General features: G+C 63.8%; 111 protein-coding genes, 1 tRNA gene and 1 pseudogene (2 of these 113 only partly in view). 40 read left to right on the top strand and 73 right to left on the bottom strand.

Going from position 1 to position 110,397, the window contains the following annotated elements; all coding sequences use genetic code 11:
- From ABWW33_RS11340 to ABWW33_RS11350, 3 genes are all read left to right on the top strand, one after another.
- Positions 1-387, top strand: the end of a protein-coding gene (locus ABWW33_RS11340; RefSeq protein WP_353401610.1) for an SNF2-related protein. The gene continues 3,777 nt to the left of window position 1, outside the view; 387 of the gene's 4,164 nt are visible here — the last part of the coding sequence; the start codon falls outside the window, past its left edge; it ends in the stop codon at positions 385-387.
- A gap of 103 nt (positions 388-490) precedes the next feature.
- Entirely contained in the window at positions 491-2,443 is a 1,953-nt protein-coding gene (locus tag ABWW33_RS11345; protein ID WP_353401612.1) for a DUF885 domain-containing protein, read from the top strand.
- Positions 2,444-2,551: 108 nt separating this feature from the next.
- Entirely contained in the window at positions 2,552-2,959 is a 408-nt protein-coding gene (locus ABWW33_RS11350) for a CCDC90 family protein (RefSeq protein WP_353401614.1), read from the top strand.
- Between the two features lie 8 nt (positions 2,960-2,967).
- Here the strand turns inward: ABWW33_RS11350 and tatC are convergent, their stop codons facing one another.
- From tatC to ABWW33_RS11500, 30 genes are all read right to left on the bottom strand, one after another.
- Positions 2,968-3,723 carry a twin-arginine translocase subunit TatC gene (gene tatC / locus ABWW33_RS11355; protein ID WP_176653378.1) on the bottom strand — a complete coding sequence of 252 codons (756 nt, stop codon included), beginning with the start codon at positions 3,721-3,723 and terminating at the stop codon, positions 2,968-2,970.
- Positions 3,724-4,212, bottom strand: a complete 489-nt coding sequence (gene tatB / locus ABWW33_RS11360; protein ID WP_176653377.1) for a Sec-independent protein translocase protein TatB — start codon at positions 4,210-4,212, stop codon at positions 3,724-3,726.
- Positions 4,213-4,252: 40 nt separating this feature from the next.
- Entirely contained in the window at positions 4,253-4,456 is a 204-nt protein-coding gene (gene tatA / locus ABWW33_RS11365) for a Sec-independent protein translocase subunit TatA (RefSeq protein ID WP_176653498.1), read from the bottom strand.
- Between the two features lie 157 nt (positions 4,457-4,613).
- On the bottom strand, positions 4,614-4,985 hold the full coding sequence (locus ABWW33_RS11370; protein ID WP_176653376.1) for a histidine triad nucleotide-binding protein: 372 nt from the start codon (positions 4,983-4,985) through the stop codon (positions 4,614-4,616).
- 20 nt (positions 4,986-5,005) lie between these two features.
- The gene (locus ABWW33_RS11375; RefSeq protein WP_176653375.1) at positions 5,006-5,344 is read right to left on the bottom strand and encodes a phosphoribosyl-ATP diphosphatase; all 339 of its coding nucleotides are present in this window, start codon (positions 5,342-5,344) and stop codon (positions 5,006-5,008) included.
- A complete protein-coding gene (gene hisI, locus ABWW33_RS11380) occupies positions 5,341-5,802 on the bottom strand; it encodes a phosphoribosyl-AMP cyclohydrolase (protein ID WP_176653374.1) in 462 nt (153 codons plus the stop codon). The genes ABWW33_RS11375 and hisI overlap by 4 nt, the downstream gene beginning before the upstream one ends.
- 9 nt (positions 5,803-5,811) lie before the next feature.
- Complete coding sequence (gene hisF, locus ABWW33_RS11385; protein WP_176653373.1) at positions 5,812-6,573, bottom strand: imidazole glycerol phosphate synthase subunit HisF; 762 nt, start codon at positions 6,571-6,573, stop codon at positions 5,812-5,814.
- Between the two features lie 11 nt (positions 6,574-6,584).
- Complete coding sequence (gene hisA, locus ABWW33_RS11390; protein ID WP_176653372.1) at positions 6,585-7,376, bottom strand: 1-(5-phosphoribosyl)-5-[(5-phosphoribosylamino)methylideneamino]imidazole-4-carboxamide isomerase; 792 nt, start codon at positions 7,374-7,376, stop codon at positions 6,585-6,587.
- Between the two features lie 32 nt (positions 7,377-7,408).
- On the bottom strand, positions 7,409-8,047 hold the full coding sequence (gene hisH / locus ABWW33_RS11395) for an imidazole glycerol phosphate synthase subunit HisH (protein WP_353401618.1): 639 nt from the start codon (positions 8,045-8,047) through the stop codon (positions 7,409-7,411).
- Positions 8,048-8,059: 12 nt separating this feature from the next.
- Positions 8,060-8,650, bottom strand: a complete 591-nt coding sequence (gene hisB, locus ABWW33_RS11400) for an imidazoleglycerol-phosphate dehydratase HisB (RefSeq protein WP_090324507.1) — start codon at positions 8,648-8,650, stop codon at positions 8,060-8,062.
- 30 nt (positions 8,651-8,680) lie between these two features.
- Positions 8,681-9,781, bottom strand: a complete 1,101-nt coding sequence (gene hisC, locus ABWW33_RS11405; protein ID WP_353401620.1) for a histidinol-phosphate transaminase — start codon at positions 9,779-9,781, stop codon at positions 8,681-8,683.
- Positions 9,782-9,794: 13 nt separating this feature from the next.
- Positions 9,795-10,613: a DNA-methyltransferase gene (locus tag ABWW33_RS11410; RefSeq protein WP_176653369.1), complete on the bottom strand. Its 819-nt coding sequence runs from the start codon at positions 10,611-10,613 to the stop codon at positions 9,795-9,797.
- Positions 10,610-11,926 carry a histidinol dehydrogenase gene (gene hisD / locus ABWW33_RS11415; protein WP_353401622.1) on the bottom strand — a complete coding sequence of 439 codons (1,317 nt, stop codon included), beginning with the start codon at positions 11,924-11,926 and terminating at the stop codon, positions 10,610-10,612. Before hisD ends, ABWW33_RS11410 begins: the two co-directional genes overlap by 4 nt.
- A gap of 6 nt (positions 11,927-11,932) precedes the next feature.
- The gene (gene hisG / locus ABWW33_RS11420; protein WP_176653367.1) at positions 11,933-12,595 is read right to left on the bottom strand and encodes an ATP phosphoribosyltransferase; all 663 of its coding nucleotides are present in this window, start codon (positions 12,593-12,595) and stop codon (positions 11,933-11,935) included.
- A 3-nt stretch (positions 12,596-12,598) separates the two neighbouring features.
- The gene (gene murA / locus ABWW33_RS11425) at positions 12,599-13,849 is read right to left on the bottom strand and encodes a UDP-N-acetylglucosamine 1-carboxyvinyltransferase (protein WP_176653366.1); all 1,251 of its coding nucleotides are present in this window, start codon (positions 13,847-13,849) and stop codon (positions 12,599-12,601) included.
- Between the two features lie 6 nt (positions 13,850-13,855).
- Positions 13,856-14,092: a BolA family protein gene (locus tag ABWW33_RS11430; RefSeq protein WP_176653365.1), complete on the bottom strand. Its 237-nt coding sequence runs from the start codon at positions 14,090-14,092 to the stop codon at positions 13,856-13,858.
- Positions 14,093-14,110: 18 nt separating this feature from the next.
- Positions 14,111-14,878, bottom strand: a complete 768-nt coding sequence (locus ABWW33_RS11435; protein WP_176653364.1) for an ABC transporter permease — start codon at positions 14,876-14,878, stop codon at positions 14,111-14,113.
- The gene (locus ABWW33_RS11440; RefSeq protein WP_176653363.1) at positions 14,875-15,789 is read right to left on the bottom strand and encodes an ABC transporter ATP-binding protein; all 915 of its coding nucleotides are present in this window, start codon (positions 15,787-15,789) and stop codon (positions 14,875-14,877) included. The genes ABWW33_RS11435 and ABWW33_RS11440 overlap by 4 nt, the downstream gene beginning before the upstream one ends.
- 205 nt (positions 15,790-15,994) lie before the next feature.
- A complete protein-coding gene (locus ABWW33_RS11445) occupies positions 15,995-16,408 on the bottom strand; it encodes an STAS domain-containing protein (protein WP_353401625.1) in 414 nt (137 codons plus the stop codon).
- A 25-nt stretch (positions 16,409-16,433) separates the two neighbouring features.
- Positions 16,434-17,075, bottom strand: coding sequence for an MlaC/ttg2D family ABC transporter substrate-binding protein (locus ABWW33_RS11450; RefSeq protein ID WP_353401627.1), 642 nt, complete (start codon positions 17,073-17,075; stop codon positions 16,434-16,436).
- 32 nt (positions 17,076-17,107) lie between these two features.
- Positions 17,108-17,959: an MlaA family lipoprotein gene (locus ABWW33_RS11455; RefSeq protein WP_176653361.1), complete on the bottom strand. Its 852-nt coding sequence runs from the start codon at positions 17,957-17,959 to the stop codon at positions 17,108-17,110.
- Positions 17,956-18,426 carry an outer membrane lipid asymmetry maintenance protein MlaD gene (gene mlaD, locus ABWW33_RS11460; protein WP_353401628.1) on the bottom strand — a complete coding sequence of 157 codons (471 nt, stop codon included), beginning with the start codon at positions 18,424-18,426 and terminating at the stop codon, positions 17,956-17,958. Before mlaD ends, ABWW33_RS11455 begins: the two co-directional genes overlap by 4 nt.
- Before the next feature lie 25 nt (positions 18,427-18,451).
- A complete protein-coding gene (gene mlaE, locus ABWW33_RS11465; protein WP_176653359.1) occupies positions 18,452-19,237 on the bottom strand; it encodes a lipid asymmetry maintenance ABC transporter permease subunit MlaE in 786 nt (261 codons plus the stop codon).
- Positions 19,234-20,037: an ABC transporter ATP-binding protein gene (locus ABWW33_RS11470; protein WP_353401631.1), complete on the bottom strand. Its 804-nt coding sequence runs from the start codon at positions 20,035-20,037 to the stop codon at positions 19,234-19,236. The genes mlaE and ABWW33_RS11470 overlap by 4 nt, the downstream gene beginning before the upstream one ends.
- Before the next feature lie 278 nt (positions 20,038-20,315).
- A complete protein-coding gene (locus ABWW33_RS11475) occupies positions 20,316-21,779 on the bottom strand; it encodes a glutamate synthase subunit beta (protein WP_353401633.1) in 1,464 nt (487 codons plus the stop codon).
- Between the two features lie 105 nt (positions 21,780-21,884).
- Positions 21,885-26,612, bottom strand: a complete 4,728-nt coding sequence (locus tag ABWW33_RS11480) for a glutamate synthase-related protein (RefSeq protein ID WP_176653353.1) — start codon at positions 26,610-26,612, stop codon at positions 21,885-21,887.
- A 138-nt stretch (positions 26,613-26,750) separates the two neighbouring features.
- The gene (locus ABWW33_RS11485) at positions 26,751-27,452 is read right to left on the bottom strand and encodes an REP-associated tyrosine transposase (RefSeq protein ID WP_353401636.1); all 702 of its coding nucleotides are present in this window, start codon (positions 27,450-27,452) and stop codon (positions 26,751-26,753) included.
- Positions 27,453-27,556: 104 nt separating this feature from the next.
- Positions 27,557-28,237: a response regulator transcription factor gene (locus ABWW33_RS11490; RefSeq protein ID WP_176653351.1), complete on the bottom strand. Its 681-nt coding sequence runs from the start codon at positions 28,235-28,237 to the stop codon at positions 27,557-27,559.
- A 55-nt stretch (positions 28,238-28,292) separates the two neighbouring features.
- Entirely contained in the window at positions 28,293-29,129 is an 837-nt protein-coding gene (locus tag ABWW33_RS11495; RefSeq protein ID WP_353401638.1) for a sensor histidine kinase, read from the bottom strand.
- Positions 29,129-32,275 carry a DEAD/DEAH box helicase gene (locus ABWW33_RS11500; RefSeq protein ID WP_176653350.1) on the bottom strand — a complete coding sequence of 1,049 codons (3,147 nt, stop codon included), beginning with the start codon at positions 32,273-32,275 and terminating at the stop codon, positions 29,129-29,131. The genes ABWW33_RS11495 and ABWW33_RS11500 overlap by 1 nt, the downstream gene beginning before the upstream one ends.
- Before the next feature lie 216 nt (positions 32,276-32,491).
- Between ABWW33_RS11500 and ABWW33_RS11505 the strand changes: the two genes are divergently transcribed.
- From ABWW33_RS11505 to ABWW33_RS11515, 3 genes are all read left to right on the top strand, one after another.
- Positions 32,492-34,840, top strand: coding sequence for a Tex family protein (locus ABWW33_RS11505; protein ID WP_353401640.1), 2,349 nt, complete (start codon positions 32,492-32,494; stop codon positions 34,838-34,840).
- Positions 34,841-34,917: 77 nt separating this feature from the next.
- Positions 34,918-35,229 (top strand): Grx4 family monothiol glutaredoxin, encoded by a 312-nt coding sequence (gene grxD / locus ABWW33_RS11510; protein ID WP_008443113.1) that lies wholly within the window; start codon positions 34,918-34,920, stop codon positions 35,227-35,229.
- Positions 35,222-35,830 (top strand): UbiX family flavin prenyltransferase, encoded by a 609-nt coding sequence (locus ABWW33_RS11515; RefSeq protein ID WP_353401642.1) that lies wholly within the window; start codon positions 35,222-35,224, stop codon positions 35,828-35,830. Before grxD ends, ABWW33_RS11515 begins: the two co-directional genes overlap by 8 nt.
- Before the next feature lie 14 nt (positions 35,831-35,844).
- On the opposite strand, the gene ABWW33_RS11520 is transcribed toward ABWW33_RS11515, so the two are convergent.
- The 3 genes from ABWW33_RS11520 to ABWW33_RS11530 form a co-directional block, all read right to left on the bottom strand.
- Positions 35,845-36,015 carry a hypothetical protein gene (locus ABWW33_RS11520; protein WP_020703835.1) on the bottom strand — a complete coding sequence of 57 codons (171 nt, stop codon included), beginning with the start codon at positions 36,013-36,015 and terminating at the stop codon, positions 35,845-35,847.
- Positions 36,016-36,262: 247 nt separating this feature from the next.
- The gene (locus ABWW33_RS11525) at positions 36,263-36,670 is read right to left on the bottom strand and encodes a hypothetical protein (protein WP_176653347.1); all 408 of its coding nucleotides are present in this window, start codon (positions 36,668-36,670) and stop codon (positions 36,263-36,265) included.
- A gap of 243 nt (positions 36,671-36,913) precedes the next feature.
- On the bottom strand, positions 36,914-37,966 hold the full coding sequence (locus tag ABWW33_RS11530; protein ID WP_353401645.1) for an MBL fold metallo-hydrolase: 1,053 nt from the start codon (positions 37,964-37,966) through the stop codon (positions 36,914-36,916).
- 87 nt (positions 37,967-38,053) lie between these two features.
- Between ABWW33_RS11530 and ABWW33_RS11535 the strand changes: the two genes are divergently transcribed.
- From ABWW33_RS11535 to ABWW33_RS11560, 6 genes are all read left to right on the top strand, one after another.
- Positions 38,054-38,446, top strand: coding sequence for a MerR family transcriptional regulator (locus ABWW33_RS11535; RefSeq protein WP_176653345.1), 393 nt, complete (start codon positions 38,054-38,056; stop codon positions 38,444-38,446).
- Between the two features lie 75 nt (positions 38,447-38,521).
- Positions 38,522-39,706, top strand: a complete 1,185-nt coding sequence (locus tag ABWW33_RS11540) for an isovaleryl-CoA dehydrogenase (protein ID WP_353401647.1) — start codon at positions 38,522-38,524, stop codon at positions 39,704-39,706.
- Positions 39,707-39,846: 140 nt separating this feature from the next.
- Complete coding sequence (gene aceK, locus ABWW33_RS11545) at positions 39,847-41,670, top strand: bifunctional isocitrate dehydrogenase kinase/phosphatase (protein WP_353401649.1); 1,824 nt, start codon at positions 39,847-39,849, stop codon at positions 41,668-41,670.
- Positions 41,663-42,862: an acetyl-CoA C-acyltransferase gene (locus tag ABWW33_RS11550; RefSeq protein ID WP_353401651.1), complete on the top strand. Its 1,200-nt coding sequence runs from the start codon at positions 41,663-41,665 to the stop codon at positions 42,860-42,862. The genes aceK and ABWW33_RS11550 overlap by 8 nt, the downstream gene beginning before the upstream one ends.
- Positions 42,863-42,866: 4 nt before the next feature.
- The gene (locus tag ABWW33_RS11555; protein ID WP_353401653.1) at positions 42,867-43,535 is read left to right on the top strand and encodes an SDR family oxidoreductase; all 669 of its coding nucleotides are present in this window, start codon (positions 42,867-42,869) and stop codon (positions 43,533-43,535) included.
- Between the two features lie 22 nt (positions 43,536-43,557).
- Entirely contained in the window at positions 43,558-44,685 is a 1,128-nt protein-coding gene (locus tag ABWW33_RS11560) for an acyl-CoA dehydrogenase family protein (RefSeq protein WP_353401655.1), read from the top strand.
- Between the two features lie 52 nt (positions 44,686-44,737).
- On the opposite strand, the gene ABWW33_RS11565 is transcribed toward ABWW33_RS11560, so the two are convergent.
- From ABWW33_RS11565 to ABWW33_RS11595, 7 genes are all read right to left on the bottom strand, one after another.
- Positions 44,738-45,313, bottom strand: a complete 576-nt coding sequence (locus tag ABWW33_RS11565; RefSeq protein WP_353401657.1) for a flavin reductase family protein — start codon at positions 45,311-45,313, stop codon at positions 44,738-44,740.
- Complete coding sequence (arsH, locus tag ABWW33_RS11570) at positions 45,313-46,017, bottom strand: arsenical resistance protein ArsH (RefSeq protein ID WP_176653338.1); 705 nt, start codon at positions 46,015-46,017, stop codon at positions 45,313-45,315. Before arsH ends, ABWW33_RS11565 begins: the two co-directional genes overlap by 1 nt.
- A 9-nt stretch (positions 46,018-46,026) precedes the next feature.
- Positions 46,027-47,307: an arsenic transporter gene (locus ABWW33_RS11575; RefSeq protein ID WP_353401660.1), complete on the bottom strand. Its 1,281-nt coding sequence runs from the start codon at positions 47,305-47,307 to the stop codon at positions 46,027-46,029.
- Between the two features lie 14 nt (positions 47,308-47,321).
- On the bottom strand, positions 47,322-47,810 hold the full coding sequence (locus ABWW33_RS11580) for an arsenate reductase ArsC (protein WP_353401662.1): 489 nt from the start codon (positions 47,808-47,810) through the stop codon (positions 47,322-47,324).
- Positions 47,807-48,124 (bottom strand): ArsR/SmtB family transcription factor, encoded by a 318-nt coding sequence (locus ABWW33_RS11585; RefSeq protein ID WP_353401664.1) that lies wholly within the window; start codon positions 48,122-48,124, stop codon positions 47,807-47,809. The genes ABWW33_RS11580 and ABWW33_RS11585 overlap by 4 nt, the downstream gene beginning before the upstream one ends.
- A gap of 372 nt (positions 48,125-48,496) precedes the next feature.
- The gene (locus ABWW33_RS11590; RefSeq protein WP_176653332.1) at positions 48,497-49,414 is read right to left on the bottom strand and encodes a YihY/virulence factor BrkB family protein; all 918 of its coding nucleotides are present in this window, start codon (positions 49,412-49,414) and stop codon (positions 48,497-48,499) included.
- A 20-nt stretch (positions 49,415-49,434) separates the two neighbouring features.
- Positions 49,435-51,189 carry an ABC transporter substrate-binding protein gene (locus tag ABWW33_RS11595; protein WP_353401666.1) on the bottom strand — a complete coding sequence of 585 codons (1,755 nt, stop codon included), beginning with the start codon at positions 51,187-51,189 and terminating at the stop codon, positions 49,435-49,437.
- A 109-nt stretch (positions 51,190-51,298) separates the two neighbouring features.
- On the opposite strand from ABWW33_RS11595, the gene ABWW33_RS11600 reads away from it, so the two are divergent.
- Positions 51,299-52,537: a spore maturation protein gene (locus tag ABWW33_RS11600; protein ID WP_353401668.1), complete on the top strand. Its 1,239-nt coding sequence runs from the start codon at positions 51,299-51,301 to the stop codon at positions 52,535-52,537.
- 11 nt (positions 52,538-52,548) lie between these two features.
- Complete coding sequence (dacB, locus tag ABWW33_RS11605) at positions 52,549-54,066, top strand: D-alanyl-D-alanine carboxypeptidase/D-alanyl-D-alanine endopeptidase (RefSeq protein ID WP_353401670.1); 1,518 nt, start codon at positions 52,549-52,551, stop codon at positions 54,064-54,066.
- Here dacB and ABWW33_RS11610 read toward each other — a convergent pair.
- The gene (locus ABWW33_RS11610) at positions 54,033-54,932 is read right to left on the bottom strand and encodes a LysR family transcriptional regulator (RefSeq protein ID WP_353401672.1); all 900 of its coding nucleotides are present in this window, start codon (positions 54,930-54,932) and stop codon (positions 54,033-54,035) included. The genes dacB and ABWW33_RS11610 overlap by 34 nt on opposite strands.
- 110 nt (positions 54,933-55,042) lie before the next feature.
- On the opposite strand from ABWW33_RS11610, the gene ABWW33_RS11615 reads away from it, so the two are divergent.
- Complete coding sequence (locus tag ABWW33_RS11615; protein ID WP_353401674.1) at positions 55,043-56,020, top strand: aldo/keto reductase; 978 nt, start codon at positions 55,043-55,045, stop codon at positions 56,018-56,020.
- 232 nt (positions 56,021-56,252) lie between these two features.
- The gene (locus ABWW33_RS11620; protein ID WP_353401676.1) at positions 56,253-57,848 is read left to right on the top strand and encodes an anti-phage dCTP deaminase; all 1,596 of its coding nucleotides are present in this window, start codon (positions 56,253-56,255) and stop codon (positions 57,846-57,848) included.
- Positions 57,849-58,120: 272 nt separating this feature from the next.
- Here ABWW33_RS11620 and ABWW33_RS11625 read toward each other — a convergent pair whose 3' ends face one another.
- From ABWW33_RS11625 to ABWW33_RS11650, 6 genes are read right to left on the bottom strand one after another with little or no spacing between them, the layout of a single operon-like run.
- Positions 58,121-58,732 (bottom strand): M15 family metallopeptidase, encoded by a 612-nt coding sequence (locus ABWW33_RS11625; protein ID WP_176653327.1) that lies wholly within the window; start codon positions 58,730-58,732, stop codon positions 58,121-58,123.
- A 16-nt stretch (positions 58,733-58,748) separates the two neighbouring features.
- Positions 58,749-59,606: an N-acetylmuramoyl-L-alanine amidase gene (locus ABWW33_RS11630; protein WP_353402011.1), complete on the bottom strand. Its 858-nt coding sequence runs from the start codon at positions 59,604-59,606 to the stop codon at positions 58,749-58,751.
- Between the two features lie 28 nt (positions 59,607-59,634).
- Positions 59,635-60,528 carry an N-acetylglucosamine kinase gene (locus tag ABWW33_RS11635; protein ID WP_353401678.1) on the bottom strand — a complete coding sequence of 298 codons (894 nt, stop codon included), beginning with the start codon at positions 60,526-60,528 and terminating at the stop codon, positions 59,635-59,637.
- A gap of 14 nt (positions 60,529-60,542) precedes the next feature.
- Positions 60,543-62,201 (bottom strand): glycoside hydrolase family 10-like protein, encoded by a 1,659-nt coding sequence (locus ABWW33_RS11640; protein ID WP_353401680.1) that lies wholly within the window; start codon positions 62,199-62,201, stop codon positions 60,543-60,545.
- A gap of 42 nt (positions 62,202-62,243) precedes the next feature.
- Positions 62,244-63,506 carry an MFS transporter gene (locus ABWW33_RS11645; protein WP_353401682.1) on the bottom strand — a complete coding sequence of 421 codons (1,263 nt, stop codon included), beginning with the start codon at positions 63,504-63,506 and terminating at the stop codon, positions 62,244-62,246.
- Between the two features lie 14 nt (positions 63,507-63,520).
- Entirely contained in the window at positions 63,521-64,885 is a 1,365-nt protein-coding gene (locus tag ABWW33_RS11650; RefSeq protein WP_353401684.1) for an aminotransferase-like domain-containing protein, read from the bottom strand.
- 108 nt (positions 64,886-64,993) lie between these two features.
- On the opposite strand from ABWW33_RS11650, the gene ABWW33_RS11655 reads away from it, so the two are divergent.
- Complete coding sequence (locus ABWW33_RS11655) at positions 64,994-65,491, top strand: globin domain-containing protein (RefSeq protein WP_176653322.1); 498 nt, start codon at positions 64,994-64,996, stop codon at positions 65,489-65,491.
- 3 nt (positions 65,492-65,494) lie between these two features.
- On the opposite strand, the gene ABWW33_RS11660 is transcribed toward ABWW33_RS11655, so the two are convergent.
- From ABWW33_RS11660 to ABWW33_RS11680, 5 genes are all read right to left on the bottom strand, one after another.
- Positions 65,495-66,256: a hypothetical protein gene (locus ABWW33_RS11660; RefSeq protein WP_353401686.1), complete on the bottom strand. Its 762-nt coding sequence runs from the start codon at positions 66,254-66,256 to the stop codon at positions 65,495-65,497.
- 10 nt (positions 66,257-66,266) lie between these two features.
- The gene (locus ABWW33_RS11665; protein ID WP_176653320.1) at positions 66,267-66,464 is read right to left on the bottom strand and encodes a hypothetical protein; all 198 of its coding nucleotides are present in this window, start codon (positions 66,462-66,464) and stop codon (positions 66,267-66,269) included.
- A gap of 105 nt (positions 66,465-66,569) precedes the next feature.
- Positions 66,570-67,421, bottom strand: a complete 852-nt coding sequence (locus tag ABWW33_RS11670) for a sugar phosphate isomerase/epimerase family protein (RefSeq protein WP_353401687.1) — start codon at positions 67,419-67,421, stop codon at positions 66,570-66,572.
- Positions 67,422-67,424: 3 nt separating this feature from the next.
- The gene (locus tag ABWW33_RS11675; RefSeq protein WP_353401689.1) at positions 67,425-68,303 is read right to left on the bottom strand and encodes an N-acetylmuramic acid 6-phosphate etherase; all 879 of its coding nucleotides are present in this window, start codon (positions 68,301-68,303) and stop codon (positions 67,425-67,427) included.
- Between the two features lie 7 nt (positions 68,304-68,310).
- Entirely contained in the window at positions 68,311-69,051 is a 741-nt protein-coding gene (locus ABWW33_RS11680; protein WP_176653317.1) for a GntR family transcriptional regulator, read from the bottom strand.
- A 166-nt stretch (positions 69,052-69,217) separates the two neighbouring features.
- On the opposite strand from ABWW33_RS11680, the gene ABWW33_RS11685 reads away from it, so the two are divergent.
- The 11 genes from ABWW33_RS11685 to ABWW33_RS11735 all read left to right on the top strand — a co-directional run bounded on the left by ABWW33_RS11685 (position 69,218) and on the right by ABWW33_RS11735 (position 81,338).
- The gene (locus ABWW33_RS11685) at positions 69,218-69,652 is read left to right on the top strand and encodes a YchJ family protein (protein ID WP_176653316.1); all 435 of its coding nucleotides are present in this window, start codon (positions 69,218-69,220) and stop codon (positions 69,650-69,652) included.
- Positions 69,653-69,696: 44 nt separating this feature from the next.
- Complete coding sequence (locus tag ABWW33_RS11690; RefSeq protein ID WP_353401692.1) at positions 69,697-71,319, top strand: carboxyl transferase domain-containing protein; 1,623 nt, start codon at positions 69,697-69,699, stop codon at positions 71,317-71,319.
- A gap of 9 nt (positions 71,320-71,328) precedes the next feature.
- The gene (locus ABWW33_RS11695) at positions 71,329-72,198 is read left to right on the top strand and encodes a dienelactone hydrolase family protein (RefSeq protein WP_353401694.1); all 870 of its coding nucleotides are present in this window, start codon (positions 71,329-71,331) and stop codon (positions 72,196-72,198) included.
- Positions 72,199-72,200: 2 nt separating this feature from the next.
- Positions 72,201-72,986, top strand: a complete 786-nt coding sequence (locus tag ABWW33_RS11700) for an enoyl-CoA hydratase/isomerase family protein (RefSeq protein ID WP_353401696.1) — start codon at positions 72,201-72,203, stop codon at positions 72,984-72,986.
- Between the two features lie 17 nt (positions 72,987-73,003).
- On the top strand, positions 73,004-74,338 hold the full coding sequence (gene bioA, locus ABWW33_RS11705) for an adenosylmethionine--8-amino-7-oxononanoate transaminase (RefSeq protein ID WP_353401698.1): 1,335 nt from the start codon (positions 73,004-73,006) through the stop codon (positions 74,336-74,338).
- 2 nt (positions 74,339-74,340) lie between these two features.
- Positions 74,341-75,525, top strand: coding sequence for an 8-amino-7-oxononanoate synthase (bioF, locus tag ABWW33_RS11710; RefSeq protein WP_353401700.1), 1,185 nt, complete (start codon positions 74,341-74,343; stop codon positions 75,523-75,525).
- Position 75,526: 1 nt separating this feature from the next.
- Positions 75,527-76,309: a dethiobiotin synthase gene (bioD, locus tag ABWW33_RS11715; RefSeq protein WP_353401701.1), complete on the top strand. Its 783-nt coding sequence runs from the start codon at positions 75,527-75,529 to the stop codon at positions 76,307-76,309.
- Between the two features lie 17 nt (positions 76,310-76,326).
- Positions 76,327-77,376 (top strand): biotin synthase BioB, encoded by a 1,050-nt coding sequence (bioB, locus tag ABWW33_RS11720; protein ID WP_176653309.1) that lies wholly within the window; start codon positions 76,327-76,329, stop codon positions 77,374-77,376.
- A gap of 65 nt (positions 77,377-77,441) precedes the next feature.
- Entirely contained in the window at positions 77,442-79,481 is a 2,040-nt protein-coding gene (locus ABWW33_RS11725) for an acetyl/propionyl/methylcrotonyl-CoA carboxylase subunit alpha (RefSeq protein WP_353401702.1), read from the top strand.
- 11 nt (positions 79,482-79,492) lie between these two features.
- Positions 79,493-80,425, top strand: coding sequence for a 2-hydroxyacid dehydrogenase (locus tag ABWW33_RS11730; protein ID WP_353401704.1), 933 nt, complete (start codon positions 79,493-79,495; stop codon positions 80,423-80,425).
- Position 80,426: 1 nt separating this feature from the next.
- Positions 80,427-81,338, top strand: coding sequence for a hydroxymethylglutaryl-CoA lyase (locus tag ABWW33_RS11735; protein WP_353401705.1), 912 nt, complete (start codon positions 80,427-80,429; stop codon positions 81,336-81,338).
- A gap of 12 nt (positions 81,339-81,350) precedes the next feature.
- On the opposite strand, the gene ABWW33_RS11740 is transcribed toward ABWW33_RS11735, so the two are convergent.
- The 3 genes from ABWW33_RS11740 to ABWW33_RS11750 all read right to left on the bottom strand — a co-directional run bounded on the left by ABWW33_RS11740 (position 81,351) and on the right by ABWW33_RS11750 (position 86,968).
- Positions 81,351-83,705: a beta-galactosidase gene (locus tag ABWW33_RS11740; protein ID WP_353401707.1), complete on the bottom strand. Its 2,355-nt coding sequence runs from the start codon at positions 83,703-83,705 to the stop codon at positions 81,351-81,353.
- Positions 83,706-86,480 carry a TonB-dependent receptor gene (locus ABWW33_RS11745; protein WP_353401709.1) on the bottom strand — a complete coding sequence of 925 codons (2,775 nt, stop codon included), beginning with the start codon at positions 86,478-86,480 and terminating at the stop codon, positions 83,706-83,708. It abuts the gene before it with no gap.
- A gap of 411 nt (positions 86,481-86,891) precedes the next feature.
- Positions 86,892-86,968: transfer RNA gene (locus ABWW33_RS11750), tRNA-Pro, on the bottom strand.
- Positions 86,969-87,090: 122 nt separating this feature from the next.
- On the opposite strand from ABWW33_RS11750, the gene ABWW33_RS11755 reads away from it, so the two are divergent.
- A complete protein-coding gene (locus ABWW33_RS11755) occupies positions 87,091-87,723 on the top strand; it encodes a hypothetical protein (protein WP_176653301.1) in 633 nt (210 codons plus the stop codon).
- On the opposite strand, the gene rsmI is transcribed toward ABWW33_RS11755, so the two are convergent.
- Positions 87,724-88,632, bottom strand: coding sequence for a 16S rRNA (cytidine(1402)-2'-O)-methyltransferase (gene rsmI / locus ABWW33_RS11760; RefSeq protein ID WP_176653300.1), 909 nt, complete (start codon positions 88,630-88,632; stop codon positions 87,724-87,726).
- A gap of 10 nt (positions 88,633-88,642) precedes the next feature.
- Here rsmI and ABWW33_RS11765 point away from each other — a divergent pair, with 10 nt between their 5' ends.
- Genes ABWW33_RS11765 through ABWW33_RS11785 form a run of 5 tightly spaced genes read left to right on the top strand, consistent with a single transcriptional unit; the run spans position 88,643 to position 92,260 of the window.
- A complete protein-coding gene (locus ABWW33_RS11765) occupies positions 88,643-90,037 on the top strand; it encodes a penicillin-binding protein activator (protein WP_353401712.1) in 1,395 nt (464 codons plus the stop codon).
- Positions 90,038-90,044: 7 nt separating this feature from the next.
- On the top strand, positions 90,045-90,395 hold the full coding sequence (locus ABWW33_RS11770; RefSeq protein WP_176653298.1) for a YraN family protein: 351 nt from the start codon (positions 90,045-90,047) through the stop codon (positions 90,393-90,395).
- A gap of 57 nt (positions 90,396-90,452) precedes the next feature.
- Positions 90,453-91,049 (top strand): phosphoheptose isomerase, encoded by a 597-nt coding sequence (locus tag ABWW33_RS11775; RefSeq protein WP_176653297.1) that lies wholly within the window; start codon positions 90,453-90,455, stop codon positions 91,047-91,049.
- The gene (locus ABWW33_RS11780) at positions 91,042-91,689 is read left to right on the top strand and encodes a BON domain-containing protein (RefSeq protein ID WP_176653296.1); all 648 of its coding nucleotides are present in this window, start codon (positions 91,042-91,044) and stop codon (positions 91,687-91,689) included. Before ABWW33_RS11775 ends, ABWW33_RS11780 begins: the two co-directional genes overlap by 8 nt.
- 52 nt (positions 91,690-91,741) lie before the next feature.
- The gene (locus tag ABWW33_RS11785; RefSeq protein WP_176653295.1) at positions 91,742-92,260 is read left to right on the top strand and encodes a peroxiredoxin family protein; all 519 of its coding nucleotides are present in this window, start codon (positions 91,742-91,744) and stop codon (positions 92,258-92,260) included.
- Between the two features lie 99 nt (positions 92,261-92,359).
- Here the strand turns inward: ABWW33_RS11785 and ABWW33_RS11790 are convergent, their stop codons facing one another.
- The 5 genes and pseudogenes from ABWW33_RS11790 to ABWW33_RS11810 form a co-directional block, all read right to left on the bottom strand.
- The gene (locus ABWW33_RS11790; protein WP_353402013.1) at positions 92,360-93,217 is read right to left on the bottom strand and encodes a DUF3034 family protein; all 858 of its coding nucleotides are present in this window, start codon (positions 93,215-93,217) and stop codon (positions 92,360-92,362) included.
- 45 nt (positions 93,218-93,262) lie between these two features.
- Positions 93,263-93,664 (bottom strand): annotated as a pseudogene (locus ABWW33_RS11795) (group I truncated hemoglobin); the annotation flags it as partial.
- 17 nt (positions 93,665-93,681) lie between these two features.
- Complete coding sequence (locus tag ABWW33_RS11800; protein WP_353401714.1) at positions 93,682-94,104, bottom strand: PaaI family thioesterase; 423 nt, start codon at positions 94,102-94,104, stop codon at positions 93,682-93,684.
- 58 nt (positions 94,105-94,162) lie between these two features.
- Positions 94,163-94,867 carry an anti-sigma factor gene (locus ABWW33_RS11805; protein WP_353401715.1) on the bottom strand — a complete coding sequence of 235 codons (705 nt, stop codon included), beginning with the start codon at positions 94,865-94,867 and terminating at the stop codon, positions 94,163-94,165.
- Positions 94,864-95,451, bottom strand: coding sequence for a sigma-70 family RNA polymerase sigma factor (locus ABWW33_RS11810; RefSeq protein ID WP_353401717.1), 588 nt, complete (start codon positions 95,449-95,451; stop codon positions 94,864-94,866). The genes ABWW33_RS11805 and ABWW33_RS11810 overlap by 4 nt, the downstream gene beginning before the upstream one ends.
- Before the next feature lie 156 nt (positions 95,452-95,607).
- Here ABWW33_RS11810 and ABWW33_RS11815 point away from each other — a divergent pair, with 156 nt between their 5' ends.
- The 4 genes from ABWW33_RS11815 to ABWW33_RS11830 are packed head-to-tail and all read left to right on the top strand — an operon-like array spanning position 95,608 to position 99,714.
- Complete coding sequence (locus ABWW33_RS11815) at positions 95,608-97,137, top strand: DUF4331 domain-containing protein (RefSeq protein WP_353401719.1); 1,530 nt, start codon at positions 95,608-95,610, stop codon at positions 97,135-97,137.
- Positions 97,134-97,370 (top strand): hypothetical protein, encoded by a 237-nt coding sequence (locus tag ABWW33_RS11820; RefSeq protein ID WP_353401721.1) that lies wholly within the window; start codon positions 97,134-97,136, stop codon positions 97,368-97,370. Before ABWW33_RS11815 ends, ABWW33_RS11820 begins: the two co-directional genes overlap by 4 nt.
- A gap of 59 nt (positions 97,371-97,429) precedes the next feature.
- Positions 97,430-98,596 carry a tetratricopeptide repeat protein gene (locus ABWW33_RS11825; RefSeq protein ID WP_353401723.1) on the top strand — a complete coding sequence of 389 codons (1,167 nt, stop codon included), beginning with the start codon at positions 97,430-97,432 and terminating at the stop codon, positions 98,594-98,596.
- Positions 98,593-99,714, top strand: a complete 1,122-nt coding sequence (locus tag ABWW33_RS11830; RefSeq protein ID WP_353401725.1) for a HupE/UreJ family protein — start codon at positions 98,593-98,595, stop codon at positions 99,712-99,714. The genes ABWW33_RS11825 and ABWW33_RS11830 overlap by 4 nt, the downstream gene beginning before the upstream one ends.
- Here the strand turns inward: ABWW33_RS11830 and ABWW33_RS11835 are convergent, their stop codons facing one another.
- The 6 genes from ABWW33_RS11835 to yfcF form a co-directional block, all read right to left on the bottom strand.
- Positions 99,715-100,377 carry a uracil-DNA glycosylase gene (locus ABWW33_RS11835; protein WP_353401727.1) on the bottom strand — a complete coding sequence of 221 codons (663 nt, stop codon included), beginning with the start codon at positions 100,375-100,377 and terminating at the stop codon, positions 99,715-99,717.
- Positions 100,378-100,389: 12 nt separating this feature from the next.
- Positions 100,390-100,767 (bottom strand): type II toxin-antitoxin system VapC family toxin, encoded by a 378-nt coding sequence (locus ABWW33_RS11840; RefSeq protein ID WP_353401729.1) that lies wholly within the window; start codon positions 100,765-100,767, stop codon positions 100,390-100,392.
- The gene (locus ABWW33_RS11845; protein WP_176653285.1) at positions 100,767-101,003 is read right to left on the bottom strand and encodes a type II toxin-antitoxin system Phd/YefM family antitoxin; all 237 of its coding nucleotides are present in this window, start codon (positions 101,001-101,003) and stop codon (positions 100,767-100,769) included. Before ABWW33_RS11845 ends, ABWW33_RS11840 begins: the two co-directional genes overlap by 1 nt.
- 172 nt (positions 101,004-101,175) lie before the next feature.
- Entirely contained in the window at positions 101,176-102,165 is a 990-nt protein-coding gene (gene lipA / locus ABWW33_RS11850; RefSeq protein ID WP_176653284.1) for a lipoyl synthase, read from the bottom strand.
- 31 nt (positions 102,166-102,196) lie between these two features.
- Positions 102,197-102,907, bottom strand: coding sequence for a lipoyl(octanoyl) transferase LipB (gene lipB, locus ABWW33_RS11855; RefSeq protein WP_353401731.1), 711 nt, complete (start codon positions 102,905-102,907; stop codon positions 102,197-102,199).
- Between the two features lie 14 nt (positions 102,908-102,921).
- Entirely contained in the window at positions 102,922-103,551 is a 630-nt protein-coding gene (gene yfcF, locus ABWW33_RS11860; protein WP_353401732.1) for a glutathione transferase, read from the bottom strand.
- A gap of 122 nt (positions 103,552-103,673) precedes the next feature.
- Here yfcF and gcvA point away from each other — a divergent pair, with 122 nt between their 5' ends.
- Complete coding sequence (gene gcvA, locus ABWW33_RS11865) at positions 103,674-104,573, top strand: transcriptional regulator GcvA (protein WP_353401734.1); 900 nt, start codon at positions 103,674-103,676, stop codon at positions 104,571-104,573.
- A 1-nt stretch (position 104,574) separates the two neighbouring features.
- On the opposite strand, the gene ABWW33_RS11870 is transcribed toward gcvA, so the two are convergent.
- The 4 genes from ABWW33_RS11870 to ABWW33_RS11885 form a co-directional block, all read right to left on the bottom strand.
- Positions 104,575-104,850: a DUF493 family protein gene (locus ABWW33_RS11870; RefSeq protein WP_176653280.1), complete on the bottom strand. Its 276-nt coding sequence runs from the start codon at positions 104,848-104,850 to the stop codon at positions 104,575-104,577.
- A gap of 79 nt (positions 104,851-104,929) precedes the next feature.
- Positions 104,930-105,742, bottom strand: coding sequence for a hypothetical protein (locus tag ABWW33_RS11875; protein WP_353401735.1), 813 nt, complete (start codon positions 105,740-105,742; stop codon positions 104,930-104,932).
- Positions 105,743-105,773: 31 nt separating this feature from the next.
- Positions 105,774-106,559, bottom strand: a complete 786-nt coding sequence (locus ABWW33_RS11880; RefSeq protein WP_353401737.1) for a DUF2491 family protein — start codon at positions 106,557-106,559, stop codon at positions 105,774-105,776.
- Position 106,560: 1 nt separating this feature from the next.
- Complete coding sequence (locus tag ABWW33_RS11885; protein WP_353401739.1) at positions 106,561-107,340, bottom strand: hypothetical protein; 780 nt, start codon at positions 107,338-107,340, stop codon at positions 106,561-106,563.
- An 86-nt stretch (positions 107,341-107,426) separates the two neighbouring features.
- Between ABWW33_RS11885 and ABWW33_RS11890 the strand changes: the two genes are divergently transcribed.
- On the top strand, positions 107,427-107,912 hold the full coding sequence (locus ABWW33_RS11890) for a phage regulatory CII family protein (protein ID WP_176653276.1): 486 nt from the start codon (positions 107,427-107,429) through the stop codon (positions 107,910-107,912).
- Positions 107,913-108,170: 258 nt separating this feature from the next.
- Here the strand turns inward: ABWW33_RS11890 and ABWW33_RS11895 are convergent, their stop codons facing one another.
- Both ABWW33_RS11895 and ABWW33_RS11900 read right to left on the bottom strand, forming a co-directional pair.
- Positions 108,171-110,135: a DUF6600 domain-containing protein gene (locus tag ABWW33_RS11895; RefSeq protein WP_353401741.1), complete on the bottom strand. Its 1,965-nt coding sequence runs from the start codon at positions 110,133-110,135 to the stop codon at positions 108,171-108,173.
- A gap of 93 nt (positions 110,136-110,228) precedes the next feature.
- Positions 110,229-110,397 carry the end of a LysE family transporter gene (locus tag ABWW33_RS11900; RefSeq protein WP_176653274.1) on the bottom strand. It continues 473 nt past the right edge of the window, so the window shows 169 of its 642 coding nt (coding positions 474-642); the start codon falls outside the window, past its right edge — the gene reads right to left on this strand; it ends in the stop codon at positions 110,229-110,231.

A 110,397-nucleotide genomic window follows, 5' to 3' on the forward strand; every position in this document is an offset into this window, starting at 1 on the left:
CAGTACCTCGACGGCTCGACGCCGATGGCGGACCGCAAGAAACGCGTCGACCTGTTCCAGGCCGGCGAGGGCGACGTGTTCCTCATCAGCCTGAAGGCGGGCGGCGTCGGCATCAATCTGACCGCGGCCGACTACGTGATCCACATGGACCCATGGTGGAATCCGGCGGTGGAAGATCAGGCCTCGGACCGCGCACACCGCATGGGCCAGCTGCGGCCGGTGACCATCTACCGTCTGGTGGCGCGCCATACCATCGAGGAAGGCATCGTCGACCTGCACCAGCACAAGCGCGACCTGGCCGACAGCCTGCTCGAAGGCAGCGACGTCAGCGGCCGCATGTCGGCCGGCGAGATGTTAAATATGCTGCAAGAAGGCATGCGGAAGTAAAGGCCGAGTTACAAACCGAACGCGCTCAAGCGAGCCGATTAGTGATAATCTCCTTCGCTTCGGTCCGGCGCGCCCGGCCACCATATTCACAAGGTAGTTGAAGATGATTAAGACAAAAATTGCACTGGCTGTATTGATGACGACGCTCGCCGTCGCACCGGCCGGCGCCACGACGCACAAGAAAGAACACAAGGCCTCCACCAGCCACACCTCGGCCAAGAGCAAGTCCGGCGGCAAGGCCAATGCCCACACCTCCCACGCCTCCCACGGCAAGGCCGCCAAGAGCAGCAAAGGCTCGGGCAAACATGGCAAGGCCAAGGCCGGCGCCGGCGCCGCCGTGGTCGCAGCGGCGGCCAGGCCGGCACTGAAGCCGGTGACGCCGGAACGCCGCCAGGACCGCTCGTTCGACTCCCTCAGCAACCAGTTCCTGAACGCGCTGTGGCGCATCGATTCGGAAAGCGCGATCTACGCCGGCAAGTACGACACCGCCGCCATGCTGACGGTGCCCGACCGCGCCGAGCAAGCGAAGGAACTGGCCTTCATCGACGAGTGGAAGCAGAAATTCGGCGGCATCAACGCCAGCCAGCTGTCGGCGCGCCAGCGCACCGACCTGGCGCTGCTGATCAATAAGCTCGACAGCGACCGCTTCCGCCTGACCACGCTCAAGGAGTTCGAATGGAATCCGGCCAGCTACAACGTGGCCGGCCCGATCGACCTGATCCTCAACACCGAATACGCGGCGCAACCGCAGCGCCTGCGCACGCTGCTCAAGCGCATCGCCAGCATTCCGGCCTACTACGATGCGGCGCGCGCCAACATCGTCAATCCGACGCGCGAGCACACGCGCCTGGCGATCTCGCAGGCGCCCGGCGTGCAGACGCTGCTGACCGAAGCCGACAAGGCCGCCCAGGCATCGATCCTGACGCCGGTGGAAAAGCAGCTGTTCACGCAGCGCGTCAATGCGGCGCTGACGGCGGTCGACAGCTACGTCGCCTTCCTGACCGAGATGGACCGGCAGATGGACAGCAAGGGCCGTCGCACTTTCCGTTTGGGTAAAGAGTTGTACGAGCAGAAGTTTGCCTACGATATCCAGTCGGGCAGCACGGCCGAGCAGACCTATCAAAAGGCACTGGCGACGCGCGAGGAACTGCTGACCAATATGGCGCGCATCTCGGACGAGCTGTGGGACAAGACCATGGGCGGTGCGGCCAAGCCGGCCGACCGCTTTGCCAAGATCGGCATGGTGATCGACAAGCTGTCGTCGCGTCACGTGGCGCGCGAGGATTTCTTCAAGGAGATCCGCCGCCAGGTGCCGGTGCTGCAGGACTGGGTGATCAGCCACGACCTGCTGACGCTGGATCCGAAGAAGCAGCTGGAAGTGCGCGCGACGCCGGCATACCAGGCCGGCGTGGCCGGCGCCAGCATCGATGCGCCGGGGCCGTATCGCCCGCAGGACCGCACCTACTACAACGTGACGCCGCTCGATGGCGCAACGGCGGAGGCGGCCGAGAGCAGCCTGCGCGAGTACAACTACTGGATACTGCAGATCCTGAATATCCACGAGGCGATTCCCGGCCACTATGCGCAGCTGGTGTATGCGAACCGCTCGCCCTCGATCGTCAAATCCATCTTCGGCAACGGCGCGATGGTGGAGGGTTGGGCGGTGTACGGCGAGCGCATGATGCTGGAATCCGGCTATGGCAACAACGAGCCGGAAATGTGGCTGATGTATTCGAAGTGGAACCTGCGCAGCGTGACCAACACCATCCTCGATTACAGCGTGCACGTGCTGGGCATGACGGAGGAGCAGGCCATGGATCTGTTGACGCGCCAGGCCTTCCAGACGCGCAGCGAGGCGGTGGAGAAATGGCATCGGGTGCAGGTGTCGTCGGTGCAGCTGACCAGCTATTTCAGCGGCTACAGCGAGATCATGGAATTGCGCGAGCAGCGCAAGCAGCAGTTGGGCGCCAAGTTCAACCTGAAGGAATTCCACGAGCAATTCCTCAGCTACGGCAGCGCGCCGGTGCGGGTGATCAAGGGCTTGATGACGCAGTAGAGTGTGTCCGTTTGAGTGGGCGCAAACAGCTCATCCGTTGATTCGCTATGGTAGTACGCCGACTCGCATTCAGGCCGGTTTCTGCTACCATTTAATCAGGGAGTGACCATGAATATGCCCATCAAATTCAACACGCTTGAGTACGCAAGAAAGTTGGCGGAGGCCGGTATCCCGCCGGATCAGGCGGAGGCGCAAGCAAACGCCTTGAGCGACGCACTGGCTGAGGCCACAGTCGGGCCAAGCGAGCTGGTCCTTCTCCGGACCGACATGATCGCCCGGATCGAAATGTTGCGGACAGATATATACGCGAAGCTCGAAGCGCTGGAGCAGCGTTTCAATACCAAGCTCGAAGCGCTGGAGGAACATTTTAATGCCAAGCTTGAAGCGCTGGAACAACGCTTGATTGCGCGCTTCAACGCGAAATTCGTTACGCTCTACTGGATGGTAGGAATTTCGCTAGCGCTGCATGCCGTGACGCTTGGCGTGCTTCTTAAAATATCCAGCCGCTTGCCGTAGCGCCGTGTTCAGGCCTTCTCTTCCGGCGCCGTCGACATGCGCACGAACAGCGGCGCCACCAGCAGGCCCAGCTCGAACAGCAGGCACATCGGAATCGCCAGCGAGAACATGCTGACCGCATCGGGCGGCGTGACGATGGCGGCAATCACGAAGGCGCCCACAATCGCGTAGGGACGCACTTCCTTCAGCTTGGCCACGCTCACCAGGCCCATGCGCACCAAAATCACCACCACCACCGGCACCTCGAACGTCGCGCCAAAGGCCAGGCACATCGACATGACGAAATCCAGGTAGTTCTCGATATCCGGCGTCACCGCGATCGACTGCGGCGAAAACTCGGCGATGAACTGGAACACGCGGCCGAACACCAGGAAGTAGCAGAACGCCACGCCGCTCATGAACAGCACCGACGACGAAATCACCAGCGGCGCGATCAGGCGCTTCTCGTGCGCATACAGGCCCGGCGCCACGAAGGCCCACAGCTGGTACAGCACCCACGGCAGGGACAGGATGATGGAAATGACCAGGGTCACCTTCATCGGCACCAGGAACGGCGAGATCACGCCGGTGGCGATCATCTTCGAGCCGACCGGCAGCGAGGCGATCATCGGCCGCGCGATGAAATCGTAGATTTGCGACGGCCCTGGCCAGATCATCAGCGCGATGCAGACGATGGCGATGCCGATGGACGCCTTGACCAAACGGTCGCGCAGTTCGATCAGGTGAGAGATAAAGGTCTCTTCGCCCTGTGCAGGTTTAGTCATTTAGTAGAACGAAGAGTTGGAGTTGCTGCCGGGGCGGAAGCGGGCCACGCGCGCCGCACCGGACGTCACGTGCATCTTGCCGCCGTGGCGCTGCTTGTACCAGCCGGGAACGGCCGAGTTGCGCACCAGCTTCTTGCGGCGGAACTCGCGCGCCTTGCGCGACAGATCGTCGGTGGTGGCGCTGCTGAACGAGGGCGTGGTGGGCGTATCGTGCCACGCGTTTTCCACTTCGGAAACGTGCTGGGAGATGGAATTCTCCACGTCCGACTTGACGCTCTCGGCCGCGGCCTGCACTTCTTTCTGGAGGTTTTTCAACTCTTCCAGCTCGATTTCGCGCGAGACTTCGGATTTGACTTCGTTCAGGTAGCGCTGGGCGCGGCCGTACAGCGTCCCGGCCATGCGCGCCACCTTGGGCAGCTTTTCAGGACCGATGACGACCAGCGCAACCACGCCGATCACAGCAAGTTTGGTAAGACCGAGATCGATCATAAGGTAGTTTCAGCCACAAGGGAGCCGCGCTCCCCGGGGCTTATTTCTTCTCTTTAGCGTCGACGTCGATGGTGCCCGGTGCGGCCGGGGCGGCTGGCTTGTCTTCCTCGCCCTTGACGCCATCCTTGAAGCCTTTGACGGCCTTGCCGATGTCCGAACCCATATTGCCCAGTTTCTTGGTGCCGAACACCAGCATCACGATCACCAGGACGATCAACCAATGCCAAATACTGAATGAACCCATCATATTCCCCTTGCAAGGCGCAAGCGCCCAAATTATCTATTGATACGAGAACTGCCTGCGACAGTATAAGCGAACCGCAGCCCGTCATGTGGATGTCATGCGGCTATCGATATAACGCTGGCAACTTAAGGCAACTTAGAGCAACTTAGAGAGCAACTTAACGTTGTCCGCGCCAGGGGTGAGGGCCGCCGATCACATGTAGATGTAGATGGTACACCTCTTGTCCGCCGTTGGGCCCACTGTTAATCAGCGTCTTGTAGCCGCCGGTCGGCGTGCCGTCGGCGTCGTAGCCGACGGCGCAACCGGATTCCTCCGCCAGCCGGGGCGCCAGCGCCAGCATTTTGCCCAGCAACGGGGCTTCGTTGGCGCTGCAGTCCGACAAGGACGAGAAATGTTTCTTCGGGATCACCAGCAAATGCACCGGCGCGGCAGGGTTGATGTCCTTGAACGCCAGCAAGTCCTCGTCTTCGTAGACGATGGACGAGGGGATTTTCTTTTCAGCTATCTTGCAAAACAGGCAGTTATCCACAACGGCTCCGTGAGTGGGGGTTATTCCTTGCGGGCAGCTTTTTCTTCGAGTCCGGAGACGCCTTCGCGGCGCGCCAGCTCGTCGAGCACCTGCTGCGGCTTGAGGTCGAACTGGGCCAGCAGCACCAGCGTATGGAACCACAAGTCGGCCACTTCGTACAAGACCTTGCCGCTGTCGCCGCCGGCGCGCGCATCCTTGGCGGCCATCACGGTTTCGGTGGCTTCCTCGCCGATTTTCTTCAGGATGGCGTCGTCGCCCTTGGCGAACAGCTTGGAGGTGTAGGACTTGTCGGGATCGCCGCCGTTGACCAGTTTGCGCGACTCGATCAGATCGGCCAGGCGGTCGAGAATAGTGCTCATGTCGATTTCTTTGTCTTGGTTTTCGCCACCGTGGCTGGGGTGTAGATGTCGGCCGGATCCTTCAGCACCGGCTCGGCGGCCTGCCAGTCACCCTCGAGCGCGTCGCCCTCGAACTTCTGGAAGAAGCAGGAATGGCGGCCGGTATGGCAGGCGATGCCGCCGGCCTGCTCGATTTTCAGCAGCACCACGTCCTCGTCGCAATCGAGGCGGATTTCCAGCACCTTCTGCACATGGCCGGATTCCTCGCCCTTGTGCCACAGCTTCTTGCGCGAACGGCTCCAGTACACGGCTTCGCCCAGCTCGACCGTCTTGGCCAGCGCCTCGCGGTTCATCCAGGCGAACATCAGCACGTCGTTGCTGCCGGCTTCCTGGGCGATCACCGGCACCAGGCCGTGCTCGTCCCATTGGATTTTCTTCAGCCATTTAGCCTTGGCCAGGGCGCTTGCGGTAGTCGACATAGAATTCTCTTAAACCAGGCGCATCGGAATGCCCTGCTGCGCCATGAAGCGCTTGGCTTCCTGCACCGTGTGCTGGCCGTAGTGGAAGATGCTGGCGGCAAGCACCGCGTCGGCCTTGCCCAGCTTGATGCCGTCGGCCAGGTCCTGCAGGCCGCCGACGCCGCCGGAGGCGATCACCGGGATGCCGACCGCGTCGGACACGCCGCGCGTCAGGCCCAGGTCGAAGCCGGACTTGGTGCCGTCGCGGTCCATGCTGGTCAGCAGGATTTCGCCGGCGCCCAGCTGTTCCATCTTCTTCGCCCATTCGATGGCGTCGATGCCGGTGGCCTTGCGGCCGCCGTGCGTAAACACTTCCCACTTGCCGGGCGAGGTCTGCTTGGCGTCGATCGCCACCACGATGCATTGCGAGCCGTGCTTTTGCGAGGCGTCGTACACCAGCTGCGGGTTGGCTACGGCCGACGAGTTCATGCTGACCTTGTCGGCGCCGGCGTTGAGCAGCCGGCGCACGTCGGCCACTTCGCGCACGCCGCCGCCCACCGTCAGCGGGATGAACACCTGCGAAGCGACGGCTTCGATGATGTCCAGGATCAGGCCGCGGTTGTCGCTGGTGGCGGTGATGTCGAGGAAGGTCAGTTCATCGGCGCCCTGTTCGTCGTAGCGGCGGGCGATTTCCACCGGGTCGCCGGCATCGCGCAGCTCGGTGAAATTGACGCCTTTGACGACGCGGCCATCGGTCACGTCCAGGCAGGGGATGATGCGTTTAGCGAGCATGGTATTTGACTTTATTCTTCCGTATCTTCTTCGAGCAGATCTCCACTGAGCTCGTCGGCGCGCAGCTGGGCCGAGGCGAGGTCGATGGTGCCCTCGTAAATCGAACGGCCGCAGATCACGCCTTCGATGCCTTCTTCCTGTACCGCGCACAGCGCTTCGACGTCGCCCAGGTTGTGCAGGCCGCCCGAGGCGATGACCGGGATCTTGACCGCTTGCGCCAGCTTGACGGTGGCCTCGATATTGACGCCGCCCATCATGCCGTCGCGGCCGATGTCGGTGTAGATGATCGATTCGACGCCGTAGGCTTCGAATTTCTTGGCCAGGTCGATGACCTCGTGGCCGGACATCTTGCTCCAGCCGTCGGTGGCGACCTTGCCGTCCTTGGCGTCCAGGCCGACGATGATGTGGCCGGGGAAGGCGCCGCAGGCGTCATGCAGGAAGCCGGGCTCCTTAACGGCGGCGGTGCCGATGATGACGTAGCTGATGCCGGCGTCCAGGTAGCGCTCGATGGTGTCGAGGTCGCGGATGCCGCCGCCCAGCTGCACCGGAATCTCGTCCAGGCCATTTTCTTCAGCGTACTCCTGCACCACCTTGAGGATGGCCTTGACCGCGCCTTCGTTCTTCGGCTTGCCGGCGAAGGCGCCGTTCAGGTCGACCAGGTGCAGGCGGCGCGCGCCCTGCTTCAGCCAATGCAGGGCCATGTCGGCCGGATCTTCGGAGAATACGGTGGCGAGTTCCATATCGCCTTGTTTCAAGCGAACGCAGTGACCGTCTTTGAGGTCGATGGCAGGAATGAGCAGCATGATGGTTTAAGTAAATTTAGGGGTAAATGAAATCAAGGGTTCCAGTGAACGAAATTCTTGTACAACTGCAGTCCGGTGGCGGCGCTTTTCTCCGGGTGGAACTGTGTCGCAAAAATATTATCACGTGCGACGGCACAGCTGAACGCCGCACCGTAGACGGTCTGTCCCACGGTGTGCTCGGCCAGTCCGGGCTGGGCGAAATAGCTGTGCACGAAATAGAAATAGCTGTCGTCGGGAATATCCTGCCACATCGGGTGAGACGCCGTTTGGCGCACTTGGTTCCAGCCCATTTGCGGAACCTTGAAACGCGAGCCGTCTTCCTGCACCTGGCCGTCGAGCTGGAAGCGCACGACCCTGCCCGGCAACAGGCCGAGGCCGGCGGCGTTGCCTTCCTCGCTGCCGTCGAACAGCATCTGCTCGCCGATGCACACGCCCATCAGCGGCTTGGTCCGCGCCGCCACCAGCAGCGCGTCCTGCACGCCGGATTCGCGCAGGCTGCGCATGCAGTCCGGCATGGCGCCCTGGCCGGGCAAGACGATGCGGTCGGCGGTTTCGATATCGGCGACTTCGCCGGAGATCAGCACATTGGCATCGGGCGCGACGGCGCGCAGGGCCTGCGCGACCGAGCGCAGATTACCCATGCCGTAATCAACTACTACGATTTTTTTCATGATGATGTGATGTTACAGGCTGCCCTTGGTCGATGGGATCGTGCCGGCGGCGCGCGGATCCAGCTCCGACGCCATGCGCAGCGCGCGGCCAAATGCTTTGAACACCGTCTCGCATTGATGGTGCGCGTTGGTGCCGCGCAGGTTATCGATGTGCAGCGTGACCAGCGCGTGGTTGACGAAGCCGCGGAAGAACTCCAGCGTCAGGTCGACGTCGAAGGTGCCGATCATCGCGCGCGTGAATGGAATGTGGTATTCGATGCCCGGCCGGCCGGAGAAATCCAGCACCACGCGCGACAGCGCCTCGTCCAGCGGCACATACGAATGGCCGTAGCGGACGATGCCCTTGCGGTCGCCGATGGCCTTGGCCACGGCCATGCCGAGGGTGATGCCGACGTCTTCCACCGTGTGGTGGTTGTCGATATGGATGTCGCCGGTGGCTTCCACATCCAGGTCGAACAGGCCGTGACGGGCGATCTGGTCCAGCATGTGGTCCAGGAAGGGCACGCCGGTGTTCAGCTTTTGCTTGCCGGTGCCGTCAAGGTTGATGGAAACGCGGACTTGCGTCTCGTTGGTGTTGCGGATAATTTCTGCGGTGCGGTTCATGAAAGGCTCGCGGTGGCGATGGCGATAACGTTAGGCTGCCAGCGATGCGGCGAAGGCATCGAGGAAGGCGGAATTCTCTTCCGGGGTGCTGACCGTGATACGCAAACAATTGGCCAGCACATCGTGCATTTTACCTACATTTTTGATTAATACCTTGCGGGACAGCAGTTTCGCGTAGGCATCATCGGAATTCGGCACCCGAATCAAGATAAAATTCGCCTCCGACGGGAACACCCCCACCCCGGGCAGAGCGGCCAGCGCAGCCATCAGATCGGCGCGTGCGGCGCGCAAAGCCGTGGCTTGCTGGTTCAGCACCTCCACGTGGTCGAGCGCGAATTCGGCCGCTGCCTGCGTCAACACGTTGATGTTGTAAGGAGGCCGCACTTTGTCGAACTCGGCCAGCAATTGCGGCGCCGCCGACATGTAGCCGAGGCGGATGCCGGCCAGTCCCAGCTTCGACACCGTGCGCATGACGACGAGATTGTTAAATTCCGGCAGCCGGTGCATAAAGGTTTGCTGGGCGAACGGCTCGTAGGCTTCGTCGACCACGGCCAGCCCCGAGCCGTTCTCGTCCAATGCCTTGATGATGGCGACGATGTCGTCCGCGGCGAACAGGTTGCCGGTCGGGTTGTTCGGGTAGGACAGGAACACCAGCGAAGGCTTGTGCCGCGCGATCGCGGCCAGCATGGCCGGCAGGTCCAGCGTCAGGTCGGCCTTCAACGGCACGCCGACGTAGTCCATGCCCGCGAACTGCGCCGAGCGCTGGTACATGACGAATGACGGCGTCGGCGCCAGCACCACGGCGCGGCGGTCCTGCAGCGCGCAGCCCATGCACAGGATGGAGATCAGTTCATCGGAGCCGTTGCCCAGCATGACGTCGTAGCCGGCCGGGATGCCCAGCGTGTCGCGCACGCGCTGCTTGATGGTGGCGTAGGAGGCCACCGGGTAGCGGTTCAGCGTGACGTCGGTCAGGCGTTGGGCCAGTTCCTCGCGCAGGTGATGCGGCAGGTGGTAAGGGTTCTCCATCGCATCCAGTTTGATATAACCACTCGCGTCGGCGACGTGGTAGCCAGCGATGGCGCGCACGTCGGAGCGGATGGTGGTGTTGACCAGGGTGTCGATGGAAGACATCTTACTAAGGCTCCTATGAGGTGACTGAACTTCGTTTAACGGGGGACTTCTTCTTTTTTTCCGGCGGTGCCGGCACTTCCGGCATGGCCAGGCGTTCGGAGATGATGGCGCAGTAGTCGGGATTCAGTTCGAAGCCGACGAAATTGCGGCCGCAGCGCTTGGCCGCGATGGCCGTCGTGCCGCTGCCCATGAACAGGTCCAGCACCACGCCGTCCGGCGGGCACGAGGCCTTGACCATGCGTTCGATGATCTCCAGCGGCTTCTGCGTCGGATGGTCGGCGCGCTCCGGATGCTCGCGGTGCAGGCGCGACACGCTCCACAAATCCTTCGGGTTGTAGCCCACTTCCAGCCACTTGGCGCCGATGAAGATCGAGCGCGAACGGGCCTTCTTGGTTTCGGCGTCGTAGGGAATGCGCACTGCGTCCAGGTCGAAGTAGTAATCCTTGCGGCGCACGAAGAAGCCGATGGTGTCGTGCACCGACGAGTAGCTGCGCACGCTGCCGCCCATCGACGGCACGCGGCGGTCCCAGATAATCTCGTTCATCATCGTCATGCGCTTTTTCAGCAGCACGAAAATCTCCGGCGAAAAGCGCCAGGTCAGGAAGATGTACAGGCTGCCGTTGGGTTTCAGCTTGGGTAACGCGGCGTCTATCCACTGCTCGGTCCAGCGCAGGTATTCTTCCACCGTCTGCGAGTCGGAGTCGTTGCCGTAGTCCTTGCCCAGGTTGTACGGCGGATCGGTCAGGATCAAGTCGACGGAACCGTCCGGGATGCGCGCCAGGCCGGCCAGCGCATCCTCGCAAAAGACCTGATTGATCCAGGCGTCCGTCATTTGAGGCGCAGCTCCGCGCTGCGGGCGTGCGCCTGCAGGCCTTCGCCGTAGGCCAGTTCGGCCGCGACCTTGCCCAGCGTTTGCGCGCCGGCTTCGCTGACATGAATGATCGACGAGCGTTTCTGGAAATCGTACACGCCCAGCGGCGACGAGAAGCGCGCCGTGCGCGAGGTCGGCAGCACGTGGTTCGGGCCGCAGCAATAGTCGCCCAGCGATTCGGACGAGAAGCGGCCGAGGAACATGGCGCCGGCGTGGCGGATCTGGTCGGCCCACTGCTGCGGGTTCTCGGCCGAGATTTCCAGGTGCTCGGCGGCGATGCTGTTGGCGATGGCGCAGGCTTCGGCCATGTCGCGCACTTTCACCAATGCGCCGCGGTCGGTCAGCGACGTGCGGATCACTTCCGCGCGCGGCATCGTCGGCAGCAGCTTGTTGATGCTCGCTTCGACCCTGGCGATGTAGTCCGCGTCCGGGCACAGCAGGATCGCCTGCGCCAGCTCGTCGTGCTCGGCCTGCGAGAACAGGTCCATCGCAACCCAGTCGGGATCGGTGGTGCCGTCGCAGATGATCAGGATTTCCGACGGGCCGGCGATCATGTCGATGCCGACGATGCCGAACACGCTGCGCTTGGCGGCTGCCACGTAGGCATTGCCGGGGCCGACGATCTTGTCGACCGGCTGTATGGACGCGGTGCCGTGCGCCAGCGCGGCGACGGCTTGCGCGCCGCCGATGGTGATGACGCGGGTGACGCCGGCAATCGCGGCGGCGGCCAGCACCATCTGGTTCTTCACGCCGTCCGGCGTCGGCACCACCATGATGATCTCTTCGACGCCGGCGACGTGCGCGGGTATCGCGTTCATCAGCACCGACGAGGGATAGGCCGCCTTGCCGCCCGGGACGTAGATGCCCACCCGGTCCAGCGGCGTGACTTTCTGGCCCAGCACCGTGCCGTCAGGCTCGGTGTAGGTGAAGCCGTTCAGCTCCCGCTTCTGGCGCTCGTGGAACACGCGGATGCGCTGGGCGGCGGTGTGCAGCGCGTTGCGCTGCGCTTCGGGAATGCTGGCCAGCGCGGCCTGCAGTTCCGCTTCCGGAATGTCGAAGGCGGCCATGCTGGCGGCGCCGCCGTTGGGAATGCGGTCGAAGCGGTTGGTGTATTCCAGCACGGCGGCGTCGCCGCGCGCCTTCACATCGGCCAGGATGCCGGCGACTGCACGCTCGATGGCTTCATCGGTACTCGCTTCAAATGCCAGCAGGGCATCCAGGGACTTTTTGAAATCGGCTTGGGTGGAATCGAGCTTGGTGATTTGAATCGACATGATGGTTTACTTTTTGGAGGCGCGTTCGAATGCTTCAATGATGGGCTGCAGGCGTTCGCGCTTAAGCTTGAGCGCGGCCTGGTTGACGATCAGGCGCGACGAGATGTCCATGATCGCTTCCACTTCCTTCAGGTCGTTGGCGCGCAGCGTGTTGCCGGTGCTGACCACGTCGACGATGGCGTCCGACAGGCCGACCAGCGGCGCCAGCTCCATCGAGCCGTACAGCTTGATCAGGTCGACGTGCACGCCTTTCTTGGCGAAGTGCTCGCGCGCGGTCTGCACGAACTTGGTGGCCACGCGCAGGCGCGCGCCCTGGCGCACGGCGGTCTCGTAGTCGAAGCCGTTGCGCACCGCGACCGACATGCGGCAGGCCGCGATGTTCAAGTCGATGGGCTGGTACAGGCCCTCGCCGCCATGCTCCAGCAGCACGTCCTTGCCGGCCACGCCGAAGTCCGCCGCGCCGTGCTGCACATAGGTCGGCACGTCGGTGGCGCGGACGATGATGACGCGCACGTCGGGATCGTTGGTCGACAGGATCAGCTTGCGCGACGTCTCCGGGTTCTCGGTGACGGTGATGCCGGCCGCTTCCAGCAGCGGCAGCGTGTCCTCGAAAATGCGGCCCTTCGACAGCGCGAGGATCAGCTGCGAGTTGGCTTGGAATGCGCTCATGATTTATTTGATCCGTTTGATATTGGCGCCGACTGCGGACAGCTTCACTTCCATCTGGTCGTAGCCGCGATCGAGGTGGTAGATGCGGTCGATCAGCGTTTCGCCGCGCGCGGCCAGCGCCGCGATCACCAGCGAAGCGGAAGCGCGCAGGTCGGTCGCCATCACCGGCGCGCCGACCAATTGCTCGACGCCCTTGATGAAGGCGGTGTTGCCGTCGGTTTCAATCGCCGCGCCCAGGCGGTTCATCTCCTGCACGTGCATGAAGCGGTTTTCGAATATCGTTTCGGTCACGCGGCTGGCGCCGTCGGCGATGGTGTTCACCGCCATGAACTGCGCCTGCATGTCGGTCGGGAAGCCCGGGTATTCGGTGGTGCGGAAGGTGACCGGCGTCGGGCGCTTGTCCATCTGCGCGCGGATCCAGTTGTCGCCGATGGTCATCTGCAGGCCGATCTCGCGCAGCTTGTCCAGCGCGGCGTCCATGATGTCGACGCGGGTGTTGCGGATCGTGATGTCGCCGCCGGCGGCAGCCACGGCGCACAGGAAGGTCGCCGCTTCGATGCGGTCGGAGATGACGGCGTGTTTTGCGCCGTGCAGCTCGGCCACACCCTGGATCACCAGGCGGTTGGTGCCGATGCCTTCGATCTTGGCGCCCATGCCGACCAGCAGGTTGGCCAGGTCGGTCACTTCCGGTTCGCAGGCGGCGTTTTCCAGCACGGTCTCGCCTTCGGCCAGGGTGGCGGCCATCAACAGGTTCTCGGTGCCGGTCACGGTGATCATGTCGGTGACGATGCGCGCGCCCTTGAGCTTCTTGCACTTGGCGTAGATGTAGCCGCCTTCGACGGTGATGTCGGCGCCCAGCGCCTGCAGGCCCTTGATGTGCTGGTCCACCGGACGCGAGCCGATGGCGCAGCCGCCCGGCAGCGAGACCTTGGCTTCGCCGAAGCGCGCCAGCAAGGGGCCCAATACCAGGATCGAGGCGCGCATGGTTTTCACCAGCTCATACGGGGCTTCCAGCTTGTCGATGGCGCTGCCGTTCAAGGTGACCTTGTCGCCGTCCTGCGTCACTTTCAGGCCGGTCTGGCCCAGCAGCTTGAGGATGGTCGCCACGTCGTGCAGGTGCGGCACGTTCGACAGCTCGACGTCGCCCGAGGTCAGCAGGCCGGCGCACAGGATGGGCAGCGCCGCGTTCTTCGCGCCGGAGATGTTGATATCGCCGTTCAGGCGGTTGCCGCCTTGTATGAGGAGCTTGTCCATGCTTGCTTATCCTTGGTATTCGTCAGGGGTGAGGGTTTTCATCGACAGCGCGTGGATCTCTTCGCGCATGCGGTCGCCCAGCGCGGCGTACACGATCTGGTGGCGCTGGATCGGACGCTTGCCGACGAAGGCTGGCGAGACGATGACGGCCTGGAAGTGCTGGCCGTCGCCCTCCACTTCGAGGTGGGTGCATTCGAGGCCGGCCGAGATGTAGCCGTGGATCAGTTCTGGAGTGGTAGCCATGATGAGATGTCCTTGGAATTAATGACGCAAACGATAACCGCTGCGCAGCAAACGAATCGCCAGCAGTGCCAACGCGACGAGGAAGGCGGAGACGATGCTCACGCTGACCAGCGGGTTGACGTCCGACTGGCCGAAGAAACCGTAGCGGAAGCCGTCGATCATGTAGAAGAACGGGTTCAGGTGCGAGACCGTCAGCCAGAACGGCGGCAGCGAGTGGATCGAGTAGAACACGCCGGACAGGAAGGTCAGCGGCATGATCAGGAAGTTCTGGAACGCGGCCAGCTGGTCGAATTTTTCGGCCCAGATGCCGGCGATCAGGCCCATGGTGCCGAGGATGGCCGCGCCCAGCAGCGCGAAGACGACGATCCACAGCGGCGCCGTGAACGACAGGTGGGCGAACCACGCCGTCACCACGAACACGCCGAAGCCGACCACGATGCCGCGCACCATGGCGGCGATCACGTAGGCCGAGAAAATTTCCCAGTGCGACAGGGGCGTCAGCAGCACGAACACCAGGTTGCCGGTGATCTTGGACTGGATCAGCGACGACGACGAGTTGGCGAAGGCGTTCTGCAACACGCTCATCATCACCAGGCCGGGGATCAGGAAGGCGGTGTAGCTGACGTCCGTGTAGACGGTGACGCGGCCTTCGAGCACGTGGCCGAAGATCAGCAGGTACAGCATGGCGGTCAGGATGGGCGCGGCGACGGTTTGCGTGGCCACTTTCCAGAAGCGCAGCGTCTCCTTGTAGACCAGGGTGCGGAAGCCGGTGGAGATGAAGTTCATACGGTGCCTTTGTCCATGATCTGCAAGAAGATGTCTTCCAGATCCGCTTGTTGCAGTTGCATTTCGTCGATCACGGCGCCGGACTCGCGCAGGCGCGCCAGCAGGGTTTCGACTTCGGCGTATTCGTTGATGCGCAGGCTGTACTTCTTGCCATGCTCGGACGCTTCCGGGTGCGTGACCAGGTGGCGCAGGTCTTGCGGCAGATCGCCGCTGGTCAGGTTGACCGTCAGTTGCGAGCCGGAGATGCGGCGGATCAGCGACGCCATCGTGTCGAGCGCGACCACCTTGCCGCTCTTGAGCATGGCCACGCGCTTGCACATGGCTTGCGCTTCTTCCAGGTAGTGGGTGGTCAGCACGACGGTGTGGCCTTCGCGGTTCAGGCGCGAGATGAACTTCCACAGCGTCTGGCGCAGCTCGACGTCGACGCCGGCGGTCGGCTCGTCGAGCACGATGACGGGCGGCTTGTGCACCAGCGCCTGCGCCACCAGCACCCGGCGCTTCATGCCGCCGGACAGCGCGCGCATGTTGACGTCGGCCTTGTTGGTCAGGTCGAGGTTGTGCATCACTTCATCGATCCAGGCGTCGTTGTTGGCCAAGCCGAAATAGCCGGACTGCAGGCGCAGCGTCTCGCGCACGGTGAAGAACGGGTCGAACACCAGCTCCTGCGGCACCACGCCCAGCTTCTTGCGGGCGGCGCGGAAATCGCCGGTGACGTCGTGGCCGTGGATGCTGACCTTGCCCGCATCGGGCCGGATCAGGCCGGCGATGATGGAAATCAGCGTGGTCTTGCCGGCGCCGTTGGGGCCCAGCAGGCCGAAAAACTCGCCCTCTTCGATTGAAAGGGACACGCCGCCCAGTGCCTGGAGCGACTTGTAGCGCTTCTCGACATTACTTATTTGGATCGCTGTCATTCTTGACTTATCAGTTGGTGCGGCGGCACGGGCCGGCGCGTGGGTGCTCGTAGATGCCCAAAGGCGGAAGGTGGTGCAAGCGCCGCGGCTCTCAGGCAGCGGCAACGTTCAATTATATTGGAAATTCGGATCGGCAGAGCCAGACTGGCCATTTACCGGGGGTAACAGGTAACGAGTAAGACAGGGGACGGGGGCAGGGCGGGGGTCAATGATGGTGGTGCGAGGCCGTATCGTCGGCCAGACCGGTCTTGGGGGTGAAGACCGAGGTTGGTGCGTTAACCGGGGCGAATTCTTCGTGCAGGGGATTGGGCGGCACGGGCTCGCCCCCTTCCAGCTTGACCGACGGCGGGAACAGCAGCGAGCACACGCCGTACAGCTTGGTCAGGCTTTGCAGCGCTGGCGGCAGGTTTTTCAGTTCCAGCTTGACGCCGGCGTCCTGGGCAGCGCGCTGCCATGCCAGCATCACCGATACCGCCGCCGAATCGACCGTCAACACATGGCGCAGGTCGAACACGGTCTGGCCGGCCTTGAGGGCCGCCAGGCCGCGCTCCAGCGCCGCGGAGGCGTTGAGCACGGTCAGGGACGTGAGGGACTGCAGGTTGTCGATAGCTTCGGACATGGCGGCAAGGATTTAAGGTAAGGATTTACTTCGTGGCGGTTTTCAGCGGTCGGTTGGCCAAGGTCTTGTTCTTTTCAGTCAAGGTCTTGATCAGGCCGTCGATGCCGCCCTTGCTGATTTCCGAAGCAAACGTGCCCTTGTAGGTCTCGACCAGCCATGCGCCCAGCACGTTGATGTCGTAGATCTTCCAGCCGGCCGGGGTCTTGGCGACGCGGTAGTTCAGCGGAATCGGCTCGCCGCGGGTCATGTTGACCTGCGAACGCACTTCCACGTCGGTATCGTCCGCCGCGGCGCGCATCGGCTTGAATTCCACCGTTTCATTCTTGATTTGCGACAGCGCGCCCGAATAGGTGTAGATCAGCAGGGTGCGGAATTGTTCCGACAATGCCTTCTGCTGCTCCGGGGTGGCCTCGCGCCAGAAGCGGCCGGCCGCCAGCGATGTCATGCGCTGCGAATCGACGTAGGGCAGGATCTTGGTCTCGACCAGGTCCATCACCTTCTTCGTGTCGCCGGCCTGGATTGCCTTGTCGGTCTTGGCCGTGTCGATCACGTCCTGGCTGATGCGCTTGACCAGCACGTCCGGCGCTTCGTTGGCGGGGGCTGCGGCATGGGCGTTGAACGCCAGTGCCAAAGTTGCTAAAGCGATAATTTGTTTAATCAATTTCATGTTTTTGCCTTACCTTTATAAGTTCTTCGGGATCACAGGCTGGCGTTGTTCGCAGCCGGTGTGCCGGAGTTTAACTCTTTTGGCGCCGATTCGGATGACACGGGTGCCGAAGTTTCCGTCGCGGCAGTCGGCGCGGCGGCAGGTTTCGTGTCGATTTCAGCCGAATCGTCTTTTTTAGCTTTCCTGACAGGGCCGCCGTCGTCCGGGTGGATCTGGCTCTCGCGGCGCTGCAGGTAGCCGTCGCGGATGAACTCATAGCGGTCCAGCGCAGCGTCCTCCAGCAGGCTCGATGCGTCCAGCAGGTTAGCACGCTGATCGACAACGCGTAGCGCGGTACCGGTATTGCGGATATAAACAGGTTCCTTGTAGGCCCAGATGTCGCCCTTGATGTCCAGCGGCAACGCCGCGGTGTCGCGCACGGTCGAAGGCCCCAGCAGCGGCAGCATCAGGTACGGACCGGACGGCACGCCCCACACGCCCAGGGTCTGGCCGAAGTCTTCCTTGTGCTTTTGCAGGCCGGCTTCGGAGGCGATGTCGAACAGGCCGACGATACCCACGGTGGAGTTCAGCGCGAAGCGCGACACGTCGGACATGCCGGCCTGGCCATTGCCTTGCAGCAGGTTGTTGACGGCGCTCCAGGCGTCGGCCAGGTTGCCGAAGAAGTTGTTCACGCCGGTCTGCACGAACGATGGCAGCACGTTCTTGTAGGCGGTGGCGGCAGGCTTCAGCGCGTAGGTGTCGACCGTGTCGTTAAAGCTGAACATGGCGCGGTTGAAGCCCTCGTAAGGGTCGCGCGGGTTCGGCCCGGCACAGCCGGCCAGCAGCACGGTGACGCCCAGCGCCAGCGCGGCGCCGCGGAGAGATTTCGGAGTACGGTGCATCATTTACTGTCCTTTCCCTCTGCAGCTTTGCTGTAGATGAATTGATTGATCAGGTCTTCCAGTACGGCGGCGGACTGGGTGCGGGCGATCTTGTCGCCGGCACCAAGGTTGTTGGTGTCGCCGCCGGCCTCGATGCCGACATATTGCTCGCCCAGCAAGCCAGCCGTCAGGATCTTGGCGGAACTGTCTTTAGGGAATTTGTAGCCTTCTTCCATGTTCAAGGTTACCAGCGCCTGATAACTCTTGTCATCAAACTTGATCTCTCCCACACGGCCTACCACCACGCCGGCCGCCTTGACCGCCGCCTGCGGACGCAGGCTGCCGATGTTGTCGAACTTGGCGGTGATCGGGTACGACTTGCCGAAGGACATGGAACCCATGTTGCCGGCTTTCAGCGCCAGGAACATCAGCGCGGCGACGCCGACGACGATGAACAGACCGACCCAGACATCCAGAGATTTACGTTGCATAGCTATTCCTCACACTTTCTTAATCTTATTTGCTGAACATCAGCGCCGTCATCATGAAGTCCAGCCACCAGATCATCAGCGATGAAATTACGACCGTGCGGGTGGTGGCGCGCGCCACATCTTCCGGCGTCGGCTGTGCCTCATAGCCCTGGTACAAGGCGATGAAGGTGATCGCGATGCCGAACACGACGCTCTTGGCGAAGCCGTTGAAAATATCCTTGTACAGGTCGACGCCGCCCTGCATCTGCGACCAGAACGCGCCGTCGTCGACGCCGATCAGCTGCACGCCGACCAGCCAGCCGCCCAGCACGCCGACCGCGCTGAACACCGACGCCAGCAGCGGCACCGAGATCACGCCGGCCCAGAAACGGGGCGCCAGCACGCGCTGGATCGGGTTGACGGCCATCATTTCCATCGCCGACAGCTGTTCGCCCGCTTTCATCAGGCCGATTTCGGCCGTCAGCGAGGTGCCGGCGCGGCCGGCAAACAGCAGCGCGGTGATGACCGGGCCCAGTTCGCGGGTCAGGCCCAGCGCCACCAGCAGGCCCAGCGACTGCTCGGCGCCGTATTTATTGAGCGTGTAGTAACCCTGCAGGCCCAGCACCATGCCGACGAACAGGCCGGACAGCGTGATGATCAGCATCGAATAGTTGCCGATGAAGTGCAGCTGCTCGATCACCAGGCCCGGACGGCGCAACAGGCCGGGCGACACGCCCAGCACATTGCCGAAGGTGCGGGCGCCGTAGCCTATGCTTTCCACATAGTCGCGCAGCGGCGCGCCCAGCTTGGACAACCAGTTCTTTAAACTCATGCTTGCGCTCCCAGGCCCAGGTCATCGGCCAGGGACTTGCCTGGATAGTGGAACGGCACCGGACCGTCGGCTTCCGCATTGACGAATTGGTGCACGTAAGGGTCGGTGGAGACCATCATGTCGGCCGGCGTGCCGTGCGCGACGATCTTGCCTTGCGACAGGAAGTACACGTAGTCGGCGATGGCGAAGCATTCCTTGACGTCGTGCGACACCAGGATCGTGGTCGAGCCCAGCGCGGTGTTCAGGTTGCGGATCAGGTTGGCGGTGACGCCCATCGAGATCGGGTCGAGGCCGGCGAACGGCTCGTCGTACATGATCAGTTCCGGATCGAGCGCGATCGAGCGCGCCAGCGCCACGCGGCGCGCCATGCCGCCGGAGATTTCGCCCGGCTTCAGCTTGGCGGCGTTGCGCAGGCCCACGGCGTGCAGTTTCATCAGCACCAGGTTGCGGATCAGCTCTTCCGACAAATCGGTGTGCTCGCGCAGCGGGAAGGCGACGTTCTCAAACACGGTGAGGTCGGTGAACAGCGCGCCATGCTGAAACAGCATGCCCATTTTGCGCCGCAGCAGATACAAGCCAGCGGTATTAAGTTTGTGCACCACCTGGCCCTGTACCTTGACGTGGCCGCGTTTCGGGCGGATCTGGCCGCCGATCAGGCGCAATACCGTGGTCTTGCCGCTCCCCGACCCCCCCATGACAGCGATCACTTTTCCACGTGGGAAATCCATCTGGAGACCCGACAGTATCGAGCGCTTTCCATAGGAAAAGTGTAGATCACGGATTTCGACAAGATTAGACACGACTGAACTCATTATTTTTAATGCCGTATTGTAGTGCAGAAAGGTCAATCTCTGCAGGCGCCCCCCTCATTTGTGACAGGGAGACGGACGGTAAGTGGCAGATAATACAACACTACTGAACCTAAAGTCAGCAATTTACACCCGGCACTAAATGTTACATATCAGGGTTTATTGCTGCATCGCACAAGCGCCGATGCGAAAAAAAACCGGGTAGCGAACGGGGATCACCCGCTCGCTCCCGGCAGGGAGTCAGGCTGAAGCTGTGCCGCTAGTGGGAATCAGCGCGGCAGATCGGAACAGCCCATCAGGAACTCGTCGACCGCGCGCGCGCACTGGCGCCCTTCGCGGATCGCCCACACCACCAGCGACTGGCCGCGGCGGACGTCGCCGGCGGCAAATACGTTGGGGGCGGATGTCTTGTAGCAGCCGGCGCCGTCGGTCGTGGCCTTGGCGTTGCCGCGGGCATCTTTTTCGACGCCGAACGCGTCCAGCACGTTGGCCACCGGCGACACGAAGCCCATGGCCAGCAGCACCAGGTCGGCCTTCATCTCGAATTCCGAACCTTCCACCTCGGCCATCTTGCCGTCTTTCCATTCGACGCGGCAGGCGATCAGCTTCTCGACCTTGCCGCCCTTGCCTTCGAGGCGCTTGGTGGCCACCGCCCAGTCGCGCTCGCAGCCTTCCTCGTGCGACGAGGAGGTGCGCAGCTTGGTCGGCCAGTACGGCCACACCAGCGGCTTGTTCTCTTGCTCAGGCGGCATGGGCATCAGTTCGAACTGGGTCACCGAGGCGGCGCCGTGGCGGTTCGAGGTGCCGACGCAGTCGGAACCGGTATCGCCGCCGCCGATGACGACCACGTGCTTGCCGGTGGCTTTCAACTGGTCCTTGACCTTGTCGCCGGCGTTGACCTTGTTTTGCTGCGGCAGGAAGTCCATGGCGAAGTGCACGCCCTTGAGCTCGCGGCCCGGCACCGGCAGGTCGCGCGGCTGCTCGGCGCCGCCGGCCAGCACCACGGCGTCGAAGTCCTTGGCCAGGTCTTCAGGGAAGATGGTTTCCTTGGCCCAGTTGTTGACGTTGGCAGGGAAGTCCTTGCCGACCAGCACGCTGGTGCGGAACACCACGCCTTCGGCTTCCATCTGCTTGATGCGGCGGTCGATGTGCGACTTTTCCATCTTGAAGTCTGGAATGCCGTAGCGCAGCAGGCCGCCGACGCGGTCGCTCTTTTCAAACACGGTCACGGCGTGGCCGGCGCGCGCCAGCTGCTGCGCCGCCGCCAGGCCGGCGGGGCCGGAACCGACCACGGCCACTTTCTTGCCGGTCTGCTTGTCCGCGGGCTGCGGCACGACCCAGCCGTGTTCCCAGCCTTCGTCGATGATCTTGTGCTCGATCGACTTGATGCCGACCGGATCGTTGTTGATGCCCAGCGTGCAGGCGGACTCGCACGGCGCAGGGCAGATGCGGCCGGTGAATTCCGGGAAGTTGTTGGTCGAGTGCAGCGTGTCCAGCGCCTCGCGGTAGTTGCCGCGATACACCAGGTCATTCCAGTCCGGGATGATGTTGTTGACCGGGCAGCCGGTGTTGCAGAACGGGATGCCGCAATCCATGCAGCGCGCGCCCTGCACCTTGGCCTGCTCATTGGTCAGGGTGATGACGAATTCGGAATAGTTTTTCAGGCGCGTAGCCGGCGGCAGATAGCTCTCTTCCTGACGCTTGAATTCCATGAAACCGGTGATTTTACCCACGATAAATCCTTTAGTTATCTGTTGCTCCGTCGTCCCCGCGAAAGCGGGGATCCATGCTGAGCTGGCGTTCTATGGATTCCCGCTTTCGCGGGAATGACGTGGTTTTCAGGCTGCGATCGGCTGGGCGGAAGCGGCTTCGTTCGCCACGTCCTCGGCCATTTCGGCCAGGGCGCGCTTGTATTCGCTCGGGAACACCTTGACGAATTTGCCGCGGCTGTCGGCCCAGTTGTCCAGCAACAGGCGGGCACGGGTGCTGCCGGTGTGCTTGAAGTGACGCTCGATCAAACGCTTCAGGATCACTTCGTCCGCTTCGCGGCCCTGGTCCTTGTGCTGCACGTGGAAGGTCGCGCTGTGCGCTTCCTGTTCCTTGGCGGTCAGCACCTGCTCCAGCGACACCATCGCGGTGTTGCAGCGGGCTTCGAAATCGCCGTCCGGGTCGTACACGTAGGCGATGCCGCCCGACATGCCCGCCGCGAAGTTGCGGCCGGTCGCGCCCAGCACCACCACGGTGCCGCCGGTCATGTACTCGCAACCGTGGTCGCCGGTGCCTTCGACGATGGCGGTGGCGCCCGAGTTGCGCACGGCGAAACGCTCGCCGGCCACGCCGTTGAAGAAGGCTTCGCCGCTGATCGCGCCGTACAGCACGGTGTTGCCGATGATGATGTTGTTCACCGCCCAGCCGCGGAACTCGGTGTTCGGACGCACGATGATGCGGCCGCCCGACAAGCCCTTGCCGACGTAGTCGTTGCCTTCGCCGACCAGGTCGATGGTGATGCCGTGCGCCAGGAAGGCGCAGGCCGACTGGCCGGCCGTGCCCTGCAGCTGGATGTGGATGGTGTCGTCCGGCAGGCCGGCGTGGCCGTAGCGCTTGGCCACTTCGCCCGACAGCATGGTGCCGACGGTGCGGTTGACGTTGCGCACCGGCGAGATGAACGACACGCGCTCGCCTTTTTCCAGCGCGGCCTTGGCTTGCGCGATCAGCTTGTGATCGAGCGCCTTGTCCAGGCCGTGGTCCTGTTCCATCGTATGGTAGATGGAGTCGCCGTTCGGTACTTCCGGCGAGTAGAAGATGTTGCTGAAGTCCAGGCCCTTGGCTTTCCAGTGCGTGATCGCCTTGGATTTGTCCAGCAGGTCGACCCGGCCGATCAGCTCGTCATAGGTGCGGATGCCCAGCTGGGCCATCAGCTGGCGCGCCTCTTCGGCGACGAAGAAGAAGTAGTTGACGACGTACTCGGGCTTGCCGGAGAACTTGGCGCGCAGCACAGGATCTTGCGTGGCGACGCCGACCGGGCAAGTGTTCAGGTGGCATTTGCGCATCATGATGCAGCCCTCGACCACCAGCGGCGCGGTGGCGAAGCCGATTTCGTCGGCGCCCAGCATGGCGGCGATGACGACGTCGCGGCCGGTACGCATCTGGCCGTCGGCCTGGACGCGGATGCGGCTGCGCAGGCCGTTCAGCACCAGGGTCTGCTGGGTTTCAGCCAGGCCCAGTTCCCAAGGGGTGCCGGCGTGCTTGACCGACGACAGCGGCGACGCGCCGGTGCCGCCGTCATGGCCGGCCACCACGACGTGGTCGGCCTTGGCCTTGGTGACGCCGGCCGCCACGGTGCCGATGCCGACTTCCGACACCAGCTTGACCGAGATCGAAGCGCGCGGATTGGCGTTCTTCAGGTCGTGGATCAGCTGGGCCAGGTCTTCGATCGAGTAAATATCGTGGTGCGGCGGCGGCGAGATCAGACCCACGCCCGGCACCGAGAAGCGCAGGGTGGCGATGTATTCGGATACTTTATGGCCCGGCAGCTGGCCGCCTTCGCCGGGTTTTGCGCCCTGGGCCATCTTGATCTGGATCTGGTCGGCCGAGTTCAGGTAGGCGGCGGTCACGCCGAAACGGCCCGACGCCACCTGCTTGATGCGCGAGCGCAGCGAATCACCGGCCTGCAGCGGAATGTCGACCACCATCTGCTCTTTGCCCATGACCGAAGCCATGGTCTCGCCCTGCTTGATCTTGATGCCTTTCAGTTCCATCGTGTAGCGCGATGGATCTTCGCCGCCTTCGCCGGTGTTCGATTTGCCGCCGATGCGGTTCATCGCCACCGCCAGGGTGGCGTGCGCCTCGGTCGAGATCGAACCCATCGACATCGCGCCGGTGGCGAAGCGCTTGACGATTTCCTTGGCCGGCTCGACTTCGTCCAGCGGGATCGCCTTGGTCGGATCGAGCTTGAACTCGAACAGGCCGCGCAAGGTCAGGTGGCGCTTGCTCTGGTCGTTGATGATCTGGGCGTACTCTTTATAGCTGGAGAAGTTGTTGCTGCGGGTCGAATGCTGCAGTTTCGCGATCGCATCCGGGGTCCACAGGTGGTCTTCGCCACGCACGCGGTAGGCGTACTCGCCGCCGGCGTCCAGGTGGTTTTCCAGCACCGGATCGTTGCCGAAGGCCAGGTTGTGCAGGCGCAGCGCTTCTTCCGCCACTTCGAACACGCCGATGCCTTCGACGTTGGACGAGGTGCCCTTGAAGTATTTGTCGACCAGCGACTTGTTCAGGCCGACGGCTTCGAAGATCTGCGCGCCGCAGTAGGACATATAGGTCGAGATGCCCATCTTGGACATGACCTTCATCAGGCCCTTGCCGACCGCCTTGATGTAGTTGTACACGGCTTTTTCGCCGGACATGTCGCCCGGCATGCCGTGCGCCATCTCGACCAGGGTTTCCATCGCCAGGTAAGGGTGGATCGCTTCGGCGCCGTAGCCTGCCAGCAGCGCGAAGTGGTGGGTTTCGCGGGCCGAGCCGGTTTCCACCACCAGGCCGGTGGACGCGCGCAGGCCCTTGCTGACCAGGTGCTGATGCACGGTCGAGGTGGCCAGCAGCGCGGGTATCGCCACGCGGTCCGGGCCGACCGAGCGGTCCGACACGATCAGGATGTTGTGGCCGGACTTGACCGCGTCGACCGCTTCGGCGCACAGCGAGGCCAGGCAGGCTTCGACGCCGTCCTTGCCCCATGCCAGCGGATAGCAGATGTTAAGCTCATATGACTTGAACTTGCCGCCGGTATGCGCGCTGATGCCGCGCAGGCGGGCCATGTCGTCGAAGCCCAGGATAGGCTGCGACACTTCCAGGCGCATCGGCGGGTTGACGTTGTTGGTGTCGAGCAGGTTCGGTTTCGGGCCGATGAAGGACACCAGCGACATCACCATCGCTTCGCGGATCGGGTCGATCGGCGGGTTGGTCACTTGCGCGAACAGCTGCTTGAAGTAGTTGTACAGCGGCTTGAGCTTGTTGGACATGACGGCCAGCGGCGAGTCGTTGCCCATCGAGCCGGTCGCTTCCTCGCCGGCGGCGGCCATAGGCGCCATCAGGAATTTCAGGTCTTCCTGGGTGTAGCCGAAGGCTTGCTGGCGGTCCAGCAGCGACGGCACGGCTTTTTCGCCCTGGGCCGGCGCCGCGTCCTTGGCGCGGTTGTGCGCCAGCTGGCTTTCGCTCAGCTTGATTTCGTTGAGCTTGATGCGCACCGCGTTGATCCATGCCTTGTACGGCTTGGCGTTGGCGTAGGTGTCTTTCAGCTCTTTATCGTCGATGATGCGGCCCGCTTCCAGGTCGATCAGGAACATCTTGCCCGGCTGCAAACGCCATTTCTGGATGATTTTCGATTCGGGAATCGGCAATACGCCCGATTCCGACGCCATCACCACCAGGTCGTCGTCGGTGACGATGTAGCGGGCGGGACGCAAGCCGTTGCGGTCCAGCGTGCCGCCGATGTAGCGGCCGTCGGTGAAGGCCATGGCGGCCGGGCCGTCCCATGGTTCCATCATTGCAGCGTGATATTCGTAGAACGCGCGGCGATTGTCGTCCATCGTGCCGTGATTTTCCCAGGCTTCCGGAATCATCATCATCATCGCCTGGGCGATCGGATAGCCTGCCATCAGCAGCAGTTCCAGCGCGTTGTCGAAGCAGGCGGTGTCCGACTGGCCTTCGTAGATCAGCGGGAACAGTTTCTGCAGGTCGTCGCCCAGCACGGCCGATTTCATCACGCCTTCGCGCGCGCGCATCCAGTTGAAGTTGCCCTTGACGGTGTTGATCTCGCCGTTGTGGGCGATCAGGCGGTACGGGTGGGCCAGCGGCCACTCAGGGAAGGTGTTGGTCGAGAAACGCTGGTGCACCAGCGCCAGCGCGGAAACGCAGCGCGCATCCTGCAGGTCCTTGTAGTACACGCCGACCTGGTCCGCCAGCAGCAGGCCCTTGTAGACGATGGTGCGGGCCGACAGCGAGGCCACGAAGAATTCCTTGCCGTGGATCAGTTTCAGCGCCTGGATGGCGTGGCCCGACGATTTGCGGATCACGTACAGTTTGCGTTCCAGCGCGTCGGTCACCATGATGTCGGCGCCGCGGCCGATGAAGATCTGGCGGATCACCGGCTCCTTGGCGCGCACGGTAGGGGACATCGGCATGTCGCAGTCGACCGGCACGTTGCGCCAGCCCAGCACGACCTGGCCTTCGGCGCGCACGGCGCGCTCGATTTCCTGTTCGCAGGCGATGCGCGAAGCGTTTTCCTTCGGCAGGAACACCATGCCGACGCCGTATTCGCCTGGCGGCGGCAGTTCGATGCCTTGCTTGGCCATTTCGTCGCGGTAGTACTGGTCCGGGATCTGGATCAGGATACCGGCACCGTCGCCCATCAGCGCATCGGCGCCGACCGCGCCCCGGTGATCGAGGTTTTTCAGGATCAACAGGCCCTGTTCCACGATGGAGTGGCTCTTGTTGCCCTTGATGTGGGCGACGAAACCGACGCCGCAGGCATCGTGTTCATTGGACGGATCGTACAGACCTTGGGCTTTCATGGGCTCTCCACTGCAATTTGACTAACGAAAAGCTAGAGTAGTGCAATGCAGCAGAAAATTCAACAATAACAATTAGGGTCGGAGTCAGATTAATTTTCCACAAGTTGCTGAAAATTTTAATTAGGGACAGAGTGATGGCTAAGTGGCCGCCGGCTTGATTTTGAACGGCCGTCCCCGTTTGGCCGGCAATACCTGCCGTTTTACCCGGTTCTGCAGCGTGGTCTTGAATTGCTCGGAACCCAGCGGCCAACCCTTGAGCAGCGCCTTGCTGACGGTGGCGATGTCCTCCTCGCTGAGCGGCGCCTCGGCCAGCGCGATATAGGCCGCCTCGCGCTGGAACGGCGTATTGCCCAAGGCCCAGAACTGCGCGTGGTCGATCACCAGGCCGTCCGGACGTATGCCGGCGTGGTGGCAATAGCTGGACCATGGATAATCCTCGGCCTTGCCGACCATGCCGTTGCGTACCGGATTGAACTCGATATACCGGCTGCACAACATGAAGTATTGCTCGGCGTCGATCAGCGAGGTTTTGTAGCGTCCATTCCACAAAGTTCCACTGCGGCTATATTTTTGGTTGAAATAGGGCACGTAGTAGCGGCCTACCCACTGCATCATCTGGCCCAGGCCGTTTTCATCGGCCGGAGTGACCAGCAAATGCAGGTGATTGGGCATCAGGACATAGGCGTGGATCGCCACTTTGTAGTTTTTGGCCGCCGTGCGCAGCCAGCCGAGGAAGGTTTGGTAATCCTCGGCATCCAGGAAAACCGGCTGGTTGTTGTTGCCGGTCTGGATGACGTGATGTGGTTGTCCGGGGACGATGAGACGGGGTAGGCGGGCCATGAATGCAAAAAGGAGGTGGATCGGTAACCCGATTCTACCTCCGTTGCTTGACTCTGTCCCCGATTAATTGGCGGCGGGCGCCAATCGCGCTGGCTCTGTCCCCATTAAGAGAGATTGAAGCTGGCGGACAGGCTGTAGCCCTCGCCGTAGGCGCTGCGCAGTGGCAGATCCTGGCCCAGGCCGGTGCGCGCCTTCTTGCGCAAGCGATACACCAGCATGTCCACGCGGCGGCCGGCATCCGGGTCGTCGCCGCCGATGCCGGCCACGATGACCTGGCGCGGCACCGGACGGGTGTTGATCGTCAGCAGATGCAGGAAGTTGCATTCCTTTTCGGTCAGCGTGATCGCCATGCCCTGCAGCTCCAGCTGGCGGGCGCTGACTTTCAGCGTCCACTTGCTCGGCACGGGCAGGGTTTCCTGCGGACCGACGCGGCGGTCCAGCGCCTCGATATGGGCGGCCAGTTCCGGGAATTTGATCGGCTTGGTCAGGTAATGGTCGGCGCCCAGGCGCAGGCCGAGGATGCGATTGTCGAAAGCCACGCGGCCGGTCAGCACCAGCAGGCCGATTTGCGGATACAGCTGGCGCATGCGCGGGATGACGTTGAAGCCGTCTTCGTCGGGCAAGCCCAGATCCAGCACCACTACGCCCACATTACCCTGGCTGAGCGCGGACCACATATCGCTGGCGTTGTTAGTGATGTGCACTTCGTGTTCAAGTTCAGTCAGGAATTCTGCCATTTCCTCGGCATACTCCAGATTGTCTTCCACGATGAGTATTTGCGTCATTGATGCGCCATTCGATCGATTATTGAGCAACCGTGCTCATTCCTGCCCTGCGGCGTCAGCTTGTGTCCAGAGAATTATCACTGTTGCCACCGGCCCGCGCAAGGCTTTTCCCGGAAGCGGCCGCTACAGGCAGCCAAATCCGAAATTCTGTGCCGCTTTCAGAAACATTCCGCGCGCTGACCGTACCGCCGTGCACGTCCAACACCGAGCGCGCCATATACAAACCCAGGCCCGATCCGGGTATGCCGGCGGCGTTACTGCCACGGAAGGATTTATCAAACACACGGGCCAGTTCCGCCTCGGGGATGCCGCGTCCATGGTCGCGCACCAGGAACTCGACCCCGCCTTCCATTGCCATTTTGCCTAGCAATTCTATAGGACTATTGGGCTCCGTGTATTTAATCGCATTATCCAGCAATATTTCTATGCATAAGCGTATGCCGGCCGGGTCGCAGCGCATCCATTGCGGCAAGCCGATGACCCGCAGCGAGACCGGATTGCGCCGGCTGCGCGCCTGTTCCACCACCGATTCCAGCAGCGCGGCCGGCGAGATTTCGTCGGGCTGGCGCGTGCGGCCGATGCTGGCCATGCGTTCGGGCGACAGGTATTCGTCCAGCATCGCCAGCATGCGGTCGACCGCCACCTGGATCTTGCGGTAGCGCTTGCGCGTGCCTTCGTCGTGATGGGCGCCGGTCATTTCCAGCCGCTGCACGGCGCCGTCTATGGTCGACAGCGGCGTGCGGAATTCGTGCGACAACATCGACGCGAACTTCTTTTGCTGGGCCGCCAGCTCCAGGCGCTCGTTCGCATGTTGTTCCAGCAGCAGGCGGCAACGCTCCACCTCCGCCCGGGACTCGCGCAACGCCGCCTCCAGTTCCGCGACGGTGGGCATTATTCCACCAGCGGCGCGAAGATTTGCTGCAGGTCTTCCTGGGTGAGCGCCATTTTCTGCGACTCGCCCTCGGCCAGGATCGATTGCGCCAGGTCCGATTTCTTCTGCTGCAGGACCTGGATTTTCTCTTCCAGCGTGCCCTTGGCGATCAGCTTGTAGACGAACACCGGCTTGTCCTGGCCGATGCGCCAGGCGCGGTCGGTGGCCTGGTTTTCAGCCGCCGGGTTCCACCACGGATCGTAGTGGATCACGGTGTCGGCCGCCGTCAGGTTCAGGCCGACGCCGCCGGCCTTCAGGCTGATCAGGAAAATCGGCACCGCGCCCTGCTGGAACGCCGCCACCTGCGCGCTGCGGTCCTTGGTGTCGCCGGTCAGCAGCGCATACGGAATGTCGCGCGCTTCCAGTTCTTCCTCGATCAGCTCGAGCATGCTGGTGAACTGCGAGAACACCAGGATCTTGCGGTTTTCCTCCAGCAAATCCTCGACCATCTGCATCAGGTCGATCAGCTTGGCCGAACCGGCGGCCTGCTGCTTCTTCGACGTGGACTTGACCAGCCGCGGATCGCAACAGACCTGGCGCAGCTTCAGCAGCGCTTCCAGGATCACGATCTGGCTGCGGGCCACGCCCTTGCGGTCGATCTCGTCGCGCACTTTCTGGTCCATCGCCAGCCGCACGGTTTCGTACAGGTCGCGCTGGGCGCCGGTCAGCTCGACCTTGCGCACCATCTCCGTCTTCGGCGGCAGTTCCTTGGCCACGTTGTCCTTGGTCCGGCGCAGCAGGAAAGGCTTGATGCGGCGGTTCAGCAGCGCGCGGCGCAGCGGATCGTCCTGGCGCTCGATCGGGTGGCGGAACACGGTGTTGAAACCTTTTTCATCGCCCAGCAGTCCCGGCAGCAGGAAGTGGAATTGCGACCACAGCTCGCCCAGGTGGTTTTCCAGCGGCGTGCCGGACAGGCACAGGCGGTGGCGCGCGCGCAGCAGGCCGGCGCTCTGGGCCGCCTTGGAGCGGGTGTTCTTGATGTAATGCGACTCGTCCAGGATGACCAGGTGGAAATCGTGCTCGCGCAGTTTTTCCTCGTCGCGCGGCAGCAGCGCATAGGTGGTCAGCACCAGGTCGGACTCGGCGATCTGGTCGAACTGGGCCATGCGGTCCTTGCCTTGCAGCAGCAGCACGCGCAGGCCGGGAGCGAAACGCGCCGCCTCTTCCTGCCAGTTGCCCATCAGGCTGGTCGGCGCGATGACCAGCGCCGGCGCCGTCAAGCGGCCCGCCTCTTTTTCGACCAGGATGTGGGCCAGGGTTTGCACCGTCTTGCCCAGGCCCATGTCGTCGGCCAGGATGCCGGCGAAGCCGTATTCACGCAGGAATTGCATCCAGGACAAGCCATCGCTTTGATAGTCGCGCAGCGTGGCTTGCAGTCCGGCCGGTGTGGCGATGCGCTTGACCGCGCCGAACTGGTTCAGGCGCGCGCCCATGTCGCGCAATTCCTCGCCGCCGGTCCAGAGCAATTCGACGTTGCGGGCCAGTTCGTCCAAGCGCGCGGCGTCCAGCGTGGCCATGTGCAGCGAGGTCTTGATTTTGTCGCTGAAATACAACTCGCCCAGCGTGTTCAGGATCGGTTTGACGCGGCCCCACGGCAAGGCGACGCGGCTGCCGTCCGGCAGGGTGGCCAGCATCTGGTCCTCGTCGCCGTGGTTGGCGATGGCTTTCGGATTGAAATCGTTGGGCGCGCCGCGGATCAGCTGCACCAGCACCGGCAGCAGCGGCACGCGCTCCTGGTTGACCACGATGCCCAGCTCCAGGTCGAACCAGGCGTGGCCGCCGTCGGCCGGATCCTCCACCACTTCGGCGTACCAGTCGCCGACGTCGGTGATGTCGTAGCGGTATTTGACGGTTTTCTCGACCTTCCAGCCGGCCTCTTTCAAGGCGGCGATGCCGTCGCGGGCAAAGCGTATCCATTCCGCCTGCGTCGGCAGCAACAGGCCGCCCTTGACGCTGCTCAGCGGCAGCGTGGCCGGCGCCACGAAATGACGCTCGGTCAGCAGCGACAGCGCCAAGCCTTCGGCGTCGGCGTCGCGCTGGATGATCTCGGTGACGTCGCCCTTCTGGCGCACCACGCGCTGCGACGGATCGAAGGACACGCGCTCGCCGTCGTAGTCGAACGACAGCACGGCGAAATCGTGCCAGCGCTGCAGCGAACCGTCGGCCAGCATCGCCGCGTCCAGGGTCAGCACCGGGCGCGGCTTGACGTCGTCGCGCACGCGCTGCGGCAGCGGCTGCGGCAGCGGCATCAGGCCCTGCAGGCCGTGCGCCAGCAGCAGCTGCGACACGCGCATCTTGTCGTTGGCGGTCAGCAGCGGGGCTTGCGCCACCAGCGCCTGCAGGTCGGCCAGCGGGATCGTCGCGCCGCCCTGGTTCAGCTGCAGCACGCCGCAGGACAGGTTGTCGATATACCACGGCGGATCGGTCGGCAGCATGTAGTCGACCTGGTCGGCGCCGACGTGCTTGGCGTTCGGCGGCGCCTGCACCTGCCAGCCCAGGCGCAGGCCCTTGCCTTCCTCGCGCCAGGCCAGGTTGGCTTCGCGCATCACGCCGCCCTTGAGCGGGTAGACCAGGCCGTTGCCGACGTCGGCCCAGGAGTTTGCCCAGAGCAATTTATCCTGTTCGGCCAGCATGTCCAGCAGAGCCGCGCCGATCTTGCCGCGCGGTTCGGTGGCCGAGCCGGTCTGGGAATTCTGTCCGCTGCGCATGGCAACGAAGAAGCGGATCAAGTCCTCGTCGCCGGGCGCGAGGAAACTCGGCGGCGCCGACAGCAGCGAAAACACCTCGCTGACGGGACTGGCCGCGGCGACGTCGCCGTTCGAGCGCAGGCGGGCCTTGTACAGGCACAGCGCCACATGGCGGCCGCCGCTGGTGGGCGCCATCACGTAGATCAGCTTGTATTGGGTTTGTTTGGGGTCGGTATCGACCGGCGGCGCGTTCAGTTTGGCTTTGGGATGGGCTGCGGCATCCACACGCTGCAGCCAGGTGGCTACGGCGTACGACAATTGATTCGCGGGCGGCGCAGGGCGGGCGGGAGATGCGGGGGCGGCCGGTGCAGCTGGCTTGGCGGGAACATCGTCGGTGGCGTCGTCGCGGGTAAAATCCATAGGTCGCATTGTTGTTCAAAGATGGTTCAAAAACGGCAACAGGCGATATTATCCGCCATACACGCGTTCGTGTTTGCGGATTCTTCATAAAACCCGCATGTAAACGTGTTACAGACCACGTTCTGGCCACGCCCACAGTCCTTTTGGACTGTCAAGACTGGCACATTCGCGCCGATTGCGTATCATTCCGGGCTTGACTGCTTAGGAATCACCCACATGTTGCCCTCTATCGAACAACGTCTTGCCCTGGAATTGACCTGCAAACCGGTTCAGGTCGCCGCCGCCATCGCCCTGTTGGACGAGGGCGCCACCGTCCCCTTCATCGCCCGCTACCGGAAAGAAGCCACCGGCGGCCTGGACGACATCCAGCTGCGTCTGCTCGAAGAGCGCCTGCGCTACCTGCGCGAGCTGGAAGACCGCCGTGCCGCTATCGTGGCATCGATCACCGAACAGAACAAGATGACGCCGGAACTGTTAGATGCTGTCATGCATGCAGAAGACAAGACCCGCCTCGAAGACTTATACCTGCCATACAAGCAAAAACGCCGCACAAAAGCGCAAATCGCCATCGAAGCGGGCCTGGCGCCGCTGGCCGACGGCCTGCTGGACAACCCGGAACTGAATCCGGAAACGGAAGCCGGCAAATTCCTGCGCGAAGCCTTCACCACCGCCGACGGCAACAATCCGGGCGTGGCCGACACCAAGGCGGCGCTCGACGGCGCGCGCCAGATCCTGATGGAACGCTTTGCCGAAGATGCAACCTTGCTGCAATCCTTGCGCGAATATGTACAAGAGCATGGGATTGTTGAGTCCAAGGTCATTGAAGGCAAACAGGACGAAGGCGAAAAGTTCGCCGACTACTTCGATTATTCCGAAACCATAGGCACCGTGCCGTCGCACCGCGCGCTGGCGCTGTTGCGCGGACGCCGCGAAGGCATCCTCGACGTCGTCCTGCGGCTCGATACCGAAGCCGAGAAACCGAAGTGGGACGCGCCGCACAATCCGTGCGAAGGCCGCATCGCCGCCCGCTTCGGCATCAAGAACCAGGGCCGTCCGGCCGACAAATGGCTGGCCGACACGGCCCGCTGGACCTGGCGCGTGAAGAGCTTCATGCACCTGGAAACCGAACTGATGGGCGCGCTGCGCGAACGCTCCGAGCTGGACGCGATCAACGTCTTCGCCACCAACCTGAAGGCGCTGCTGCTGGCCGCGCCGGCCGGCCAGCGCGCCACCATGGGCCTGGATCCGGGCCTGCGCACCGGCGTCAAGGTGGCGGTGGTGGACGCCACCGGCAAGGTGGTCGACACCGCCGTCATCTATCCGCACCAGCCGAAGAACGACTGGGACGGCTCGCTGCACACGCTGGGCCGGCTGGCCGCCAAGCACAACGTCTCCCTGATCTCGATCGGCAACGGCACCGCCTCGCGCGAGACCGACAAGCTGGCGCAGGACCTGATCAAGCAGCTTCCCGAGCAGAAAATGACCAAGATCGTCGTCTCGGAAGCGGGCGCTTCCGTGTACTCGGCGTCCGAGTTCGCCTCGCGCGAGCTGCCGGACATGGACGTGTCGCTGCGCGGCGCCGTGTCGATCGCGCGCCGGCTGCAGGATCCGCTGGCCGAGCTGGTCAAGATCGATCCGAAATCGATCGGCGTCGGCCAGTACCAGCACGACGTGTCGCAGACCCAGCTGGCCCGCTCGCTGGACGCGGTGGTCGAGGATTGCGTGAACGCGGTCGGCGTCGACGTCAACACCGCCTCGGCGCCGCTGCTGGCGCGCGTGTCGGGCCTGTCGGCCTCGGTGGCGCAGGCCATCGTTTCCTACCGCGACGTCAAGGGCGCGTTCACCTCGCGCGCGGCGCTGAAATCGGTGCCGCGCCTGGGCGACAAGACCTTCGAACAGGCGGCCGGCTTCCTGCGCGTGATGGGCGGCGACAATCCGCTGGACGCCTCGGCGGTGCACCCGGAATCGTATCCGCTGGTGGAGAAGATCCTGGGCGACATCAAGAAGGACATCAAGGCCGTCATCGGCGAGACCGCGCTGATCAAGACGCTGAACCCGGCCAAGTATGCCGACGACAAGTTCGGCGTGCCGACCATCTCCGACATCCTGAAGGAGCTGGAAAAGCCGGGCCGCGATCCGCGTCCGGAGTTCACCACCGCCACCTTCAAGGACGGCGTGGAAGAGATCCGCGACCTGCGTCCGGACATGATCCTCGAAGGCGTGGTCACCAACGTGGCGGCATTCGGCGCGTTTGTCGACATCGGCGTGCACCAGGACGGCCTGGTGCACATCTCGGCGCTGTCGAACACCTTCGTCAAGGACCCGCACACGGTGGTCAAGGCCGGCCAGGTGGTCAAGGTCAAGGTGCTGGAAGTGGACGAGAAGCGCAAGCGCATCGCGCTGACCATGCGCCTGACCGACAGCGCGCCGCAAGCCGGCTCGCAGCCGCAGCAGCGCGGCGACCGCAACGACCGCAAGAGCATGGGCCAGCACCAGAAGCAGGCCGCCAAGTCCGAGCCTATCGGCGGCAGCATGGCGGCGGCCTTCGCCAAGCTGCGCGGCTAAACCGGCCGCAATAATACCGGCGCCGGCATTTTCTTATAAAATGTCGGCACCTAATACATCTTTTCACTGAGGCAGCTATGAGCGACGTACAAACCTGGATCAAAGAAACCGTGACCAACACCCCGGTGGTGCTGTTCATGAAGGGCACCGCCCAGTTCCCGCAATGCGGCTTCTCCGGCCGCGCCATCCAGATCCTGAAAGCTTGCGGCGTTGAAAACATTGCAACTGTGAACGTTCTGGAAGATCCTGAAGTCCGCCAGGGCATCAAGGACTACTCGAACTGGCCGACCATTCCACAGCTGTACGTGAAAGGCGAGTTCATCGGCGGTTCGGACATCATGAACGAAATGTTCGAGTCGGGCGAGCTGAAAGCCCTGCTGGATGCCTGACAGACCGCGGCGGATCGTTGTCGCCATCACCGGCGCCACGGGCGCCGTGTATGGCGTGCGTCTGCTGCAACATTTAAAAGATGCCGGGTCGGGGAGCCGCCCTATCGAGACGCACCTGATCGTCTCCGATGCCGCGGTCCTCACGCTGCACCAGGAAACCGGGCTGCAGCGGCGCGAGGTGGAAGACCTGGCCCACGTGGTGCACAAGGTGCGCGACATCGGCGCCTCGATCGCCAGCGGTTCCTTCCAGTCTGACGGGATGATCGTCGCGCCCTGCTCGATGAAGACGCTGGCCTCGGTGGCCCACGGCCTGTCGGACAACCTGATCGCGCGCGCGGCCGACGTGGTGCTCAAGGAGCGCCGGCGGCTGGTGCTGATGGTGAGGGAAACGCCGTTCAACCTGGCGCATTTGCGCAATATGACGGCGGTGACGGAAATGGGCGGGATCATCTTCCCGCCGCTGCCGAGCTTTTATCACAACCCGCAAAGCATTGCGGAGATGGTCGATCACACCGTCGGCCGGGTCATCGATTTGTTCGGCATCGAGCACACGCTGGCCCCGCGCTGGAACGGCATGAAGCCCACCAGCGAGTCCAGCTAAAACCAGTTTCCAGCCTAGCGTTTATCGAACTGCGATCCGCTGGCTTTCTTCAGATCCCGCGCTTCCTCGACCATACGGCGGTGGGCGATACGCTTGCGCATCACCTCTGCATGTTGGGCGGCGGTCATCGGGGGGACGGTCATCAAATCTTTTAGCTGCGCGACGTTGCTGTAGTTACTTTTCATAAGACGGCTCAAAAGCTTGGCTCCCGAAGTAAATGCTGCGGTTCAGCGGCGCTGATTGCCTATTGTGCCTCAAATCCGTGTCGAATCCATGACAATTCGCAAGGCGTCCAAAAATAAAAAGGGCGCCCCCTGAGGTGCGCCCGGTCCGAACAAAAGCTGGCTAAACCGTGAAACTAGTTTCACACGGAAACACTGCTGTCGCCGGCCACATTCGGTCAAAATCTCTCCGTAATACTACTTAAAATGACTACTTTTGGTAATTAACACGGACCAACATGCGAATAAATTCGCGCGCGATCTGGCGATGATGCTCGTCCAGGCGCTGCAAATCGGCGATCAGCTTGACGTCGGCCGACTCGAAACGCGACAGGCCGTTGCCGCCGTCGCCGGCCGGCGCACCCGCCTCGGGGCCGCCAAAACGCAGCCATTCGGCCGGTACGCCCAGCCACTGGGCGATCATGCGCAGCTTTTCCTGGGTCGGTATCGCCTCTCCTACCAGCCATTTGCGGGCGGCGTGGACGGTAATCGGACGACCATCGAAACGGATGTTGAACTCCCGCGCCAACCGCGTCGGACTATCGGGGGAGTAGTGGGCGTTCTTGAGAGCCTGTTGTAAGCGCTGGCTAAAGCTTTCGCGTTCATTTGAAGAATTCATAATTGCACTATTTCACGTTGCGTCATGAAAGTCAGTCTCTTGTTTTTAAGATCTGATTGTGACGTGATAGGATTTTATAATTAACACTTCATCCTCTGTAAGTGCAAACGTCTGCGCGGGCCGGCTCCGAATTTTGTTCGGTTCCGCACCGCGAAAGGAGCCGAAATTCCGGAGGCTATTTCAGTGGAAATAGTGAAGTTATTACAATAACACCACTCCCCGTCTGGAGCCAAACTTTCGACGTCACTTCATACGGAAACGTATGATGCCGTCGGCCCCTGTTTGACGTCGCACGATACCGTCGTGCCACAATTTGTGCAGGTGGGCCAGCGCCTCGCCCAGCGCGAAGCTCAGTTGGTGGGCATCCAGCGCCCGCTTGAACATCAGCGGCACGATGTCGGCCGCCGACTGCCAGTCGCGGCAGGCGTCGACCACCTCGGCCAGCCGTTCGACATGGTGCTGGCGCAATTGTGCGATGCGGGTGTGCAAGCCTTTGAATGGCTTGCCGTGGGAAGGCAAAACCAGTACATCGTTCGGCAAATCAACAAATTTACCCAGCGAATCCAGGTACAGCGTCAGCGAGTTCGCCTCTGGCTCGACGGCGAAAACCGATACATTGGTAGAGATTCTTGGCAGCACCATGTCGCCGGCGATCAGCACGTTCAGCTTGGCGCAATACAACGACGCATGTTCCGGCGCATGGCCGAAACCGGTAATCACCCGCCATTGCTGGTCACCAATTGCCACCAACTGTCCGTCCTGGATGCGGGTGTAGGAGGATGGTACCGACGGTACCAGCGTCGGGTAGTAACTTTTCCGGCTAGTCATCTTTTCCAGCAGGTCCGGGTCGCGCAGGCCGTGGCGCTGGAAGTGCGGCAGCGCCGCGGCGCCGTCCACCCCCGGCAGGGCCGCCGACATCATGCGGGCGAACGCATATTCGCCGGTGGTGGTCCACAGCGGCGCGTCCCAGCGCCGGCACAGCCAGTCGGCCAGGCCGATGTGGTCGGGATGGCAATGGGTGGCGAACACCCGCCGCACCGGCAGGCCGTCCAGCCCCGTGGCGTACACCGCTTCCCAGGCTTCCCGCGTGGCGTCGGTGGCGACGCCGCTGTCGACGATGGCCCAGCCCGCATGCTCCTGGTCATCGTCCCTGAGCAGCCACAGATTGATGTGGTCCAGCGCGAACGGCAGCGGCATGCGCAGCCAGCGCAGGCCGGGAGCGAGCTCGTGCACGGTGCCGGCGGCCGGGATGGTGTCGCCCAGCGGATAATCCAGTTGCGCTTCGAGTGGGTTCATTTTTCTTCTTTCAGGAAGTCAGGCGCGCTACAATGTGCTTGACGTTGACGTAAACGGAAATTGTACGACTTTACCGCAAACCTAGAGATGCCTACCTATACCATCACCGAACTGGCCCGTGAATTCGACATCACGGCGCGCGCCATCCGCTTCTACGAAGACCAGGGCTTGCTCAATCCCTCGCGCGAGGGCGCCGGCGGCCGCAACCGAGTCTACACGCCGCGCGACCGCACCCGCCTCAAACTGACCCTGCGCGGCAAGCGCCTGGGGCTGTCGCTGTCGGAGATCAAAAGCCTGGTCGACATGTATGAAACGCCAAAAGACACCAGCGCCCAGATGAACCGCTTCCTCGACGTGCTGGCGCATCACCGCGAAACGCTGGAACAGCAGCGCGAAGACATCGAAATGTCGCTGGCCGAGGTCACCGCCCACGAAGACGAGTGCAAACGACTGCTGGCGGCCATCGCCGAACGTGGTTGACGTTTACGTTAACGTAACATGGGCGTATCATAGGCGCTCCAACCCGCTCCACAAAACAAAAGAATCGAGGACGACATGCTCCATCTCCCAGGCCTGACCTTTGACCACGGCGAAGACATCGCCGCCCTGCGCGAAGCCGTGCAACAGTTCGCCGCCGCGGAAATCGCGCCGCGCGCCGCAGAAATCGACCGCAGCGACCAGTTCCCGATGGACCTGTGGCGCAAGATGGGCGAGCTGGGCGTGCTCGGCATCACCGTGCCCGAGGAATACGGCGGCGCCAACATGGGCTACCTGGCCCACATCGTGGCGATGGAGGAAATCTCGCGCGCCTCGGCCTCGGTCGGCCTGTCCTACGGCGCCCACTCTAACCTGTGCGTCAACCAGATCAAGCGCAACGGCACCGAAGAGCAAAAGCGGAAATACCTGCCCAAGCTGATTTCCGGCGAATACGTGGGCGCGCTGGCCATGTCCGAGCCGAACGCCGGCTCCGACGTGGTCAGCATGAAGCTGCGCGCCGACTTCAAGGGCGACCGCTGGGTGCTGAACGGCACCAAGATGTGGATCACCAACGGCCCCGACGCCGACGTGCTGGTGGTCTACGCCAAGAACGACCTCGAAGCCGGCCCGAAAGGCATGACCGCCTTCCTGATCGAGAAACATTTCAAGGGCTTCTCCGTGGCGCAGAAGCTGGACAAGCTGGGCATGCGCGGCTCGCACACCGGCGAACTGGTGTTTGAAGACTGCGAAGTGCCGGCCGAAAACGTGCTGGGCGGCCTGGGCAAGGGCGTCAACGTGCTGATGTCCGGCCTGGACTTCGAGCGCACCGTGCTGTCCGGCGGCCCTCTGGGCATCATGCAGGCCTGCATGGACGCGGTGGTGCCGTACATCCACGACCGCAAGCAATTCGGCCAGCCTATCGGCGAATTCCAGCTAATGCAGGGTAAGATTGCGGACATGTACTCGACCATGATGGCGTGCAAGGCCTATGTCTACGCCGTCGGTCAGGCTTGCGACCGCGCCACCAGCCCGGAAGCGGTCCGCCAGCTGCGCAAGGACGCGGCGGGAGCCATTTTGTATAGCGCGGAAAAAGCGACCTGGATGGCCGGCGAGGCGATCCAGACGCTGGGCGGCAACGGCTACATCAACGAGTATCCGGTCGGCCGCCTGTGGCGCGATGCCAAGTTGTATGAAATCGGCGCCGGCACCAGCGAAATCCGCCGCATGCTGATCGGCCGCGAACTGTTCGCGGAAACCAAGTAAGAGCCCAGCGGGCACGTCATCCCCGCGAAAGCGGGGATCCATGCTGAGCTGGACTAACCGGCGTTCTATGTCCGCTTGCGCGGGAAGTCATTCCGCCCAGTGGGCGGAATGACGGTTCAACCGACATCGGTATTCGACCCATGATCCAGGCTGCTTTCCCAAAACTGCTGCGCTCGCAGATCGCGTTCGACATCGCGCGCACGATACGCGACGGCTTCGACAAGCACTACCGCTTGTTCCGCCAGACCAGCCAGCAGGCCAAGCAGCACTTCGAGCGCGGCGCGTGGGTCGCGGCGCAGCAGGCCGCGCGCGAGCGCATCGACTTCTACGACAAGCGCGTGCAGGAATGCGTGCAGATGCTGGAAGACGAATACGACGCGGAGGAACTGACCGACGAAGTGTGGCGCGAGCTCAAGCTGCACTACATCGGCATGCTGTCCGACCACAAGCAGCCGGAGCTGGCCGAAACCTTCTTCAACTCGGTCTGCTGCAACATCCTGCACCGCAGCTACTTCCACAACGAATTCATCTTCGTGCGCCCGGTCGTGTCGACCGAATACATCGAAACCGAGGAACCGCGCCCGACCTACCGCGTCTACTATCCCGGCACCGACGGCCTGCACTTCACGCTCAAGCGCATCATCACCAACTTCCAGCTGGACGCGAAATTCGTCAACCTGACGCGCGACGTCGAACAGGTCGAGGCGCGGCTGACGCAAATCTTCGGCAACGCCAAGCTGGAGCCGAACCACCAGATCCACGTGCTGTCGAGCCTGTTCTTCCGCAACAAGGGCGCCTACATCGTCGGCAAGGGCATCAACGGCAACCGGGAATATCCGTTTGTCGTGCCCATCCTGCACAACAAGCATGGCGAGCTGATCCTCGACACCGTGCTGTTCGACCCCGAGCAGATCGCCGTCCTGTTCTCGTTCACGCGCGCCTACTTCCTGGTCGACATGGAAGTGCCGTCGGCCTACGTGCAGTTCCTGCGCACGCTGCTGCCGCGCAAGCCGCGCAGCGAGATCTACACCATCCTCGGCCTGCAAAAGCAGGGCAAGACGCTGTTCTACCGCGACTACCTGCAGCACCTGAAGCACTCGTCCGACCTGTTCGAGATCGCCCCCGGCATCCGCGGCCTGGTGATGCTGGTGTTCGCGCTGCCGTCGTTCCCGTACGTGTTCAAGGTCATCAAGGATTTCTTCCCCCCGCCCAAGGAAACCACGCGCGCGCTGATCAAGGAAAAATACCTGCTGGTGAAACACCACGACCGCGTCGGCCGCATGGCCGACACGCTGGAATACTCGAACGTCGCCTTCCCGCGCCACCGCTTCAAGGAAGAGCTGATCGCCGAGCTGAAACACTACGCGCCGTCGCTGATCGAGGAGGACGGCGAGCAGATCGTCATCAAGCACCTGTACATCGAGCGCCGCATGGTGCCGCTGAACATCTGGCTGACCAACGCCGAGAACGACAACGACGACGTGCAGATCGAGCACGGCGTGCTGGAATACGGCAACGCCATCAAGGAACTGGTGGCCGCCAACATCTTCCCCGGCGACATGCTGTACAAGAACTTCGGCGTCACCCGCCACCAGCGCGTGGTGTTCTACGACTACGACGAAATCGAATACATCACCGACTGCCATTTCCGCAATATCCCGGAAGCGCGCAACGAGGAAGAGGAAATGGCCGCCGAACCGTGGTACCCGGTCGGCAAGTACGACGTCTTCCCCGAGCAGTTCGGCAGGTTCCTGCTGGGGAACGCCAAGATCCGCAAATTTTTCATGAAGCATCACGCCGACTTGTTGACGCAAGCCTGGTGGCAAATGCGCAAACAGCGCATTCTGGATGGCCACGTCGAAGACGTGTTCCCGTATCCGCAGCACATCCGATTCAGCAATCAACACGCAAACCCACCGGCGGCGATCCAGCCGCCATTTATGGAGATACTAGAAAATGAATGATCCTATCGTTATCGTCGGTGCAGCCCGCACCCCCATGGGCGCCTTCCAGGGCGACTTCTCCGCCAAGGCCGCGCACGACCTGGGCGCCGTCGCGATCCAGGCCGCCGTCGAGCGTTCCGGCATAGCCGCCAATCTGGTCGAGCACGTCTACTTCGGCAACTGCCTGATGGCGGGCCAGGGCCAGGCGCCGGCGCGCCAGGCCCTGCTGAAAGCCGGCCTGCCGACCTCGACCGGCGCCGTCACGCTGTCCAAGATGTGCGGCTCGGCGATGCAGGCCGCCATCTTCGCCCACGACCAGCTGGTCGCCGGCAGCGCCGAGGTGGTCGTCGCCGGCGGCATGGAATCGATGACCAACGCGCCCTACCTGGTGCCGAAGGCGCGCGGCGGCTACCGCATCGGCCACGGCATGCTGTTCGACCACATGATGTACGACGGCCTGGAAGACGCCTACTCGCGCAACGAGAAAACCGGCGAAGGCCGCTCGATGGGCACCTTCGCCGAAGAGTGCTCGGCCAAGTACGAATTCACCCGCGAGGCGCAGGACAACTTCGCCATCGAATCGGTCAAGCGCGCGCAGGTCGCCACCAGCGAAGGCTGGTTCAAGTGGGAAATCGCGCCCGTCACCGTCACCAGCCGCGCCGGCGACACCGTCATCGACAAGGATGAAGGCCCGCTGAAAGCCAAGGTTGAGAAGATCCCGACCCTGCGCGCCGCGTTCAAGAAGGACGGCACCATCACCGCCGCCTCGTCGTCGTCGATCAACGACGGCGCCGCCGCGCTGGTGATGATGCGCGAATCGACCGCGAAGAAGCTGGGCCTGACGCCGATCGCCAAAATCCACGGCCACGCCACCTTCGCCAAGGAACCCAACCTGTTCACCACCGCGCCGATCGACGCGGTCGAAAAGCTCTACAAGAAAATCGGCTGGAGCACCAAGGACGTCGACCTGTTCGAGATCAACGAAGCCTTCGCCGCCGTGCCGATGGCCGCCATGCGCGACCTCGACATCCCGCACGACAAGATCAACATCCACGGCGGCGCCTGCGCGCTGGGCCACCCGATCGGCGCCTCCGGCGCGCGCATCATCGTCACCCTGATCGGCGCGCTGAAGCGCACCGGCGGCAAGAAGGGCGTGGCGGCGCTGTGCATCGGCGGCGGCGAAGCCACCGCAATGGCCATCGAGCTGGTGTAAGCGGATGGCGACGGCACTCATCATCGGCGCCTCGCGCGGCATCGGCCTGGAAATGGCGCGCCAGTACCTGGCCGACGGCTGGCGCGTGATCGCCACCGCGCGCAAGGCGGAAGATGTCGACACGCTGGCCGCGATGGGTGCCGAAGCCCATGCGCTGGACGTGACCAATGTCGAGGCCTGCGCCGGCCTGGGCTGGAAGCTGGACGGCGAGGAGCTCAACGTGGCCATCCTCAACGCCGGCGTGTACGGCCCGCGCCACGACGGCTTCCCGCTGCAGACGGACTTCGACAGCGTGATGCACACCAACGTGCTGGCGGCAATGCGGCTGCTGCCCATCATCGCGCCGATGGTGGGCGCGGCGCGCGGCAAGCTGGCGGTGCTGTCGTCGAGAATGGGTTCGCTGAGCGAGCGCAACAACCCGAGCGGTTCGCTGTACCGCGCCAGCAAGGCCGCGCTGAATTCGGTGCTGATCGACACGGCGCTGACGTTCGGCAAGCAGGGCGCGACCTGCGTGGCCTTCCATCCGGGCTGGGTGCGCACCGACATGGGCGGCGCCGGCGCCGATATTTCGGTGGAAGAAAGCGCGGCCGGCATCCGCGCGACGCTGGCGGCGCTACCCGCGTCCGACACGGCGGTCTATCGCAATTACGATGGTACAACCATCGGCTGGTAACACAAAACATAAACGAGACAACATGATACTGAGCGAAGAACACGAAATGATCCGCGATGCCCTGCGCACGTTTGCGCGGGAGCGTCTGGCCCCCAACGCGGCCCGCTGGGACAAGGAGCATCACTTCCCGAAAGAGGAATTGAAAGAGCTGGCGGCGCTGGGCGCCTTCGGCGTGGCCGTGCCGGAAGCGCTGGGCGGCGCCGGCATGGATTACGTGTCCCTCGCGCTGGTGCTGGAAGAGATCGCGGCCGGCGACGGCGGCACCTCCACCATCATCTCCGTCAACAACTGCCCGGTGTGCAGCATCGCGATGATGTACGCCAACGACCAGCAGAAGCAGCAATGGCTGCGTCCGTTGGCGCAGGGCGAGATGCTGGGTGCCTTCTGCCTGACCGAGCCGCACACCGGCAGCGACGCCGCCGCGCTGCGCACCACCGCCACGCGCGACGGCAATGAATACGTCATCAACGGCACCAAGCAGTTCATCACCAGCGGCAAGTATGCGGACGTGGCCATCGTCATGGCCGTGACCGACAAGGCGGCCGGCAAGAAGGGGATCAGCGCGTTCTGGGTGCCGACCTCGGCGCCGGGCTACATCGTCACCGGGCTGGAGCAGAAGATGGGCCAGCACTCGTCGGACACCGCGCAGATCCTGTTCGAGAACTGCCGCATCCCGGCCGAAAACCTGATCGGGGAGGAAGGCCAGGGTTACAAGATCGCCCTGTCCGGACTGGAAGGCGGCCGCATCGGCATCGCCTCTCAGGCTGTGGGCATGGCGCGCGCCGCGTACGAGGCGGCGCTGGCGTATGCCCGCGAGCGCGAGAGCTTCGGCAAGCCCATCTTCGAGCACCAGGCGGTGCAGTTCCGGCTGTCGGACATGGCGACGCAGATCGAAGCGGCGCGCCAGCTGATCCGCCACGCGGCCTCGATGAAGGACGCCGGCCTGCCATGCCTGAAGGAAGCCGCGATGGCCAAGCTGTTCGCCTCCGAGATGGCGGAGCGGGTATGTTCGGACGCGATCCAGGTGCACGGCGGCTACGGCTACGTGTCCGACTTCCCGGTGGAGCGCATCTACCGCGACGTGCGCGTCTGCCAGATTTACGAAGGCACCAGCGACATCCAGAAACTGCTGATCGCCCGCGCGCTGTAACCCCGGCCGTCTGAAACAACCCGGGGTCAGATCTGACATTCGGACACGGGCTCTACGTCTTGACCACCGCTTTTTCGCCGATCGCATAGAAGGTGCCGCCGGCGATGTAGTGCAGACTGCGCCAGTCGGGGCCGGCGGTTTCGAATTCCCAGTGCCCGTTGCGGAACACCCGGGCGTCGGCGAACGCGGCCACCACTTCGCCGATGAACAGGTCGTAGGTCTGCTGGTTGTGCGGCTCGGGAATCACCTTGCAGATCAACCAGGCCGAGCAGCCGGCAACCAGTGGCGCCTCGTAGCCGCCGGCATGAAACAGCTCGACCTTGCATTGCTCCAGCTTGGCCGGATGGTCAGCCAGGCTCTTGCTGCCGACCGCATACGTCAGATCCAGCTGCGCCATGTTGGGAACCTGCAGCACGAAGTGGCCGCTGCGCTCGACCAGCGCGCGCGTGCTGGTCGCCTTGTCCAGCACCACGGTGACCTTGGGCGGCGAGAAATCCAGCGCGCACGACCAGGCCGCCGCCATCACGTCGCTGCTGCCGCCATGGCTGGCCGACACCAGCACCGTCGGCCCGTGATTCAACAGGCGGTAGGCTTTTTCCAGCTCGACCGGCAGTATGTGCAGATCCATTAGATTTTCCCGAGTTGTCGATTGATCGCCTTGATCGAACGCTCGTTGCGCTCGCTGTAGCGGTCGGTCAGGTAGTCGGTGCGGCCGCGCAGCAGCAAGGTCATCTTGAACAGCTCTTCCATGACATCGACCACCCGTTCATAGTAACCGGAAGGGCGCATGCGGCCGGCGTCGTCAAACTCCTTGTACGCCATCGGCACCGACGACTGGTTCGGTATCGTGAACATGCGCATCCAGCGCCCCAGCAGCCGCATGGTATTGACCACGTTGAACGATTGCGAACCGCCGCACACCTGCATCACGGCCAGCGTGCGTCCCTGGCTCGGACGCAGCGCGCCTTGCTCCAGCGGGATCCAGTCGATCTGGTTCTTCATCACGGCGGTGATGGCCCCGTGCCGCTCCGGGCTGCACCATACCTGTCCCTCGGACCATAGCGACAAGGCGCGCAGCTCCTGCACCTTGGGATGATCTTCCGGCACGCTGCCCGCCATCGGCAATTCGGTCGGATCGAAGATTTTCACCTCGGCGCCGAAATGCTCGAGGATGCGGGCCGCCTCTTCGGTCAGGAAGCGGCTGAACGAACGCTCCCGCAGCGAGCCATACAGCATCAGGATGCGCGGCGGATGATCGAAGTTTCCAACCGGCGCCAGCTTGTCCAGCGTCGGCGTGTCCAGCAAGGCGGGATTGATGTTGGGCAGGTCCATGATTCCCTCTCAATTCAAACGCACGGCCAGCGCCGCCAGCGTGACCAGCAGCACCGGCAAAGTCAGGCAGATGCCGACGCGGAAGTAATAGCCCCAGGAAATCTGGATGCCCTTGTTCTCCAGCACGTGCAGCCACAGCAGGGTCGCCAGGCTGCCGATCGGCGTGATCTTCGGCCCGAGGTCGCTGCCGATCACGTTGGCGTACACCATGGCTTCGCGCACCACGCCGGTGCTGCTGCTGGCGTCGATCGACAGCGCGCCTATCAGCACAGTCGGCAGGTTGTTCATGATCGACGACAGGATCGCCGTGATGAAACCGGTGCCGATGGCCGCGCCCCAGACGCCGTAAGCCGCGCATTGGTTCAGCAGGCCGGTCAGGTAGTCGGTCAGGCCGGCGTTGCGCAGGCCGTACACCACCATGTACATGCCGAGCGAGAACACCACGATCTGCCACGGCGCATTGGCGAGCACCGCACGCGTGGAGATCCGGTGTCCGCGCGCCGCCACCGCCAGCAGCAGGGCGGCGCAGACGGCGGAAGTGGCGCTGATCGGCACGCCGAGATCTTCCAGCCAGAAGAAACCGATCAACAGCAGGCCCAGTACCCACCAGCCGGTCAGGAAGGTGGCGCGGTCGTGGATCGCATGTTCCGGCCGCTTGATCTGCTCGACGTCGTAGTCCGCCGGAATGTCGTGGCGGAAGAACCAAATCAGCACGCCGAGCGTGGCGGCCACGGACACCAGGTTGACCGGCACCATCACCGCCGCATAGCGCGCGAAGCTGACGCCGAAGTAGTCGGCCGAGACGATGTTGACCAGGTTGGACACCACCAGCGGCAAACTGGCCGTGTCGGCGATGAAGCCGGCCGCCATGACGAAGGCCAGCATGGCCTTGCCCGAGAATTTCAGCTCGCGCAGCATGGCGATGACGATGGGCGTGAGTATCAGCGCCGCGCCGTCGTTGGCGAACAGCGCCGACACCGCCGCGCCCAGCAGCACGAACAGGGTGAACAGGCGCTTGCCGCTGCCGCCGCCCCAGCGCGCGACATGCAGCGCCGCCCATTCGAAGTAGCCGGCCTTGTCCAGCAGCAGGCTGATGACGATGATCGCGACAAAGGTGCCGGTGGCGTTCCAGACGATGTGCCAGACCGCCGGAATATCGCCGACGTGGATCACGCCGGCCAGCAGCGCCACGGCGGCGCCTGCGGTGGCGCTCCAGCCGATGCCGAGTCCGCGCGGTTGCCAGATGACGAGAGTGAGTGTGGCGATAAAAATCAGTAATGCAATCAGCACAGGCGCTCCCGCGTTCAGATGCCATTGGCGCCGACGGCGCCGATGCGGTCGAGCTCGACCTTGAACGCGGCCTTGTCGCCGGCCAGTTGCGCCAGCGGCAGGGCCAGGAAAGCCTCGATGCGTGCGCGGATGATGCGGTAGGTCAGCTCGAACGCCGCCTCGATTTCTTCCTCGGTGCCGATCACGTGACCGGGATCGTCGACGCCCCAGTGCGTGCGCAGCACCGGGCCCAGATAGGCCGGGCAGGTTTCGCCCGCGGCGCTGCCGCACACCGTCACCACCACATCCGGCGTCAGCGGCAAATCGTTCCAGGACTTGCTGTAATAGCCCTCGGTCGAGATGCCCTTGCGCGCCAGCAGCGCGACCGCGCGCGGATGCAGCTGGCCGGCGGGCTGGCTGCCGGCGCTGATCGCCTTCAGTCCGGCCGGCGCCAGGTGGTTGAAGACGCCTTCGCTCAACACCGAGCGGCAAGAGTTACCCGTGCAAAGAAACAAAATATTCATGGTGCGCATCCGATAGTGGGGCCGCACGGCAGGCCGCCGCAGCAATTTTCAGTCAGGAAGCCGATCAGGCCATTCATGGCGCCGACGTCGGCGGTATAGATAACGAAGCGTCCATCCGGGCGCGAACCGACCATGCCCGCATGGCTCAGCTCCTTCAGGTGGAACGACAGCGACGACGGCGAGATATCGAGCCGCTCAGCAATTTTGCTGGCGGCCATGCCTTCCGGCCCGACCTGCACCAGCAGCCGGAACACGGCCAGCCGGCTTTCCTGGGCCAGGGACGACAATCCCGCCAACGCTTGTTTAGTATCCATAAGCGGATGCTACCGTAAATAATTCGATATTTCAAATAATATTGAATCGTTTCGTCAATAAAAAAAAGCCCGCATCTCAGCGGGCTTCGTTCCAATGTATTACCAATGCTTTAATCGTATGCCGGGGTCCAGTGCTATCTGCAAAGTGACTCCAGAGTCTCGGACGCCCATGCTATCTGCGTGGTGCCTCCAACGTGTAAATCGACCATCGTATCCGGAATTACAACTCCAGGTTTGGCGTCAACTGCGGTTCGGTCTTACACATATCGAACCGCGGCGCTGCTCCTGGATGTGGGACTGTTTGCCGGAATTACTTCCTTCAAACCTCAACCACGAACGTAGTGTAACACAGATTTTTGTGCGACGCACAAATTATTTTATTTCTGTAGCTTGTGTGGTCATCGGCGTCGGCACCTCCTTTTCGCGGCGCTGGCCGACCCGCTCGAACTCGGAAATCACCTGCGCACCGAACAGCAGCAGCGTGGCGCCGATTTCCAGGCTGAACATGACGATGATGGCGGTGGTCATCGATCCATACACCACGTTCACCTGCGACAGCGTCGAGAAATACCAGACCAGGACCCGGCGCGCCAGCTCCCACAGCAGCGCAGCCGTCACGCCGCCGATCAGCGCGTGCGACAGCGACAGGCGGCCGACCGGCATCACCAGGTAGATCGACGTCAGCACCAGCACCTCGCCGCCCAGTCCCAGCAGATACAGCAGCACGCCGGACACGCCATGCAGCGACCAGCTGTAGCCGAACAACTGCACGCTCTCCTCGCCCAGCACCTGCAGGCTGCCCGCCACCAGCGTGACCAGCAGCATGCCGGCGCCCAGCGACAGGATGTAGCAGTAGGGCATGATGGCCGAGATCAGGAAACGCCGCCGCCGTATCTCGACGCGGTGCTTGAAAATGACGCACATGGCGTTTTCCAGCACGGTGAAGGCCAGCGAGCTGAAGAAGATCATGCTGATCACCAGCACGCCGCCGACCAGGTCGCGATGCTCGAGGAAGTGTCCGACCTCGGCCACGATGGGCTTGGATTGCCCGGGCACCAGCCAGTTCAGGTAGCGGCCCACGGTGGCCAGCAGTTCATCCTCGGCGATCACGTGCGACAGGGCGACCACCACCAGCATCAGCAGCGGGACGATGGACAGCAACGAGTAATAGGCCACCGCGCCCGCCAGCAGCAGGCCCTGATTGGCGCGGAACCCTTTCAGGCACTGCACCAGGAAATCCATCGGATGGGCGACGACATGGGTCAGCGCCCGGCGATTAATGAGTTTCATGCACCCATTGTACGCAAAGCTCAGCGCGCACTGTGTGCGACTACGTCCAGATAACGCCAGTTGGTGAATTCGACCGGATGGCGCTGGTAATTCTTCAGCCACGGCTGCTGCAGGTCGGCCGAAATCGGATGCGTCAGCAACACCCAAGGCGTGTAGGCGTGGATGATCTGCGCCAACTCGTCGTACAGCGCGGTGCGCTGCGGCGAGTCGCCCATGCTGCGGGTTTGTTCGTAGCGCTGGTTGTAGGCAGGCAAGTTGAAACGGGCGTAGTTGACGCGGCCGCTGTTGGGGCCGTACAGCAGCTGATAGAAATTGTCGCCGTCGGGAAAATCGGCAACCCAGTTGGTTTCAAACATCATCACCGAGCCGAGGCGCGAGGCCTTGATGATCTCGGTTTTCTTGTCGCTCTTGAACACCACCTTCAGGCCGATGGCGCCCAGGTTCTTGCGCCACAGCTCATCGCGCAGCCGGCCGACGGTCGACGATTCGCTGTGCATGACCAAGGTCAGCGGCTTGCCGTCCGGCTGGGTGCGGAAGCCGTCGGCGCCCTTGCGGTAGCCGTAGCGGTCCAGCAGCGCGTTGGCCAGCGCCGGGTCGTAGGTCACCGGACTGCGGTAGGCCGGATCGTAGCCCAGCACGTTCGGCGGCAGCGGCGTGACAGCCGGAATCGCCAGGCCCTTCTTCATCAGCGCGACATCCTCGGCGCTGTTGTAGCCCAGCGCGATGGCGCGCCGCAAAGCCACTTTCTCCTTGCTATAACCGCCGATCAGCGGATCCTCCATGTTCATCCACATGTAGTAGGTCTGCAGCACAGGGAAGGGTGACAGCACCATGCCTTTTTTGGCCAGCTCGGGCTTCAGCGTGGGCTTGATGTCGGCGGTCAGCACCAGGTCTTTCATCGATTCCGGCAACTGTTCGAGGAAATCGAATTCGCCGTTCAGGAAGCCCAGCACGCGCGACTGGTATTCCTCGACGATCTTGATGTCGACACGGTCCAGCAGCGGCACGCGCCGGCCCTGATACATCGTCGGACGGAAGTCGCGATTGGCCAGCAGCGTGATCTGGTCGCTGTGCTTCCACGTGCCCATCATGAACGGACCGGTGCCGACCGGATGGTTGCCGGCCTGCGCGCCGTAGGCCTCCATCACTTCGCGCGCAACCACGCCGGTGGCCGGCACCGCCAGGTAGAACAGGAAATTCGGATCAGCGGCCTTGAGGCGGATGCGCAGCGTGAATTTGTCCACAGCCCGCAGGCCGGCTATGGCGGTGCCGTAGCTGAAGTGCGTCTTCAACGCCTCATCGCCAGCGATCTTGCCTTCCAACAGGAACAGCCAGGGCGATTTCAGCGCCGGATCGTACAGGCGCGTCAGGCTGTAGACGTAATCCTGCGCGGTGACCTGGCGGCGTGCGCCCTTGAACGCCGGGTCCGGCGTGAAATAGACGTCCTGGCGCAACTGGAAGGTGTAGGTCAGCCCATTGTCTTCGACGGTTGGCATGGCGGCCAGCGTGTTGGCCTGCAGTTTGACCGGACGCGCCAGGTAGTCGTAGCGCAGCAGCGGGTCGAACAGGTTTTCCAGCAGGCTCAGGCTGGCGATGTCGGAGGCGACCGCCGGATCGAGGCCGGTTTCGCCGGTGCTGAGGAAGGCGTGCAGGACTTTAGGCTCGGCTGCCGGTGCAGCGGCGGCGGCGGTAGGGCCGCCCGCCAGCGCCAGCATCAGCGCCAGCATCAGCGCCAGCACCAGCTCCATCGGGGCTGCGGCATAACTTTTCAGCATAAGGTCCATCCCACATCGCATACGGTAAAGCGGCAGCTTATAGCTTTTTTCGCTTGCTTACCCGCTATACTTTGCAAATCCCCTACTGCTTTCAGGAAAATTTCTAGATATGTCGCTCAATTACATCTGGTCCGGCTTCTTCCTGGTTGGCTTTGCCGCCGCGCTGGCGCAGTTCCTGTTGACGGGCGATACGGAAATCTTCAAACGCATCATCGACGGCACGTTCGACTCGGCCAAGGCCGGCGTGATGGACATCGCGCTGCCGTTGGCCGGCGTGATGACGCTGTGGCTAGGCATCATGAACATCGGCGAGAAGGCCGGCGCCATCGACCTGCTGGCGCGCCTGATCGCGCCGTTCTTCTCACGCATCTTTCCCGGCGTGCCGAAAAACCATCCGGCCACCGGCCACATGGTGATGAACTTCTCGGCCAACCTGCTGGGCCTGGACAACGCCGCCACGCCGTTCGGCCTGAAGGCCATGGAAAGCCTGCAGACGCTCAACCCCAGCAAGGACGAACCGACCGACGCGCAGATCATGTTCCTGGTGCTGCACACCTCCGGCCTGACCCTGATCCCGCTGGCGATCATGGCGCAGCGCTCCATCCTGGGCGCGGCCGACCCGTCCGACATCTTCATTCCCTGCATGATCGCGACCTACGTGGCCACCGTCACCGGCATCATCGTCGTCGCCATCCGCCAGCGCATCAACCTGTTCAATGGCGTGGTGATGAGCTGGCTGGGCGGCATGACGGCCGCCATCGCCGGCGTGGTGTTTTACTTCACCCACTACCTGAGCAAGACCGAGATCGAAATCGTCTCCAAGGTGTTCAGCAACCTGGTGCTGATGATCGTCATCGCCGGCTTCATCATCGGCGCGCTGCGCAAGAAGGTGAACGTCTACGAAGCCTTCATCGAAGGCGCCAAGGGCGGCATGCAGACCTCGATCACCGTGATTCCCTACCTGGTCGGCATGCTGGTGGCGATCAGCGTGATCCGCAACGCCGGCGTGTTCACCTTCGTCGTCGACGGCTTCAGCTGGCTGTTCGGCCACCTCGGCATCAACACCGATTTCGTGCCGTCGCTGCCGACCGCGCTGATGAAGCCGCTCAGCGGCAGCGCCGCCAAGGCCATGATGATCGATACCATGCGCACCTACGGCGTCGATTCCTTCGTCGGCCGCCTGGCCTGCGTGTTCAACGGCTCGGCCGACACCACCTTCTACATCGTGGCGTTGTACTTCGGCTCGGTGGGCATCCGCAAGACGCGCTACGCGATTTCGTGCGGCCTGATCGCCGATTTCGCCGGCGTCATCGCCGCCATCTTCGTTTCCTATCTCTTCTTCCATTGAACAGGATCGCCATGTTTCGTCGCCTCCTATTCGCCGCGCTGATCGCCGCCGGCGCCGTCCACGCCGCCGAGTTTCCGGAGCAGGTCGCCAGCCTGCTGCAGGCGGCGCATATTCCGCCGGAAGGCGCCGGCATCGTCGTGCTGCGCGGCGACACCGCGCTGATCTCCCACAACGCGCAGCAGAGCATGCAGCCGGCGTCCACCATGAAGCTGTTCACCACGCTGACCGCGCTGGAGCAGCTGGGGCCGGCCTTCCGCGCCCGCACCGAGTTCCGCACCAGCGCCGACGTGATGGACGGCGTGCTGAAGGGCGACCTGGTCCTGCGCGGCGGCGCCGACGCGGACCTGAACGAGGACGTGCTGCTGCACATGCTGCAGGCGCTGCGCAACCAGGGCATCCAGAAGATCAGGGGTGACGTGATACTCGACCGCCAGCTGTTCCAGCCGGCACGGCCGGACGTGGGGCAGCCGCCGTTCGACGAATATCCATGGGCCTACTACAACGTCATTCCCGATGCGCTGCTGATCAACACCAACCTGCTGAAGGTCGAGATGCGCTCGACCGGCGGCAAGCTGGCGCTGGTGATGATGCCGGAGATGGACAAGGTCAGCATCCGCTCGGAGATGAAGCTGACCGACGCGCCATGCGCCTCGTGGGAAAAAGACTGGCGCACGCCGGACACCAGCCGCCACGGCGACAAGATCGAAGTGGTACTGCACGGCAGCTTCCCCAAGGACTGCATCAAGTCGACCAGCATCGACGTGCTGGATCACCATGACTACCTGGAGCGCCTGCTGCGCGCCACCTGGCGCAAGCTGGGCGGCAGCATCAGCGGCCAGGTGCGCGAGGCCGACGCCCCGGTGTCCGCAGTGCCGGATGCCACCCCAGCTACGGCGTCCCGCCTGCTGGCCGAGCACCTCTCGCGCCCGCTGCCCGAGGTGCTACGCGACATCAACAAATTCTCCGACAACACGCTGGCCCGCGCGCTGTTCCTGTCGCTGGGCAGCCTGGAAGCCGATCCCGTGCTGGGCAGCCGCCCGCTGGCCGCCGACGCCAGCCTCGCCAGCACGCCGATGCGGGCCGAAACGGCGATCCGCGGCTGGCTGCAAAACCATCGCATCGACGGCAACGGCCTGGTGTTCGACAACGGCTCCGGCCTGTCGCGCATCGAACGCGCCACGCCGGCGCAATTGGCCGGCGTGCTGCAAGCGGGACTGAACAGCCTGTGGACGCCCGAGTTCATGTCCAGCCTGCCGATCGCCGCCACCGACGGCACCATGCGCAAGCGCCTGAAAGACGGCCCCGCCGCACTGCGCGCGCGCATCAAGACCGGCAGCTTGAACGGCGTGATCGCCATCGCCGGCTACGTGCCGGACGCGAACAACCAGCTGTGCGTGGTGGTCGCCATCCTGAACGACGAGCACGTCGCCAACGGCGCGGGCCGCACCGTGCTCGACGGTGTAATCGACTGGGTGGCCCGCTCCGGCGGCGGCGCTTATTCTCCCGGCAATCCTTCCTCAAGCAAATAATCAATGAACGCCCGCACCTTCAGCGCCAGGTGCGGGCCGGGCATGTAGACCGCGTGCACCGTGCCGGCGTATGGCGCATCGAACTCCCACTCCGGCAACACTCGCCGCACGCGCTGCTGCGCCAGCGCGGCGCGGGCTGTGAAATCGGGCACCAGGCCGATGCCGCCGTCCGCTTCCACCACCGCCATCAAGGCACCGCTGTTGTTGATCGTCAGCCGTGACGGCACTTGCACGTTGACCGCCTCGCCATGGCGCCGCATGCTCCAGGCCTCGCCGAAACGGGCGTAGCCCAGGTAGCTGCATTGATGCAGCGGCAGGTCCTGCGGCGCCTTCGGCTCGCCATGCGCTTGCAGGTAGCGTGGCGTGGCCACCAGCACATAACGCACCGGCCCCAGCGGACGCGCCACCAGACCGGGCGCCAGCTCGGTCGCGATGCGGATCGCCAGGTCCACCCCTTCCTCGATCAGGTCGATCTTGCGGTCCACCAGTTGCAGCTCGACATTGACCTCCGGATAGCGCGCAAGAAAACCGGGCAGCCTGGGCGCCAGCCATACCTGCCCCAGCACGATGGGCGCGCTGACGCGGATCACGCCGTTGGGACGGGCGCTGTAGCTGCCCGCCAGCGCATGCACCTCGCGCGCCGTGCTCACCATGCGCGAACAGGCCGCGTACACCTGCTGCCCCAGCTCGGTCAGCGACAGCGAGCGGGTGGTCCGCTGCAGCAAGCGTCCGCCCATGTGCGCCTCCAGCCGCGACACATGGCGGCTGACCGCCGACGTGGTCAGTTCCAGCTGGCGTCCCGCGGCAGAGAAACCGCCGCTATCGACCACCTGTGCAAAAATCGCCATTTCTTTCAGCATTTCCATCGCAGCTCTCCACCGTTGCACCTGCATCAACAATGCTTTGCATTTTAAGCGGATTGTGTATTTTTTGTGCAGTCGGCATACTGGATTCATCGCAATCGAAAGGAGTCATCATGAAACAACGCACTTTAGGCGGGCAGGGACTGACGGTTTCGGCGCAGGGCTTGGGCTGCATGGGCATGAGCAATACCTACGGACCGGCCGATCAGAACGAAGCCGTCGCCACCTTGCACCGGGCGATCGAGCTGGGCGTCAATTTCTTCGACACGGCCGAGCAATACGGTCCCTACGACAACGAAGCGCTGCTGGGCCGCGCCTTCACCGGCCGCCGCGGCGAGGTGATCCTGGCGACCAAGTTCGGCTTCGATATCCGCGACCGCAAGACCGTCGGCGTGACCAGCGATCCCAAGCACATCCGCGAAAAGGTCGAAGGCTCGCTGCGCCGGCTGAACACCGACTACATCGACCTGCTGTACCAGCACCGCATTGATCCGAACGTGCCGATCGAAGAGGTGGTCGGCGTGATGGCCGAGCTGGTGCGCGAGGGCAAGGTGCGTTACCTGGGCTTGTCCGAGGCCGGCGTGGCGAACATCCGCCGCGCCCATGCGGTGCATCCGATCAGCGCGCTGCAAAGCGAATACTCGCTGTGGGAGCGCAACTTGGAGGCCGATGTGCTGCCGGCGCTGCGCGAACTGGGCATCGGCCTGGTGGCGTTCAGCCCGCTGGGGCGCGGCTTCCTGGCCGGCACCGCCAAGCGCGCGGAAGAGTATCCGCCCAGCGATTTCCGCCATCTGGATCCGCGCCTGCAGGGCGAGAATTTCGACCGCAACATGCAGGCCGCCGCCATCGTGCGCGAACTGGCCGACCATCGCCTGGTCACGCCGGGCCAGATCGCGCTGGCCTGGGCCATGCACAAGGGCAACGATATCGTGACCATCCCCGGCACGCGCCGCCGCAGCTATCTGGAGCAGAACGTCGCCGCGGCGGAGATCACGCTGGACGCAACCGAGATGGCGGTGCTGGACAATGCGCTGAAGCAGGTGGCCGGTCCACGCTACAGCAAGGAGCGCATGGCCATGGTGGACCGTTAATCGGCCAACGCAGACGAGAAAGTGACTAAAAGCATATGTAGAACTACGAAAACTCCAAGGACACCGCATGCTTGCTCGAAAAAAAGCGCAGTTGCCGGTGAAGCGAGTCTCAACAGGTGATGTATATCAAAATAAAAGACTGATCATAATGCAAGGAAAGATTGTATTATGAAAATAAATACTATCAGTTTGATTCAATAAAAAGATAATTCACCAAGTTGACGAGGTATCCATGTCCGCTAGCGCATTGAAAACCGTAAAACCACCCACTCTTCCGGCAAATAGTTTGTTTGGTACAGGAACAAGTACCACCGCAATGATTACGTCCACTCATACTGAAGAGTTAGTAATTGCGTTATGCGGGCCCATCGGCTCCCCTTTGCACAGTGTAGGCGAAGCAGTTCGAACTATGCTCTTAGACTCGTTTGGCTACACCGAATGCACCTACTTAAAGTTAAGTGACTTCATCGTAGCCCATGGCGCGGGGGTAGGCGTTCCGATCCCAACGGCGCATGGCTTTAAGAGGATCAATACTTTGATAGAGGCAGGAAATAAGCTAAGAGAAAAGTATGGCAACGGCGTCCTGGCAGAACTAGCCATTCACCAGATCCGACTCGATCGTGAACAACAGAAGACGGCTACTAAAAGCACGAAGTATGCTCCCCGAAGAGTGGTTCATGTGATTGACTCGATCAAGAACAAAGAAGAGCTTGCTCTCCTTCGCTTGGTATACAGGGACATGCTATACGTCGTCGGCGTCTTCGCACCGTTACAGACCCGCGAAGCAAACCTGAAAGAATTTGGGCTTAGCACTTCACAGATTTATACGCTAGTAGACCGGGACTCAGGCGAGGAATCAGAGGCCGGACAGACTGTCAGCGACACATTCCCCAATTGCGACTTTTTTCTTCGAACCGGAGACGGCACAGACTCCGAACTGAAGGCTCGCGTAGAAAGATTTCTTCACTTAGTATTAGGAACAAAAGTCATTACACCAACTTTCGCAGAAACTGCCATGTACTCTGCGGCCATGGCAAGCGCAAATTCAGCATGCCTATCCAGACAAGTAGGAGCTGCTGTAACGGATCGTGATGGCGATATTCTTAGCATTGGATGGAATGACGTTCCCACCACCGGGGGTGGGCTATACGGCCGGAGCGATCATGATCATCGTTGCTGGAATATCGCGGGGGGAAAATGCTTCAATGATTCTGAGAAGGACAAGTTAGCTCAGGAGATGGTTGATGCTTTAGCAGAAGTGATCTTGCCCGAAAATCTTGACCGCGCCAGAGAAATTCTTAGGGGGGCGAGTAAGCTAAAAGGCCTGATCGAATTTTCTAGGGCCATCCATGCAGAAATGCACGCCATTCTCAATGCAGGCAAAACCTCCGGTATGAGAATAGAGGGAGGGAAATTGTTCGTAACAACCTACCCGTGCCATTCGTGTGCACGCCACATCGTCGCAGCAGGCGTCAGCGAGGTCTACTACATTGAACCGTATCGTAAAAGCTTAGCGATCAAGTTGCATGGTGACGCGATTTCTGAGCATGAAGTTGACAAGGACAAAGTGCGAATACTTGCATATGATGGCGTAGCACCGTCCCAGTACTTGACCCTGTTCCGGGTGCCGCAAAATTCGCGCAAAAAAAATGGAAAACTGATTACAATGTCCCTCAAGGAGTCTTCACCGCGCCTCGAAAAAAGCATGGAGGCACTTCCTGCTTTAGAGGGACTTGTCGTAAAATCCCTGCTCGAAAAAAATCTTCTCCCGGAAAGGGGGCCACAAAATGACGGACCATCACCTCTCCCAGGAACAACTGAGCCTTGACTTAGGACCAGTTACAAAGGTAGATCTTGCTCCAGAATCGGCTCCGGTAATGCCCTCTGCCAACAATCAGCGCCCCCCACCGGGCCTGACTTTTGGTGTAAGGGCTTCCGTCACTTCCGCCATGGTTTATCATTTTCCTGATGTAAGACTCCCCGCTATACAAAGCGACTCGGCGCGACTTTACGAGCAAATAATTGAATCGATCAAACACATCGGTTAGTGTCAGCACAAATTTGATCAGCAGGTCAAATTACAAACATCACTAATACTGTTCATAGGACGCGGGTGTAATCGCGGCGCACCAGCAAGCGGTCGCCGCAGTCGAAGTGCCACCACTCGCTGTTGATGCCGACCCAGCCGGCCTGGAACATGGCGTCGCGCAGCAGGCGGCGGTTGTCTATCTGCTGCTGCGTCAGCTCGCCGCTGGCCAGCAGCCTGGCTTCCAGCGCCGGATGCGAACGCTCGCTGAGATCGTCGAAACCGGTACCCATGTCGAACTCGCGGCCTTGGGCGTCCAGCAGGGTCAGGTCCAGCGCCATGCCGAACGAGTGGATGGAACCGCGCGCGGGATCGGCGATGTAGCCCAGCAACTCGGTACCCTGCAACGCTTGCCACAACTGTTCCTGCACCCGCTGCGGACGCAAGGCGTCCAGCACCAGCACCTGGCAATCGGGCCGGCGCTCGGCCAGCCAGGCCACCACGCGCTCCAGCGCCGCCGCCGCATCCTTGTGCAGCCATGCACAATCGAGCGGCGTGTAGAGATCGCGGCCGACAAAGTTGTCCGGCGTCGCGTAACGCAGGTCGACGGCGATGCCGGCGATGCTGTCGAGGTGCCGGAACTCGGGATGGCCGGCGATTTCTTCACAGGTCAGGGTGGCTGGCATGCGGGCGTTCCCTGGCTTATTCGGCCGGCGTCGCGCCCTGTACCGGCGCGGCCGGTGGTGGCGGAGGCAGCACCGGCTTCGGCGCGGTCAATACGTCGAGGATGGCTGCCGTTTCCGCGTCCGGCATGCCGTCATACAGCGACTGGCGATACTTGGACTGGAAGACCGTGATGACGGTGCGGGTGGCTTCATCCAGCTCGCCGGTCTGCGGCACGGCATAGCCGAACTCGGCCAGCTTGCGCTGGAACCACAACACTTCCGGCAACTGCTCCTGGAAGCCCGGCATGCGCGCGGCGACCCGGCTCGGCTCCGGCCACGTGACCAGGCCCGCGTCGGCCAGCTGCTTCCACGGGAACATCGGCCCCGGATCCTGCTTGCGCTGCGGCGCGATATCGTTGTGGCCGAGGATGTTTTCCGGCTTGATGTTGTGGCGCTTGACGATGTCCTTCAACAACAGGATCAGCTGATCGATCTGCGCCTGCTTGAACGGCGCGTACACGCGCCCTTGCGGCGTTTCAGTGAAACCCGGATTGACGATCTCGATGCCGATCGAGGCCGAATTGAGCTGGTTGTAGATGCCCCAGCTGCTCAGCCCGGCGTGATTGGCCTGGCGCGATTCATCCACCAGCGTGTAGAAGAACGGCTGCTCGGTGTCCGTCAGCAGGTAGTGCGAACTGACCACCTCCTGGGTCAGGGTCTTGATCGAGCGCGGCAGGTCGCTGACCGTGTAGTGAATGATGATGTACTTGATGCGGTCGCTCTGGCTGCGCGAGGTCAGCGAGCTATCCAGTCGCGGCCCCGGGGGCGGCACGGTGGCGCAACCTGCCAGCAGGGCCATGGCGGTGGATATGACTGTGAGCGGGAGGATTTTCATCATAAGCGGTCTCGGCAGCGATTCAATATCAGGAGTGTAGAGCAATACGCGCGGCCGCGTGGTGCGCCTGGGCTTCTTTTTGCCGCAGTTGCTGGCCGTCAGGCAGCGCCGCGCGCATGGCCTGGGCGATCAGCGGATGCAGATCGGCGGCGCGGCCGCTCAGCGCCAGCGGACGCGGACCGTAGCGGCGCACCAGCGCCAGCCCGATGCGCGCCAGTTCGCCGCCGGCCTGTTCGAGGATGCCGCGCGCCACCGGATCGGCATCGGCGCTGGCGGCGACGGCCAGCGCCAGCGTGCCGATCGCGCCCCGGTCCTGGCCGTAAATGAACTGGCGCGACAAGGACCAGTCGCTGCCGCCGACCTGCTCGAACACCGCGCGCGCCATCGCCGACTGCCGCCAGACGCCCGGCTCCTCGTCCTCCAGCCGCCAGATGTGGCGCATCGCTTCGCGCGCGATCCAGAAGCCGCCGCCGCCGTCGTCCAGCGTCACGCCGCGCCCGCCGGCCCGATGGAAAGTCCCGTCCGCATCGATGAAAGCGGCGATCGAGCCGGTGCCGGCGTAGACCAGGTAGCCTTCGCCCGGCGCAAAGCTGTCCAGGTAGGCGATTTCCACGTCGTTGCGCAAGGCCACGTCTTGCGGCGAAATCCTCAGCAGCTCGGCCAGCCATTGTGCCGGCAGCGTGGCCAGGCCGTCGAAGCCGGTCAGGCCGGCGCATACGCGCTGCGGCTGGCCGATGGCCAGCACCTGCGTCGCCAGCATCGAGAAGATGCCGCGCACCGCGTCGCGGCCCTTGGTGTCGCCCATCTGCGTGGCCGACAGGCCGGCCACGTAGCCCTCGGCCACGATCCCGCCGGCCGCGTCGGCCAGCGCCCAGCGCGTCTGCGTTCCACCTGCGTCGATGCCCAGCCCGAGACGGTCCATGCTTGCTCCTCAGTTCAGCGCAATACGCTGATACGTTCACTCTCATTGCCCAGCCGGTCGATCGCGCTGACCACCACGGCTTGCGCCGTGCCGCCCGCCGCGTCGTCCGGCAACAGGATCACCGGCCGCGAAGCCGGCGCCACCGCGAAGCGCCACTCGTTGCCGTAGCGCGACCAGATCGCATAATGCGCCACCGGCTTGCCGCCGCCGGCCGACAGCTTCAGCGCCACGCCGCCGCCTTCGCGCCGCGCCGACGCGCCCGGCGCCGCCGGCAGCTCCGACCCCAGCCACGGACTGGCCGGCGCCAGCGCCGCGCTTTGATAAGTCTGGGTGCGCAGCTGGTCGCTGATGCCCTTGCGGTTTTCCATCAGCGCCGCGATGCTGAAATGCAGATGGCCCTGCACGCCGTTGCGGCTGCGCGTCACGCCGATCTGCTTGACGATTTCTTCCGGCGCGAACGCCTTGGCGCTGTTGTCGATGCGGCTGGTGTACAAGCCCGGCCACACGTGGCGGGCGCGGGTGTTCTGCGCCAGCCAGTAGTCGAGCAGCACGCCGAACGCCTGCGGCGCCTGCTCCACCGGCCAGTACAGCTGCGGCGCCAGGTAGTCGAGCCAGCCGTTGGCCAGCCACAGTTCGGCGTCCGCGTACAGCTTGTCGTACTGGCTGAAGCCGACGATGCCGGCGGGGCGGCGGTCCGGGCGGCCGATGCCGAACGGGCTGATGCCGAAGCGTACCCAGCTCTTTTCCTTGTGGATGCCGAGGTACAGCGCTTCGATCAGCGAGTTGACGTTCTGGCGGCGCCAGCCGGAGCGGTCCAGCGTGCCGCCGCCCAGCAGATAGCGCTGCCACGACGGCTGGTCGGGGAATTCCAGCTCCTGCTTCTGGCCCACGCCGGCGTCCAGCGCCACGCCTTCCGGCGCGGCCGTATTGGCGGCCGCGTCGATCGGGTAGGGATAGAAATAATCGTCGATGTGGACGCCGTCGATATCGTAGCGGCGCACCACATCGAGGATCACGTCCAGCGTGTGCTGCGACGCGGCGGACTCGCCCGGATCCATCCACAGGTAGCGGCCGTAGCTCTTGACCGCATCCGGATTGGTGTTGGCGATGTGGTTGCGCGCCAGCGGCGACTTGGCCGTCGCGTGGCGGGCGCGGTAGGGATTGAACCAGGCATGCAGTTCCAGCCCGCGCGCGTGGGCCTGCTCGATCCAGAACTGCAGCGGATCCCAGGCCGTCGCCGGCGCGCGGCCCTGCTGTCCGGTGAGGAATTCGGACCACGGTTCCAGTTCGGACGGGTAGATCGCATCGGCGCTCGGCCGCACCTGCAGCACGATGGCGTTCAGGTTCAGCGCGCGCGAACGGTCGAGGATGGCGATGGCTTCGGCCTGCTGCCTGGCCTGGGTCAGGTTGCTGCGGCTGGGCCAATCGATGTTGGCGACGGTGGACACCCAGGCGGCGCGGAATTCGCGCGGCGCCGGCGGCGGCATGTTGGGATCGACCGGCTGCGCGGCGGGCGGCGTGCCGGGCGGGCGCGGCGCCGCGCCGGGAGCGTCCGGCGCCGGCGCGGTCGGTGTGCTGGAGCAAGCTTCCAGCAGCGCCGCCACGACACCGGCCACGCCCGCGGACAGGGTCAGCCGCTTCTTCGCATTGAATTTACCAAACACCAAAACCATTCCCCGATTCAGTTGAGCACCGTATTGTAATGCGGCGGCCGTTTATTTCCTGCCGAATTCGGACGGTATGCGCACCAGCGCGGTCATGGCAAAGGCCGGCAGGGTCGAAATGCAGGCCCAAATGAAGAAATTTTGATAACCCAGGTGCTGCTGTATCCAGCCGCTGACCATGCCCGGCAACATCATGCCGAGGGCCATGAAGCCGGTGCAGATCGCGTAATGGGCGGTCTTGTGCTCGCCGTCGGCCACCAGGATCATGTACAGCATGAAGGCGGAAAAGCCGAAACCATAGCCGAACTGCTCGACCGCCAGGCAGGCCGAGATCAACACGGTATTGGCCGGCAGCGCGGTGGCGAGATAGACAAACACCAGGTCCGGCACGTGCATGATGAACACCATCGGCCACAGGCTGCGCTTGAGGCCGAAGCGCGAAATCACCAGGCCGCCGGCCAGCCCGCCCAGCACCAGCGCGCACACGCCGATGGTGCCGTAGACCAGGCCGAACTGCGACGTCGTCAAGCCCAGCCCGCCCTGCGCGCGCGGATCGAGCAGGAAGGGCGCCGCCATTTTCAGCAGCTGCGCTTCGCCGAGGCGGTACAGCAGCAGGAATCCCAGCGTGGCCTTGATGCCCGGCTTGTGGAAAAAACTGCGGAAGGTGGTCAGGAAATCGGCCCACAGCGCGCCGCCGGCGGCAACGCGATGGTCCGAATCCGGGCGCGGCAGGATGAACTGGTGATATGCGCACAGCAGCAGGAACAGCGCCGACATCACGCCGAACACCACCGACCACGCAAACGCCGGATCGTCGCTGGACTGCATCAGCTGGCCGGCCAGGTACACCAGCCCGCCTTGCCCGGCGATCATCGCCAGCTTGTAGAAGGCGCTGCGCACGCCGACAAACGCCGCCTGCTGGCGCTGCGTCGGCAAGCCCAGCATGTAGTAGCCGTCGGACGCGATGTCGTGGGTGGCCGAGCTGAACGCCATCAGCCACAGCACCGCCAGGCTCATGGCGAAAAACTGCGGCAGGTGCAAAGTCAGCGCCACCGTCGCCAGCGACGCGCCGGTCAGCAACTGCAGCAAGACGATCCAGCGCCGCTTGGTGCCGAACAGCTCGACGACGGGCGACCACAAGGGCTTGATCACCCACGGCAGGTACAGCCAGGCCGTGTAAAACGCCAGGTCGGTATTGGAAATGCCGAGGTTCTTGTACATCACCGTCGACAACATCATCACCGCCACATACGGCACGGCCTGGCTGAATGAAATACTCGGCACCCAGGCCCAGGGATTGCGTGCTTGTTCCATAATTCCTTTTTAACTCAATACAGCGCGCGCAGATAAAAGCAAAACGACATCAGCGACTGGCGCAGCGGGTCCGTCAGCGCGATCGACGTGTTGATGCACATGCCTTTAGACACCACCACCAGCTGCGGCGAATCGGGCGCGTCCTGGGCGTCCAGCAGCGGCCAGTGCAGGCGTATCTGCGACTGGATCGCATCGGCCGGCGTAGCGGGCGGCAGCGGCAGCCAGAAACTATACCCGCCCGCCACCTGGCCCAGCTTAACAGTCTTGCCCAGCGTCAGCTGCAACAGGGCGATATATTCATCGCTGCGGCTCTTCAATTCCTTGCGGATCTTGCGCAGGTGCGGCACATGGCTGCCCTCGGCCAGAAACTCGGCCAGCAACAGCTGCGACAACTCGCTGACGCTGCTGGCCGACGCGCTTTTCAGATATTCGACCCGTTCGCGCCAGCGGCCGGCGGCCAGCCAACCGACGCGCAAGCCCGGCGCCAGTGTTTTCGAGCAGGAATTGACGTACACGACGTTGCCTTTGAGATCGAACGACTTCAGCGTCAGCGGCCGCGCGCCCTCGTGCTGCAAGTCGCCGTAGACGTCGTCCTCGATAATGGTCACATCGTGTTTCTCCGACAGCCGCAGCAGGTTGCGCTTGACGATCAGCGGCATCAGCGCGCTGGCCGGGAAATGGTAATTGGCCACCAGCAGGAATACCTTGGGCGCGTCCTCGCCTTCCAGCGCCGCCTGCACCTCGGGCAGGAAACCGGGATCATCCACCCCGCTGGTGATGGTGACCGGCACCAGCGACAAGGTCTCGAGCAGGCGGCCGAACAGCACGCCGACCGGCGCCTGCACCAGCACCCGCGCGCCGGCCTCGGTGGTCGCGCGCAGCGCCAGCAGCAGGGCTTCGGTGGCGCCCTGCGTGACGATCAGCTCGTCCTCCTTCAGGAAACAGCCGTTCTCGGCGCTGCGCCTGGCCAGCTCGGCGCGCAGCAGCGGATGGCCGAAGCCCTGCGCGTAGCGGGTCGACAGGAAGGGATGGCGGCGTATCACCCGCGCCAGCAGGCTTTGCCAGCGCTGCTCGGGAAACAGGTCTTGCGCCGGCCCCCAGTTGCGCGTGGACAGCAGCGCCTCCGCTGCGGGCACGGCGGCTGCCTGCGGCGCCTCGTCCTGCGCGACGGCCTTGACGAAATAACCCGACTTGTCGCGCGGCTCGACCAGTCCTTGCCGCTCCAGCGTATGCAGGGCGTTGGTCACGGTGGCCAGGCTCAGTTGATGCTGCTGCATCAACTCGCGCACGGACGGCAGGCGCGCGTTCGGAGCCAGCTTGCCGCTGCCTATCGCCTCGGCCAGTTCATCGGCCAATACCTGATATTTGGTTCTTGCCACGCGTCGACCCTAATTTGCTTTGACCCAAGTTATAACATGCCATACCGGCCGCCTGTACATTCCCGGTTATACTTCGCTGTTGCTTTATTATCCACCACGAGCTTGCCCATGACCAAAACGTCCGCCGCCTCCACGTCACGCGCACCCAGCAAGGCCCAGGTCAAGGCCGCCGAACTGTGGCTGCTGGACATTGGAGAGGAACAGGCCGGGATGATCAAGGCCGGCTGGCAGGCCGCGGTCGATGCGCCGGGTGATTTCGGCAACGACTTTTACCGCGCTTTGTTCACTGTCGCGCCGGGCGTGATCGGCTTGTTCTCCGGCGACATGACCGAACAGCAGGGCCGGCTGACCCACACGCTGGCCGAAACCGTGGAGCTGGTGGACCGGCCCGCCACGCTTTTGCTGTTGCTGCGCGCCTCCGGCGTGCGTCACCATCACTACGAGGTCAAGCATGCTTATTTCAGCGTCATGCGCGACGTCCTGATCGACACCATCGCCGACCGGGCCGGCGCCGTGTTCGATGCCGCGCATCGCCAGGCCTGGGTAGCCATGTTCGACAACATGGCCGTCATCATGCAGGACGGCATGGCCAGCGCCGCCAAATAATTCTCAGTTGCCCCACACAGTAGTGCTGGCGCCCATCCGAAAGCTGGTCACGCTGGCGCCGCGCAGCGGCGGCGGGGTCGGCGTGGCCGACACGGCGACCGAACCGCCCACCGAAGTCCTTCCCCGGCTCAGTAGAATCCTGGCGGAACCCTTGGTCGGATGCACCAGGGTCAATATCCAGTAGCCCGCTTGCTGGGTCAGCATGATCGTCAGGTCGGCCTCGTCCTTGCCGCGCGCCTGTACCACGCTGAGGAAGCATTCCAGCTCCCCTGTGCCGGCCGTACCCAGCTCCAGGCGATGCGCTCCATTGGCGCGCTGTTCATCCACCACTTCATAGGCAGGCACTGCCGGCACCAGCGTGCTCACGCGTACTGCCTCGCTGCCGTTGACGCTCACATAGCTGTTGCTGCCGCTCGACAACGGTGCGCCGCGCGTATGCATCAGCGCGATCCTGTGGGCCACCGTCGATACCATGCGGTCAAAAATGACCGTGGTTTCCAGCGCGCGCAGAAAGATGGCCTCGCGCTCGGCATGCGACACCTGCTCGGCGCTCCGGTAGCTGTTGGTCAGATTGGTGACGCTCCAGGTATAGGCCGGCGTGCTTTCCAAACGCAGGCAATCGAGCTGCGCCGACAAATCCTGCGCCTCGCGATCGGCCACGGTCGACTTCACATATTCGTAGACAGGCGCATTGTAGAAATTGATGCTGCCGCGCGCATATTTTGCGGCAGCCGCGCCGCTCCAGGCTTTGGCCGGGTTTTCCATGCCATGCCCCTCAGGTCCTGAGGACGGCGCAAGCGTTGCCGTTGGCCCGGTCCAGCAGCAGCTGGGCCTGTTCAATCGTCTGCTTCTTGAGCAGCACGACCAGCGCCAGCTTGACCTGGAATTGGCATTGCTCCAGCACGGCGTGCGCGGTGGCGGCGTCGACGCGCGCGGCGCCGAAGATAAAGCCCGGGGTGTACTTGGTTTTCATCGAGATTCCATCGTAGTGTCAATACGACGATTGTGGGCTCGACGGCGTTTTGGAGATAGATACAGACGCCGGGGTTCGGAATAGATACAAGGCAAAAACTTGCGGTCAAGCCTGGATGCCTTGCAGATAGCGGTAGCTTGCTTCGATGCTGGCGAACGGCGACTTGGCGGCGTCGTGCTCGACGAAGTAGTGCTGGATGCCGGCCTGCCGGCGGTGTGCCAGGATGTTCTGGAAATCGACCACGCCCGGGCCGACTTCGGTGATCTCCGGCGTCGCCGCGTCAAACGGCAGCATGCCCGTGTGCGGCGGGATTTTCTTCAACTGCTTCATGTGCACCATCGGGAAGCGGCCGGGGTAGCGGCGGAAATAGTCCAGCGGATCGGCGCCGGCGGCGGCCATCCAGCACAGGTCCATTTCCATCTTCACCAGCTGCGGATCGCATTCCTTCAGCAGCAGCTCGTACGGAAGCTGCCCGCCGGCCGCGATGAATTCGAAGTGGTGGTTGTGATAGCAGAACTGCATCCCCGCCTGCTTGCACATCTCGCCGGCCTTGTTGAAGGCGTCGGCGGCGCGCTTCCACGTATCCAGGTCGCCCCAGCCGGCCGGGTCCATCCACGCCACGACCAGATACCGGTGGCCCATGGTCCGCGCGGCGGCTATCGTCTTCGGAAAGTCGGCGTCCAGCAGCTTGTAGTCGATGTGGGCCGACGGCGCGGACAATCCCGCAGCGTCCAGCACCTGACGCACCTCGGCGGGAGAGCGACCGAAATAGCCGGCGAACTCCACTTCCTTGTAGCCGATCGCGGCGACCTTGCGCAAGCTGCCTTCGAAATCCTGCTGCAACTCGTTGCGCAACGTGTAGAGCTGCACGCCGAGGCGCTGCCGCTCCGCCGAGGCGTCCGCGATCGATGTCGTTGCAGCCGCGGCCAGCGCGGCGAGAAAAGTTCTTCTGTCCATGTTCTACCTGAGTGCGGCGCGGACGTCGCCATCGGCTTCGTCCAGCAGGGTTTGGGCCTGGTCGACCGTCAGTTTTTTCAGCAGGGCGACGATGGCGATCTTGACCTGGAAATGGCATTGTTCCAGCATGCCGCGCGCGGTGGCGGCGTCGCTGCCGGTGGCGTGCATGGTCAGCTGCACCGCCCGTTCGATCAGCTTGGCGTTGGTCGCGTGCAGGTCCACCATCAGGTTGCCGTAGACCTTGTGCAGCCGCACCATCAACGCGCTCGACAAGGTGTTCAGGACGATTTTTTGCGCCGTGCCCGCTTTCAAGCGCGTGCTGCCGGAGATGATCTCGGGCCCCGTGTCGAGGACGATGCCGATGTCGGCATCGGTCACCACCGGCGTGCCCGCATTGTTGGCGATGCCGATCGTCAAGGCGCCCACGGTGCGCGCGGCGTGCAGCGCGCCCAGCACATACGGCGTCGTGCCGGATGCGGCCATCAGCAGGACCACGTCGTTATACACGGGATACAGCAGCCGCAGATCGGCGGCGCCCTTGGAGCGGTCGTCCTCGGCGCCCTCGACCGCCTCGAACATGGCGCCCAGGCCGCCCGCCAGCAGGGCGACGGCGCGCTGGTGCGGCCAGGAGAAAGTGGGGAACAGCTCGACGCTGTCGAGGATGCCGAGCCGGCCGGAAGTACCGGCGCCGACATACACCAGGCGTCCGCCGGCGGCGATGCGCGGCGTCATCGCCTCGACGGCGGCGGCAATGCCGGGGGCGGCGGCCTGCACCGCCTGCAGCGCCTGCGACTGGTCGTCGATCAGCGCTGCCACCAAAGCCTCAACCGAATACAGGTCAAGCTGCGCATGCTGCGTACTCGGCGTTTCGGTTTTCAGCATAGGAGGCTCAGGTTGCGCGGCGCATCTCCGCTACAAAGTCATAGTGATCGCTGTGGCAATACGAATGCGTCAGCTCCATCGCCTCGCCCGATTCCAGATAGGCGATACGAGTAATGTACAGCACGGCCTGCCCCTCGGGCACGCCCAGCTGTTTGGCCAGTTCGGCCGATGCGTTCATCGCGCGGATGTGCTGCAGCGCGCGCGCCGGTGCCTGGCCTATGCTTTCCAGGTACTGGTACAGCGACGCGCCCACCGCGTTCGGATCGTTGAGGATGGTCTGCGGCAGCACCGACACCTCATAGGCCATCACCACGTCGTCGGCCAGGCGCAGGCGCTCCAGCCGCGCGACCTTGGAATACGGCGACAAGCCCAGGCTCAGCTGCTCCTCGGGCGTCGGCGTGACGATGGCGCGCTTGAGCCAGCGCGAGCCGGGAATGTGGCCGCGCTGCTGCAATTGTTCGGAAAAACTGGTCAGGTTCGACAGCGGCTGTTCAATGCGCGGCGCAATATAATTGCCCGATCCGCGACGGCGCACCACCAATCCCTGGTCCACCAGCTGGTCGATGGCCTTGCGCGCGGTGACCCGCGACACGTTCAGCAGCTCCGACAGGGCCCGCTCGGACGGCAGCGCCTGGTCCACCTGGTAGCGGCCGTTATGTACATCATCGCTTAATTTACGGGCAATTTGCATGTACAGCGGCGAACTGTCGTTGGCGTCCGCCTTGAATTCAAAACTGGTCTGGCTCATTCAATTCTCCTAACGCCTCTAGTGTAATAGCGTTACAGAAAACGTGTACGTATCAGACCGGTGAAAATAACAATATTTGTACACATGGCATAACGGCAAGCCCGGCGGAATGCGGCTATTTGGCGGATAATGCGGGATTGCACCACCAGCCAGTCCGCCCCAAAACATGTCCAAGAAGTCTATCGCGTCCGTGGCCTGCCCCTGCGGCGGCCCATCCCTCGCCACCTGCTGCGGCCCGTTTATCGAAGGCGGCGCCATCCCGCCGACGGCCGAAACGCTGATGCGCTCGCGCTATACGGCCTACGTCCAGCGCAACGAGCCCTACCTGATGGCGACCTGGCACGCCAGCACCCGTCCCGCCGAGCCGATTATGAGCAACGAAGAAAAATTGCAGTGGCTGGGACTTGAGGTAAAATCTGCTTTACGTTTACGTCAACGTAAAGCAGAAGAGACCGACCCGACCAGGGATACGGTGGAGTTTGTCGCGCGGTTCAAGATCAATGGCCGGGCGCAGCGCCTGCACGAGATCAGTAATTTTGTACGCGAGCCGGCCGAAGGCGGGGCACGCTGGTTTTACGTTGACGGTAGTTTTCCGGAATAAATCACCACGACGCGTCCGAGACCACGCGCAATAAAGGAAAAGCAATGCCGCAGATCGAAAGCAAACTCAATCCCCGCAGCGAGGATTTCAAGGCCAACGCGGCCGCCATGCAGGCCGTGGTGGACGACCTGCGCGACAAGATCGCCAGGATCGCCCTCGGCGGCGGCGAGGCGGCATCGGCCAAGCACGTCGCCCGCGGCAAGCTGCTGCCGCGCGACCGCGTGCAGATGCTGCTCGATCCCGGCACGCCTTTCCTCGAACTGTCGCAGATGGCCGCCTACGGCATGTACCAGGACGCCAACGGCGCCGACGCCGCGCCGGCGGCCGGCATCATCACCGGCATCGGCCGCGTGGCCGGCCAGGAGTGCGTGATCGTCTGTAACGACGCCACCGTCAAGGGCGGCACCTACTATCCGATGACGGTCAAGAAGCACCTGCGCGCGCAGGAGATCGCCGACCAGAACAACCTGCCCTGCATCTACCTGGTCGATTCGGGCGGGGCCAACCTGCCGAACCAGGACGACGTGTTCCCCGACCGCGACCACTTCGGCCGCATCTTCTACAACCAGGCCAACCTGTCGGCCAAGGGCATCCCGCAGATCGCCGTGGTGATGGGCTCCTGCACCGCCGGCGGCGCCTACGTGCCGGCGATGAGCGACGAATCGATCATCGTCAAGGAACAGGGCACCATCTTCCTCGGCGGCCCGCCGCTGGTGAAGGCCGCCACCGGCGAGGTGGTGACGGCGGAAGACCTGGGCGGCGGCGACGTCCACACCCGCCTGTCCGGCGTGGCCGACCACCTGGCGCAGAACGACCTGCATGCGCTGTCGCTGGCGCGCACCATCGTCTCCAACCTGAACCGCAGCAAGCCGCAGCAGGGCGCCTTGCGCGAAGCCGCGGAGCCGAAATACGCCACCGAAGAACTGTACGGCGTGATCCCGGTCGACACCCGCAAGCCGTTCGACGTGAGAGAGGTCATCGCACGCATCGTCGACGGCAGCGAATTCGATGAATTCAAGGCGCGCTACGGCACCACGCTGATCTGCGGCTTCGCCCACATCTTCGGCATGAAGGTCGGCATCATCGCCAACAACGGCATCCTGTTCTCCGAGTCCGCGCTGAAGGGCGCGCACTTCATCGAGCTGTGCGCGCAGCGCAAGATCCCGCTGGTGTTCCTGCAAAATATCACCGGCTTCATGGTCGGCCGCAAATACGAAAACGAAGGCATCGCCCGCAACGGCGCCAAGATGGTGACGGCCGTCGCCACCGCCGTCGTGCCCAAGTTCACCGTCATCATCGGCGGCAGCTTCGGCGCCGGCAACTACGGCATGTGCGGCCGCGCGTTCTCGCCGCGCTTCATGTGGATGTGGCCCAACGCCCGCATCTCGGTGATGGGCGGCGACCAGGCGGCATCGGTGCTGGCCACCGTCAAGCGCGACGGTATCGAAGGCAAGGGCGGCTCGTGGTCGGCGGAGGAAGAAGCGGCGTTCAAGCAGCCGATCAAGGATCAATACGAACACCAGGGCCACCCGTACTACGCCACGGCGCGCCTGTGGGACGACGGCGTCATCGACCCGGCCGATACGCGCATGGTACTGGGCCTGGGCCTGTCCGCCGCGCTGAACGCCGAAATCGGGGACACCAAGTTCGGCGTGTTCCGGATGTAAGGGATGGACATGCGGAACCGATATCTTCAAGGCGCAGCACTGCTTCCGGCCGCACTGGTTTGCGCCGGCGCGGCGGCCGCCGCCTTGCCTGCTGTCGACGCCCGCATGAACGAACAGGTCGTATCGGTTCCGGCCAAGATAGGCCGCGAAGAAATCAGCCTGCAAACCACCATCTTCAAGCCGCCAGGCGACGGCCCGTTCCCGGTGCTGTTCATGAACCACGGTAAAAACGGCGGCGACGCGCACCGGCAGGAGCGGGCCCGCTATCCGGTCATCAGCCGCGAGTTCGTCAAGCGCGGCTACGCGGTCGTGATCCCGATGCGCAAGGGCTTCGCCGGCTCGGGCGGCACCTACGTCAATTCGCACTGCAAGGCGCGGGAGAACGGCGAAGACCAGGCCACCTCGCTGTACTTCGCCATGGAATACGCGATGAAGCAGCCGTGGGCCGATCAGGAGCACGTGATCATCGCCGGCCAGTCGCACGGCGGCCTGACGGCGCTTGCCGCCGGCAGCCATAACATCAGCGGCGTGCGCGGCGTGATCAACTTTGCCGGCGGCGTCAACAGCCAGTCGCACTGCGACTGGCAGGCCGCGCTGGTCGACGCCTTCAAGGCCTACGGCGCGGCAAGCACCACGCCGAGCATCTGGTTCTACGGCGCCAACGATACCCATTTCGGTCCCAAGCTGGCCGCCAGCCTGTACGCGGCCTATACCGGCGCCGGCGGCAAGGCGCAGCTGGTGGCCTACGGCCCGTTCAAGCACGACGCGCACACGATGAGCTCCAGCCGCGACGGCGTGGCCATCTGGCTGCCGCAGACGGAGCGCTTCCTGCAATCGGTCGGCATGCCGACCGAAATCAAATACACCATCAAGGACTGAAGATGAGCTTTACTACTCTGGACATCAGCCGCGAAGGCAAGACCGCGACCGTCACGCTGAACCGCCCCGACGTGCGCAACGCCTTCAATGAAACGACGATAGCCGAAATCACGCAGGCCTTCCGCGATCTGGGCGCCGACGCCGATCTGCGCGCCATCGTGCTGGCGGCAAACGGCCCGGCCTTCTGCGCCGGCGCCGACTTGAACTGGATGAAAAAAATGGCGGGCTACACGCACGCCGAAAACCACGCCGACGCTCTGCAACTGGCGGAGATGCTGCGCACGATCTACCTGTGTCCCAAGCCCGTCGTGGCCAAGGTGCAGGGCGATTGCTACGCCGGCGGCATGGGCCTCGTGTCCGCGTGCGACATCATCGTCGCGGCCGACGAGGCGAACTTCTGCCTGAGCGAAGTGAAACTGGGACTGATCCCCGCGACCATTTCGCCATATGTGATCAAGGCCATGGGCGAGAACGCCTCGCGCCGCTACTTCCTGACAGCCGAACGCTTCAGCGCGCAGGAGGCGCTGCGCATCGGCTTCGCCCACGAGGTAGTGGCAGCCGATGCGCTCGACGCCAAGGTGGCGGAGATCGTCAAGGCGCTGGTCAACAACAGCCCGAACGCCGTGCAGCAAGCCAAAGTGCTGGTGCGCGACGTGGTCGGACAAACCGTCAACGATGCGCTGCTGGCCGATACCGCCGAACGCATCGCCCATATCCGCGCGTCGGAGCAGGGCCGCGAAGGCGTGGCCTCGTTCCTGGAAAAGCGCAAGCCGGGCTGGCTCGGCTAACAGAGTTTGGAGTTGTTTTGGAATTGAATAAACAAAGCGACTGGGTAGCACGCAGCCTGCGCAGCGTATGGCATCCGTGCACCCAGATGCAGCACCACGAAACCGTGCCCCTGATTCCGGTCAAGAGCGGCAAGGGCGCGTGGCTGTACGACCATGAAGGCCGCCGCTACCTGGATGCGATCAGCTCCTGGTGGGTGAACCTGTTCGGCCATGCCAACCCGCGCATCAACGCGGCCCTGAAAGACCAGCTGGATACGCTGGAACACGCGATGCTGGCCGGCTTCACGCACGAGCCGGTGATCGAGCTGTCCGAGAAGCTGTCGGCGCTGACCGGCCATGTGCTGGGCCACAGCTTCTACGCCAGCGACGGCGCCTCCGCCGTCGAAATCGCGCTGAAGATGAGCTTTCACTCGTGGCGCAACAACGGCAAGAGCGGCAAGCAGGAATTCGTCTGCCTCAAGGGCAGCTACCACGGCGAGACCATCGGCGCGCTGGCCGTCACCGACGTCGCGCTGTTCAAGGACGCCTACGGCCCGCTGCTGCGCGCCTCGCAAACGGTGATGTCGCCGGACGCTCGCAATGCCAATGCCGCCGAAGGCGAGACGGCGGCCGACGTGGCACGCCGCGCCGCGGCCGATGTCGAACGCCTGTTCGCCGAACGGGGCGACCAGATCGCCGCCATCATCATCGAGCCGCTGGTGCAATGCGCCACCGGCATGGCGATGCACGATCCGCTGTACCTGAAGCTGGTGCGCGAACTGTGCGACCGTCATTCGGTGCACCTGATCTTCGACGAAATCGCCGTCGGCTGCGGCCGCACCGGCACCTTCTTCGCCTGCGAGCAGGCCGGCGTGTGGCCGGACTTCCTGTGCCTGTCCAAGGGCATCAGCGGCGGCTACCTGCCGCTGTCGCTGGTGATGACGCGCGACGAGATCTACCTGGCCTTCTACAGCAGCGACGTCACGCGCGGCTTCCTGCACTCGCACTCGTACACCGGCAATCCGCTGGCCTGCCGCGCCGCCCTGGCGACGCTGCAGATCTTCGAGGAAGACGACGTGCTGAACGCCAACCGCGCCAAGGCCGAGCGCCTGACCGCCGCGCTGCAACCGCTGGCGCGACACCGGCAGGTGCGCAACTTCCGCCAGCGCGGCATGATCTGGGCCTTCGACGCCGTCGACGCCGCCCCCGATTTCTCGCGCCGCTTCTTCGCCACGGCGGTGGAGCACGAGCTGCTGATGCGCCCCATCGGCTCCACCGTCTACATGATGCCGCCGTACATCCTCGACGACGAGGAAATCGACGGCCTGGCCGCCAACACGCTGGCCGTGTTCGACAAAGTGATGGCGGGCTGACCATGGAACTGCTCAATCAACTCAACCGCCAGCTGCAGGCGCTGGACGAACGCAGCCTGATACGCCGGCGCCGCACCGTCGATTCGCCGTGCGGACCGCGCGTGTCGGTGGACGGGCGCGAACTGCTGGCCTTCTGCAGCAACGACTACCTCGGCCTGGCCAATCACCGCAAGCTGAAACTCGCGCTGCAGGAAGGCGCGGCGATGTACGGCGTCGGCAGCGGCGCCTCGCACCTGATCAGCGGCCATGGCCGCGCCCACGCCATGCTGGAACAGCGCCTGGTGGAATTCGTCGGCGCCCACCTGGAATCGCCGCGCGCGCTGACCTTCTGCACCGGCTACATGGCCAACCTCGCCATCATCACCGGCCTGACCGCCGGCGACCGCGAGGCCGAGATCTTCTCCGAATCGCTGAACCACGCCTCGCTGATCGACGGCGCGCGGCTGTCGCGCACCAGCGTCAAGGTCTACCCGCATGCCGACCTGGAAGCGCTGGCGGCCATGCTGGCGGCGTCGAAAGCCGCCACCAAGCTGGTGGTGACCGACAGCGTCTTCAGCATGGACGGCGACCTGGCGCCGCTGCCCGAGCTGCTGGCCCTGTGCGAACAACACGGCGCATGGCTGGTCATCGACGACGCCCACGGCTTCGGCACGCTGGGCGCCAACGGCCACGGCGCGCTGGAGCACTTCAACCTGCGCTCGCCGTACCTGGTCTATATGGGCACGCTGGGCAAGGCCGCCGGCGTGGGCGGCGCCTTCGTCGCCGCGCATGAAACGGTGATCGAAACGCTGATCCAGAAAGCCCGTCCCTACATCTTCACCACCGCCACCCCGCCGGCGCTGGCGCACGCGCTGCTGACCAGCCTTGAACTGCTGGAAGGCGACGAAGGCCGCAACCGCCGCGCCCATCTGCAGGCATTGGTGGCACAATTGGACGATGGCCTGCGTTTGCAGCGCTGGCAGCGCCTGCCCTCGAACACGGCGATCCAGCCCATCCTGATCGGCGATAATGCTGAAACCATGCGCGCCGGGGCGGCCTTGTACGAGCAGGGGCTGTGGGTGGGCACCATCCGGCCGCCGACGGTCCCCCCGGGCACTTCGCGCCTGCGCGTGACACTGTCCGCGGGGCATAGCAGCATGGAAGTCGCAAAATTGATAGCCGCGATCAATGCATTGGAAAGGACTTGATATGAGTCTCGACGATCCCGTGATAGCAGTGGATGTACCGCAGACGCAGGTGCAACCGGCCCCCGTGACCACCGGCATACCGCCGCGCTTTTGCTGTTTTGTCACCGGCACGGATACCGAAATCGGCAAGACGCTGGTTTCATCGGCGATGCTGCACGCGCTGGTGCAGGCCGGCGTGCGCGCCTGCGGCATGAAGCCGGTCGCCGCCGGCGCCGAGCTGCGCGACGGCGCATGGCACAACGACGATTGCGACCAGCTGGCCGCCGCCGGCAACGTCCACCTGCCGCAGTCGATCACCACGCCGTTCCTGCTGAAGGAGCCGGCCGCGCCGCATATCGCCGCCGCGCTGGAAGGCATCACGATTTCGCCGGTGCCTATCCTGGCGGCCTACGTCGAGATCCACGCCGCGTCCGACGCGGTGGTGGTGGAAGGCGTGGGCGGCTTCCGCGTGCCGCTGAACGACGATTTCGACACCGCCGACCTGGCCGAGCAGCTCGACCTGCCGGTGGTGCTGGTGGTCGGCCTGCGGCTGGGCTGCATCAGCCACGCCTTGCTGACGGTGGAGGCGATCGAGTCGCGCGGCCTGAAGCTGGCCGGCTGGGTCGCCAACGAAACACAGGCGGACATGGAGTTCGCCGACGAGAACGTCGCAGCATTGGAACAGCGGATCGCTGCGCCGCTGCTGGGCCGCGTGCCGCGCCTGGAACAGCCGGGCGCCGAAGCGGCGGCCGCCCATATCGACTTTACGCAGCTGCCGTATTGGCCAGCTCAGAACAAACTTTGAACGAAGAAGGAATCACGATGTCCCTGAACACCCTCCAAGAACCGAAAACCGTTTCCCTGCACCGTCCGACGGCCGCGATCACCTTGCCGCCCGCCGCCACCTGGCCGCTGGAAGACGTGATGGCGCTGTTCGACCTGCCGTTCAATGACCTGATGTTCCGCGCGCAGCAAACGCATCGCGCCAACTTCCCCGACGGTGACGTCGAACTGGCGACCCTGCTGTCGATCAAGACCGGCGGCTGCGAGGAAGACTGCGGCTACTGCCCGCAAGCGGCACGCTACGACACCGGCGTCGAAGCCAAGAAAATCCTCGACATCGACACCGTGCTGGACGCGGCCCGCCAGGCCAAGGACAACGGCGCGACCCGCTTCTGCATGGGCGCGGCATGGCGCAGCCCGAAAGACCGCGACATGGACAAGGTCGAAGAGATGGTGCGCGAAGTGAAGGCGCTGGGCCTGGAGACCTGCGCCACGCTGGGCATGCTGGAGGAAAAGCAGGCCGAGCGCCTGAAAGCGGCCGGCCTCGATTACTACAACCACAACCTGGACACCGCCCCCGAGTTCTACGACAACGTGATCTCGACCCGCGAATACCAGGACCGCCTGGACACGCTGGGCCGCATCCGCGAGGCGGGCCTGAAGGTCTGCTGCGGCGGCATCGTCGGCATGGGCGAAACCCGCCTGCAGCGCGCCGGCCTGATCGCGCAGCTGGCCAACCTGAATCCGTATCCGGAATCGGTGCCGGTCAACCACCTGGTCCAGGTCGAAGGCACGCCGCTGTACGGCATGGATCCGCTGGACCCGCTGGAATTCGTGCGCACCATCGCCGTGGCCCGCATCACGATGCCGAAGGCGCGCGTGCGCCTGTCGGCGGGCCGCCGCCAGATGGGCGAGGCGGTGCAGTCGATGTGCTTCCTGGCCGGCGCCAATTCGATCTTCTACGGCGACAAGCTGCTGACCACCGAAAATCCGGAAGCGGAAGACGACCGCGCGCTGCTGGCGAAACTGGGCCTGAAAACCCGCGGCGCCGTGCTTGAATCGGCACCGAAGGAAAAGTGCGGCTGCTGATCCAGCCTCGCCGAACCACCACACAATAAAAAAACTTCCAGCCACAAGCTGCAAAGAGAGAGACCATGTTTACAAAAATATTGATCGCCAACCGTGGTGAAATCGCCTGCCGTGTAGCCGCCACCGCGCGCCGCATGGGCATCAAGACCGTTGCGGTCTATTCGGAGGCGGACGCCAACGCCAAGCACGTCGCCGTGTGCGACGAGGCTGTGCTGATCGGTCCCGCCGCCGCCAAGGAAAGCTATCTGCGCGGCGACAAGATCATCGCCGTGGCCAAGGCTACCGGCGCGCAGGCGATCCATCCCGGCTACGGCTTCCTGTCCGAGAACGCCGAATTCGCCGACGCCTGCGCCGAAGCGGGCCTGGTGTTCATCGGACCGCCGGCATCGGCGATGCGCGCGATGGGCTCCAAGTCCGCCGCCAAGCAGCTGATGGAGAAGGCCAACGTGCCGCTGGTGCCCGGCTATCACGGCGAACAGCAGGACGCCGACTTCCTGCACGCGCAGGCCGACAAGATCGGCTACCCGGTGCTACTGAAGGCTTCGGCCGGCGGCGGCGGCAAGGGCATGCGCGTGATCGAGAATTCGGCGCAGTTCAAGGACGCGCTGGCATCGTGCAAGCGCGAGGCCATCAGCTCCTTCGGCGACGACAAGGTACTGGCCGAGAAGTACCTGCTGCGTCCGCGCCACATTGAAATCCAGGTGTTCGCCGACACGCTCGGCAATTGCATCTACCTGTTCGAGCGCGATTGCTCGGTGCAGCGCCGCCACCAGAAGGTGCTGGAAGAAGCGCCTGCGCCGAACATGCCGGCCGAACGCCGCGCGGCGATGGGCGAGGCCGCGGTCGCCGCCGCCAAGGCCGTCGGCTACGTCGGCGCCGGCACCGTGGAGTTCATCGCCAACCAGGATGGTTCGTTCTACTTCATGGAGATGAACACCCGCCTGCAGGTGGAGCATCCCGTGACAGAAATGATCACCGGGACCGACCTGGTGGAATGGCAGATCCGCGTCGCCGCCGGCGAGCCGCTGCCGAAAAAACAAACCGAGCTGGCCATCAACGGCCACGCGATCGAAGCGCGCATCTACGCGGAGAATCCGGAGAAGGGCTTCCTGCCGTCGATCGGCACGCTGCGCCACATGGACACGCCGGGCGCGGTGACTTTCGAACTGGGCGGCTCGCCCGACCTGCCGGCCGGCGTGCGCATCGATTCCGGCGTGCGCGCCGGCGATGCGATCTCGCCGTTCTACGATCCGATGATCGCCAAGCTGATCGTCTGGGGCGCGGACCGCAAGCAGGCGCTGGCCCGCATGTCGCAAGCGCTGTCGCAATACCAGATCGTCGGCCTGAGCACCAACATCGCCTTCCTCAAGCGCCTCGTCGAAGGCCAGGCTTTCTCCACCGCCGACCTGGACACGGGACTGATCGAACGCAATCACGACACGCTGTTCCCGGCCGCGCAGGCCGCGCCGGACGCCGCGCTGGCGTTGGCCGCCGTGTCGCTGATCGAATCCGAGAAGGAGCGCTCGGCCGCGCAATCGGGCGCCAACGCCGCCGATCCGTGGGGCCAGGCGCTGGGCTGGCGCATGAACCACCCGTATGTGCGCGCGCTGTCGTTCAGCGACGAATTCGCGGCGGCCAAGCCTTACAGCGCCAACGTCAGCTATCGAGCCGCCGACTGGCTGTTCAGCGTGAACAGCGCGCAGCCCCAGGTCCTGAGCCTGATGTCGCAAGAGGGGAATGACTTCAGCATCAAGCTGGGCGACCAGGCCGTGCATGGCACCGTGCGCCGCGACGGCGACATGTTCCACGTCTTCACCAACGGCGCCCACTATCCGCTGGCCTACAACGACCCGATGGCCCACGCCGGCGAATCCGAGGCCGAAGGCGGCCGCCTGACCGCGCCGATGCCGGGCAAGGTGGTCGCGGTGCTGGCCGCCAAAGGCCAGGAAGTGAAGAAGGGCGATGCCCTGGTCATCATGGAAGCCATGAAAATGGAGCACACCATCGCCGCGCCGCACGATGGCGTGGTCGACGAAATCCTGTACAGCGTGGGCGACCAGGTGGCCGATGGCGCGCCGCTGCTGGCGTTCAAGACAGCGGCGTAAAGGAGATCATCATGCGTATTCTTTTACATCGAGCGGACGGCAAGACCGAGCCGTGGATCAAGGACTTCGGCAAGTACCTGCCGGAAGCCGAAGTCGAAATCTGGCACGCTGGCGAAAAAAACCAGACCTGCGACTATGCGGTCGTGTGGTCGCCGCCGGAAGCGATGCTGCCGGAGCTGGCGCAGGTCAAGGCGATCTTCGTCACCGGCGCGGGTGTCGACGCCATCCTCAAGTTTTCGGACGCGATCCCGGCGCACATCCCCATCATTCGCCTGGAAGACGCGGGCATGGGAATGCAGATGGCCGAATACGTCACGCATTCGGTGTTGCGCTACTATCGCCGCCTGGACGAATACGAGGCACAGGCGCGCGCGGGCCAGTGGCTGCCTTTGCCACAGCACCACAAGGAAGACTTCGCGATCGGCGTAATGGGCATGGGCGTGCTGGGTACGTGCGTGCTGGAGGCGCTGGCGCCGTTCGGCTTCCCGCTGCGCGGCTGGAGCCGGACGCAAAAAGCCATGCCGGGCGTACAGTGCTTCCACGGCGAAGATGGGCTGGACACTTTCCTGCGTGGCACGCGGGTGCTGGTCTGCATGCTGCCGCTGACGCCGGACACCAACAACATCATGAGCCGCACCAATATGTGCAAGCTGCCGCAGGGCGCGTTCCTGATCAACGTGGCGCGCGGCGCGCACCTGGCCGAGCCCGACCTGGTCACGCTGATCAAGTCGGGCCATATCGCCGCCGCCACGCTGGACGTGTTCCGCAACGAGCCGCTGCCGCTGCAGCATCCGTTCTGGCAGGAGCCGCGCATCACGATCACGCCGCACATCTCGGCGCTGACCCTGCGCCGCGAAAGCGTGGTGCAGGTCACCGAAAAAATCCGTAAATTCGCGCAGGGCGAGCAGGTCGCCGGCGTGGTCGACCGCAACCGGGGATATTGATATGAACAGTTTGCCGAAACAGGTAAAGATCGTCGAAGTCGGTCCGCGCGACGGCCTGCAGAACGAAAAAGAAAGCGTGCCGGCCGAGGTCAAGATCGAGCTGGTGAACCGCCTGACCAGCGCCGGCTTCCAGAACATCGAAGCGGCGTCGTTCGTGTCGCCGAAGTGGGTGCCGCAGATGGCGACCAGCAAGGAGGTCATGGCCGCAATCGAGCGCAAGCCGGGCGTGATCTATTCCGCGCTGACACCGAACATGCAGGGTTTCGAGGCGGCGCTGGCGGCGCAGGCCAACGAGGTGGTGATTTTCGGCTCTGCCTCTGAAGCCTTCTCGCAAAAGAACATCAACTGCTCGATCGCCGAATCGATCGCCCGCTTCGAAGGCGTGGCGAAGGCGGCCAAGGACAACGGCCTGCGCCTGCGCGGCAGCATCAGCTGCTCGTTCGGCTGCCCCTACCAGGGCGACGTGCCGCTGGACGCGGTGGCCGACGTGGTGGGCCGCATGCGTGACCTGGGCTGCGACGAGATCGACATCGCCGACACCATCGGCGTGGCCACGCCGCGCAAGACGCAGGCGGTGATGGAGCGGGCGATCCGCGAGTTCCGCATCGAAGGCTTGTCCGGCCACTTCCACGACACCTACGGCCAGGCGCTGGCCAACATCTACGCCAGCATGGAGATCGGCATCGCCATCTTCCACTCGTCGGTGTCGGGCCTGGGCGGCTGCCCGTACGCCAAGGGCGCCACCGGCAACGTCGCCACCGAGGACGTGCTGTACATGATGCAGGGCCTGGGCGTAGCCACCGGCATCGACCTCAACATCGTGGTCGACGCCGGCCAGTTCATTTCGCAGTTCCTGGGCCGCAAAGGCGCCAGCCGCGCCGGCAACGCCATCGCCGCCAAGCGCGCCGGTTGATACGCTACGGCGTCATTCGCGCACCAGCTTGTCGGCGACGTACATGCGGTATTGCCTGATACGGCCGGTGACGGTGTCGGGTCCCTGGCGCGGCATGTAGCGCACGCCCGCCACCTCCACCTGCTGGCCCAGGTCGATGATCAGCTGGTGCGGATGGCCCGCCCCGGCGGCAAACGCGGTATGCCAGTGATCCGACGCCTGCCCGTTGATGGCGTTGAGGGCAGAGCCGTCCTCCTTCTTCAGCTCTTCGCTGCTGACGTAGGCGATCGTCCACGACTGCTGGTTGATGGTCTTGCCGTCCTTGCCCAGCAGAGAAATCTCGGCGACCGCCGCGTACTGCTTGCCGTCGAAGGCGCTCAGCGATTCAAGACAGAACTGCCGGCCTTTGGCCGGCGCGGCGAACAGCACGTCCTGGGTCGCGCCGCCGGCGGCAAATTCGCCTGCTTGCGCCGGGGCGATGCCATCCAGCGCCGGCCTGACGGTGCTGGGAGGGCGCGCCAGATCCAGCTCCGGATTGAGCTGGTCGAGTATCGGCTCGGTGAGTCCGGCAATGCGGGCGCTGCGTGGACCGGTCAGGTCGAGCACGACGATTTCGTTGCGGCCCTTCCTGATCCAGGGCCCGGGCAGGTACATGGTCTGCGTCGGCCCGATGCTCCAGTAACGACCGAGGCAGCGGCCGTTGATCCAGACTATCCCCTGGCCCCAGCTGGACATGTCGAGGAAGGTGTCGGCCTGGCGGCCGGCCTCGAATCCGCCGCGCCAGAAGGCGGGGCCCTTGGCGCGTCCGGCCTTGAACGCCAGCGGCGGCAGCGTGCCGTCGGCATCGAAATCGATGGCGCGGATCTCCCAGTTCTCCAGCGGCTGCGCGGCGCCGTCCTTGGGCGTGAACGTCACCGGACCGTGCAGGCCCTTGCGGTCATGCACCTCCAGGCCGAAGTTGACCCGCGCGATGGTGTACAGCAGGATCTCCACCGTCACGGCCTTGCTGCGGGCCGGCACGGCGACCGAGAAGCGGCGGTGGCGCGTGTCCAGCGTCCCCACCTGCTTGCCGTCGATGTAGACCCAGGCCAGGTCGCGCACCTTGGCGGCGGCCAGCAATCCCGCCGGCCCGGCCGGCAACCGCACGCGATAGGCGACCAGGCCGCGGCTGATGTCGTACTGTTCGATCGGCTCCGGCGACGCGGCCTTGATCGTGCGCGGCGGCAGGTTGGCCAGCACCGGCGCCGATTCGGTCAGCGCAAACGCGTCGATGCGCATGACTGGATTGCGCGCCGGCGGCTCGGGCAGCACTTCGCCCGGCGCCAGGAACGGGCGCATGCCTTCGCGATAGGCGTTGAACTTGGCGCCCACCCATCCCGCTTCGCTGACCGGCGCGTCGTAGTCGTAGCTGGTGGTGTCCGGCCGGAAGGGACGGTCGCAGCCGCCCCACAAGCCGAACGTGGTGCCGCCGTGGGCCATGTAAAGGCTGAACGAGCCGTTCGCCTTGAGCATGGCCTGGATGTCGACGACGGCGCTCGTATTGTCGCCGCGCCGGTGAGGATTGCCCCAGGTGTCGAACCAGCCGGAATAGTATTCGCCGCACATCAGCGGTGCCTGCTGCACCGCAGCCAGCGCCTTGAAGCCGCCGGCCGGATCGCTGCCGAAGTTGGCCACCGACAGCATGCCCGGCAGATGGGTCTTGGCCACCGCGTTGGTCGGATTGCACTGGAATAGCGGCACGTCGAAGCGCGCGTCGAGCAGCGCCTGGCGCATGGTGCGCATGTAGTCCAGGTCTTCGCCGAAGAAGCCGTACTCGTTTTCCACCTGGACCATCAGGATAGGGCCGCCCTGGGTCACCTGCATCGCCCCCAGCACCCGGCCCACCTCCTTCAGGTAGCGCCGCGCCGGATCGACAAAGGCCGGATCGCGCGTGCGCAGGAAGGCGTCGCCCGGATTTTTCTTGAGCAGCCACCACGGCAGGCCGCCCATCTCCCATTCGGCGCAGGCGTAGGGGCCCGGACGCAGGATCACCCACAGCCCTTCCTTCTGCGCCAGGCGGCAGAACTCGACGGCGTCGCGCTGGCCGCTCCAGTCGAACTTCCCTTCGCGCCATTCATGGTAATTCCAGAACAGGTAGGCACACACGGTGTTCAAGCCCATCGCCTTGATGGCTTTCAGGCGATGCGTCCAGTACTCGCGCGGCACGCGCGCGAAGTGCATTTCGCCGCAGCGGATCTGCAGCGGCTTGCCGTCGATGAGAAAATCGCTGGCGCCGACGGCAAAGCGCGGCGCGCCCTGGGCGCCGGCGTGAAGCGGCAGCAGGGCGCCGCCGGCGGCGGCAGCGGCGCCCTGCAACAGGCGGCGGCGGGGCAGGTTCGCCCGCGTCATTTAGAACGCCACCCGCAGGCCGACGTTGGCACGGCGGCCGACATCTTCCAGGGTAAGGAACTGCGACTCATTGTTGGCATATTCGTGCATCCTCGAGTTGGTCAGGTTGATGAAGTCCGCGTAGAGGGCCATCTTCGGCGTCAGGTTGTAGCGCAGGCTGGCGTCGGTCTGGCCATAGGCCGCCCGGGTGCGCGGCAGGGTGCTGCCGCCGCCGCAGTCGACCGAGAAGCGGTTGCGCCAGTTATAACTCACGCGGGCCTGGAATTTGTCGTTTTCATAGAACACCGAGCCATTATAGGATTGCGGCGACAAGCCGGGGTAGCCGCAGGCCGGCACGCTGCTGTCGGTATCGGTGTCGCGGGTCGCGCTGGCGTCCACGTAGGTATAGTTGGCCGCCACGCCGAATCCCCGCAGCCAGGAGATGCCGTTGTCGAAGGCATACTGGCCGGCCAGCTCCACGCCCTTGATCTTGCCTTTTTGTCCGTTGCGTATGCGGGTGTCGTGGACCACTTCATCGTACTGCGGAATCTTCATGTCCACCATCTTGGTCTCCAGGAAGTCGGAGACGTCCTTGCGGAACACGGCGGCGCTGACGTAGTTGGTCTTCGACAGATACCATTCGTACGACAGGTCGTAGTTCTTCGACTGCATCGGCTTCAGATAGGGATTGCCGCCGCCGGTCTGCACATCGCCATAGCGCCCGCCGTAGGAATTGCTCACACCCATCTGGTTCAAGGTGGGACGGGTCTCGGTCTTCGATGCGGCCAAACGCAGCAGCATGTCGGCGGTCAGGTCGAATTTCAGGTTGGCCGACGGCAGGAAGCTGTTGTAGCTGTTGCTGACGGTGGTCGTGGCTGCCGGGCCCCAGTTCAGGATATAGGTCGTGTCGTTGGGGCTTTTCACCGCCGACAGCAAGGTGCGGCTGATGCCGGTCGATGCCGAGTTCACGTGCACCACACGCATGCCGGCATTCGCCGACCAGCCCGAGCCTTCCCATTTGGAGTCCACGAAGAAGCTCGATACCTTCTCCTTGACGCCCCACATGTCCGGCTTGGTGTAATCGATCGCCATCGGACCATTCGGATACTTGGTCTTGTCCAGGTACAGCGCCGGATCATTGGATTGCGCCAGCAGCGAAGGCTGGTTCAGGTAATTCATGTAGGCATACGGATCGAAGCGGAGGTAGGCGCTTGGAATCTGCGCGCCGCCGCCCATGAAGTTATCCATCGGCGTGACGGTGAACAGCGACGACGGCAGGGAGACGTGATAGCCGCTGAAGGCGTTCCAGGCGTCGTTGTTCCACTGCGTGCGTTCCACGTTGCGCTGCGAGTAGGCCATGCCGGAATCGATGCCCTTGAAATAGCCCATCTCGTGATTCCAGGCCAGACTGAAACGTCCCTCCTGCAGGTCGTCGAGATTGCGGATGTCGCCGTACGATACCGCGTGGGCACGCACCGCGGTCGGATCGGCGATGCCGTCGCCGAACACCAGGCCGGGGGTGCCGGCGAAGGTCAGCACATCGCCGTTCTTGGGCACCATGCCGGCCACGATCCACATATTCGGGGACTTGGAGGTGGTGCGGGAGTCGGCGATATCGCCTTCCAGTTTCAATTCCGGCGTCAGCGCCCATTTCGAGTTCAGGCCGAACGCCTGCGTGGTGGACAGGCGGTCGCCGCCCTTGACGATCATGTCGTTCGAATTGGCCTCGCCCAGCAGCTTGCCGCTGCCGGCCAGCGCCGGATTGTTTGCGTAGAAGATCGAGCCGGGCCGCAGGAAGCTGGTGACCTGGTTGTTGCTGTCATACTTGACGCCGAGCTGCACGGGATTGTTCCAGTCGCTGAACGCGATCACGTCGTTCTTTTGGTCGAGGCGCGAATACAGGGCGTCCGCGGTCAGTTTCCAGGTCGGGGACGGGTTGTATTGCACCGTCAGATTGCCGACCAGCCGCTTGCGGCTTTCATTCTCCTGCTGGAAGCCGTAGCTCTGCGGCATGTAGAGCTTTTTGGTGGTCACGTCGGCCATCGTCAACCCTTTGGAGTTGAGGTCGCCGTTGATCATCGACACGTCGCGGTAGTTCCAGGCGTCGTTGACGGCCTTGTTTTGCTTGGAGGCGCGGTCGGTGTAGGAGAGCGAGCCGGTCACGCCGAAGGTGCGGTTCTCGTTGGCGAACGAATACATGCCGCTGATGTTGGGCGTATTCTTCTTGGAATTCGAGTCGTAGGAATCCGACACATTGACCACCGAGGTGTGGCCCAGTTTTCCCGACAGCGGCCGCGCGGTCTGGATGTCCACCGTCGAACCGATGCCGCCCTCGGGCAGGAAGGCCTGCGACGTCTTGTAGACCAGGGCCTTCGAGATCAGGTCGGAGGACAGCAGGTCGAAGGAAAACTCGCGGCCGCCGGTGTCGCTGGTCATGGTGCGGCCATTGACCAGCACATTGTTGAACTCCGGCCCCAGGCCCCGCACGGAGATGTAGCGCCCTTCGCCGTTGTTGCGCTGGATCTGCACGCCGGTGACGCGCTGCAGGGATTCGGCGATATTCGTGTCCGGGAATTTGCCGGCGTCTTCGGCCGACACCGCGTCGACCACGCCGTCTTGTATGCGCTTGGTCGTCAGGGACGAGGACAGCGATGCGCGTATCCCGCTGACGACGACCGTCGTCCCGGTATCGACAGGCTTGGCCTCGCTGCCCGTCTGGGCAGAGGCGCCGACCATCATCAACATTTCGGCAATGACAGCGGCCATGACCGTTTTACGCATCTTAGGTGTATTCATATTCATTGTGTCTCCGTGCTCTTAGTTATAGGAATGAATGAATGTGCGAATGCCTGCCTGTTCCGGCGCTCAGCTCTTACATTTGGGGACGGGCGTTCGCGGGTGCGGCGAGCTAGCGGGGGTCGCTGCGGGCGTAAGTCATGACGAACACGTTGGCGATGGGCCAGTTGAGCGTTGATTGTTCCATGGTCTCTCCGTAGTTTTTTATTGCGCGTTTTCGCCGCGCTAAATTCATGTTACGCAACAGCTTGTTTGCTAACCAATTGCGTATTCAATTGAAACCATTACCAATTCGTATAGCTCGTTTGATATGGCGAGAGGCGGGAGAGAGGCGGAAGGGATGCGCCAAGGGCGCAAAGGATAAAAAAAAGACCCAAGAGCCTGAGCTCTTGAGTCTTTTTTCTTGAATCTTGGTCGGAGTACAAGGATTCGAACCTTGGACCCCCTGGTCCCAAACCAGGTGCGCTACCGGACTGCGCCACACTCCGAAGAAGCAAGATAATACAAGCTGCCTCAGTATCCGTCAAGTGCCGCTATGAATTCAGTATGTACCATGGCGGTTTTTTTTCAATGTGAGATGATGCGGTGTGCACAAATTAGCGAAAAAACCATGAACGCGACCTTTACCCAGAGTCAGCCCGCCCAGCTGCGGCGGCCGGGGATAGTCGCGGGCATCGCCATCTCGCTGGTGCTGCATCTGCTGCTGATATTCGGCTACCGGCTGTCGCTGCCGGTGGCGCCCGAACAGCCTCCGGCCAGGACGATGACGGTCTGGCTGCAGCCGCCCAAGCCCATTGTCGCCACGATAGAAACGCCGGCCAAGCCGGAGCCCAAGGAAGAACCGGCGCGCAAGCGCAAACGCGATCTGGAGCGGCCCGCGCTGGCCGCCCGTCCCAGCCCGCCAGCGCCAGCGCCGGTCCCGGCCACCTCGCAGGCGATCACCTTGCCGGCGCCGTCCAGCCCCGTGGCCGATCCGCTGCATCCGGAAGAGCAGCCGAAGAAATTCGACATGAACGCGGCGCTGAAGACCGCCCGCAAGGTCGCCAACGAAAAAGACCCGGCCCGCGCCGGCCTGCCGGTGGCCCAGCTGGACGACCATCCGCTATACCCGGAGCAGCGCGAAACCCAGCTGGCGCGCGACATCGCCGGCGCCAAGCGCGGCGACTGCAAGAACACCGGCGCCGGCTTGCTGTCGCCGCTGATCTGGCTGATGGACAAGAAAGACAGCGGCTGCAAATTCTGACTACGCTTCGCCCTTGAGCTGCAGCGCGCGGTCATACAGCGCGTTCTTCTTGCGGCCGGTGATCTGCGCCGCCAGGTTGGCGGCCTGCTTGACCGAGCATTCGGTCAGCAGGATCTTCAGCACCCGTTCGGCCTCCAGGTCATGCTCGTCCTCGGCCGCCGGCGCGCCTTCCAGCAGCACGACGAACTCGCCTTTTTCCCGGTGCGGATCGGCCTTGATCCACGCTTCCGCCTCCGACAGCGGGCAGCGGTGGATTTCCTCGAACATCTTGGTCAGCTCGCGCGCGAACACCACCTGGCGTTCCGGTTCGAACACCGCCGCCAGCGCCGTGGCGCAATCGAGGATGCGGTGCGGCGCCTCGTAAAACACCATGGTCGCCGTCACCGCGCGCAAGGTGCCGAGGAAGTTCTCGCGCTGCTTGGCCTTGGCCGGCAGGAAGCCGACAAAGTAAAACTGGTCGTTCACCAGGCCGCTGGCCGACAGCGCCGTCACCGCCGCCGACGCGCCCGGCAGCGGCAGCACCCGCAGGCCGGCGGCGCGCACCGCGTCGACGATGCGCGCGCCCGGATCGGACACGGCCGGCGTGCCCGCGTCCGACACCAGCGCGATGCGCTCGCCGGCCTGCAGGCGCGTGATCAGCGTTTCCGCCACTTCCCGCTCGTTGTGCTGGTGGGCGGCGATCAGCGGCTGGTGCAGGCCGAAGCGGGTCATCAGCTGGGCGGTGTTGCGCGTGTCCTCGCACGCCACGGCATTGACCATGCTCAAGACGTGCAGCGCGCGCAGGCTAATATCCGTCACATTGCCGATCGGGGTCGCCACGACGTACAAGGTTGCGCTAGGATAGGTCTGGTGCGCCATTTCGCCCATCACGGGCAGGGTGGCGATGGAGCTGAATTCTTGTGCGGTCATTGGGGGTAGGATGAATAGTGTGAGGTTGTCGCTGCTATGTGCGGCGGTGGCGCTGGCGAGCGGCTGCAGCACGCCGTTTTGCGATGCGCCCGGTGGATTGTGCGCGCCCGGCTCGGCAAATACAAGTGCGCTGCCCGCGCCGCCGGTCCGCCCCGCCGCGCAGCCGCTGCCGAAACCGCCGCCGGAACCCACGCCGCCGCCGGCGGAAGTGTTCGCCGTCACGCTGCCCGGCGTGTCCGCCGCGCCGTCTGCCGACGTTCCCGCCACCCGGCAGGATGAAGCCGCGCAGGGCGGCTTGCCGGCCAACCCGCCGGTCCGCATGGGCCTGCTGCTGCCGTTGCGCTCGGAAACGCTGGGCGCCGCCGCCGACGCCGTCCGCGCCGGCTTCATGGCCGCCTGGGAGCGCGACCGCGACAACATCACCGTCAGCGTGATCGAAACCGGCGACGTGCCGCAGGACGTGCTGTCCGCCTACGCCCACGCGCAGGAAAAACAGGACATCATCGTCGGCCCGCTGGCCCGCTCGGCGGTGGCGGCGCTGGCCGCCAGCCCGCTGCTGGGCAAGCCGACCATCGCCCTCAATTATCCGGAGGGCCACGGCACGGCGGGCGCCGCGCCGCTGCCGCCGCAGATGCTGGCGATGGGGCTGTCGATCGAGGAAGAGGCGCGCCAGGTCGCGCAGCTGGCGGCCGCCGACCATCCGAACGCCACCGCCATGATTATCAGCACCGGCACGCCATGGCAGCGCCGCGTGGCGGCCGCCTTCGCCGCCCAGTGGCAGCGCAACGGCGCCGCCGTGCGCATGGTCGAGCTGAGTTCGCCGGACGGCTACCTGAGCGACCCGGAACTGGTCCAGCTGCGCGCGCGCCTGCGCGACGATCCGCCCGGCCTGCTGTTCTCGGCCATGAGCGCCGACCAGACCCGCCAGTTGCGCGGCGCCCTCGGCGACAACGTCAGCACCGAGCCGACCAATCCCATCTTCAGCACCGCCGACGCGCTGCCGCCGCCTCCCGCACCGGCGCAGCCCGCCGGCCTTGGCGGGCTGCCGCTGTACGGCACCTCGGCGCTGAACGCCGGCAACGGCAACAACAGCCCGACGCAGGAACTGGACGGCGTGCGCCTGCTCGACCTGCCGTGGCAGATCCAGCGCGACCATCCGGCCGTGATGGTCTATCCGCATCCGGTGCAGGCGGCCAGCGCCGACATGGAACGGCTGTACGCGCTCGGCATCGACGCCTACCGCGTGGCGCGCGAAATCGGCCGCCATCCTGCCGGCCGCTTCAGCCTGGACGGCGTCACCGGCCGCCTGACCGTCGACTTCGGCCAGGGCGGCGCGGCCAGCTTCGAACGCATCGAGCCGGCGGCCGTGGTCAGGAACGGCGTGCCGCAGCCGATCGGCCCGTGAGGCCGCCATGCCCCGCACCGAACAGCAGCGGCTGGGCCGGCTGGGCGAGGACCGGGCGCTGGCCTACCTGGACGCCCGGGGCCTGAAGTTGCTGGACCGTAATTTCCTGTGCAAGGCCGGCGAGATCGACCTGATCATGCAGCACGGCGGCCACCTGGTGTTTGTCGAAGTGCGGCGCCGGGCCGGCGGCGGCTTCGGCGGGGCGGCGGCCAGCGTCACCCCGGCCAAGCAGCGGCGGCTGATCCACGCCGCGCAGTTCTACCTGATGCGCTACCCCAGCCCGCCGCCGTGCCGCTTCGACCTGGTGGCCATCGACGGTGATAAGTTGTCATGGTTGCAAAATATCCTGCAGATGTAAGCATTTTTAACAGCGCTTGTCCGGCTTGCTGAACGACTGCACTATAATCAGCACACTATGACAAACCAACGCATCCTGGCGCACTTCCACGAAAGTGCCGAAATCAAAATCCAATCCGCCACCGTCCTCGCGCCGCATATCGCGCAGGCGATCGACTTGATGTTCTCGGCGCTGTCCAACGGCAACAAGATCCTGGTCTGCGGCAATGGCGGTTCCGCCGCCGACGCCCAGCATTTCGCCGCCGAGCTGGTCGGGCGCTTCGAGCGCGAGCGCTTCCCGCTGCCGGCGCTGGCGCTGACCACCGACACCTCGATCCTGACGGCGGTGGCCAACGACTACAGCTACCGCGAGATCTTTTCCAAGCAGGTGCAGGCGTTCGGCCAGGCCGGCGACATCCTGATGGCGCTGTCGACCTCGGGCAACTCGGCCAACGTGATGGCGGCCATCGAGGCGGCGCTGGAGCGCGAAATGCGCGTGGTGGCCTTGACCGGCAAGGGCGGCGGCGCGATCGGCAAGATGCTGACCGACGCCGACGTCCACATCTGCGTGCCGGCCGACCGCACCGCCCGTATCCAGGAAGTCCATTTGACGACGATACACTGCATTTGCGACGGCATCGATGTCGCTCTATTTGGAGGAGATGTGAATGATTAATCCCGGCGCAATCTGGAACAAGGTACAGCGTCCGCTGGCCATGAGCGTACTGTGCGGCGCCATGCTGGCCTCGTTGTCGGGCTGCGTCGCGCTGGTCGCGGGCGGCGCCATTTCCGGTACCCTTGCCGCCACCGACCGCCGCACCCTGGGCGCGCAGACGGAAGACCGGGCGATCGAAGTCAAGGGCAGCATCAAGCTCAACAACGTCGTCGGCGATGCCGGCCACGTCAACATCAACGCCTTCAACCGCCGCGCGCTGCTGACCGGCGAAGTGCGCGACGAGGCCATGAAGGCGGCCGCCGAACGCGAAATCCGCGCCATCGAGGGCGTGCTGTCGGTCATCAACGAACTGGAAGTGGCCGGCCCGGCCAGCTACACCTCGCGCTCCAACGATGCGCTGATCACCACCAAGGTCAAGGCCAGCCTGGTCGACATGAAGGATATCTCGGCCAACTCCTACCAGGTGGTGACCGAGCGCGGCGTGGTCTACCTGCAGGGCCGCGTGACCCAGCGCGAAGGCCAGATCGGCGCCGACGTGGCGCGCGGCGTCAGCGGCGTGACCAAGGTGGTCAAGGTGTTCGAATACATCACCGAGGAAGAGTGGAAGACCTACCAGCCCAAACCGGCGTCCAACTCATAAACCGGAGGAGAGGTCTATAATGGCCTCACCTAATTCGACGCCTGAGCCTATCATGCAAGAGACCAAATCCTCCCCCGCCTGGGTCAAGCCCGTGCTGGCCGCCGTGGTGATCGCCGCGGTCGGCTTTGGCGCCTATGTGTCGCTGAACAAGCGCCAGTCGGCGCCGGAAGTGACTTTCCTCAGCATCAGCGGCGAGAAAATCGCGCCCGACAGCCTGCGCGGCAAGGTGGTGATGGTCAATTTCTGGGCCACCTCGTGCACCACCTGCGTGGGCGAGATGCCGAAGATGGTCGACACCTACAACAAGTACAAGGCGCAGGGGCTGGAATTCGTCGCCGTGGCGATGAGCTACGACCCGCCAAACTACGTGCTGAACTACGCCCAGACCCGCCAGCTGCCGTTCAAGGTGGCGCTCGATATCGACGGCTCGGCCGCCAAGGCCTACGGCAACGTGGCGATGACGCCGACCACCTTCGTCATCGGCAAGGACGGCAAAATCCTCAAGCGCTACCTCGGCGAGCCGGACTTCCCCGCACTACACAAACTGCTGGAAGAATCGCTGCACGGCTAAAACCCGGGGTCAGATCCGACATTCGGACACGAGCTCTACTGTAGCAGCCGCTACAGTAGAGCTCGTGTCCGAATGTCGGATCTGACCCCGGATTGTTTTTTAGAATCCCGCTTGCGCGGACAGGTATAGTCCGTGCTGCTTCTTCGGATTGAAGATCGTGATATCCCCAAGTTCCGCATACGCCGCGGTGAGCGAGAAGTTCCTGCTTGGGAACCAGGCCACGAAGGCGTCGTAGTACGCCTTTTCGTTGTCCACGCCCAGGTTGTGCGGCTTGCGGCGATACTCGGCGCCCACCGCCAGCTTGCGGTTGACCAGATAGGCCACCGACACCTCCGGCATCAGCCGCATGCTGTCGCCCCGGTCGCCGCCGAATCCCAACAGACCCATCTGGTTGGCGCGGGTTGCGCGCAGCGTGCCGTTCAGCAGCAGGCTTTGCTTGAACAATATCTTGGTCGCCGCCACATAGTAATCGTAGCCGTGATCGTCGCTGGCGCCCAGCTGCTTGACGTTGCTCACGCCCAGCGCGCCGAGGCCGCCTATGCCCTTGTTGCGCTTGTACAGCACGCCGATCGCCACCTGCGGCATCGGGCTGTCCTGCTCGTAGACGGCGTCGCCGACCACCTTCAGCTTCAGGCCGAGGATGTCCTGCTTGATGTTGAGCAGGTTCAGCGGCGCCAGGCTGCCTTTGAATTCCTGCCTGGCCAGTGAAATCTCCAGCCGGTCGGCAATGCCCACCGCTACGCCGTAGCTGTTCAGCGTGTAATCCTGGGTGCTGATATAGGTGTAGTGCGCGTTTGCGCCCCAGCTGTCGCGCGAGCCATAGCCGGTGACCAGCGCCCACGGCGTGATGCCGCCGCCGCCCGCGCCCTCGACCTGGCTGACGCCGCCGGTGGCGAGGAATTTACCCAGGTCCGGACGGGTCTGCGCAGTCTGCGCGGTCACGATGGCGCGCTGCATCGGCGCCAGCTTCGCGATCAGCTTGTTCGAGACGCCGCTCGGCACATTGTTCTGTTCCATCGCGATCTGCAAATCCTCGGCCAGCGCATTGAACATGGCGTTGGTGATCTTCAAATCCTGGTGCACGGTGGCCATGTCGCGCACGGTGCCGACGCCGTCCATGGTCTTGTCGCGGTATTTGCCGGTGTACTTGCACGGGCCGCCGGCGAACTCGCAGAACTGCTCCTGCAGGCGCACATTCAGCTGCTCCATGTCGAAATCGGCAAAGCTTTCCTTGATGCGGGGATCGGCCAGCACCATGGGGATGAAGGTGTCGACGATCTTCTTGATGCCTTCCTTGCCGCCCAGCCCGCGGTAAGTCGAGTCTTCGGTATACGGGGTTTGCGCCATCGCCAGCGACGACGCCAGCAGCAGGCCACAGCCAGCGAGCTTCGTGAGTTGCTTCATATAGACCGCTCCTGTGCCTACTTGGGATAGAGGACCATCTGCGTGCAGCGGAACAACGCTATTGTTTTGCCAGTGGCCTTGTTGCTGACCACCGCATCCCAGACCTGCGTGGTACGGCCCAGGTGCACCAGCTTGGCGGTCGCCACGACCGTGCCGTCGCGCGCGGTGCCCAAGTGGTTGGACTTCAATTCAATGGTGGTGAAGTTCTGGGCGTCGTCGGGCAGGTGCGAGAAACAGGCATAGCCGCAGGCGGTGTCGGCCAGCGTGACCACGCTGCCGGCATGCAGGAAGCCGTTAGGCGCCAGATGCTGTGGCGTGACCGTGAACTCGGCCACGATCTCGCCCTCGCGCACGCCGGTGATGACGATGCCCAGATGGTCCGGCAAAGTGCCTTTGCCGAAGTGGTTGAAATACTCCGGCGTGAATTTGCTGGCGTCCATGTGGTCTTTCGCGAATGAGGGCATGTGCCCGGTACCCGCGATGATACCAATTTTCACCCTACATCATGCGGACCCAGTTGCCTTTGTACAGGATAGGGCCGGTGGGGCCGTTCGGGTTCGGCGAGCCGCCCTTCGGTTCCAGCGACACCGCCAGCAGGGCCACGTCGGCGCCGATGGCACCCGGCGTCAGCGCCAGCCTGACTTCGCCCCGATCGGCCAGCAGGCCCAGCGAGCGCGGATTGCCCGATTTAGGCACGGCCCACAGTTGCAGTTGCTTGTCGCTCGGCACGGGCGCGTTGCCGACCAGGCGCACCGTCATCGCCTTGCGGCCGCTGTCGCCGGTCAGCACCAGCGCGGTCCGGGATTGTTCGTCGGTCAGCGTGGCGACGTAGTCGAGCGACGGCGTCTCCAGCATGCGCACCGAGATGACCACCACCAGCAAGGCCGCCACGGCGGTCGACGCCACGCCCAGCCCGCGCCAGAAGGTCAGCGACTGGTTGCGCCAGAACTGCCAGGCCGGATAGCTGCGCGGCAGGTTCAGGCGGCGCTCGATGTCGTTCCACACCTGCTTGCGCGGGGCGCGCGCCGACGAGAATTCGGCCAGCGGCGCCAGCCGGTCCTGCCATTCCATGGTGATGCGGCGCAGCGCAGCGTCGTTGTGCAGATAGCTTTCGAAGCGGCGGCGCGCGCCGCCCTTCAGCGTGCCCAGCACATATTCCGCGGCCAGCTTTTCGCGCAGCGGAGCGTTGTCGCGAAGGTTCATGCGCGCTCCATTTTCGCCAGGCAGGTTTTCAGTTTGTCGAGGCTACGGCGTATCCAGGTCTTGACGGTGCCGATCGGCAGCGCCATCTGCGCCGCCACTTCGCTGTGCGACAGGTCGTGGAAAAACGCCAGGCCAAGCACCTGCCGCTGCAGTCCCTCGAGCGCGGACATGCAATAGGCCAGCGCCTTCGCGTCGCGGCTCATTTCCAGCGCCTCGATGGGCGTGGAGGCAGGGTCCCGCAGTGCATTGATCACCTCGCTGTCAAACTGCTCACCGTCGATCTCGGCGTTCACCTCGCTGCGGCGCAGCAGATCGAAAGCCTTGTTGCGTACGATGGTCGTCATCCAGGTCATCGGCGCGGCCAGATGACTTTGATAACTACCGGCATTGTTCCAGATCGCGACGAAACTCTCTTGCAGCACCTCTTCGGCCAGCTCACGCTTACCCAATATACGCAGCGCGAAGCCAAACAGTTTCGCCGATGTTGCATCGTAGAGCGCACGGAAGGCGACGGCGTCGCGCCGTGCGGCGCCTTGCAGCCAGGTACGCAGCTGCTGGGGATCGAGGTTTTTCGCGTCGGACACCGATGGCCTTGGAAGTGAGGGGAAAGGAAAAAGCTGCAAGCGTCAGCAAAATACCATATTACCGAATTCTCAAAAAATAAATCTTATCGAATCTGAATCCGGCGCGCCTCCCCCCGCGTATATCACCCCGCAGCACTAACCATAGGGGAGATCGAGATGCACACTTTCATCAAGCACGCCATGGGCGTGGCGATACTGGGCACACTGGCGGGCGCACTGGCGCCGGCGGCGATGGCGTCCAGCCACCGCGAAGCACCGTTCGTTACGCAAAGTCCCAAAGTCGACGGAACCGACTTCTACATGTTCCGCAGCTACGAAACGGGACGCGCCAGCTATGTCACGCTGATCGCCGACTACATTCCGCTACAGGACGCCTACGGCGGCCCGAACTACTTCAGCATGGATCCGAACGCGCTGTACGAGATCCACATCGACAACAACGGCGACGCCAAGGAAGACCTGACCTTCCAGTTCCGCTTCACCAACACCAACAAGGACACCAAGCTCACCGTCGGCGGCAAGCAGGTCTCGATACCGCTGGTGATCAACGGCGGCGCCATCGCCGGGCCGAACGCGGCCGGCGCCAATGTGCGTGAAACCTACACCGTCAGCGTGGTGCGCGGCGACCGCCGCAGCGGCACCAAGGCCGCGGTGACCAATGCGGCCGACGGCAGCAGCACCTTCGACAAGCCGCTCGACAACATCGGCAACAAGTCGATCCCCAACTACGCGGCCTACGCGGCGGCGCACGTCTACAACGTCAACATCCCCGGCTGCAGCACACCGGCGCGCATGTTCGTCGGCCAGCGCAAGGATCCGTTCGTGGTCAACCTGGGCGAGACCTTCGACCTGGTCAACATCAAGGCCCCGGCCACAGAGTTCAACGCCAACGCCGAGAAGGCCGCCAAGGACGACCTGGCCGACAAGAACGTGACCTCGATCGAGCTTGAAGTGGCGGCTTCGTGCCTGACCGCCGCCGGCAGCAGCGATCCGGTGATCGGCGGCTGGACCACGGCGTCGCTGCGCCAGGGCCGCTTGCTGAACCCGACGCCAAACTCCGGCAGCCCGTCGAAGGAAGGCGGCGCCTGGACCCAGGTGTCGCGTCTCGGCGCGCCGCTGGTGAACGAAGTGGTCATCGGCCTCAAGGACAAGGACACCTTCAACGCCAGCAAGCCGTCCGGCGACGGCCAGTTCGCCACCTACGTCACCAACCCGACGCTGCCGGCGCTGATCGAGATCCTGTACGGCAGCGCCGGCGCCAAGGCGCCGACCAACTTCCCGCGCAACGACCTGGTGGCGGCCTTCCTCACCGGCGTCAAGGGCCTGAACCAGCCGGCCACGGTGACCGCGTCGGAGATGCTGCGCCTGAATACTTCGACGCCGGTGACCGCCATCGGCGCGCAAAACCGCCTTGGCGTGATCGGCGGCGACAATGCCGGCTTCCCGAACGGCCGCCGTCCCGGCGACGATGTGGTCGACATCGCGCTGCGCGTGGTGATGGGCAAGCTGTGCACCCTGAACCTGGGCTGCGCCCCGGCCGACGCGCCAGCCGGCGCGCTGCACTTCACCGACGGCGCATATCTGGACGAGACCTTCTTCAACGCTGGATTCCCATACCTGAAAACCCCGATCCCGGGTTCGCCGCAAACCGGCGCCGTGATCCAGGCCAACCGGAGGGCGCCATGAAATATCTGAGCCTGATTGCGCTGCTGGTGCTCAGCGCCTGCGGCGGCAGCACCCACTACGAAGACCACACGCCGCCGGCGCCGCCATCGCCGCCGGTGGTGATGCTCGACGCGTTCTACACCGCCGTGCTGGCCCTGATCGGCGACGGCGCCGAAACCACCACCGAGCCGGTGGCGATCGATACCGTCGCCGCCACCGCGCCGGAGGATACGGAACCGGTCGCATACAAGTAAGCCATATACCGACAGGGCGGACGTGGAATGGTCCGCCCTTGCGGCGTTTTGAGGTCATCATGAAAACTGTATTTTTCGCATTGGCGCTGGCTGGCGCGGCGGCCCAGGCCACGCCCTATATTCCGGCCAACGGCCAGCAAGTGATCGAAACCCTGCCAAGGCGCGGCGATCCGGTACAACAGGAGCTGCGCCGTCTGCGCAGCGAATTGAACGCGCGTCCCAACGACATGGCGCTGGCCGCCGAGCTGGCCAGGCGTTACATCGCGCTGGCCCGCAGCGAGACCGATCCGCGTTACCTTGGTTATGCACAAGCGGCGCTGGCGCCGTGGTGGTGGCTGTCCACTCCGCCGCCGCAGGTGCGCCTGCTGCGCGCGACGCTGCTGCAAAGCACCCACCAATTCGGTCCGGCGCTGGACGACTTGAAGGCCGTACTGGCGGCCGATCCGAACAACGCCCAGGCGTGGTTGACGCAGGCCACCGTGCAAACCGTGCGCGGCGACTACACCGGCGCCACTGCCAGTTGCGCGCGGCTGTCTACCACGTCGATCGAACTGGTCACCATCACCTGCATCGCCAACGTCGGCACGATGACTGGGCGATCGCAGAAAAGCGAACAGCTGCTGGACCTGACGCTGGAACGCAGCGCCAACGCACCGGCGCAATTGCAGGTATGGGCGCTGACGCTGCTGGCCGAAATGGCGCAGCGCCGTGGCGATGCGGCCGTTGCCGAAGCCCGCTACAAGCGTGCGCTGGCGCTGCATCCGCGCGACAGTTATCTGCTGGGCGCCTACGCCGACTTCCTGCTGGAGCAGAAGCGGGCGGCCGAAGTCGTCGCACTGCTGGCGGACCAGACTCGCATCGACGCGCTGCTGCTGCGCCGGACGCTGGCCTTGCAGCAGCAGGGCGCCTCTCAAGCGCTGGCCAGCGACGTCAAGGAACTGGCTGCCCGCTTCGACGCCGCCGCCCTGCGCGGCGACACCGTGCACCAACGCGAGCAGGCGCGCTTTGAGCTGCTGCTGCGCCAGGACACGTCCACCGCGCTGACACTGGCGCGCAAGAACTGGACGGTGCAGAAAGAGCCCGCCGACATGCGCATCCTGCTGGAGTCGGCCTTGAAGGCGCGCGACGCCGACGCCGCCCGGCCGGTGCTGGACTGGATCGCGCGGAACGGCACCGAGGACGTGACGGCCGCTCGCCTGATCCGTCAACTGAACACGGGGACATGATGAAACGCCTGCTCTTGATCCTTGCGCTGCTGTGCGGCGCCGCGTCGCCGGCATGGGCGCACAAGCCCAGCGACAGCTACCTGTCGCTGGAGGTGCAGGGCGATCGCGTCACCGGACAATGGGACATCGCGCTGCGCGACCTCGACTTCGCCATCGGTCTGGACCAGGATGGCGACGGCAAGCTGACCTGGGACGAGATCCGCCAGCACCATGCGGCGATTGCCGCCTACGCGCTGGCGCGCCTGGGCATCGCCACCGACAAGGGCGCCTGCACAATCGACACCGGCGAGCAGCTGATCGACAACCACACCGACGGCGCCTACAACGTGCTGCGTTTTCGCGCGATCTGTCCAAGCCCGGTGGCGGAGCTGACGATCAACTACCGCCTGTTCGCCGATCTCGATCCACAGCACAAAGGCTTGCTGCGGCTGACGCGCGACGGCGAGACGTCCACCGCCATCTTCGATCCGGCGCACGCAAGACAGACCTTGTCGCTGGCGGCGCCGGACCGGCTGGCGCAATTCGGCGCGTATGTGAAGGACGGAATCTGGCATATCTGGATAGGCTACGACCATATCCTGTTCCTGCTGTCGCTGCTGCTGCCGGCGGTGATGCTGGGTGCGCGCGGCGCGCCGTCCGACAGCCTGCGCGCCTCCTTCATCGACGTGCTGAAAGTGGTGACGGCCTTCACGCTGGCGCACTCGCTGACCTTGACGCTGGCCAGCCTGTCGCTGATCTCGCTGCCGTCGCGCTGGGTGGAATCGGCGATTGCGGCCTCGGTGATACTGGCGGCGGTGAACAATCTCTATCCGCTGTTTCGCGGACGGCGTCCGGTGGCGGCTTTCTGTTTCGGCCTGATCCACGGCTTCGGTTTCGCCAGCGTGCTGATCGACCTGGGCTTGCCGCAGGGTGCGCTGCTGACGAGCTTATTCGGATTTAACCTGGGCGTGGAGATCGGCCAGTTGTGCATCGTGGCGCTGTTCCTGCCGCTGGCGTTCGCGCTGCGCGGCACCTGGTTCTATCGGCGCCTGCTGACCGGCGGCTCGGCCGCCATCGCGATGCTGGCGGTGGTGTGGTTCGTCGAACGCGCGTTCGACCTGAAGCTGATCGGCGCCTGATCAGGCCCAGAGGATGGGCGCCTGGCCGTTGGCCGCAAGATAGTCGTTGGCGCGCGAGAACGGCTTGCTGCCGAAGAAGCCCTTGTGCGCGGAGAACGGCGATGGGTGGGGCGAGGTGATGACCAGATGCTTGCGCGTATCGATCAACGCTTTCTTTGCGATCGCGTAGCTGCCCCACAGGACGAACACGATGCGCTCGCGCTGTTCGGACAGCAGGCGGATCGCGCTGTCGGTGAACGTTTCCCAACCCTTGTTGGCGTGAGAGCCGGCCTCGCGGGCGCGCACGGTCAACACGCTGTTCAGCAGGAACACGCCTTGCCCGGCCCAATCCGACAGATCGGTTTGCCGACGCCCGACACCCAGGTCGTTGTGCAATTCCTGGAAGATGTTCTGCAGGCTGGGCTGCGGACGGTTGCCGTCCGGGACCGAGAAGCAAAAGCCCATCGCCGCGCCGGGCGTGTGATACGGATCCTGGCCGAGGATGACGACCTTGACGTCGTCGAACGGTGTCAGATCGAAGGCCCTGAAGATGTTCTTGCCGGCGGGGCAGCACTGGCCCGCCGCATACTCCGCCCGCACGAACGAAGTCAGGCTTTCCCAATAAGGCTGTTCAAACTCCCGCTCCAACCGCGCCTTCCAGGAAGCCTCGATACGAACACTCATTGATTCCTCGATTCAGACTATTTCGACAAGTTCGGAATAGTCCGCCAAAACCCGGTCGGCGGTCAATAGTTTCATGGGGCCGCATATTGCTTGAGCGACCAGCATGCGGTCAAATGGGTCGCGATGGAGGGAAGGTAACAGTCCGACTTGTACAGCGTGCTTGTACGAGACGATCAGCTCCTGGAATCCGTCCCGTGCGATGTTTGCGACAAGCTCGTTTAAGTCCAGATCCAGCTTTCTGGCCTGAACCTTAATTGCAGTTTCCCAAATCGAGACACTACTAACGTAAACTGCAGGGGCTGTCGCGATAAGCGCTCGTGAGCGGCCAGGCAATTTTCGACTGTCCTGCAACCACCAGAGCAAGATATGCGTATCCAACAATAGTTGCACTATTTTCCCTCGAAGGCGGCCTGAATGTCTTCGGGGAGCGGCGCGTCAAAATCATCGGCGATCCAGATCTTACCTTTCATGGAGCCAGGTTTGCGCAACGTCGAGTGAGCGTGGATTGCCAGCAGTCGTGCCACGGGCTTACCGTCTGCCGTAATGATGACTTCTTCCCCATTGGAGGCGTCATCGATCAGAGCTGAAAGCCTGGCTTTCGCTTCGCTAATATCAATCGCAGGCATTTTGCTCTCCTACTCGGAAAACCTCAGTTTAGTCTTGAGGCGCACAAAGGCAAGCAATACAAATTACTACGATCTGATATGGCTCAACGCCTGTTTTCATCCGGCCCTATTCAGGCGAAAAAAAAGTAAGCCGTCTTTCGAGGGCTTACTTTTTCTGCTTCGTTGAGTTTTTTTATACAGCGGCTGCCAACACGTTATGGGCTTGTTCGTCCGCGTGGTAGGAGCTGCGGACCATGGCGCCGACGGCGGCGTGCTTGAAGCCCATTTTGTAGGCTTCTTCTTCGAACATCTTGAACACGTCCGGGTGCACGTAGCGGCGCACCGGCAGGTGGCTGTTCGACGGCGCCAGATACTGGCCGATGGTCAGCATGTCGATGTTGTGTTCGCGCATGTCACGCATCACTTGCAGGATCTCTTCGTCGGTCTCGCCCAGGCCGACCATGATGCCGGACTTGGTCTTCACCTCTGGGTACAGCTCCTTAAATTCCTTCAGCAGCTGCAGCGAGTGCATGTAGTCCGAACCCGGACGCGCTTCCTTGTACAGGCGCGGCACGGTTTCCAGGTTGTGGTTCATCACGTCCGGCAGGCCGTCCTTGAAGATGGTCAGCGCTTTTTCCAGGCGGCCGCGGAAGTCCGGCACCAGCACTTCGATCTGGGTCTTCGGCGACAGCGCGCGGGTGTTCTGGATGCACTCGACGAAGTGGCCGGCGCCGCCGTCGCGCAAGTCATCGCGGTCCACCGAGGTGATCACGACGTAGCTCAGGCGCAGCTCGGCGATGGTCTTCGACAGGTTGAATGGCTCTTCCTTGTCCAGCGGATCCGGACGGCCATGGCCGACGTCGCAGAACGGGCAGCGGCGGGTGCACTTGTCGCCCATGATCATGAAGGTCGCCGTGCCCTTGCCGAAGCATTCGCCGATGTTCGGGCAGCTCGCTTCTTCGCACACGGTCACCAGCTTGTTCTCGCGCAGGATGTCCTTGATCTCGTAGAAACGGGTCGAGGCCGATGCGGCCTTGACGCGGATCCACTCCGGCTTTTTCAAACGCTCAACTTGCTCGATCGGCACGATCTTGATCGGGATGCGCGCGGTTTTGCTGGCGCCTTTTTGCTTTTCGCTCGGGTTGTAAGCTGGGGCAACGCTGGAGGTGGTTTCAGAAGTCATTTGGCTGCGTGCCCTTGCGGGCAAAGTGTGGTTATTCGTGTAGTGCAGGTTCCGTTACATCCAGAACGTGTATCAATTCTTCGGCCAGCTGCTGTTGTACATCTGACAGCAGCGCGTGGGCGCCGACGGTGCGCATGTCGACCGTTTCCAGTCCGGCATAGCCGCAGGGATTAATCCAGGAAAACGGGGCCAGATCCATCGCCACATTCAGCGACAGCCCATGATAGGTGCAACCGTTGCCGCGCACTTTCAAGCCGAGCGCGGCGATTTTGGCGCCTTTTTTCGGTCCGCCGGCCATATAAATGCCCGGCGCGCCTTGAATCCGCTCACCGACGAGATTATACGCCCCCAGGACGTTGATGATCGCCTGCTCGATTTTCTTGACGAATTGCCGGGCATACAGCTTGCCGCCCGGCTTGTTACGGCGCAGGTCCATCAGCATGTAGATCACCACCTGGCCGGGGCCGTGGTAGGTCACTTCGCCGCCGCGGTCGGTCTGCACCACCGGGATCGTATCGGCGCCAGCCAGCAGGTGGCCGCGGTCGGCGCCCAGGCCCAGCGTGAACACGGGCGGGTGCTCGACGATCCACAGTTCGTCGCGGGTGTCCGGCGTGCGGGCGTCGGTGAAGGCCCGCATCGCGGCGAAAGTGCTGTCGTAGTCGGCCAGGCCGAGATGGCGTATCAGCGCCGGTCCGGCTGGATGCCCGGCTTGGAGTGGCTCGGCTTGAGGTAGGGACGTCATGCCGACATTATAAATCAGCCCGGCTGGTGGCGCTCCAGCCACTGCCGGACCGACGGCCGCTGCCACTGGCCGGCGGCGTAATCCTTCAATTTTTGCGGCACCTCGTCACCGTTCAGGATAAGCCGGTTCAGCATGACGGCCAGGTCGACGTCGGCAATCGACCACTCGCCGAACAGGTTGGCGCCGCCTTCCGGCACGAACTGGCTGGCGGCGTGGATCAGCTTGTCAGCGGCGGCGCGGCCGGCGGCCGTCAGCGGCAGGCAGGCTTTACCAAAAAACACTGTTTCCGTATCCCGCTCGGCGCGCACCGGCAGCAGGTCGCTGCGCAGCCAGGCCTGGATCTGCCGCGCCCGGGCACGCTGGCGCTTGTCTTTCGGGTACAGCGCGACGTATTCCGGCGCCGGGAAGGTCTCTTCCAGGTATTCGGTAATGGCGGTCGACTCGGTCAACACAAAATCCCCCTCGACCAGCGCCGGCACGCGGGCGGTCAGCGCGCGGTCGCAGTAGGCGCTCTGCTTTTGCTGGCCGGCTTCCAGGTCCACCGTCTTGACGGTGAATGGCAGGCCTTTTTCGGTCAGCGCCACAAAGGCCGACATGGCGTAAGGGCTGGTGAAAAGACTATCGACGTACAGTTCAAAAGGCATGATGGCTCCGGCTAGAGTAGATTTATTCACATGGTAAACCTTGCCGTAGCGCCTGTATAACGTTATATTTTCGTGATTCTTGTTAGATTTATTCACAAAGTTATCCACAGCATGCCGACCTGATGAGCGCCAGCCGCCGCCTGCCCAATTTTTCCGCCTTGCGCGCCTTCGAGGCGGCGGCCCGTCATGAGAACTTCTCGCGGGCGGCGGAAGAGTTGCATCTGACGCACGGCGCGATCAGCCATCAGGTACGGGCTTTGGAAGAGGAACTGGGGCGGCCGCTGTTCGTCCGCAACGGCCGGCAGGTGAAAATAACTAGCGATGCGCTGAAATTTGCCCAGTTTTTAGGCAAGGCCTTTGCCGACATCGGCATGGCGGCGGACGCGTTGCGGGCCGCCAGCGTCAACCAGCGGCTGACGATTTCATCGATTCCATCGTTCGCGGCGCGCTGGCTGGCGCCCCGGCTGGGCCGGTTTATCGACCTGTATCCGGATATCGAGGTGGTACTGCAGTCCAGCGGGCAACTGCAGGATCTGGCGCGCGACGGCATCGACGTCGGCATCCGCTTCGGCCGGGGCAACTATCCCGGGCTGGTGGTGCAGCGCCTGATGGGCGACGTGTATTACCCGGTAGTGAGTCCCCACTATCGCCGTGGAGCCTGTCCCGCCACACCGCAGGAATTGCCGCAGCATACGCTGCTGCGCTCGGTGGAGCCGTGGTCGCCGTGGCTGCAGGCCGCCAGGGTCGACATGGCCGAGCCGTCGGGCGGGCTGATGTTCGAGGATTTGTCGATGCTGATACGCTCCGCCGCCGACGGCAACGGGGTGGCGCTGGTGCGCCATGTGGTGGCGATGCAGGAGATCGCCTCCGGGCAGCTGGTGCGGCTGTTCGATATCGCCACGCCGTGCCCGGATGAGTATTTCTTCGTCTCGCCGCCCGGCGCGGCCGGCAAGCCGCAGGTGCTGGCGTTCCGCGACTGGCTGCTGGCCGAGGTGGCCGCCTTCCAGCGCCAGCAGGGTTGATTTACATCACGATCTTGACCATCGGGTGTGCCGACAGTTCGGAGTACAGCGCGTCGAGCTGTTCGCGGCTGATGGCGCGCACGGTCACGGTCAGGCCGGTGTAATTGCCCTTGGCCGAAGGACGCACTTCCATCTTGCCTTCGTGGAAATCCGGGTCATGCTTTTGCACGACCAGCACGATGGTCGGGGCAAAGTCGATATGAGTCGGCCCCATCACCTTGATCGGGAAGTCGCTCGGGTACTCGATGAGGGACTCTGACGGCGGGATCGCTTCCATATTCATTCCAATCAAAAAAGAAAACCGGCGGCATCAACGCGATGCCGCCGGCCTCTATTGTAGCCAATTCAGCGCTGGCCTATGCTTTGCCCATCTCCAGCGCGGGCGCGTCCGGCGCGGCCAACTGCGGCGCCGGCTGCTGGCCGGACAGGCGTTGCAGCCTTGCCAGGGCCGATTCGTTGCCCAGCGCCGGCTGGCTGACCGACTTGCGGATCGCCTCGAGTTCGGCCGCCTGGTCGTGCGGACGCTGGCCGATGTCGTTGACGATCTTCAGGCCGGCCGCCTCGTTGCTGACGTTCTGGGCCCGGCGGGTCAGCGCGTTCAGCGCGCTGGAGTTGCCCTGCATGCCGCTCAGCCCGGCCAGCTGGCTCTGGCGCTCGGCGCGCAGTTTCTGCAGATCCTGCTGGGCGCGGGCCGAGGCCAGCGCCTGCATCGCCTTCTTCGCGGCCGAATCGAACTCGGCCAACTGCTTCGACAGCGCGTCGACGATGGTCTGCAGTTCGTTCATATACTGCTTGGCATCCGCTTCCTCCTGCAATTCCAGCGGCATGCGCGCCTTGTTCGCTTCCAGCTCGTCGCAGAACAGCGTGATCGTCGCTTCCGAAATCTTGCCGGCGGCCAGGCGGTCGGCCAGGGTGCCGGCGGCCTGCTCGTCGGTGGCGATCAGCTGGCGCAGCTTGACCACGTCCGCCGCTTCCTTGTCGAAGGAGGAGCGGGCGGCGGCCAGTTTCTGCGCGGTGGCGCGCAGGCTGTCGGCCAGGCGGTCGCGGTCGGCCTCGGTGGCGGTTTCCGGGTCGAAGTTGGCGATCGCTTCGGATACGCGGTCGCCCAGCGCGCCGAAATGCTTGGTGATCAAACGCGCGGTCAAACCCCAGCCATTCAAGTTGCTCATGTCAGTCTTCCTTATCAAATAACGTTGCGCATCATTGGATAACGATGCGTTGCTGCTCAACCGGGATACCAATGACAAAGTCCACATGGATCCCGCGTTTTGATGCGTCGCCGTTCACGCTGTTGATGATTTCAGTCGTGATCAGCAAATACTCGTTGCCGCCGCCGCGCAACTGGCGCACGTACGGCATGAAATACATTTCCTGGCGCAAGCCGGTGCGGCCGCTGGCGTCGTCCAGCCGGGTTTCGCTGCCGCTGAACGGCGTGACGAACTCGGCGTTCGGGTCGCCCGCGTCGCGCCAGTAGTCGACACCGTCGCGCTCGCCGAACACCAGGTCCAGGTCGGCCTCGTCCAGCCCGATATCTCCCAGCTGCTCGCGCCACAGGGTGTAGCTGCGGTCGCCCAGGCCGGCGCCGGACTGGCCGGTGTAGGCCTCCTGGTCTTCCGCCGTTTCCGGGATCACGCGGGCCAGCTGGGTGCAATACATCAGTTCTTGCACCTGGCCCTGGCCGTCCTGGTACACCTGCAGGAATTTTTCCTTGGCATCCAGGTCGCCGGTGTCCAGGTAGTAGCGGTACAGGCCGCCGCTCTGCTTCAGGCGGATCTGCGACACGGCCACGATGCGGTTGTCGCCCTCGTCCGGCAGCGTGATCAGCGAACCGTCGCCGGCCGCGCGCAGCAGCGGCGACTGCTGCAACTGCACCACGCTGCCGATGCGCGCGCCCAGCGGCAAGTCCTGATCCGTGCGCGGTGCTTCGCTGCCGCTCAGTTTGGCCGCGCCGTTGCGCAGGTAGTTGTATGCATTCGACCAGCCCATCTCAATTCCTCTCAAATGAATAATTCGTCGCGTTGCCGGCGCGCAGGCGGCGCAGCTTGCGCACCGTGTACACCAGCGCCCAGCCGATCACGCTCAACACCGCCAGCCACACAAACCAGCGCACCACGGTGGCGCCGAACGACGGTTCCGGCGCAGCGGGTGAGGCGGCCGGGACCGGAGCACCCAGTCCCGGCATGCCGTTGACCATGCCGCTTTGCGCATCCGTCGCGGCCGGCGCCGTGCCGCTGCCGCTCGATGCCGTCGGATACGACACCGGCTGATGGCTCTGGCTCATCGCGCGGCCCAGCATGAAACCCAGCACGCCGTGCATCAGGCCGCTGCTCGGCTGCTGCACGATGACCGGCTGCTGCTGGTAGACCGGCGGTGCCTGATACACCGGCGACTGCTGCGGCCGCAAAACCGTATCGTTTGGCGGCAACGGCGCCGGCGTGGCGGCGGCGGCGCGCCGCGCATCCAGCGTTTTCAGCGCGTTGGCCTGGGCCGCGCTCTGGTCCAGGTCGCGCGAGGCGGCCGACGTGTTGCGCGGCGTGGCGGAGGCCGGCGAGCCCGGCGCCTTGCCGAACGCGCCCGGTCCGCTTTGGCGGTTGGCCGCCGGCGGCGCCGCTGGCGAGCTTTTCGAGGAGTTGCTCTTTTGTGAAGAAAAGCCGCTTTTATACGACGACGATGTGCCAGAATGTGAGGACGGCCGCGCCTCCGCGAGCGCGCTGCTGCCCAGCGCAAGGCACAAGGTCAGTAACAGGGCAGAATGAAAGGACTTCATGATGTCTTTTCGCAAATAAGTTGAATGAAAATCAGCATAGCGCCGCGCGACGGCGCTTGCATCGGTAATAAAAGGCCTGCTTCACCATGACACGTAAATATCTGGACATGAATCAACACGACGCGCTGTACAAAGTGGCGCGCAGCTATCCCGGCGGCATCGAGGCGCTGGCGCAGGCGATGGGCATCTCGGTCAATGTGCTGCGCAACAAGCTGGCGCCGACCATCGCCTCGCATTACCCGTCGTTCGAGGAAGTCTCGGCGGTGGTGGACCTGTGCCACCAGGCTGGCGTGCCGGACGCGCACCTGCCGCTGCACGCGCTGCTGGTGCGCCACGGCATGGCGGCTTTCGTGGTGCCTTCGCCGGAAAAGATCGGTGACGACGACCTGTCGCAGACGGTCTGCAAGGTGATGAGCCAGGTGGGCGCGGTGGCGGAGGCGGTATCGACCGCGCTGTTGGACGGCAAGGTCACCGCGGCCGAGGCGGATCTGATCGAACGCGAATTCCAGGGCGCGCTGTCGGCGCTGGGCGAATGGCGCGCCCGCCTGCGGCTGAAGGCCGAGCAGAGCTGACGCGGCCAAAAAAAAGCCAGCCCGAGGGCTGGCTAAAAACTATTCTCTTATCGGAAATCGGGAAATCCGGAAAATAGTTGGGGCAAATGGGTACAGTCTCGACGGCCTGGCGTGGCGGGCGTTGTGCGCCCCGGTTCTCACGCTGTCCCCCGGTGTTTGCATGACTGTAACTTTATGCAGAGTGTCACGTCGCTACCAGCCGATTGTGACGAACTGCAGTTTTTGCCCCCTGAACTACCCTTTTTCCGGATTAAACGGTCACTGGCGATTCTGGTTTTTGTTGTCGCCGCGCTCACGGCCATCGTCGCGATGCCGTTCCTGGCGCGGCTGTTGAGGCTGTTGCGGCTGTGGCTGCGCTTGCGGCGCAGCCTGCACCGGCGCCGCGGGCTGCGGGACCTGGCGCTGCGGCTGAGGAATCTGCGGTTGCTGAACCGCAGGCTGCGGCACCTGGCGGCGCTCCTCCTGCACGCGAACCGGGCGGCGATTGTCGTCGCCGCGGTTTTCGTAGCGGCTTTCGTTGCGATTGTCACCGCGGTTATCTCCGCGACCATCCCGGCCATCGCGCTCGAAGCGCTCACGCGACGGCGTGGGCGTCGGCGAGACCTGCATCACCGGCGCCGGCATCGCCACCGGCGCATTCACCTGCGGATTGCCCTGCTGCGGCTGCCCCGGCGTGGCCGGTAACTGCCCCGGCCGCCCATGCGTACGCACATCGATCCGCACGTCGCCCGGACGCACGGTCTGCGGCGCCGAATCCGGCCTGCCGAACTGCCCCGGCGCCAGCGTGGTCGTGGTCTGCTGGCGGCCCGGCTGCAATGGTACCGGCACCGGCTGCGGCGGCGCCGTCAGCACCCGTCCCGGCTGGCCGCTGGTCTGGCGTTCCAGGCGGTCCGGAATGCCGTCGTGATCGCGATCCCGGTCCTGCCAGCCGCCGCGGCGGTTGGTCTCGGCCGTGCGCGGCAAGCCTGTCGGCTGCGGCGGCGCCACCGGCGCGGCGTTCACGACGGCTGCATTCTGCGCCGTCGGGATCAGGCCGGCGCCACGGTTCACCTGCACGCTGTGGCGGCGGCCCTCGAACTGCTCGCGCGGCAGCACGGTCAGGCCGTTGCGGTGATTGTCCTGGTCCCCTCGCTGATCCCTCCGCTGGTCCCCGCGCGGCTCGAAGGGCCTGCCGTTATGCGTCCACGTCAGGCGGCGCTCGTACTCATTGGAAACACGGTAATTCGGCACGTAGCGCTCGCGCGGCGACAGCGGGAACCAGCCCAGGCCCGGACGGCGGTCGCGCGAGAAGCCGTCGCCGCCGACCCAGCCGACCAGCGCCGGCGCCCACACCGGACGCCCGGCCGGACGACCTGGCGCCCAGCACCAGCGGCGGTTGACCATCACCCAGCGGCCGTAATGCGACGGCGCATAACCCCAGGGAGCGTTGTCGACCCAGGTCCAGCCCCACGGCGCCAGCCAGACCCAGCTGCCGTCGCGGTACGGCGCCCAGTCCACCGCGACATTGCGCGGCGTCCACAGCGCGCCGTACTCGACGCTCTCGGTCCAGCTGCCGTTGCGGTCCAGTTCCTCGTAGCCTGTCATGCCGCTGGAGACGAAACGGCTGCTGACCACCGCCTCGGAGGCGCGGTCGCGCTCGTCGGACCAGACGTCGAAGCCGTCGCGGCGGGCCACGCTGGTGCGCACGTCCTCGCCGGTGACCTCGACCTGGCGGCCGTTGTTGACGGTGACCGACGAACCGGCGCCGTCGACCCGGGCGCTGCCGCCCAGCACGCTGATCTGGCTGGTGTCGGCGATGCGCTCGACATCGACCCGCAGCAAGCCGGGCTCGAGCATCGTGATGCGCGCCTGCGGCGTGCTCAGCTCGAAATCGCGCAACAGCTCGGGACTGCGGATACGGATGTTGACGCTGCCGTAATTCAAGCGCAGCCGTAACAGATCGTCGTCCAGGTCGATGATTTCCAGGTCGGAATCGCCGTCGATGCGCACCGCCGTCGAGCCGACGCGGAACTCGGTGCGGGCGCCGGTGGCGGTATTGATGTGGCTGGCGCCGGTCACCGGCCAGTTCAACCCGACGGCGGCCGGCTCGTCGTCGCCGACCAGCGTTACCTGGCCCTGCACCGACGAAATGCGGCCGACCATGGCCGGCGGGTCGGCCAGCGCCGGCGCGCTAAAGCCGGCCAGGGCGGCCAGGACGACGGAATGGATGATGTTGCGGCTCATGACAGCGCTCCTCTGTTTATTCTTATGTTTTTTCTTATCTTATTTAACGCTGCGACTTCGCGTTGGACTACCGGGGTTACACTGGGTTACAAATCAGGCGCTGGCGCCGCCCCGCTTGACGAAGAACAGCGCCGCGCCGATCGCCATCAGCAGGCCGCCGAACACCCGGTTCTGCTTCTTGACGGCGCCGGCGTCGCGGAAAAAGCGCTGCATCGACGAGGCCAGGAAGGCGTAGCTGTGCATCACCACCAGGTCGATGCAG

Source organism: Duganella hordei (assembly GCF_040369125.1).
GTDB lineage: Bacteria > Pseudomonadota > Gammaproteobacteria > Burkholderiales > Burkholderiaceae_D > Rugamonas > Rugamonas hordei.

What these genes read in the sequence shown, in the direction of transcription:
- ABWW33_RS11565 (WP_353401657.1), bottom strand. Translation starts at nt 45,313, where the DNA reads ATGGATCTGCACATACTGCCGGTCGAGCTGGAAAAAGCCTACCGCCTG.
- tatA (WP_176653498.1), bottom strand. Translation starts at nt 4,456, where the DNA reads ATGGGTTCATTCAGTATTTGGCATTGGTTGATCGTCCTGGTGATCGTG.
- ABWW33_RS11655 (WP_176653322.1), top strand. Translation starts at nt 64,994, where the DNA reads ATGACCAAAACGTCCGCCGCCTCCACGTCACGCGCACCCAGCAAGGCC.
- grxD (WP_008443113.1), top strand. Translation starts at nt 34,918, where the DNA reads ATGAGCGACGTACAAACCTGGATCAAAGAAACCGTGACCAACACCCCG.
- ABWW33_RS11535 (WP_176653345.1), top strand. Translation starts at nt 38,054, where the DNA reads ATGCCTACCTATACCATCACCGAACTGGCCCGTGAATTCGACATCACG.
- ABWW33_RS11745 (WP_353401709.1), bottom strand. Translation starts at nt 86,480, where the DNA reads ATGAATACACCTAAGATGCGTAAAACGGTCATGGCCGCTGTCATTGCC.
- hisF (WP_176653373.1), bottom strand. Translation starts at nt 6,573, where the DNA reads ATGCTCGCTAAACGCATCATCCCCTGCCTGGACGTGACCGATGGCCGC.
- ABWW33_RS11410 (WP_176653369.1), bottom strand. Translation starts at nt 10,613, where the DNA reads ATGACGGACGCCTGGATCAATCAGGTCTTTTGCGAGGATGCGCTGGCC.
- ABWW33_RS11500 (WP_176653350.1), bottom strand. Translation starts at nt 32,275, where the DNA reads ATGGATTTTACCCGCGACGACGCCACCGACGATGTTCCCGCCAAGCCA.
- ABWW33_RS11730 (WP_353401704.1), top strand. Translation starts at nt 79,493, where the DNA reads ATGCGTATTCTTTTACATCGAGCGGACGGCAAGACCGAGCCGTGGATC.
- ABWW33_RS11645 (WP_353401682.1), bottom strand. Translation starts at nt 63,506, where the DNA reads ATGGAACAAGCACGCAATCCCTGGGCCTGGGTGCCGAGTATTTCATTC.
- ABWW33_RS11830 (WP_353401725.1), top strand. Translation starts at nt 98,593, where the DNA reads ATGATGAAACGCCTGCTCTTGATCCTTGCGCTGCTGTGCGGCGCCGCG.
- ABWW33_RS11455 (WP_176653361.1), bottom strand. Translation starts at nt 17,959, where the DNA reads ATGATGCACCGTACTCCGAAATCTCTCCGCGGCGCCGCGCTGGCGCTG.
- ABWW33_RS11690 (WP_353401692.1), top strand. Translation starts at nt 69,697, where the DNA reads ATGCCGCAGATCGAAAGCAAACTCAATCCCCGCAGCGAGGATTTCAAG.
- ABWW33_RS11350 (WP_353401614.1), top strand. Translation starts at nt 2,552, where the DNA reads ATGAATATGCCCATCAAATTCAACACGCTTGAGTACGCAAGAAAGTTG.
- ABWW33_RS11600 (WP_353401668.1), top strand. Translation starts at nt 51,299, where the DNA reads ATGTCGCTCAATTACATCTGGTCCGGCTTCTTCCTGGTTGGCTTTGCC.
- ABWW33_RS11740 (WP_353401707.1), bottom strand. Translation starts at nt 83,705, where the DNA reads ATGACGCGGGCGAACCTGCCCCGCCGCCGCCTGTTGCAGGGCGCCGCT.
- ABWW33_RS11640 (WP_353401680.1), bottom strand. Translation starts at nt 62,201, where the DNA reads ATGGTTTTGGTGTTTGGTAAATTCAATGCGAAGAAGCGGCTGACCCTG.
- ABWW33_RS11665 (WP_176653320.1), bottom strand. Translation starts at nt 66,464, where the DNA reads ATGAAAACCAAGTACACCCCGGGCTTTATCTTCGGCGCCGCGCGCGTC.
- ABWW33_RS11625 (WP_176653327.1), bottom strand. Translation starts at nt 58,732, where the DNA reads ATGCCAGCCACCCTGACCTGTGAAGAAATCGCCGGCCATCCCGAGTTC.
- hisC (WP_353401620.1), bottom strand. Translation starts at nt 9,781, where the DNA reads ATGTCTTCCATCGACACCCTGGTCAACACCACCATCCGCTCCGACGTG.
- ABWW33_RS11790 (WP_353402013.1), bottom strand. Translation starts at nt 93,217, where the DNA reads ATGCAGCGCGCCATCGTGACCGCGCAGACTGCGCAGACCCGTCCGGAC.
- ABWW33_RS11435 (WP_176653364.1), bottom strand. Translation starts at nt 14,878, where the DNA reads ATGAACTTCATCTCCACCGGCTTCCGCACCCTGGTCTACAAGGAGACG.
- hisI (WP_176653374.1), bottom strand. Translation starts at nt 5,802, where the DNA reads ATGTCGACTACCGCAAGCGCCCTGGCCAAGGCTAAATGGCTGAAGAAA.
- gcvA (WP_353401734.1), top strand. Translation starts at nt 103,674, where the DNA reads ATGAGCGCCAGCCGCCGCCTGCCCAATTTTTCCGCCTTGCGCGCCTTC.
- ABWW33_RS11595 (WP_353401666.1), bottom strand. Translation starts at nt 51,189, where the DNA reads ATGCTGAAAAGTTATGCCGCAGCCCCGATGGAGCTGGTGCTGGCGCTG.
- ABWW33_RS11485 (WP_353401636.1), bottom strand. Translation starts at nt 27,452, where the DNA reads ATGGCCCGCCTACCCCGTCTCATCGTCCCCGGACAACCACATCACGTC.
- ABWW33_RS11890 (WP_176653276.1), top strand. Translation starts at nt 107,427, where the DNA reads ATGACACGTAAATATCTGGACATGAATCAACACGACGCGCTGTACAAA.
- tatB (WP_176653377.1), bottom strand. Translation starts at nt 4,212, where the DNA reads ATGATCGATCTCGGTCTTACCAAACTTGCTGTGATCGGCGTGGTTGCG.
- ABWW33_RS11820 (WP_353401721.1), top strand. Translation starts at nt 97,134, where the DNA reads ATGAAATATCTGAGCCTGATTGCGCTGCTGGTGCTCAGCGCCTGCGGC.
- ABWW33_RS11585 (WP_353401664.1), bottom strand. Translation starts at nt 48,124, where the DNA reads ATGGATACTAAACAAGCGTTGGCGGGATTGTCGTCCCTGGCCCAGGAA.
- ABWW33_RS11555 (WP_353401653.1), top strand. Translation starts at nt 42,867, where the DNA reads ATGGCGACGGCACTCATCATCGGCGCCTCGCGCGGCATCGGCCTGGAA.
- ABWW33_RS11800 (WP_353401714.1), bottom strand. Translation starts at nt 94,104, where the DNA reads ATGGACGCCAGCAAATTCACGCCGGAGTATTTCAACCACTTCGGCAAA.
- ABWW33_RS11880 (WP_353401737.1), bottom strand. Translation starts at nt 106,559, where the DNA reads ATGGGCTGGTCGAATGCATACAACTACCTGCGCAACGGCGCGGCCAAA.
- hisA (WP_176653372.1), bottom strand. Translation starts at nt 7,376, where the DNA reads ATGCTGCTCATTCCTGCCATCGACCTCAAAGACGGTCACTGCGTTCGC.
- ABWW33_RS11515 (WP_353401642.1), top strand. Translation starts at nt 35,222, where the DNA reads ATGCCTGACAGACCGCGGCGGATCGTTGTCGCCATCACCGGCGCCACG.
- ABWW33_RS11660 (WP_353401686.1), bottom strand. Translation starts at nt 66,256, where the DNA reads ATGGAAAACCCGGCCAAAGCCTGGAGCGGCGCGGCTGCCGCAAAATAT.
- hisG (WP_176653367.1), bottom strand. Translation starts at nt 12,595, where the DNA reads ATGAGCGCATTCCAAGCCAACTCGCAGCTGATCCTCGCGCTGTCGAAG.
- ABWW33_RS11620 (WP_353401676.1), top strand. Translation starts at nt 56,253, where the DNA reads ATGTCCGCTAGCGCATTGAAAACCGTAAAACCACCCACTCTTCCGGCA.
- ABWW33_RS11550 (WP_353401651.1), top strand. Translation starts at nt 41,663, where the DNA reads ATGAATGATCCTATCGTTATCGTCGGTGCAGCCCGCACCCCCATGGGC.
- ABWW33_RS11560 (WP_353401655.1), top strand. Translation starts at nt 43,558, where the DNA reads ATGATACTGAGCGAAGAACACGAAATGATCCGCGATGCCCTGCGCACG.
- murA (WP_176653366.1), bottom strand. Translation starts at nt 13,849, where the DNA reads ATGGACAAGCTCCTCATACAAGGCGGCAACCGCCTGAACGGCGATATC.
- mlaD (WP_353401628.1), bottom strand. Translation starts at nt 18,426, where the DNA reads ATGCAACGTAAATCTCTGGATGTCTGGGTCGGTCTGTTCATCGTCGTC.
- yfcF (WP_353401732.1), bottom strand. Translation starts at nt 103,551, where the DNA reads ATGCCTTTTGAACTGTACGTCGATAGTCTTTTCACCAGCCCTTACGCC.
- ABWW33_RS11825 (WP_353401723.1), top strand. Translation starts at nt 97,430, where the DNA reads ATGAAAACTGTATTTTTCGCATTGGCGCTGGCTGGCGCGGCGGCCCAG.
- ABWW33_RS11480 (WP_176653353.1), bottom strand. Translation starts at nt 26,612, where the DNA reads ATGAAAGCCCAAGGTCTGTACGATCCGTCCAATGAACACGATGCCTGC.
- ABWW33_RS11735 (WP_353401705.1), top strand. Translation starts at nt 80,427, where the DNA reads ATGAACAGTTTGCCGAAACAGGTAAAGATCGTCGAAGTCGGTCCGCGC.
- ABWW33_RS11495 (WP_353401638.1), bottom strand. Translation starts at nt 29,129, where the DNA reads ATGCCCACCGTCGCGGAACTGGAGGCGGCGTTGCGCGAGTCCCGGGCG.
- hisH (WP_353401618.1), bottom strand. Translation starts at nt 8,047, where the DNA reads ATGAAAAAAATCGTAGTAGTTGATTACGGCATGGGTAATCTGCGCTCG.
- ABWW33_RS11635 (WP_353401678.1), bottom strand. Translation starts at nt 60,528, where the DNA reads ATGGACCGTCTCGGGCTGGGCATCGACGCAGGTGGAACGCAGACGCGC.
- ABWW33_RS11805 (WP_353401715.1), bottom strand. Translation starts at nt 94,867, where the DNA reads ATGAACCTTCGCGACAACGCTCCGCTGCGCGAAAAGCTGGCCGCGGAA.
- tatC (WP_176653378.1), bottom strand. Translation starts at nt 3,723, where the DNA reads ATGACTAAACCTGCACAGGGCGAAGAGACCTTTATCTCTCACCTGATC.
- ABWW33_RS11770 (WP_176653298.1), top strand. Translation starts at nt 90,045, where the DNA reads ATGCCCCGCACCGAACAGCAGCGGCTGGGCCGGCTGGGCGAGGACCGG.
- ABWW33_RS11375 (WP_176653375.1), bottom strand. Translation starts at nt 5,344, where the DNA reads ATGAGCACTATTCTCGACCGCCTGGCCGATCTGATCGAGTCGCGCAAA.
- ABWW33_RS11815 (WP_353401719.1), top strand. Translation starts at nt 95,608, where the DNA reads ATGCACACTTTCATCAAGCACGCCATGGGCGTGGCGATACTGGGCACA.
- hisB (WP_090324507.1), bottom strand. Translation starts at nt 8,650, where the DNA reads ATGAACCGCACCGCAGAAATTATCCGCAACACCAACGAGACGCAAGTC.
- ABWW33_RS11590 (WP_176653332.1), bottom strand. Translation starts at nt 49,414, where the DNA reads ATGAAACTCATTAATCGCCGGGCGCTGACCCATGTCGTCGCCCATCCG.
- ABWW33_RS11430 (WP_176653365.1), bottom strand. Translation starts at nt 14,092, where the DNA reads ATGGCTACCACTCCAGAACTGATCCACGGCTACATCTCGGCCGGCCTC.
- dacB (WP_353401670.1), top strand. Translation starts at nt 52,549, where the DNA reads ATGTTTCGTCGCCTCCTATTCGCCGCGCTGATCGCCGCCGGCGCCGTC.
- ABWW33_RS11675 (WP_353401689.1), bottom strand. Translation starts at nt 68,303, where the DNA reads ATGCTGAAAACCGAAACGCCGAGTACGCAGCATGCGCAGCTTGACCTG.
- ABWW33_RS11895 (WP_353401741.1), bottom strand. Translation starts at nt 110,135, where the DNA reads ATGAGCCGCAACATCATCCATTCCGTCGTCCTGGCCGCCCTGGCCGGC.
- ABWW33_RS11870 (WP_176653280.1), bottom strand. Translation starts at nt 104,850, where the DNA reads ATGGAAGCGATCCCGCCGTCAGAGTCCCTCATCGAGTACCCGAGCGAC.
- ABWW33_RS11615 (WP_353401674.1), top strand. Translation starts at nt 55,043, where the DNA reads ATGAAACAACGCACTTTAGGCGGGCAGGGACTGACGGTTTCGGCGCAG.
- mlaE (WP_176653359.1), bottom strand. Translation starts at nt 19,237, where the DNA reads ATGAGTTTAAAGAACTGGTTGTCCAAGCTGGGCGCGCCGCTGCGCGAC.
- ABWW33_RS11540 (WP_353401647.1), top strand. Translation starts at nt 38,522, where the DNA reads ATGCTCCATCTCCCAGGCCTGACCTTTGACCACGGCGAAGACATCGCC.
- bioB (WP_176653309.1), top strand. Translation starts at nt 76,327, where the DNA reads ATGTCCCTGAACACCCTCCAAGAACCGAAAACCGTTTCCCTGCACCGT.
- aceK (WP_353401649.1), top strand. Translation starts at nt 39,847, where the DNA reads ATGATCCAGGCTGCTTTCCCAAAACTGCTGCGCTCGCAGATCGCGTTC.
- hisD (WP_353401622.1), bottom strand. Translation starts at nt 11,926, where the DNA reads ATGTCGATTCAAATCACCAAGCTCGATTCCACCCAAGCCGATTTCAAA.
- ABWW33_RS11445 (WP_353401625.1), bottom strand. Translation starts at nt 16,408, where the DNA reads ATGTCCGAAGCTATCGACAACCTGCAGTCCCTCACGTCCCTGACCGTG.
- bioD (WP_353401701.1), top strand. Translation starts at nt 75,527, where the DNA reads ATGAGTCTCGACGATCCCGTGATAGCAGTGGATGTACCGCAGACGCAG.
- ABWW33_RS11835 (WP_353401727.1), bottom strand. Translation starts at nt 100,377, where the DNA reads ATGAGTGTTCGTATCGAGGCTTCCTGGAAGGCGCGGTTGGAGCGGGAG.
- lipB (WP_353401731.1), bottom strand. Translation starts at nt 102,907, where the DNA reads ATGACGTCCCTACCTCAAGCCGAGCCACTCCAAGCCGGGCATCCAGCC.
- ABWW33_RS11755 (WP_176653301.1), top strand. Translation starts at nt 87,091, where the DNA reads ATGAACGCGACCTTTACCCAGAGTCAGCCCGCCCAGCTGCGGCGGCCG.
- ABWW33_RS11785 (WP_176653295.1), top strand. Translation starts at nt 91,742, where the DNA reads ATGCAAGAGACCAAATCCTCCCCCGCCTGGGTCAAGCCCGTGCTGGCC.
- ABWW33_RS11450 (WP_353401627.1), bottom strand. Translation starts at nt 17,075, where the DNA reads ATGAAATTGATTAAACAAATTATCGCTTTAGCAACTTTGGCACTGGCG.
- ABWW33_RS11780 (WP_176653296.1), top strand. Translation starts at nt 91,042, where the DNA reads ATGATTAATCCCGGCGCAATCTGGAACAAGGTACAGCGTCCGCTGGCC.
- ABWW33_RS11875 (WP_353401735.1), bottom strand. Translation starts at nt 105,742, where the DNA reads ATGAGCAACTTGAATGGCTGGGGTTTGACCGCGCGTTTGATCACCAAG.
- ABWW33_RS11845 (WP_176653285.1), bottom strand. Translation starts at nt 101,003, where the DNA reads ATGCCTGCGATTGATATTAGCGAAGCGAAAGCCAGGCTTTCAGCTCTG.
- ABWW33_RS11520 (WP_020703835.1), bottom strand. Translation starts at nt 36,015, where the DNA reads ATGAAAAGTAACTACAGCAACGTCGCGCAGCTAAAAGATTTGATGACC.
- rsmI (WP_176653300.1), bottom strand. Translation starts at nt 88,632, where the DNA reads ATGACCGCACAAGAATTCAGCTCCATCGCCACCCTGCCCGTGATGGGC.
- ABWW33_RS11505 (WP_353401640.1), top strand. Translation starts at nt 32,492, where the DNA reads ATGTTGCCCTCTATCGAACAACGTCTTGCCCTGGAATTGACCTGCAAA.
- lipA (WP_176653284.1), bottom strand. Translation starts at nt 102,165, where the DNA reads ATGACTTCTGAAACCACCTCCAGCGTTGCCCCAGCTTACAACCCGAGC.
- ABWW33_RS11680 (WP_176653317.1), bottom strand. Translation starts at nt 69,051, where the DNA reads ATGAGCCAGACCAGTTTTGAATTCAAGGCGGACGCCAACGACAGTTCG.
- ABWW33_RS11580 (WP_353401662.1), bottom strand. Translation starts at nt 47,810, where the DNA reads ATGAATATTTTGTTTCTTTGCACGGGTAACTCTTGCCGCTCGGTGTTG.
- ABWW33_RS11725 (WP_353401702.1), top strand. Translation starts at nt 77,442, where the DNA reads ATGTTTACAAAAATATTGATCGCCAACCGTGGTGAAATCGCCTGCCGT.
- ABWW33_RS11490 (WP_176653351.1), bottom strand. Translation starts at nt 28,237, where the DNA reads ATGACGCAAATACTCATCGTGGAAGACAATCTGGAGTATGCCGAGGAA.
- ABWW33_RS11630 (WP_353402011.1), bottom strand. Translation starts at nt 59,606, where the DNA reads ATGAAAATCCTCCCGCTCACAGTCATATCCACCGCCATGGCCCTGCTG.
- ABWW33_RS11700 (WP_353401696.1), top strand. Translation starts at nt 72,201, where the DNA reads ATGAGCTTTACTACTCTGGACATCAGCCGCGAAGGCAAGACCGCGACC.
- ABWW33_RS11670 (WP_353401687.1), bottom strand. Translation starts at nt 67,421, where the DNA reads ATGGACAGAAGAACTTTTCTCGCCGCGCTGGCCGCGGCTGCAACGACA.
- arsH (WP_176653338.1), bottom strand. Translation starts at nt 46,017, where the DNA reads ATGGACCTGCCCAACATCAATCCCGCCTTGCTGGACACGCCGACGCTG.
- bioF (WP_353401700.1), top strand. Translation starts at nt 74,341, where the DNA reads ATGGAACTGCTCAATCAACTCAACCGCCAGCTGCAGGCGCTGGACGAA.
- ABWW33_RS11685 (WP_176653316.1), top strand. Translation starts at nt 69,218, where the DNA reads ATGTCCAAGAAGTCTATCGCGTCCGTGGCCTGCCCCTGCGGCGGCCCA.
- ABWW33_RS11530 (WP_353401645.1), bottom strand. Translation starts at nt 37,966, where the DNA reads ATGAACCCACTCGAAGCGCAACTGGATTATCCGCTGGGCGACACCATC.
- ABWW33_RS11440 (WP_176653363.1), bottom strand. Translation starts at nt 15,789, where the DNA reads ATGACAGCGATCCAAATAAGTAATGTCGAGAAGCGCTACAAGTCGCTC.
- ABWW33_RS11885 (WP_353401739.1), bottom strand. Translation starts at nt 107,340, where the DNA reads ATGAAGTCCTTTCATTCTGCCCTGTTACTGACCTTGTGCCTTGCGCTG.
- ABWW33_RS11765 (WP_353401712.1), top strand. Translation starts at nt 88,643, where the DNA reads ATGAATAGTGTGAGGTTGTCGCTGCTATGTGCGGCGGTGGCGCTGGCG.
- ABWW33_RS11610 (WP_353401672.1), bottom strand. Translation starts at nt 54,932, where the DNA reads ATGGAAATGCTGAAAGAAATGGCGATTTTTGCACAGGTGGTCGATAGC.
- ABWW33_RS11695 (WP_353401694.1), top strand. Translation starts at nt 71,329, where the DNA reads ATGCGGAACCGATATCTTCAAGGCGCAGCACTGCTTCCGGCCGCACTG.
- ABWW33_RS11525 (WP_176653347.1), bottom strand. Translation starts at nt 36,670, where the DNA reads ATGAATTCTTCAAATGAACGCGAAAGCTTTAGCCAGCGCTTACAACAG.
- ABWW33_RS11775 (WP_176653297.1), top strand. Translation starts at nt 90,453, where the DNA reads ATGACAAACCAACGCATCCTGGCGCACTTCCACGAAAGTGCCGAAATC.
- ABWW33_RS11345 (WP_353401612.1), top strand. Translation starts at nt 491, where the DNA reads ATGATTAAGACAAAAATTGCACTGGCTGTATTGATGACGACGCTCGCC.